This window comes from Longispora fulva (assembly GCF_015751905.1).
GTDB lineage: Bacteria > Actinomycetota > Actinomycetes > Mycobacteriales > Micromonosporaceae > Longispora > Longispora fulva.
On record NZ_JADOUF010000001.1, the window covers coordinates 8,399,023 to 8,510,555 of the forward strand.

General features: G+C 72.4%; 112 protein-coding genes, 1 tRNA gene and 2 pseudogenes (2 of these 115 only partly in view). 74 read left to right on the forward strand and 41 right to left on the reverse strand.

The window, feature by feature from the left end:
- From IW245_RS38730 to IW245_RS38740, 3 genes are all read left to right on the forward strand, one after another.
- A protein-coding gene (locus IW245_RS38730; RefSeq protein WP_233472967.1) for a TIGR02611 family protein crosses the window boundary here: on the forward strand, positions 1-178 show its 3' portion. Its footprint begins 203 nt before the window's first position; only the last 178 of its 381 coding nucleotides appear in the window; the start codon falls outside the window, past its left edge; its stop codon occupies positions 176-178.
- Between the two features lie 51 nt (positions 179-229).
- Positions 230-301, forward strand: a tRNA-Val gene (locus tag IW245_RS38735).
- Positions 302-466: 165 nt separating this feature from the next.
- Complete coding sequence (locus IW245_RS38740) at positions 467-1,927, forward strand: AAA family ATPase (RefSeq protein WP_233472966.1); 1,461 nt, start codon at positions 467-469, stop codon at positions 1,925-1,927.
- A gap of 213 nt (positions 1,928-2,140) precedes the next feature.
- Here IW245_RS38740 and IW245_RS38745 read toward each other — a convergent pair whose 3' ends face one another.
- The 5 genes from IW245_RS38745 to IW245_RS38765 form a co-directional block, all read right to left on the reverse strand.
- Positions 2,141-2,677 (reverse strand): hypothetical protein, encoded by a 537-nt coding sequence (locus IW245_RS38745; RefSeq protein WP_197008012.1) that lies wholly within the window; start codon positions 2,675-2,677, stop codon positions 2,141-2,143.
- Positions 2,674-3,048 carry a DUF6463 family protein gene (locus IW245_RS38750; RefSeq protein ID WP_197008013.1) on the reverse strand — a complete coding sequence of 125 codons (375 nt, stop codon included), beginning with the start codon at positions 3,046-3,048 and terminating at the stop codon, positions 2,674-2,676. Before IW245_RS38750 ends, IW245_RS38745 begins: the two co-directional genes overlap by 4 nt.
- 60 nt (positions 3,049-3,108) lie before the next feature.
- Entirely contained in the window at positions 3,109-3,804 is a 696-nt protein-coding gene (locus tag IW245_RS38755; protein WP_197008014.1) for a response regulator, read from the reverse strand.
- The gene (locus IW245_RS41340; RefSeq protein ID WP_197008015.1) at positions 3,801-5,009 is read right to left on the reverse strand and encodes a sensor histidine kinase; all 1,209 of its coding nucleotides are present in this window, start codon (positions 5,007-5,009) and stop codon (positions 3,801-3,803) included. The genes IW245_RS38755 and IW245_RS41340 overlap by 4 nt, the downstream gene beginning before the upstream one ends.
- Before the next feature lie 103 nt (positions 5,010-5,112).
- The gene (locus IW245_RS38765) at positions 5,113-6,708 is read right to left on the reverse strand and encodes an Hsp70 family protein (protein ID WP_197008016.1); all 1,596 of its coding nucleotides are present in this window, start codon (positions 6,706-6,708) and stop codon (positions 5,113-5,115) included.
- A 151-nt stretch (positions 6,709-6,859) separates the two neighbouring features.
- Here IW245_RS38765 and IW245_RS38770 point away from each other — a divergent pair, with 151 nt between their 5' ends.
- From IW245_RS38770 to IW245_RS38780, 3 genes are all read left to right on the forward strand, one after another.
- Positions 6,860-7,765 carry a bile acid:sodium symporter family protein gene (locus IW245_RS38770; protein WP_197008017.1) on the forward strand — a complete coding sequence of 302 codons (906 nt, stop codon included), beginning with the start codon at positions 6,860-6,862 and terminating at the stop codon, positions 7,763-7,765.
- Positions 7,766-8,003: 238 nt separating this feature from the next.
- Positions 8,004-9,077 carry an RNA ligase (ATP) gene (locus tag IW245_RS38775; protein WP_197008018.1) on the forward strand — a complete coding sequence of 358 codons (1,074 nt, stop codon included), beginning with the start codon at positions 8,004-8,006 and terminating at the stop codon, positions 9,075-9,077.
- A 54-nt stretch (positions 9,078-9,131) separates the two neighbouring features.
- Positions 9,132-9,941, forward strand: a complete 810-nt coding sequence (locus IW245_RS38780) for a hypothetical protein (protein WP_197008019.1) — start codon at positions 9,132-9,134, stop codon at positions 9,939-9,941.
- Positions 9,942-9,966: 25 nt separating this feature from the next.
- Here the strand turns inward: IW245_RS38780 and IW245_RS38785 are convergent, their stop codons facing one another.
- The gene (locus tag IW245_RS38785) at positions 9,967-10,866 is read right to left on the reverse strand and encodes an ATP-grasp domain-containing protein (protein WP_197008020.1); all 900 of its coding nucleotides are present in this window, start codon (positions 10,864-10,866) and stop codon (positions 9,967-9,969) included.
- Positions 10,867-11,032: 166 nt separating this feature from the next.
- Between IW245_RS38785 and IW245_RS38790 the strand changes: the two genes are divergently transcribed.
- Positions 11,033-11,242 (forward strand): hypothetical protein, encoded by a 210-nt coding sequence (locus IW245_RS38790; RefSeq protein ID WP_197008021.1) that lies wholly within the window; start codon positions 11,033-11,035, stop codon positions 11,240-11,242.
- A 55-nt stretch (positions 11,243-11,297) separates the two neighbouring features.
- Positions 11,298-12,599: a GTP-binding protein gene (locus IW245_RS42530; protein WP_197008022.1), complete on the forward strand. Its 1,302-nt coding sequence runs from the start codon at positions 11,298-11,300 to the stop codon at positions 12,597-12,599.
- Positions 12,600-12,698: 99 nt separating this feature from the next.
- Here IW245_RS42530 and IW245_RS38800 read toward each other — a convergent pair whose 3' ends face one another.
- The 5 genes from IW245_RS38800 to IW245_RS38820 are packed head-to-tail and all read right to left on the reverse strand — an operon-like array spanning position 12,699 to position 16,667.
- The gene (locus IW245_RS38800) at positions 12,699-13,607 is read right to left on the reverse strand and encodes an ABC transporter substrate-binding protein (protein ID WP_197008023.1); all 909 of its coding nucleotides are present in this window, start codon (positions 13,605-13,607) and stop codon (positions 12,699-12,701) included.
- Positions 13,607-14,269: an ABC transporter permease gene (locus tag IW245_RS38805; RefSeq protein WP_197008024.1), complete on the reverse strand. Its 663-nt coding sequence runs from the start codon at positions 14,267-14,269 to the stop codon at positions 13,607-13,609. The genes IW245_RS38800 and IW245_RS38805 overlap by 1 nt, the downstream gene beginning before the upstream one ends.
- Complete coding sequence (locus IW245_RS38810; RefSeq protein ID WP_233472965.1) at positions 14,266-14,895, reverse strand: ABC transporter permease; 630 nt, start codon at positions 14,893-14,895, stop codon at positions 14,266-14,268. Before IW245_RS38810 ends, IW245_RS38805 begins: the two co-directional genes overlap by 4 nt.
- Positions 14,892-16,022, reverse strand: coding sequence for an ABC transporter ATP-binding protein (locus IW245_RS38815; RefSeq protein WP_197008025.1), 1,131 nt, complete (start codon positions 16,020-16,022; stop codon positions 14,892-14,894). Before IW245_RS38815 ends, IW245_RS38810 begins: the two co-directional genes overlap by 4 nt.
- 45 nt (positions 16,023-16,067) lie before the next feature.
- Positions 16,068-16,667 (reverse strand): SLATT domain-containing protein, encoded by a 600-nt coding sequence (locus IW245_RS38820; protein ID WP_197008026.1) that lies wholly within the window; start codon positions 16,665-16,667, stop codon positions 16,068-16,070.
- Positions 16,668-16,855: 188 nt separating this feature from the next.
- On the opposite strand from IW245_RS38820, the gene grpE reads away from it, so the two are divergent.
- Genes grpE through IW245_RS38855 form a run of 7 tightly spaced genes read left to right on the forward strand, consistent with a single transcriptional unit; the run spans position 16,856 to position 27,133 of the window.
- Positions 16,856-17,395: a nucleotide exchange factor GrpE gene (grpE, locus tag IW245_RS38825; protein WP_197008027.1), complete on the forward strand. Its 540-nt coding sequence runs from the start codon at positions 16,856-16,858 to the stop codon at positions 17,393-17,395.
- Between the two features lie 54 nt (positions 17,396-17,449).
- A complete protein-coding gene (locus tag IW245_RS38830) occupies positions 17,450-19,099 on the forward strand; it encodes an Hsp70 family protein (RefSeq protein ID WP_197008028.1) in 1,650 nt (549 codons plus the stop codon).
- 3 nt (positions 19,100-19,102) lie between these two features.
- Positions 19,103-21,769 carry a SaeA-related protein gene (locus IW245_RS38835; protein ID WP_197008029.1) on the forward strand — a complete coding sequence of 889 codons (2,667 nt, stop codon included), beginning with the start codon at positions 19,103-19,105 and terminating at the stop codon, positions 21,767-21,769.
- Positions 21,766-22,962 carry a hypothetical protein gene (locus IW245_RS38840; protein ID WP_197008030.1) on the forward strand — a complete coding sequence of 399 codons (1,197 nt, stop codon included), beginning with the start codon at positions 21,766-21,768 and terminating at the stop codon, positions 22,960-22,962. Before IW245_RS38835 ends, IW245_RS38840 begins: the two co-directional genes overlap by 4 nt.
- On the forward strand, positions 22,962-25,370 hold the full coding sequence (locus IW245_RS38845; RefSeq protein WP_231400822.1) for a GTPase-associated protein 1-related protein: 2,409 nt from the start codon (positions 22,962-22,964) through the stop codon (positions 25,368-25,370). The genes IW245_RS38840 and IW245_RS38845 overlap by 1 nt, the downstream gene beginning before the upstream one ends.
- 3 nt (positions 25,371-25,373) lie before the next feature.
- Positions 25,374-26,966: a TRAFAC clade GTPase domain-containing protein gene (locus IW245_RS41935; protein WP_197008032.1), complete on the forward strand. Its 1,593-nt coding sequence runs from the start codon at positions 25,374-25,376 to the stop codon at positions 26,964-26,966.
- The gene (locus tag IW245_RS38855) at positions 26,963-27,133 is read left to right on the forward strand and encodes a hypothetical protein (RefSeq protein WP_197008033.1); all 171 of its coding nucleotides are present in this window, start codon (positions 26,963-26,965) and stop codon (positions 27,131-27,133) included. The genes IW245_RS41935 and IW245_RS38855 overlap by 4 nt, the downstream gene beginning before the upstream one ends.
- A 50-nt stretch (positions 27,134-27,183) precedes the next feature.
- On the opposite strand, the gene IW245_RS38860 is transcribed toward IW245_RS38855, so the two are convergent.
- Complete coding sequence (locus IW245_RS38860) at positions 27,184-28,350, reverse strand: WD40/YVTN/BNR-like repeat-containing protein (protein WP_197008034.1); 1,167 nt, start codon at positions 28,348-28,350, stop codon at positions 27,184-27,186.
- Positions 28,351-28,496: 146 nt separating this feature from the next.
- Positions 28,497-29,054, reverse strand: coding sequence for a CGNR zinc finger domain-containing protein (locus tag IW245_RS38865; protein ID WP_197008035.1), 558 nt, complete (start codon positions 29,052-29,054; stop codon positions 28,497-28,499).
- A gap of 82 nt (positions 29,055-29,136) precedes the next feature.
- Between IW245_RS38865 and IW245_RS38870 the strand changes: the two genes are divergently transcribed.
- From IW245_RS38870 to IW245_RS38895, 6 genes are all read left to right on the forward strand, one after another.
- On the forward strand, positions 29,137-29,967 hold the full coding sequence (locus IW245_RS38870; protein ID WP_231399087.1) for an alpha/beta fold hydrolase: 831 nt from the start codon (positions 29,137-29,139) through the stop codon (positions 29,965-29,967).
- The gene (locus tag IW245_RS38875; RefSeq protein WP_197008037.1) at positions 29,964-30,530 is read left to right on the forward strand and encodes an NAD(P)-dependent oxidoreductase; all 567 of its coding nucleotides are present in this window, start codon (positions 29,964-29,966) and stop codon (positions 30,528-30,530) included. Before IW245_RS38870 ends, IW245_RS38875 begins: the two co-directional genes overlap by 4 nt.
- A gap of 58 nt (positions 30,531-30,588) precedes the next feature.
- Positions 30,589-31,356 (forward strand): sulfite exporter TauE/SafE family protein, encoded by a 768-nt coding sequence (locus tag IW245_RS38880; RefSeq protein WP_197008038.1) that lies wholly within the window; start codon positions 30,589-30,591, stop codon positions 31,354-31,356.
- A 173-nt stretch (positions 31,357-31,529) separates the two neighbouring features.
- Entirely contained in the window at positions 31,530-32,048 is a 519-nt protein-coding gene (locus tag IW245_RS38885; RefSeq protein ID WP_197008039.1) for a helix-turn-helix domain-containing protein, read from the forward strand.
- The gene (locus IW245_RS41940) at positions 32,045-33,232 is read left to right on the forward strand and encodes a hypothetical protein (RefSeq protein WP_197008040.1); all 1,188 of its coding nucleotides are present in this window, start codon (positions 32,045-32,047) and stop codon (positions 33,230-33,232) included. The genes IW245_RS38885 and IW245_RS41940 overlap by 4 nt, the downstream gene beginning before the upstream one ends.
- Positions 33,233-33,347: 115 nt before the next feature.
- Positions 33,348-34,211: a hypothetical protein gene (locus IW245_RS38895; protein WP_197008041.1), complete on the forward strand. Its 864-nt coding sequence runs from the start codon at positions 33,348-33,350 to the stop codon at positions 34,209-34,211.
- A 48-nt stretch (positions 34,212-34,259) separates the two neighbouring features.
- On the opposite strand, the gene IW245_RS38900 is transcribed toward IW245_RS38895, so the two are convergent.
- Positions 34,260-34,763 (reverse strand): hypothetical protein, encoded by a 504-nt coding sequence (locus IW245_RS38900; RefSeq protein ID WP_197008042.1) that lies wholly within the window; start codon positions 34,761-34,763, stop codon positions 34,260-34,262.
- Between the two features lie 131 nt (positions 34,764-34,894).
- Here IW245_RS38900 and lysX point away from each other — a divergent pair, with 131 nt between their 5' ends.
- From lysX to secF, 3 genes and pseudogenes are all read left to right on the forward strand, one after another.
- Positions 34,895-38,254, forward strand: coding sequence for a bifunctional lysylphosphatidylglycerol synthetase/lysine--tRNA ligase LysX (gene lysX / locus IW245_RS38905; RefSeq protein ID WP_197008043.1), 3,360 nt, complete (start codon positions 34,895-34,897; stop codon positions 38,252-38,254).
- Between the two features lie 90 nt (positions 38,255-38,344).
- Positions 38,345-39,925 (forward strand): annotated as a pseudogene (secD, locus tag IW245_RS38910) (protein translocase subunit SecD); the annotation flags it as partial.
- Positions 39,923-40,900 (forward strand): annotated as a pseudogene (gene secF / locus IW245_RS41360) (protein translocase subunit SecF); the annotation flags it as partial. The pseudogenes secD and secF, both read left to right, overlap by 3 nt.
- A gap of 53 nt (positions 40,901-40,953) precedes the next feature.
- Here secF and IW245_RS38915 read toward each other — a convergent pair.
- On the reverse strand, positions 40,954-41,289 hold the full coding sequence (locus tag IW245_RS38915; RefSeq protein WP_197008044.1) for a hypothetical protein: 336 nt from the start codon (positions 41,287-41,289) through the stop codon (positions 40,954-40,956).
- Positions 41,290-41,361: 72 nt separating this feature from the next.
- On the opposite strand from IW245_RS38915, the gene IW245_RS38920 reads away from it, so the two are divergent.
- Together IW245_RS38920 and IW245_RS38925 are read left to right on the forward strand one after the other, a co-directional pair.
- Complete coding sequence (locus tag IW245_RS38920; RefSeq protein ID WP_197008045.1) at positions 41,362-42,576, forward strand: helix-turn-helix domain-containing protein; 1,215 nt, start codon at positions 41,362-41,364, stop codon at positions 42,574-42,576.
- A 96-nt stretch (positions 42,577-42,672) separates the two neighbouring features.
- Entirely contained in the window at positions 42,673-43,470 is a 798-nt protein-coding gene (locus IW245_RS38925) for an exodeoxyribonuclease III (protein ID WP_197008046.1), read from the forward strand.
- 178 nt (positions 43,471-43,648) lie between these two features.
- On the opposite strand, the gene IW245_RS38930 is transcribed toward IW245_RS38925, so the two are convergent.
- Together IW245_RS38930 and IW245_RS38935 are read right to left on the reverse strand one after the other, a co-directional pair.
- On the reverse strand, positions 43,649-44,014 hold the full coding sequence (locus tag IW245_RS38930) for a hypothetical protein (protein WP_197008047.1): 366 nt from the start codon (positions 44,012-44,014) through the stop codon (positions 43,649-43,651).
- A 328-nt stretch (positions 44,015-44,342) separates the two neighbouring features.
- Positions 44,343-45,017, reverse strand: coding sequence for a uracil-DNA glycosylase (locus IW245_RS38935; RefSeq protein ID WP_233472964.1), 675 nt, complete (start codon positions 45,015-45,017; stop codon positions 44,343-44,345).
- Between the two features lie 374 nt (positions 45,018-45,391).
- On the opposite strand from IW245_RS38935, the gene IW245_RS38940 reads away from it, so the two are divergent.
- The 13 genes from IW245_RS38940 to IW245_RS39000 all read left to right on the forward strand — a co-directional run bounded on the left by IW245_RS38940 (position 45,392) and on the right by IW245_RS39000 (position 57,059).
- Complete coding sequence (locus IW245_RS38940) at positions 45,392-45,979, forward strand: snapalysin family zinc-dependent metalloprotease (RefSeq protein ID WP_267920034.1); 588 nt, start codon at positions 45,392-45,394, stop codon at positions 45,977-45,979.
- Between the two features lie 248 nt (positions 45,980-46,227).
- On the forward strand, positions 46,228-46,896 hold the full coding sequence (locus IW245_RS38945) for an MOSC domain-containing protein (protein ID WP_197008049.1): 669 nt from the start codon (positions 46,228-46,230) through the stop codon (positions 46,894-46,896).
- A 69-nt stretch (positions 46,897-46,965) separates the two neighbouring features.
- Positions 46,966-47,880 carry an ABC transporter ATP-binding protein gene (locus IW245_RS38950; RefSeq protein WP_203787520.1) on the forward strand — a complete coding sequence of 305 codons (915 nt, stop codon included), beginning with the start codon at positions 46,966-46,968 and terminating at the stop codon, positions 47,878-47,880.
- Positions 47,877-48,614, forward strand: coding sequence for an ABC transporter permease (locus tag IW245_RS38955; RefSeq protein WP_197008051.1), 738 nt, complete (start codon positions 47,877-47,879; stop codon positions 48,612-48,614). Before IW245_RS38950 ends, IW245_RS38955 begins: the two co-directional genes overlap by 4 nt.
- 9 nt (positions 48,615-48,623) lie before the next feature.
- Positions 48,624-49,793 (forward strand): sensor histidine kinase, encoded by a 1,170-nt coding sequence (locus IW245_RS38960; protein ID WP_197008052.1) that lies wholly within the window; start codon positions 48,624-48,626, stop codon positions 49,791-49,793.
- Positions 49,790-50,395: a response regulator transcription factor gene (locus IW245_RS38965; protein WP_197008053.1), complete on the forward strand. Its 606-nt coding sequence runs from the start codon at positions 49,790-49,792 to the stop codon at positions 50,393-50,395. Before IW245_RS38960 ends, IW245_RS38965 begins: the two co-directional genes overlap by 4 nt.
- A 75-nt stretch (positions 50,396-50,470) precedes the next feature.
- The gene (locus IW245_RS38970; RefSeq protein ID WP_197008054.1) at positions 50,471-51,298 is read left to right on the forward strand and encodes a DUF1028 domain-containing protein; all 828 of its coding nucleotides are present in this window, start codon (positions 50,471-50,473) and stop codon (positions 51,296-51,298) included.
- An 80-nt stretch (positions 51,299-51,378) separates the two neighbouring features.
- Positions 51,379-51,690 (forward strand): ArsR/SmtB family transcription factor, encoded by a 312-nt coding sequence (locus IW245_RS38975; protein WP_231400828.1) that lies wholly within the window; start codon positions 51,379-51,381, stop codon positions 51,688-51,690.
- The gene (locus IW245_RS38980) at positions 51,687-52,628 is read left to right on the forward strand and encodes a cation diffusion facilitator family transporter (RefSeq protein WP_197008056.1); all 942 of its coding nucleotides are present in this window, start codon (positions 51,687-51,689) and stop codon (positions 52,626-52,628) included. Before IW245_RS38975 ends, IW245_RS38980 begins: the two co-directional genes overlap by 4 nt.
- A 36-nt stretch (positions 52,629-52,664) precedes the next feature.
- Complete coding sequence (locus IW245_RS38985) at positions 52,665-53,357, forward strand: SOS response-associated peptidase (protein ID WP_197008057.1); 693 nt, start codon at positions 52,665-52,667, stop codon at positions 53,355-53,357.
- Positions 53,358-53,450: 93 nt separating this feature from the next.
- The gene (locus IW245_RS38990) at positions 53,451-54,101 is read left to right on the forward strand and encodes an HNH endonuclease family protein (protein WP_197008058.1); all 651 of its coding nucleotides are present in this window, start codon (positions 53,451-53,453) and stop codon (positions 54,099-54,101) included.
- A 132-nt stretch (positions 54,102-54,233) separates the two neighbouring features.
- Positions 54,234-55,319, forward strand: coding sequence for a hypothetical protein (locus tag IW245_RS38995; RefSeq protein ID WP_197008059.1), 1,086 nt, complete (start codon positions 54,234-54,236; stop codon positions 55,317-55,319).
- A 141-nt stretch (positions 55,320-55,460) separates the two neighbouring features.
- A complete protein-coding gene (locus tag IW245_RS39000) occupies positions 55,461-57,059 on the forward strand; it encodes a long-chain fatty acid--CoA ligase (protein WP_197008060.1) in 1,599 nt (532 codons plus the stop codon).
- Between the two features lie 56 nt (positions 57,060-57,115).
- Here the strand turns inward: IW245_RS39000 and IW245_RS39005 are convergent, their stop codons facing one another.
- Positions 57,116-57,583 carry an NUDIX domain-containing protein gene (locus IW245_RS39005; protein WP_197008061.1) on the reverse strand — a complete coding sequence of 156 codons (468 nt, stop codon included), beginning with the start codon at positions 57,581-57,583 and terminating at the stop codon, positions 57,116-57,118.
- Between the two features lie 3 nt (positions 57,584-57,586).
- Positions 57,587-58,294 carry an XRE family transcriptional regulator gene (locus IW245_RS39010; protein ID WP_233472963.1) on the reverse strand — a complete coding sequence of 236 codons (708 nt, stop codon included), beginning with the start codon at positions 58,292-58,294 and terminating at the stop codon, positions 57,587-57,589.
- Positions 58,295-58,585: 291 nt separating this feature from the next.
- Between IW245_RS39010 and IW245_RS39015 the strand changes: the two genes are divergently transcribed.
- The 3 genes from IW245_RS39015 to IW245_RS39025 all read left to right on the forward strand — a co-directional run bounded on the left by IW245_RS39015 (position 58,586) and on the right by IW245_RS39025 (position 59,936).
- Positions 58,586-58,765, forward strand: a complete 180-nt coding sequence (locus tag IW245_RS39015; protein WP_197008063.1) for a hypothetical protein — start codon at positions 58,586-58,588, stop codon at positions 58,763-58,765.
- A gap of 399 nt (positions 58,766-59,164) precedes the next feature.
- A complete protein-coding gene (locus IW245_RS39020) occupies positions 59,165-59,344 on the forward strand; it encodes a hypothetical protein (RefSeq protein WP_197008064.1) in 180 nt (59 codons plus the stop codon).
- Between the two features lie 142 nt (positions 59,345-59,486).
- A complete protein-coding gene (locus tag IW245_RS39025; RefSeq protein ID WP_197008065.1) occupies positions 59,487-59,936 on the forward strand; it encodes a hypothetical protein in 450 nt (149 codons plus the stop codon).
- Positions 59,937-59,940: 4 nt separating this feature from the next.
- Here the strand turns inward: IW245_RS39025 and IW245_RS41945 are convergent, their stop codons facing one another.
- A complete protein-coding gene (locus IW245_RS41945) occupies positions 59,941-60,069 on the reverse strand; it encodes a hypothetical protein (protein WP_267920032.1) in 129 nt (42 codons plus the stop codon).
- On the opposite strand from IW245_RS41945, the gene IW245_RS39030 reads away from it, so the two are divergent.
- Positions 60,068-61,030, forward strand: a complete 963-nt coding sequence (locus IW245_RS39030; protein ID WP_197008066.1) for a threonine aldolase family protein — start codon at positions 60,068-60,070, stop codon at positions 61,028-61,030. The genes IW245_RS41945 and IW245_RS39030 overlap by 2 nt on opposite strands.
- Before the next feature lie 135 nt (positions 61,031-61,165).
- On the opposite strand, the gene IW245_RS39035 is transcribed toward IW245_RS39030, so the two are convergent.
- Genes IW245_RS39035 through IW245_RS39045 form a run of 3 tightly spaced genes read right to left on the reverse strand, consistent with a single transcriptional unit; the run spans position 61,166 to position 63,973 of the window.
- Entirely contained in the window at positions 61,166-61,756 is a 591-nt protein-coding gene (locus tag IW245_RS39035) for a GNAT family N-acetyltransferase (protein ID WP_197008067.1), read from the reverse strand.
- Complete coding sequence (locus tag IW245_RS39040; protein ID WP_197008068.1) at positions 61,753-63,288, reverse strand: APC family permease; 1,536 nt, start codon at positions 63,286-63,288, stop codon at positions 61,753-61,755. Before IW245_RS39040 ends, IW245_RS39035 begins: the two co-directional genes overlap by 4 nt.
- A gap of 55 nt (positions 63,289-63,343) precedes the next feature.
- The gene (locus IW245_RS39045) at positions 63,344-63,973 is read right to left on the reverse strand and encodes a GOLPH3/VPS74 family protein (RefSeq protein WP_197008069.1); all 630 of its coding nucleotides are present in this window, start codon (positions 63,971-63,973) and stop codon (positions 63,344-63,346) included.
- A gap of 315 nt (positions 63,974-64,288) precedes the next feature.
- Between IW245_RS39045 and IW245_RS39050 the strand changes: the two genes are divergently transcribed.
- Positions 64,289-64,723 carry a hypothetical protein gene (locus tag IW245_RS39050; RefSeq protein ID WP_197008070.1) on the forward strand — a complete coding sequence of 145 codons (435 nt, stop codon included), beginning with the start codon at positions 64,289-64,291 and terminating at the stop codon, positions 64,721-64,723.
- A 188-nt stretch (positions 64,724-64,911) separates the two neighbouring features.
- Here the strand turns inward: IW245_RS39050 and IW245_RS39055 are convergent, their stop codons facing one another.
- Together IW245_RS39055 and IW245_RS39060 are read right to left on the reverse strand one after the other, a co-directional pair.
- A complete protein-coding gene (locus IW245_RS39055; RefSeq protein WP_197008071.1) occupies positions 64,912-65,520 on the reverse strand; it encodes a class I SAM-dependent methyltransferase in 609 nt (202 codons plus the stop codon).
- 172 nt (positions 65,521-65,692) lie between these two features.
- Positions 65,693-66,415, reverse strand: a complete 723-nt coding sequence (locus tag IW245_RS39060) for an MgtC/SapB family protein (protein WP_197008072.1) — start codon at positions 66,413-66,415, stop codon at positions 65,693-65,695.
- A gap of 185 nt (positions 66,416-66,600) precedes the next feature.
- On the opposite strand from IW245_RS39060, the gene IW245_RS39065 reads away from it, so the two are divergent.
- The 4 genes from IW245_RS39065 to IW245_RS39080 all read left to right on the forward strand — a co-directional run bounded on the left by IW245_RS39065 (position 66,601) and on the right by IW245_RS39080 (position 72,180).
- Positions 66,601-67,794: a peptidoglycan DD-metalloendopeptidase family protein gene (locus tag IW245_RS39065; protein ID WP_197008073.1), complete on the forward strand. Its 1,194-nt coding sequence runs from the start codon at positions 66,601-66,603 to the stop codon at positions 67,792-67,794.
- A 50-nt stretch (positions 67,795-67,844) separates the two neighbouring features.
- Positions 67,845-69,434 carry an isovaleryl-CoA dehydrogenase gene (locus IW245_RS39070; protein WP_197008074.1) on the forward strand — a complete coding sequence of 530 codons (1,590 nt, stop codon included), beginning with the start codon at positions 67,845-67,847 and terminating at the stop codon, positions 69,432-69,434.
- A 122-nt stretch (positions 69,435-69,556) separates the two neighbouring features.
- Positions 69,557-70,348: a class I SAM-dependent methyltransferase gene (locus IW245_RS39075; RefSeq protein WP_197008075.1), complete on the forward strand. Its 792-nt coding sequence runs from the start codon at positions 69,557-69,559 to the stop codon at positions 70,346-70,348.
- Positions 70,349-70,494: 146 nt separating this feature from the next.
- Positions 70,495-72,180, forward strand: a complete 1,686-nt coding sequence (locus IW245_RS39080) for a S8 family peptidase (RefSeq protein ID WP_233472962.1) — start codon at positions 70,495-70,497, stop codon at positions 72,178-72,180.
- A gap of 130 nt (positions 72,181-72,310) precedes the next feature.
- On the opposite strand, the gene IW245_RS39085 is transcribed toward IW245_RS39080, so the two are convergent.
- Positions 72,311-72,859 carry a GNAT family N-acetyltransferase gene (locus IW245_RS39085; RefSeq protein WP_197008076.1) on the reverse strand — a complete coding sequence of 183 codons (549 nt, stop codon included), beginning with the start codon at positions 72,857-72,859 and terminating at the stop codon, positions 72,311-72,313.
- Positions 72,860-72,908: 49 nt separating this feature from the next.
- On the opposite strand from IW245_RS39085, the gene IW245_RS39090 reads away from it, so the two are divergent.
- Positions 72,909-73,505 (forward strand): TetR/AcrR family transcriptional regulator, encoded by a 597-nt coding sequence (locus tag IW245_RS39090; RefSeq protein ID WP_197008077.1) that lies wholly within the window; start codon positions 72,909-72,911, stop codon positions 73,503-73,505.
- A gap of 10 nt (positions 73,506-73,515) precedes the next feature.
- Here IW245_RS39090 and IW245_RS39095 read toward each other — a convergent pair whose 3' ends face one another.
- On the reverse strand, positions 73,516-74,589 hold the full coding sequence (locus tag IW245_RS39095; RefSeq protein WP_197008078.1) for a threonine aldolase family protein: 1,074 nt from the start codon (positions 74,587-74,589) through the stop codon (positions 73,516-73,518).
- Positions 74,590-74,642: 53 nt separating this feature from the next.
- On the opposite strand from IW245_RS39095, the gene IW245_RS39100 reads away from it, so the two are divergent.
- Positions 74,643-75,074: a GNAT family N-acetyltransferase gene (locus IW245_RS39100; protein ID WP_197008079.1), complete on the forward strand. Its 432-nt coding sequence runs from the start codon at positions 74,643-74,645 to the stop codon at positions 75,072-75,074.
- A gap of 161 nt (positions 75,075-75,235) precedes the next feature.
- On the opposite strand, the gene IW245_RS39105 is transcribed toward IW245_RS39100, so the two are convergent.
- The 4 genes from IW245_RS39105 to egtB are packed head-to-tail and all read right to left on the reverse strand — an operon-like array spanning position 75,236 to position 78,880.
- Entirely contained in the window at positions 75,236-75,886 is a 651-nt protein-coding gene (locus IW245_RS39105) for an NADPH-dependent F420 reductase (protein WP_197008080.1), read from the reverse strand.
- Positions 75,887-75,896: 10 nt separating this feature from the next.
- Positions 75,897-76,847, reverse strand: a complete 951-nt coding sequence (gene egtD / locus IW245_RS39110) for an L-histidine N(alpha)-methyltransferase (protein WP_197008081.1) — start codon at positions 76,845-76,847, stop codon at positions 75,897-75,899.
- Positions 76,847-77,575 (reverse strand): ergothioneine biosynthesis protein EgtC, encoded by a 729-nt coding sequence (gene egtC, locus IW245_RS39115; protein WP_197008082.1) that lies wholly within the window; start codon positions 77,573-77,575, stop codon positions 76,847-76,849. Before egtC ends, egtD begins: the two co-directional genes overlap by 1 nt.
- Positions 77,576-77,578: 3 nt before the next feature.
- Positions 77,579-78,880 carry an ergothioneine biosynthesis protein EgtB gene (gene egtB / locus IW245_RS39120; protein ID WP_197008083.1) on the reverse strand — a complete coding sequence of 434 codons (1,302 nt, stop codon included), beginning with the start codon at positions 78,878-78,880 and terminating at the stop codon, positions 77,579-77,581.
- Positions 78,881-79,029: 149 nt separating this feature from the next.
- Between egtB and IW245_RS39125 the strand changes: the two genes are divergently transcribed.
- Positions 79,030-79,917 (forward strand): alpha/beta fold hydrolase, encoded by an 888-nt coding sequence (locus IW245_RS39125; protein ID WP_197008084.1) that lies wholly within the window; start codon positions 79,030-79,032, stop codon positions 79,915-79,917.
- A gap of 129 nt (positions 79,918-80,046) precedes the next feature.
- Here the strand turns inward: IW245_RS39125 and IW245_RS39130 are convergent, their stop codons facing one another.
- Positions 80,047-80,226: a hypothetical protein gene (locus IW245_RS39130; RefSeq protein ID WP_197008085.1), complete on the reverse strand. Its 180-nt coding sequence runs from the start codon at positions 80,224-80,226 to the stop codon at positions 80,047-80,049.
- Positions 80,227-80,462: 236 nt separating this feature from the next.
- On the opposite strand from IW245_RS39130, the gene IW245_RS39135 reads away from it, so the two are divergent.
- The 14 genes from IW245_RS39135 to IW245_RS39200 all read left to right on the forward strand — a co-directional run bounded on the left by IW245_RS39135 (position 80,463) and on the right by IW245_RS39200 (position 95,031).
- The gene (locus tag IW245_RS39135; RefSeq protein ID WP_197008086.1) at positions 80,463-81,935 is read left to right on the forward strand and encodes a COG1470 family protein; all 1,473 of its coding nucleotides are present in this window, start codon (positions 80,463-80,465) and stop codon (positions 81,933-81,935) included.
- A 115-nt stretch (positions 81,936-82,050) separates the two neighbouring features.
- A complete protein-coding gene (locus IW245_RS39140) occupies positions 82,051-83,580 on the forward strand; it encodes a phage tail sheath family protein (protein ID WP_197008087.1) in 1,530 nt (509 codons plus the stop codon).
- A gap of 17 nt (positions 83,581-83,597) precedes the next feature.
- A complete protein-coding gene (locus IW245_RS39145) occupies positions 83,598-84,041 on the forward strand; it encodes a phage tail protein (protein WP_197008088.1) in 444 nt (147 codons plus the stop codon).
- Complete coding sequence (locus IW245_RS39150) at positions 84,038-84,451, forward strand: hypothetical protein (protein WP_197008089.1); 414 nt, start codon at positions 84,038-84,040, stop codon at positions 84,449-84,451. Before IW245_RS39145 ends, IW245_RS39150 begins: the two co-directional genes overlap by 4 nt.
- Positions 84,448-84,606: a DUF6760 family protein gene (locus IW245_RS39155; RefSeq protein WP_197008090.1), complete on the forward strand. Its 159-nt coding sequence runs from the start codon at positions 84,448-84,450 to the stop codon at positions 84,604-84,606. Before IW245_RS39150 ends, IW245_RS39155 begins: the two co-directional genes overlap by 4 nt.
- Before the next feature lie 32 nt (positions 84,607-84,638).
- Positions 84,639-87,578 (forward strand): hypothetical protein, encoded by a 2,940-nt coding sequence (locus tag IW245_RS39160; protein ID WP_197008091.1) that lies wholly within the window; start codon positions 84,639-84,641, stop codon positions 87,576-87,578.
- Between the two features lie 97 nt (positions 87,579-87,675).
- The gene (locus tag IW245_RS39165) at positions 87,676-88,107 is read left to right on the forward strand and encodes a phage tail protein (protein ID WP_197008092.1); all 432 of its coding nucleotides are present in this window, start codon (positions 87,676-87,678) and stop codon (positions 88,105-88,107) included.
- Positions 88,104-88,865 carry a CIS tube protein gene (locus IW245_RS39170; RefSeq protein ID WP_197008093.1) on the forward strand — a complete coding sequence of 254 codons (762 nt, stop codon included), beginning with the start codon at positions 88,104-88,106 and terminating at the stop codon, positions 88,863-88,865. Before IW245_RS39165 ends, IW245_RS39170 begins: the two co-directional genes overlap by 4 nt.
- On the forward strand, positions 88,855-90,606 hold the full coding sequence (locus IW245_RS39175; protein ID WP_197008094.1) for a VgrG-related protein: 1,752 nt from the start codon (positions 88,855-88,857) through the stop codon (positions 90,604-90,606). Before IW245_RS39170 ends, IW245_RS39175 begins: the two co-directional genes overlap by 11 nt.
- Positions 90,607-90,615: 9 nt before the next feature.
- Positions 90,616-90,897 (forward strand): PAAR domain-containing protein, encoded by a 282-nt coding sequence (locus IW245_RS39180; RefSeq protein ID WP_197008095.1) that lies wholly within the window; start codon positions 90,616-90,618, stop codon positions 90,895-90,897.
- A gap of 81 nt (positions 90,898-90,978) precedes the next feature.
- Positions 90,979-91,383: a GPW/gp25 family protein gene (locus tag IW245_RS41950; RefSeq protein WP_233472961.1), complete on the forward strand. Its 405-nt coding sequence runs from the start codon at positions 90,979-90,981 to the stop codon at positions 91,381-91,383.
- Positions 91,383-93,308 carry a putative baseplate assembly protein gene (locus tag IW245_RS39190; RefSeq protein WP_197008097.1) on the forward strand — a complete coding sequence of 642 codons (1,926 nt, stop codon included), beginning with the start codon at positions 91,383-91,385 and terminating at the stop codon, positions 93,306-93,308. The genes IW245_RS41950 and IW245_RS39190 overlap by 1 nt, the downstream gene beginning before the upstream one ends.
- Complete coding sequence (locus IW245_RS39195; protein WP_197008098.1) at positions 93,305-93,844, forward strand: phage tail protein; 540 nt, start codon at positions 93,305-93,307, stop codon at positions 93,842-93,844. The genes IW245_RS39190 and IW245_RS39195 overlap by 4 nt, the downstream gene beginning before the upstream one ends.
- Positions 93,845-94,092: 248 nt before the next feature.
- Entirely contained in the window at positions 94,093-95,031 is a 939-nt protein-coding gene (locus IW245_RS39200; RefSeq protein ID WP_197008099.1) for an NADase-type glycan-binding domain-containing protein, read from the forward strand.
- Positions 95,032-95,069: 38 nt separating this feature from the next.
- Here IW245_RS39200 and IW245_RS41955 read toward each other — a convergent pair whose 3' ends face one another.
- Positions 95,070-95,816, reverse strand: coding sequence for an AfsR/SARP family transcriptional regulator (locus IW245_RS41955; protein ID WP_197008100.1), 747 nt, complete (start codon positions 95,814-95,816; stop codon positions 95,070-95,072).
- A gap of 157 nt (positions 95,817-95,973) precedes the next feature.
- Here IW245_RS41955 and IW245_RS39210 point away from each other — a divergent pair, with 157 nt between their 5' ends.
- Complete coding sequence (locus tag IW245_RS39210) at positions 95,974-96,171, forward strand: hypothetical protein (RefSeq protein WP_197008101.1); 198 nt, start codon at positions 95,974-95,976, stop codon at positions 96,169-96,171.
- Between the two features lie 18 nt (positions 96,172-96,189).
- Here IW245_RS39210 and IW245_RS39215 read toward each other — a convergent pair whose 3' ends face one another.
- The 3 genes from IW245_RS39215 to IW245_RS39225 all read right to left on the reverse strand — a co-directional run bounded on the left by IW245_RS39215 (position 96,190) and on the right by IW245_RS39225 (position 99,505).
- Positions 96,190-97,752 carry an AMP-binding protein gene (locus IW245_RS39215; protein WP_197008102.1) on the reverse strand — a complete coding sequence of 521 codons (1,563 nt, stop codon included), beginning with the start codon at positions 97,750-97,752 and terminating at the stop codon, positions 96,190-96,192.
- Between the two features lie 90 nt (positions 97,753-97,842).
- Positions 97,843-99,048: an acyl-CoA dehydrogenase family protein gene (locus tag IW245_RS39220; RefSeq protein WP_197008103.1), complete on the reverse strand. Its 1,206-nt coding sequence runs from the start codon at positions 99,046-99,048 to the stop codon at positions 97,843-97,845.
- Positions 99,049-99,052: 4 nt separating this feature from the next.
- Entirely contained in the window at positions 99,053-99,505 is a 453-nt protein-coding gene (locus tag IW245_RS39225; RefSeq protein ID WP_197008104.1) for an SCP2 sterol-binding domain-containing protein, read from the reverse strand.
- A gap of 68 nt (positions 99,506-99,573) precedes the next feature.
- Here IW245_RS39225 and IW245_RS39230 point away from each other — a divergent pair, with 68 nt between their 5' ends.
- Positions 99,574-100,212 carry a TetR/AcrR family transcriptional regulator gene (locus IW245_RS39230; protein ID WP_197008105.1) on the forward strand — a complete coding sequence of 213 codons (639 nt, stop codon included), beginning with the start codon at positions 99,574-99,576 and terminating at the stop codon, positions 100,210-100,212.
- Positions 100,213-100,254: 42 nt separating this feature from the next.
- On the opposite strand, the gene IW245_RS39235 is transcribed toward IW245_RS39230, so the two are convergent.
- Both IW245_RS39235 and IW245_RS39240 read right to left on the reverse strand, forming a co-directional pair.
- A complete protein-coding gene (locus tag IW245_RS39235) occupies positions 100,255-101,085 on the reverse strand; it encodes a MaoC/PaaZ C-terminal domain-containing protein (RefSeq protein ID WP_197008106.1) in 831 nt (276 codons plus the stop codon).
- 1 nt (position 101,086) lies between these two features.
- The gene (locus IW245_RS39240; protein WP_197008107.1) at positions 101,087-102,421 is read right to left on the reverse strand and encodes a 3-oxoacyl-ACP reductase; all 1,335 of its coding nucleotides are present in this window, start codon (positions 102,419-102,421) and stop codon (positions 101,087-101,089) included.
- Between the two features lie 58 nt (positions 102,422-102,479).
- Here IW245_RS39240 and IW245_RS39245 point away from each other — a divergent pair, with 58 nt between their 5' ends.
- Positions 102,480-103,760 (forward strand): acetyl-CoA C-acetyltransferase, encoded by a 1,281-nt coding sequence (locus tag IW245_RS39245; protein ID WP_197008108.1) that lies wholly within the window; start codon positions 102,480-102,482, stop codon positions 103,758-103,760.
- 121 nt (positions 103,761-103,881) lie between these two features.
- Entirely contained in the window at positions 103,882-104,361 is a 480-nt protein-coding gene (locus IW245_RS39250) for a pyridoxamine 5'-phosphate oxidase family protein (RefSeq protein WP_197008109.1), read from the forward strand.
- Between the two features lie 7 nt (positions 104,362-104,368).
- Here the strand turns inward: IW245_RS39250 and IW245_RS42535 are convergent, their stop codons facing one another.
- On the reverse strand, positions 104,369-105,433 hold the full coding sequence (locus IW245_RS42535) for a helix-turn-helix transcriptional regulator (protein ID WP_197008110.1): 1,065 nt from the start codon (positions 105,431-105,433) through the stop codon (positions 104,369-104,371).
- A 123-nt stretch (positions 105,434-105,556) separates the two neighbouring features.
- On the opposite strand from IW245_RS42535, the gene IW245_RS39260 reads away from it, so the two are divergent.
- Positions 105,557-105,892, forward strand: coding sequence for a hypothetical protein (locus IW245_RS39260; RefSeq protein WP_197008111.1), 336 nt, complete (start codon positions 105,557-105,559; stop codon positions 105,890-105,892).
- On the opposite strand, the gene IW245_RS39265 is transcribed toward IW245_RS39260, so the two are convergent.
- Positions 105,839-107,041: a pyridoxal phosphate-dependent aminotransferase gene (locus tag IW245_RS39265; RefSeq protein ID WP_197008112.1), complete on the reverse strand. Its 1,203-nt coding sequence runs from the start codon at positions 107,039-107,041 to the stop codon at positions 105,839-105,841. The two genes, IW245_RS39260 and IW245_RS39265, sit on opposite strands and share 54 nt — an antisense overlap.
- Before the next feature lie 83 nt (positions 107,042-107,124).
- Between IW245_RS39265 and IW245_RS39270 the strand changes: the two genes are divergently transcribed.
- Positions 107,125-108,024, forward strand: coding sequence for a LysR family transcriptional regulator (locus tag IW245_RS39270; protein ID WP_233472960.1), 900 nt, complete (start codon positions 107,125-107,127; stop codon positions 108,022-108,024).
- A gap of 12 nt (positions 108,025-108,036) precedes the next feature.
- On the opposite strand, the gene IW245_RS39275 is transcribed toward IW245_RS39270, so the two are convergent.
- A complete protein-coding gene (locus tag IW245_RS39275) occupies positions 108,037-108,684 on the reverse strand; it encodes an adenylate kinase family protein (RefSeq protein ID WP_197008113.1) in 648 nt (215 codons plus the stop codon).
- 136 nt (positions 108,685-108,820) lie between these two features.
- On the opposite strand from IW245_RS39275, the gene IW245_RS39280 reads away from it, so the two are divergent.
- From IW245_RS39280 to IW245_RS39290, 3 genes are all read left to right on the forward strand, one after another.
- On the forward strand, positions 108,821-109,828 hold the full coding sequence (locus tag IW245_RS39280; RefSeq protein WP_197008114.1) for a YeiH family protein: 1,008 nt from the start codon (positions 108,821-108,823) through the stop codon (positions 109,826-109,828).
- 226 nt (positions 109,829-110,054) lie between these two features.
- On the forward strand, positions 110,055-110,618 hold the full coding sequence (locus IW245_RS39285; protein ID WP_197008115.1) for a cysteine dioxygenase family protein: 564 nt from the start codon (positions 110,055-110,057) through the stop codon (positions 110,616-110,618).
- A gap of 121 nt (positions 110,619-110,739) precedes the next feature.
- Positions 110,740-111,533: the 5' end (the start) of a hypothetical protein gene (locus IW245_RS39290; protein WP_197008116.1), read on the forward strand. Its footprint extends 955 nt past the window's final position; 794 of the gene's 1,749 nt are visible here — the first part of the coding sequence; its start codon is at positions 110,740-110,742; its stop codon lies off the right edge, out of view.

Consider the following 111,533-nt stretch of genomic DNA (forward strand, 5'->3'; position numbering starts at 1 on the left):
CTTCGCGCGCCGCCAGCTCGACCGGTGGACGGCGTGGGTGAAACGGCAGCACCCGGGGATCCGTTTCCTGATCGGGGCGGTCGGGCTGGTGTTCGTGTGGGCCGTGGTGTGGGCTTCGGTGAAGGTCAGCCTCGGGGTGGATCTGTGGCGCGAGGCGCGGGAGTGGGTGCGGGGGTGACCCCGGATTCGCGGGGCGAGGTGGGTGTCGGGTAATGTAACCACTCGTTGCGGGCGTATAGCTCAGTGGGAGAGCGCTTCGTTCACACCGAAGAGGTCGCAGGTTCGAAACCTGCTACGCCCACCGCAGCTCAGAGGCCGTTTCCGCCAGTCGGAGACGGCCTTTTTGCTGCCGGTACAGCAGCTGGGTGGACAGGTGCCTCGCATGGTCGGTGCGCCGCGTGGCTGGCGCGCTCGGCCAGGTGTGAATTATAGCTGCAACTATAATAGTTGCTGCTATCATGCTTGGGTGACGAGTTGGGTAAAGCCCGCAGACCTGCATGCCCGGGACTGGGAGTGGCAGACGCTGAGCGACTTTGCCGTCAGCGACGTGTCGGGTGCCAGTCTTGGTCTGGTCTACGGCCGGCGCCGGCAGGGTAAGACTCTGCTGTTGGAGTTGCTGGCTGAGGCGTCTGGTGGCTTCATGTACGGCGCGCAGCAGCAGACCGAGGCGCAGAATCTCGCCGACCTGGGTGTGGCGTACGCCAGGCACGTCGGTGCGCCGGCGCCGGTGTCCTTCGCTGACTGGCGTCATGCCCTCGACGCGTTGCTGGCTCTGGAGGGCCCGGTCATCATCGACGAGTTCCCGTACCTGGTGTCGACGACCCCGGCGCTGCCGTCCCAGCTGCAGCTCGCCCTGAGCCCTTGGGGTGCTGCCAAACGGGAGGGGCGGTCACGGCTGATCCTGTGTGGGAGTGCGTTGAGCACCATGCGGGGCCTGCTGTCCGGCGGTGCGCCGTTGCGTGGCCGGGCGACGATGGAGCTGCTGGTCCGGCCGTTCTGGTTTCGGGAGGCGGCTGGCTTCTGGGGTCTATCCGATGATCCGGATCTGGCGTTTCGGGTCCATGCCCTCGTGGGGGGCACGCCGGCGTACCTGGAGATGTCGGGTGGTGCGCCGCGTTCGGCGCGGGACTTTGACGCCTGGGTGTGTCGGGCGTTGCTGAGCCCGGCGAGTGCGATGTTCCGGGAGGGGAACCTGTTGTTGCGGGAGGAGCCGGAAATCTCGGACCCTACGTCGTACGCCAGTGTGTTGACGGCGGTGAGCATGGGCCGGATCCGGCGCACGGAGATCGCGGCGACATTGGGGAGACCGGCTACCGCGATCGCTCACCCGTTGGCGGGGCTGGAGGACATCGGGCTGCTGGAGCGGGTAGAAGACGCGTTCAAGTCCCGACGTGGCACCTTCCGTATCTCAGATCCGGTCGTTCGGCTCCACCAACTCGTCATTTCCAGGGACGAGGGCCGGTTGGTGCGGCGGGAGGCCGAGCGGGTGTGGGCCGAGGCGGCCGACACCGTGGCGTCGAAGATGTACGGCCCGCACCTGGAAGATCTGGCTCGCGAGTGGGTGCTCTCCCATGCCGATGTCGACACGCTCGGTGGCAGACCAAGCTGGGTGCGTCCGGCGACGCTGTCCTGCCGTGAGCATCAACAAGGTCACGAACTCGACATCGTCGCCATGAGATCTACGCCGTTCGACGGGGACCACGTGTTGGCGATCGGCGAGGTGAAGGCCACGGGCAAGCCGATGGACCTGCCAGCTCTGGAGCGGTTGATCCACTTGAGGGATCTCGCTCCCTCTGACCGGGTCCGTGATCTACCGCGGATCCTGATGTTCAGTCGCGCCGGATTCACCAAAGCGCTACTGAAGATCGCGGACGACAGGCAGGATCTTGAACTGGTCGACATGACACGGCTGTACCAAGGGAATTGAGGCTCCGGTGCACCGGTCTACGCTGCGGGCGTCAACGTCAGGCCAGCCTGCTGGCCGTTTCCGACAGACCTCCCTGCTCCAGTGGATCCAAGGCCAGACACGTCTGTGGGCCGCGTGGTCGCGCACCAGTAAGACGTGCGGCAGAGCCCGGATTCGCACCATGGGAATCCGGGCTACTCGGCGGCCGTTGCCGTCGCCCTGGGACGTCGGCCGTCAGTCCGGCACGGTGTCCTGGCCGGGCTGGCGCAGCGCGCGGCCCCGGATCCCCCGGAGCCACACGTGCCGGATGAGCCCGCTGCCGCCCCGGATGACGCACCAGTACCCGGCGAACAGTCGGCGGGACCGGGCGTCGGTGGCCAGGACCCGGGTCTCGGTGGTCAGCCGGCCGTCCGCGTACCGGAGATTGCAGGCCATGGCGATGTGTCCCGGCTCGTCGAAGTCCTTCAGCGGCCCGGTCACGGGGACGAAGGTCCGGTCGCCGAGGAACCGTTGGATCCCGCCGAGCACGAGCTCCTCGGCGGACCGGCCCACGATCGAGAACCCGGCCGTGGCGAACAGGTCGAGGACCTGGCCTTCGGCCGCCAGGCGGGCCGAGCCCAGGCTGAACAGGGCCATGATGGCCCGGAACGCCGGTACCTCGGCCCAGGTCACGGTCTCTATGGCCAGCATCGCGGCCGCCGGGGACACGTCGAGGGCGACCCCGTGGCGTTCGCGCTTGTCCCAGGTGGGCAGGACGTCGTCGAGGATCATGACCGCGGGGCCGGGCGGCGGGCTGCGAACAGGGCCGCGACGCCGAGGGCGATCAGGAGCCAGCCGCCGGAGGCGGGCACCAGGACGGTGAGGGGTACGGCGATGGCGAGCGTCCACCCGCCGAAGCGGATCGGCAGCCGGCCGGTCTCCCGGACCGCCCAGCGTGCCAGCTCGCCGAGCGCCAGCAGGGCGAACCCGGTCACCTCGAACCACAGCCACAGCATCCGTACGTCGTCGCCGGCGACGGCGTTGACGAAACCGTCCTCTGCGATGCCGGTCAGCGGGCTCGGGGAGCGGACGACGAGGCCGAAGACGATGTGGATGACGGCGATGGCGTTGGTGAGGCGGGGGATCCAGCGGGTGAGTCTCATGCCCCTGACGATGCCCGCCGGCGGGGGGCGCGCGCGTCGGGCGCTGGTCGCGGCCGGGTGCTACCTGAGAGGTATCTGTCGGGGGACAGGGTCATCCCCGCGGCCCGGTCGGACGAGCCGGTGCTCGTAGGACCACACCACGGCCTGGACGCGGTCGCGGAGCCCGAGCTTGGCGAGTACCCGTCCGACGTGCGTCTTCACGGTCGCCTCGGACAGGAACAGCCGGGCGGCGATCTCGGCGTTGGACGCGCCGCTGGCGATCTGGAGCAGGATGTCGTGCTCCCGGCCCGTCAACGCCGCCACCGGGTCGGGGTCCGGGCCGGGCACCGGCAGGTCGGCGGCCACCAGGTCGAGGAGCCGGCGGGTCGTCGACGGGGCGATCGCGGCGTCCCCGTCGTGCACGGCGCGGATGGCGGTGAGGAGTTCGGCGGGGCGCGCGTCCTTCAACAGGAAGCCGCTGGCGCCGGCCCGCAGCGCGGCGAACGCGTACTCGTCGAGGTCGAAGGTCGTCAGAACCACGACCTTCGCCGAGGTACCGGAGGCGATGAGCCGGCGGGTCGCCTCGACCCCGTGCAGCCTGGGCATGCGCACGTCCATCAGGACCACGTCCGCGCCGATCGTGGCGAGCTGGGCCAGCGCGTCGAGTCCGTCGTCGGCCTCGCCCACGACCCGCATGTCGGGTTGGGCGTCGACGACCATCGCCAGCCCGGCGCGGACCAGGGCCTGGTCGTCGGCGAGGAACACCCGGATCGTCATGCCGACGCCCCCTGCCGGTAGGGCAGGACGGCCAGCACCTGGAAGCCTCCGCCGGGGGCCGGCCCGGCCGACAGGGTGCCGCCGACGACGGAGAGCCGTTCGCGCATGCCGAGCAGTCCGTGCCCGGCGACGTCCCCGGACGTCTTCCCGGTGCCGTCGTCGGTGACGTCGACGGCCAGGGCCTCGGATCCCCAGGTCAGGCGCACCGTGGCCCGGGCGGCGGCGCCCGCGTGTTTCATCGTGTTCGTCAGGGCCTCCTGGATGAGCCGGAAGCCGGCGAGTTCGGCGGTGGGCGCCAGCGGGCCCCGGGTGCCCGTCTCGACGAGTTCCACGGCCAGGCCGGCGGCGCGGACCCGGTGCAGGAGGTCGTCCACGTCGCCGAGGGCTGGTTGGGGGCCGAAGCCGTCGAGGGAGTCGTCGGTGCGCAGTACCCCGAGCAGGCCGCGCATGTCGGCCAGGGCCTGCCGGCCGGTCTCGGCGATGGTCTCCAGCACCGCCGGGGCGCGGTCGGGCGCGAACTGTCCACCCTGGGCCTGGGTGACGATCACGGCGAGGGAGTGCGCGACGACGTCGTGCATGTCCCGCGCGATCCTGGTCCGCTCGTCCAGGACCGCCCGCCGGGCACGTTCCTCCCGCTCGGCCTCGGCGCGGGCGGCCCGGTCCTCCAGCGCCGCGACGTACGCGAGTCGGGTGCCGCGCAACGCCGAGTAGCTCCACGGCGCGAACACGACCGCGAGCAGGAACCCGAGGAAGAAGACCCAGGCCACCGTGTCCGGCAGGCCTGGCACGTGCATCGGGCTGACGAGCGCGCACCGCACCGTCAGCATGACGGCCCCCACCACGCCCACGGCGAGCGCCAGCGGCCGGGCCGGCCACCGGCCGTAGCTGCAGTAGGAGCCCAGCGCTATCGGGAACACGACCGCGGACGGCAGGAACAGCGCCTCGGGCGGCAACGCGCTCGCCGGCACAAGGGTCGGCACGGCGATCCCCGCGCTGACCAGCGCGAACGACAGGAACGGCAGCGTCCGGCGCAGGGCGATGGCGGCATGCACCACGCCGACGGCGACGACGAGGACCGGCGACCACGGTCCCGGGGACGCGGTCAGGATGACGACCGACAGCGGCAGAAGGACCGCGGCCAGGGCGGCGGCGAGGAGCACGTCCGCGAGGACGGGACGGGCCCGGACCCAGCCGTACACAGTCACGGTGACGCCTCCTGACACCCGACGAGGACCTGTGGCGGCCCCGGTTCGCCTGCGCGAGCGTAGCCGGGAGGCCCCCGGCCCCGGCCGCGCGGCACCTCCGGGATCACAGCCCGTCGCGCACCTCCCGGTGCCTCAGGTGCAGTGTCGCCGCTGTCAGCGCGAGCATCCCGACGGTCACGCCGGCCAGCAGCCAGTACGACATGGTGATCTCGGCGCTGGTCAGCGCGAGGTCGATCTGCGTGCCCCGGCCGCCGGAGTACCACCACAGGCTGAGCAGCAGGTGCGCGCCCGGTACCGCGAACCTGGCCGGCGGCGGCAGCCGCTGCCAGAACCACGTCGCGATCCCGCCGCAGCACAACAGCACCGACCCGGCCGCGCACCCCGCCATCATCGTGATCCAGTCACTGGCGACGGACGGCGTGGCCAGGACGACGACCACTCCGAGGAGCATCAGCACCCCACCCAGCGCCGGGATGAGCCGATGCGCGCCGGGTCGGGCAGGGGAACCCGCGGCGGCGTACGCAGGCCCCGGACCCGGCGGCACGGGCCCCGACAGCGGTGTGCCCGCCGACGTCGGCCCGCCCAGGCCCGGCCCGCGCGATGCTGGCGCGCTCAGACCCGGTGCCCCCGGTAACGCTGGCTCAGCCGTGGCCGGCGGGGCCCCGAGCCGGGCCCCGCCGCCCACCCGCAAGGCTCCTTCGGCCACCACAGTCTCCGGCTGCTCCACCACGGTCGGCGCGATCCCCGTCGCCTGGTGCAGCAGCGTCCCCACCATCGGCACCCGGCTCGACCCGCCCACCAGGAACACCCCGGCCACCTCGGACGGCGCCACCTGGGACTCCCGCAACGTCGCCATCGTCACGTCGACCGTGCGCCCCAGAGCCCCCCGGGCGGCCCGCTCGAACGCCTCCCGGGTCACCGGCACCTCACGTTCGACCAAGGGCACGAACACCTGCGCGGACGACTGCCGGGACAGTGCCTCCTTCGCCATCCGGGCGTCGTCCCACAATGCCCTGAGCTGCCGACGGTCGACCCGTTGCCACAGCTCGGGTGCGACGGCTTCGGAGATCTGGGCCATGACCAGGGCGTCCAGGTCGACCCCGCCGAAGTCGTCTATGCCGTGGTGGGCCAGCGGCCGGAATCCGCCGGCGACCCTGCGGAGCACGCACACGTCGAAGGTGCCGCCGCCCAGGTCGTAGACCACGACGCACCTGCCGTCGGCGACGTCCCGGCCGTGGTGGGCCGCGGCGGCGACCGGCTCGGCCACCAGGGTGGGGCGGGGGAGCCCGGCCAGGGCCGCGGCCTGGATCAGCGTCTCCCGGCGCACCGGCCCCCACTCCACCGGGCACGTCATCACCAGCTCGGTGACGGGGCCGCCGGCGGTGCGCGCGGCCTCGGTCGCCACCCGGCGCAGTGTGTGGGCCGCCAGGTCGACGACCGACCAGGTCCGCTCGCCCAGCAGGATGGTCACGTCGTCGATGCGCCGCTTGGGGTTCGGTTCGAAGCTGGCCGGGTAGAGCCGGGCGCCGTGCTGGGCGTCGCGGCCGGTGAGCACGGTGCCGTCGGGCTGGGCGAACACCGCCGACGGCAGCAGCGGTGCGCCGTCGAACAGCAGCGGCCGCACCCGCCCGTCCGGGAAACCGAGCATCGCCACGGTGTGGGACGTGCCGTAGTCGACGGCCAGCTGATGTTCGGTCACGACCGCTGATCCTATCGACCCCCGGCCAGCCGCCCAGATTCAAGATCGAAACCGTGCTCCGGGTACCGGTACCGAGCACGTCAGGAGAAGACGGCGCCGAGCACCAGTGTGACAATCCATGGACTTCTATCGATTGAAAGAAAGAGGGGCCATGAGTAACGGTGCCTTAGTCATACTTTTTCCCGTCGCGGTAGCCATCATCATGCTCGGGCTGGGCCTCACCCTGACCGTCGAGGACTTCCGCAGGGTGGTGCGCTACCCCCGTGCGATGGTCGTCTGCCTGGTCTCCCAGATGCTGATCCTGCCGGCGGTCTGCCTCGGCCTGGTGGTCGCGTTCGACCTGCGGCCGGAGTTCGCCGTGGGCCTGATGCTGCTCGCCGCGTCGCCGGGCGGCAGCACGGCCAGCCTGTACAGCCACCTGTTCAAGGGTGACCTGGCGCTGAACATCTCGCTGACCGCGGTCAACTCGGTGCTCGCGGCGTTCACCCTGCCGGTGATCGTGAACCTGTCGATCGCCGGCTTCATGGGCGCGGACAGCTCGCTCGGCCTCCAGCTGGACAAGGTGATCCAGGTGTTCGCCGTCGTGCTGGTGCCGATCGCGATCGGGATGGCCGTCCGCGCGAGGTTCACCGGCTTCGCCGCCCGGATGGAACGTACCGTCAAGATCCTGTCGGTCGTGGTCCTGCTCCTGCTGATCGCCAGCGTGATCGCAGGCATGGGCAAGGACATCCTCAACGCCCTCGGGGAGATCGTCCTCGCGGTCGTGGCGTTCAACCTGATCAGCATGGCGCTCGGCTACTTCGGCCCGCGGCTGCTGCGGGTCGGCGAGCGGGAGTCGGTGTCCTCGGCGTTCGAGATCGGCCTGCACAACGCCTCCCTGACGATCGCCATCGCGATGAGTCCGACGCTGCTCAACAGCCCGAAGATGGCGATCCCGTCGGTGACGTACGGCTTCGTGATGTTCTTCACCGCCGCCGTCTTCGGCCTGCTCGTCGCACGCCGCGCGCGGGCGGCGAGCCCGGCCCCGGGACGGATGGTGGCTCCGGGCCGGGTGTGACCCGGCCCGCCCGGTCGTGGTCGGCGACGCCGGCCGGGCCGGGTTGGCCGAGTCGCACGGGGCGGGCTGCGGAATGTGAGCCGCGCCAGCCGGCTGAGGGCGGGCCGGATGTCAGCGAGCGGGACGCTGGTGTCCGGCCTCCGGGCCGGTCGGGTCCGGATGCCCGGGCGGAAATCGGGGCGCGCGACCGCGCACGTCGCGGGCATGATGGGCGTTCCCCCAGAGAGGAACGTGCCTGATGTCGACCCTCACCGTCACCGCCGAGCGGCTCGTGATCCACGAGCACCCCAACGCCGACGCTCTCGAGCTGGCCCAGGTGGGGCTGTACCGGGCGGTCGTGGCGAAGGGCGCGTACCGCACCGGTGAGTTCGCCGTGTACATCCCGGAGCAGTCCGTCCTGCCGGCCGCGCTGATCGAGGAGCTGGGTCTGACCGGAAGGCTGGCCGGCGGGCTGCACGACCGGGTCGCCGCCGTCCGGCTGCGCGGGGAGATCTCGCAGGGCATCGTGTGCCGGCCGGCCGCGCTGGCCGGCGTCGACCTGGAGGCCGCGCACCACGCCGGCGAGGACTTCACCGCCCGGCTCGGGATCACGAAGTGGGTGCCGGCGGTGCCGGTGCACATGGCCGGCGAGGTCGAGCCGGCCGCCGACCTGCTGCCGTGGGTCGACATCGAGAACATCAAGCGGTACCCGGCCATCTTCGAGCCGGGCGAGCCGGTCGTGGCCACGGAGAAGCTGCACGGCACGTGCTGCCTGCTCACCTGGTCGCCCGAGGCGGTGCTCGTGTCCTCGAAGGGCCTCGGTGAGAAGCGCCTCGGCCTGGTGCGGGCGGGCGACAACCTGTACTGGCGCACCGTCGAGGCCCACGGCGTCCCCGCCGCGGCGGAGTGGCTGGCCGGCAAGTACGGGGCGGGCCGGGTCGGGATCTTCGGCGAGGTGTACGGCGCGGGCATCCAGGACCTGGCCTACGGCGCCAACGGCCAGTCCGACCGGCCCGGCTACGCGGCGTTCGACGTCTCCGTCGAGGTGGACGGGCACGTCCGGTGGCTGACCCCGGACGAGTTCGCCGAGGCCGCCACCCTGGCCGGCCTGCCGACGGTGCCGACCGTCTACACCGGCCCGTACGACGAGGGGGTGCTGTTCGGTTTGGCGTCGGGCCCGGAGACCGTCACCGGTACCGCCGCGAACATCCGCGAGGGTCTCGTGGTGCGGTCCGCGACCGGGCGCGGCAGTGCCGTGCTCGGTGGGCGCGCGATCGCCAAGTTCGTGTCCGACGCGTACGTGACGCGCAAGGGCGGCACGGAGTACGAGTAGGTCGATGCGCGCACTACGCTGCAGGGGCAGACCTTCAGCCTCGGGGAGCATCGGGTGCGCGTCCGGATCGCGAGTGAGTCAGGCCGCCCCGACGGGCGCAACGAGGACTGGGGCGGGGCGTCGGGCGGCGTGGCCGTTGTGCTCGACGGCTTGACCGAGGGGCCGGCGACGGGCTGCCGGCACGGGACGCCCTGGTACGTCCGCCAGCTCGGCGACCGGCTGCTGCGGCTCGGGGCGGACCGGGAGGCGCCGTTGACCGAGGTCCTGGCCGGGGCGATCAGCGAGGTGGCCGGGCTGCACGCGAGCACCTGCGACCTGGCCCACCCGGGTTCGCCCTGCTCGACGGTGACGATCGTCCGCGACCGCTCCGACGCCACCGTGGATTATCTCGTCCTGTCCGACTCCTCCGTCGTCCTCGACGTCGCCGACGGCGAGCCCGTGGTCGTCACCGACCGCAGCGTCGAGAACTTCCACCCGGACATGCAGGCGGGGGCGGCCCGCCGCGCCGTCGGCCTGACCGACCTCATCGACGCCCAACAGAAAATCAGAAACCGACCCGACGGGTACTGGGTCGCCCAGGTCGACCCCCGCGCCGCCGACCACGCCACGACCGGCACCCTCCCCGGGGTACGCGGCGCGGCGCTGCTCTCCGACGGCGTCTCGCTCCTGGTGACGACGTTTCACGCCGTGACCTGGCCGAGTCTGCTCGCCATCGGCTACGCCCAGGGCCCGGCGGAGCTGATCCGGCGCACCCGGGAGCTGGAGGACACCGACCCCCGGTGCGAGAGGTGGCCCCGCTACAAGCACCGCGACGACGCGACGGCCGCGATCGTCAAACTCGCCCCGCCCGACCCCGACCGTTAGGCCCTCCGACCAGTGACCCCGGTCGTCACGCCGGGGTCCCGTGGAGCGCCCGGACCAGCCTGGCGGGGTCCAGCCCGGCCGGCAGGTCGCTGACCTGGGCGTCCCCGACCTCGATGAGCCGCCAGACGCCGTCGGACCGCTGGGCCAGGTCCGTGGTGACGAACCGGAAGCCGAACGCCGCGACCAGGGGGCCGACGGCCGACAGGTCCGGGGCGACGGCCTGGTCCGGGGTGTCGGGGTGTGGGCCGGTCAGGACGGGCTCGCCGTCGAGCCACCACACCCGGGCCTCGGCCGCCCGCGCACCCGGTCCGCCCGGCGCGGGGCCGCCGGACGGGGCGCGCAGGTCCTCGAAGGAGCGCAGTACGACACCGCCGGCCAGGTCGGTGTCCTGCAGCTCCACGAACCGGGACACCACCCGGTGCGCGGCGGCCGTGTCCGCCAGGTCGGGGATGTGGCAGGCGGTCACCCACTCGTGTTTGCGGGACTTCACGTAGTCCTTGACCAGCCCGGGGCCGGCGGGCAGCCGTGCGGCCAGGGCCGCGACGTCCTCCGGGGTGACCTCGGAACCCGGCTCCAGTGCCAGCCACACACTGGCGGGCGTGACGTCGGCGAACGCGTCGTACCAGCCCGGGAGTTCGTGGGCCGAGCGGTAGCCGGCCGCGTCGGTGGACAGGGTGGCGCCCCGTTCGGCCAGGGCCTGTTCGAGGGCGGTGTAGTGCCGGGTGGGGATCATCCAGCCCCGGTACCAGACCGGGCCCAGGTCGCGGGGGACTCGGCGGGTCGCCTCCCGAGGGTCACCGCCGAGCAGGGCGTCGTGGTCGAGGAGGGCCACCGTGCCGCCCAGGTCGCCGACCGCCTGCGCCTCGGCGGCGAAGTGCGGGTCGACGCGCCGGGGCCGGAGCGGATCGGCGCAGTAGAGGAACATGCGGCGAGCCTAGCCACGGGGATCGGCCGCGGCATCCGAGAAAAGCCTGTGGACGTGCGGGCGGTCGGTTCGTCCCGTGCCCGGCGGCGGGTGTGTGGCCAGGGGTGATCCTGGGTAGGTCAAGGGGGAGCCGGCTGTCCGGTCGGCTCCGGGGAGGGGGCAGACCATGACCGGGGCACACCGCCAGCAGGGTGACGACGTCGAGCCGCTGGCCGACGGTTCGGTGCCGGCCGAGGACGACGCGCGCCTGCGCCGGCCTGATGACGACACGCTCGAGGGGCTCGACGTCGAGCACGGCGCCGAGGTGAGCGCGGAGGACGTCCGGGTGGACGCGGAGGCCCGGGCGGGGACGTTGTTCCCGCACCGGCCGATGTGAGCGGGGCGGTGGGTGTCAATTGAAATGAAAACCATTTCCATATAGCGTGACCGGGGTGACGCCCGAAACAGACAGCCCACGCGCCCCGGTCACACTGCTGGCCGGCCTGCGCTCCCGTGCCACGGTCGCCGTGTCCGCGCTGCTCACCGACGCCGACCCCGAACTGCTCGTCGTCACCCACGACCTGACCGACGCCGCCGGGGGCGTCGTCCGCCGGATCGTCCACGACGCGGCCGGCCTCGTCGAGGTCGAGTCCGTGCCGGTCCGCGACGGGTGCGTGGCGTGCACGGTCCGGGAGACCGGCCCGGCGGCGCTGGCCCGCCTGGCCGCGGCCCACCCGGGACGCCCGCTGCTGCTGGCCCTGCCCGAGGCGGTCGAGCCCGAACTGATCGCCCCGGCGATCGCGGCCTGGGGCCGGGTGCCCGCCGGGCCGCCGGCGCGCGGTCCAGCCGCGGACCGCGCGGCACACGGCCCGGCACGAGGTGCCAGCCTGGCCGGTGACGACGCGTCCGGCGCTCCGGGCGCGGTGGGGCTCGTCGTGCGGTCGGTGATCGCGGCCGTCGACCCGGAACTCCTCCTCGCCGACCTGGGCACCACCGACGACCTCGCCGACCATGGCCTGTCCACCGGGCACAACGACCACCGCACCGTCGCCGAGGTCGTCGCCCGGCAGGTCGAGTACGCCGACACCGTCGTCCTCCTCGCCGCCCCCGACGCCCCAGACGACCTGGTCCGCACCGCCGCCGCGGTCCTGCGCGGCCTCGCCCCGTGGGCCAGGCTCCTGGAGGAACCCGCCGGTGCGGGGCTGCTCAGGACCGGCCGGCACGACCCGGGCGGGTGCGGTACCGCCGCCCGGGGTCTGGAGGGGCTGCCGGTCGGCGCGGACTACACCGAGCACGGTGTCACCGGCACGGTCTTCCGGACCCGCAGGCCGTTCCATCCGGGCCGGCTCAACGAGGCGCTCGGGACGGTCACCGACGCGGCGTTGCGGACCCGGGGACACTGCTGGATCGCCACCCGTCCCGACCTCGCGCTGATCTGGGAGTCGGCCGGCGGGGGACTGTCGATCGGCGCGCACGGCCCGTGGCTCGCCGCGCTGCCCGACGAACTGTGGCCGTGCGCCAGCCCGCAGCGCCGGGCGTTGGCCGCCGCCGACTGGAACCCTTACTACGGCGACCGGCGGACCGAACTGGCCTTCGTCGGCATCGAGCTCGACGTCGCGGCCCTGCGCCGCACGCTCGCCGGGTGCCTGCTGAGCGACGCGGAGTTGTCCGAGGGGGCCGAGGGCTGGCGGAGGTTCGAGGACCCGTTCGCGGGGTGCTTCGGCAGCCCGGTGCCCGGTGAACCGACGTCCTGAGGAACCACCGAGCCACCCCGCCGGACCACGACCGGAGCCCGCCACCGGCCCGGGCGTGGCGAAGGGCCCCTCCGGCGGAGAGGCCCTTCGCGAAAGGGGTTACGCCAGGCCGACGGACTTCAGCCACTCCTTGGCGACCTTGTCCGGGTCCTGCTTGTCGACGGCCACCTTGCGCATCAACTGGGTGAGCGTCGCGGTGTCGAGCTTCGGCGCGATGCTGTTCAGCACAGTGCGGGCCTTGTCGCCCACGGCGGCCTTGTTGACCAGCGGGGTGACGTTCTGCGCGCCGAAGAGCGCCTTCGGGTCGTCCAGCGACACGAAGCCGTTGACCTCCAGGGCCGGGTCGGTGGTGAACAGGTTCGCCGCCTGGATGTCGTCCTTCTTCAGGGCCGACACGGTGACCGGGCCGGCGACGTCGAGCGACTTGAACTCCTTGAAGTCCAGGCCGTAGACGTCCTTGAGGCCGACGATGCCCTGCCGGCGGGTCTTGAACTCCGGCGGACCGCCGATGACCAGGTCCTTGGCGACCGGGGCCAGATCGGAGATCGACTTCAGGTTGTACTTCGCGGCCGTCTCCTTCGTGACCGTCACCGAGTCCTTGTCCTCGGCCTTGGCCGAGTCGAGGAGCTCGACGGCCGCCGGGAGCTTGGCCTTCAGCGCCGTGTTCACGTCGGCCGTGGTGGCCGCCGCGTTCTGCTTGTCGAGGTAGGACAGCAGCGCCCCGTTGTACTCGGGGAGCACCGACAGGCCGCCGCTCTCCAACTGCTTGTAGATGACCTCGCGGCTACCGATGTTGAGCTTGCGCTCGACCTTGATGCCCTTGGCCTCCAGCGCGCCGGCGTAGATCTCGGCGAGCAGGACGTTCTCGGTGAAGTTCGCCGAACCGACGATGACGGTGCCGTTGTCAGCCGGCTTACCCGAGTTGTCGACCGGGTTGTTGCCACCGCAGGCCGCGAGCGCAAAGAGTGCCAGCAGCGTCAGGGCGGCGCCGCGCATGTTGCGGACCATTACTCTCCTTGAGTTCTCTTCACGATGAGCTTTCTCACCGCGACGAAGGCGGCCTCGGTACCGAGGGCCAGCCCCACGACGATCACCGCGCCACCGACGAGGGCGGGGTAGTCCCGGCGCGCGAGACCGTCGAAGATGAAGCGGCCGAGCCCGCCGAGCCCCACGTAGGCGGCGACGGTGGCCGTGGACACGATCTGGATGGCCGCGGTGCGCAGCCCGGTCATGATCAGGGGCATCGCCAGGGGGGTCTCGACCTGCCACAGCACCTGGAAGCCGCGCATGCCCATGCCCCGGGCCGCGTCGACGGTCTCCCGGGGGACCTGGCGCACCCCCGCGTACGTGTTCACCAGGATCGACGGGATCGCCAGCGCCACCAGCGAGGCGAGCACCGGCACCAGACCGATCCCGACGAGCGTCACGACGAGCACGAGCAGGCCGGCGGTGGGCAGTGCCCGCGCGGCGTTGGACAGGTTCACCACGAGGAAGCCGCCCCGGTTGGCGTGCCCGATCAGCAGGCCCAGCGGGATCGCCACGGCGGCGGCGATCAGCAGGGACAGCGACGTGTAGTAGAGGTGTTCGCCGAGCCGGTTCGGGATGCCGTCGGAGGTGTGCCACTGCTCGGGCTGCTGGAACCAGTGCCAGGCGATCGTGAAGATCCTCATCGACGGCTCCAGGGGGTGAGGACCCGCTGGGCCAGCACCAACAGCGTGTCGGCGATCAGCGCCAGGCCCACGACCAGCACGATGCCCACGATGATCGGGGTGGAGTAGGCGATCTGGAAGCCCGAGGTGAACAGTGTGCCCAACCCGCCGAACCCGATCAGTGAACCCACCGACACCAGGCTGATGTTGGACACGGTCGCGACCCGCAGGCCGGCGATCACCACCGGCAACGCGATCGGCAGCTCGACCTGGACCAGCCGCCGGACGGCGCCGAAGCCCATCGCGACCGCCGACTGCCGCACCGAGTCGGGCACCCCGCGCAGCCCCTCGACGACATTGCGGACCAGCACCGACAGCGTGTACAGCGTCAGCGGGATGATGACCGTGGTGATCTCGAGCCCGGTGAAGTCCAGCAGGAAGATGAACAGCGCCAGCGACGGCAGGGCGTAGAGCGCGCTGGTGACGGCGAGCACCGGGCCGTACAGCCGGGGCCAGCGGGCGCACGCCACGCCCAGCGGCAGCGCGATCACCAGGCCGAACAGGATCGGCAACACGGCCATCTGGAGATGGTCGGCGATCAGCCTGCCGAGCAGGTCCCGGTGGTCGGGGATCCAGGACCAGTTCACGGGGTGCTCGCGTGGATCGAGGCCAGTGACACCGTCCCCACCAGCCGCCCCGCACCGTCCACCGCGACGGCGAGCCCGGCCGGGGACATCACGGCGCTGTCCAGGGCGCCGCGCATCGAGTCCTCCTCCAGCTGGAACACCCGCCCGATCGGGGTGACCGCCGCTCCCGTCACGTCGCCGGTCTCCGGCAGGTCCGCCACCTTCGCCCAGCCGCGCGGATGCGTGTGCGGGTCGAGGACCAGCAGCCACTCCGAGTCGTGCTGGGCGGCGATCTGTCGGGCCCGGCCCACCGGGGTGTGCTCGGTGACCGCCGGCCCGTCCACCGCCGTCAACGCGACGGCCGACACGGTCGACAACCGGCGCAGCCCCCGGTCGGTGCCGAGGAAGTCGTCCACATACGCGTCCTTGGGCGCGGCGAGCAGCCGCTCCGGCGTGTCGTACTGCACGAGGCCGCCGCCCGGGCGGAACACCCCCACCTTGTCGCCCAGCCGGATCGCCTCGTCGATGTCGTGCGTGACGAACACGATGGTCTTGCGCAGGTCCTTCTGCAGGGTGAGCAGCTCGTCCTGCAGAGCGGCGCGGACCACCGGATCGACGGCGCTGAACGGTTCGTCCATCAGCAGGATCGGCGGATCGGCCGCCAACGCCCTGGCCACCCCGACCCGCTGCTGCTGGCCGCCGGAGAGCTGGTGCGGATACCGGTTGGCGTGCTCGGCCGGCAGCCCCACCATCTCCAGCAGCTCCAGCGCCCTGGCCTTCGCCTTCTTCCGCGACCAGCCGAGCAGCAGCGGCACGGTCGCGATGTTGCGCGCGACCGTGCGGTGCGGGAAGAGACCGGCCTGCTGGATCACGTAGCCGATCTGGCGGCGCAGGGTCGGCGGGTCGGAGTCGTGCACGTCCTTGCCGTCGATCAGGATCCGGCCGCCGGTCGGCTCGATCATCCGGTTGATCATGCGCAGGGTGGTGGTCTTGCCGCAGCCCGAGGCGCCCACGAGAACGGTGATCCGGCCGGCGTCGATGTCCAGGTCGAGGTTGGACACGGCGACCGTGCCGTCGGGGAAACGCTTCGTGACCTGCTCGAATCGGATCAAGACCCGCCCCCCGGGACCATGAACAAGACTATTCATCGTATTCGGCGGGTGTGACAAGACCAAGCAAGTTCACCATGTAGATCAGGTATGCGTGTGCGGTGTCCGGTTATGGGATTGTTCGACCCGCGTTTCCAGCTCGGCCAGCCGGCTGTGGAACTCCGTCAGCCAGTTCTCCATCTCGGCCCGCATCGTGTCGTTGACCCCGGAGACGAAGCCGCGGACCACCCCGATCAGCCGGACCGTCTCGGCCTGGTCCGGCTCCCGACCGGCCAGCGCGACCATCTCCACCGTCCAGGTCAGCTGGTACTCGGCGAGGAGGCCGCGCAGCGTGGCGGCGGCGGTGAGGTGCCGGGCCCACGACGCGGAGTACCCGAAGAAGCGGTCGAAGGCCATGCTGCCGGCCGCGAGGGCCAGCAGGACGAAGCCCCAGTTCGCGAGGGCCGGGCGGGCGGCGGCGAGGGCCGCGACCGGGACCGCGCCGCCCAGGGTGGCGAACACGATCGACCCGGCCCGCAGGAGCTGGGACCGGCGGGCGGTGCGGGGCTTGCGGCCCATGTACCAGCCGATGGCGTCGAGGGCCGTGCGCTCCCCCCACGAGTACAGCCGCTGCAGCTGTGCGCGGGGGTCGCCGTCGTCCCAGGTCAGGGTGGGGAAGGCGTGCAGTTCGAGGTCCTTGGACACTCCGGTGGCCCTTCTGTCGCGTCGACCAGGGACTCTAACCGCCCGCCGCCAGGGGCCAGACTCACCGAGCGGTGTCCCTGGTGGACGGACGGCCTTCGCCGGGATGATGGTCGGGTGCGCCGAACGTGGCCGTCCTTGGGTAAGTTAACGGCCGCCCCCTTTTTCATGCGCCGCCGTCGGGAGTACGCGTGACCGAGCAGACCGAGTCCGCAGTGGACGATCTGTCCGTCCGGCTGGGGCGGATCGAGGCGGCGCTCGGTGACGCGGCCGCCGCCCGGGAGCGCACGATCGACCGGCTGCACGAGGAGAACCAGCGGCTCCGGATCGGTGAGCGCCAGTTGCTGCTCCGCCCGCTCGTGACCGACCTGCACCGGCTCCGCGACGACCTGCTCCGCCAGGCCGGCGACCTGCCGGCGACCCTCACCCCGGAGCAGGCCGCGGCGCTGCTGTCCTCCTACGCCGTCAGCGTCGAGCAGACCCTGCAGCGGTGCGGGGTGCTGGTCCTGACCGCGGAGCCGGGCGAGGCGTACGACCCGTACCGGCACCGGGCCGTGGGGACCGTGCCGGCCGCCGGGCCCGAGGGGGACGGGCTGGTCGCGGAGGTGCTCGGCGACGGGTACCGCGACGCGGTGGCCGACCGGGTGGTCGCGCCGGCCGCGGTGCGGGTCGCCCGCTGGACCCCGCCGGCGGAGCCCGCCGAGCCCCTGCCGGACGAGACCCGGGCCTGAGGGAACCAGGCCTCACGGCCCGACGAGATCCACCGACCGGCGAGGAGAACCACCATGACCGACGAGACCGACGTCTACTGCGGCATCGACCTCGGCACGACGTACTCGGCGATCGCCTACGTCGACGAGACCGCCCGACCGACCATGGTGCGCAGCCTGATGGAGAGCGAGGAGACCACCCCCTCCGTCGTGTACTTCGAGAGCGGCTCCGACGTCGTGGTCGGCCGCACGGCCAAGGAGTACGCCCGGGTCTACCCGGACCGGGTGGTCTCCCTGGTCAAGCGCTCGATGGGCCAGCAGCGGCACTGGATCGTCGACGACGTCGAGCACACCCCCGAGTCGATCTCCGCGCTGATCCTCAAGCAGCTGGTCCAGGACGCCCGGGCGCACACCGGCCGGGAGGTCGACAAGGTCGTGATCACGGTCCCGGCGTACTTCGGGATGCTGGAGCGCGACGCCACCCGCAAGGCCGGCGAGATCGCGGGGCTGGACGTGATCGGCATCGTCCCCGAGCCGGTGGCCGCGGCCCTGCAGTACGAGGTGGCCACCGGCGCCGAACGCACCGTCCTCGTCTACGACCTGGGCGGCGGCACCTTCGACACGACGGTCATCCGGATCACCTCGGACGCGATCGAGGTGTTGTGCACCGACGGCGACCAGCAGCTCGGCGGCGCGGACTGGGACGCCCGCCTCGTGACGTACCTGCTGGGCGAGTTCACGGCCCGGGCCGGGGTCGACGCCGACCTGGCCGAGGACGACCAGTTCATGCAGGAGCTGGTCAACACCGCGGAGAACGCGAAGAAGCGGCTGTCGCAGTCGAGGAGCGCGCCGATCCCGCTGCGGGCCGGCGGGGTGCCCGTGACCGTCGAGCTGACCCGGGAGATCTTCGAGGAGCAGACCCGCGACCTGCTGGACCGGACCATCGAGTACACGAAAAGGACCCTGGTCAGGCTCGAGGAGAAGTCCCCCGGGACGAAGGTCGACGAGGTGCTGCTGGTGGGCGGCTCCACGAAGATGCCGGCGGTCGCCGAGCGGCTGCGGGCCGAGTTCGGCTGGGAGCCCCGGATGCACGACCCGGACCTGGCCGTCGCCAAGGGCGCGGCCCGGTTCGCGCTCAGCCGCTCCGTGTGGGAGTGGGACGGCGCGGAGCCGACCCGCGAGCTGCGCCAGGAGCGGATCAGGTCCCTGGCCGAGCGGACCGGCCTGTCGGAGCGGGCCATCGCCTCGGTCGCCGAGAAGCGGATCACGAACGTGCTGCCCAAGGCCTTCGGGGTCAAGCTCGTCGACACCACCCTGCCGGGCTGGGCGGACGACGTCGAGGGCTCCTCCTACATCGGCCACATGGTGCACGCCGACGAGGCGCTGCCCCGCACGGCCCGGCTGGACATCTCGACGGTGGTGCCGAACCAGACCGAGGTCCTCGTCGAGTTGTACGAGCAGGCCGGCTCCGAGGAGAGCCGCGACCTGGCCGCCAACAAGCCGGTCGACCAGGGCTCCGGCCTGGTCTCCGGCCTGCCCCCGATGCCGGTCGGCTCGCCGCTGGACATCGCGATGACGGTCGACGACGAGGGCCTGCTCACCGTCACGGCCGTGGAGCCGAGCACGGGCAAGGACCTGACGATCGAGGTCCGGGTCAGCGTGCTCAGCCCGGCGGAGGTCGAGCAGGCGAAGCGGACGGTCGCGGCGATCACGGTCCGGGGCTGACCCGTGCCGTTCGACCCGGCAGGCTACGAGCGGGAGGTGCTCCGGCCGCTGCGCAGGCTGCTCGGGGCGTTGCCCGGCGACCTGGTCACCCGGTACGCCGTGGAGCCCGACATGGACTCCGCGCAGCTCGAACGGCACCTGCGAGCCGTGCGGGCACTGTGGAACCGCAAGCAGGCCAACGGGCAGACCAGCCTGGGCCGGGTGTGCCAGATGATGATCAGCGCCGACGAGGAGCTCAAACGGTCGGCCGGCGCGCGGATGACCGACCCGGCGTGGTGGCGCGAGCGGGCCGGTGAGTACGAGGGGCGACTCAGGCCCCAGCACGACCAGCTGGTCCGCGACCTGCGCGCCTCCTACGGCGGCAGTGGCCGGATCACCCGCGCCCAGCTGGACCTGATCGCCGACACCCGGGCGGAACTGGGCGTCGACCGGGTGCGCCGGGCCGCCCGGGACGCCGGCCTCGCCGTGGTCGACGGGGTGGAGCTGCCCACGGAGTCCGGCCTGGACCGCACGGCATGGGCCGACCTGCGCGAACAGCTCCGCACCGCGCAGGCCCCCACCGTGGTGCACCTGCTGCACCCGGGCCTGGCCCGGCCGTTCGCGCTGGTGCACCGGTTCGAGGTGACCGGGGCGCCGGCGCTGCGGCTGGACGCCGCGACCCTGCGGTCGAGGGTCCGCGACGCCGAGCGCACGGCGGACTCGCCGGCCGTGCGGGCGGCCAAGGCGGCGCTGGCGATCCTGCGCACCGGCGTCGACAAGGGGCTGGACCTGCGCACCCTCGCGCTGTTCCACCTGGTGGAGGTCGTGCGGACCCGGCGCGACGCCGGGATGCCCGAGGCGCTGCTGGTCACCGAGGCCACCGGTCTGGGCCTGGCCCCCGACGACGCCGGCCTGCTGGTGGCGAGCCTGCCGCCCGGCCGGGGGGCCGCGGTCCGGCCGGCCGACGCGGTGCGCGCGCACCTGGCGGCCGGTGAGCTGGCCGGCGCCCGGGCGGCGCTCGCCGGGCTGGCGACCACCGACCCGGAGTACCCGGCCGTCGCGGCCCAGGTGGCCGACGCCGCCGACCGGTTCGCGCTCCTGCTCCGCGAGGCAGGGGAGGCGGCGACGGCCGGCCGGGAGGGCGACGCCGAACGGCTGCTCCGCGAGGCGGCCGGCATCGACGCCGCCGACGCCGGCCTGGCCACCCAGCTCCGCCGGCTGCCGGTCGGCGCGGCGCTCGACGTCACGGCCAGCCCCGCCGGGGGCCTGGTCCGGCTCGCGTGGCGCGCGCCGGTGTCGGGGGCCGGTGACCTGCGGTACCGGGTGCTGCGCGCCGAGGGCCGGGTCCCGGCGCACGAGCGGGACGGGGTGGTCGTCGCGGACACCGCCGCCGCCCGGGCAGAGGACGCCCCGCCGGTGGCCCGCCGGCTGCGCTACGCCGTGTTCGTCACCGCCCCCGACCGGGCCTGGTCCCGGGCCGCCGGCACCGGCGAGGTGGAGCTGCTGCCCCCGGTCGCCGACGTGCTGCTCCTCGGGCACGTCGACCACGTCACCGGCTCCTGGCAGGCGCACCCGGGCGCGACCGGGGTCCGGGTGACCCGCGCCGTCGGCCGGCCGTCGGCGACCGGCACCGAGGTCGAGACCACCGGCTCGTCCTTCACGGACACCGACATGACCGAGGGCGTGGAGCACTTCTACGGCCTGACCGCCGTCTACCGGGCCGCCGACGGCTCGGAGCGCGTCGCGGCGACCGTGGTCGAGTCCGTGGTGCCCCGGGGCGCGGCGACGGCCGTGGCGGACCTGGCGGCCGTTCCGGTCACGGTCGCAGGCCGTCCGGTGCTGCGGCTGTCGTGGACGGGGGAGGGCGAGGTCGTGCTGCGCCGCGCCGACACCGCCCCGGGCTGGCCCGAGGGCGAGGTCGTCGAGATCAGGACCATGCGGGGGTACGGCAGCCCCGTCCCCGGCCACCGCCGCCTCGTCGACGGCCGCTCGGTCCTGGACACCGACGCGCCCACCGGCCACTTCGTCTACGTGCCGTTCGCGGTGGGCGGCACCGGCGCGGTCGTCGGCCGGCCGGTCGCCGTGGGCCTGAGCACCCCGGTCCGGGGCCTGCGGGCGCGGCGGTCCGGGGACCGGGTGGTGCTGTCCTGGGAGTGGCCCGACGAGGTCGGCATGGCGGAGGTCACCTGGACCACGCCGGAGGGCGCCGTGACCCGGCAGGTGAGCAGGGCCGGGTACGCGGACGGGTGCGCGTTCCCGGTCGGTGCCGGCGGCGGCACGGCGGAGGTGCGAGGTGTCACTGCCGGGCCCCACGGACTCGCCGTGTCCCTGCCGGTTTCCGCCACGGTAGGTGGGCCGCCGGCCCGGGTCTCCTACGCGATCGGCCGCCGCCCGGGCCTGCGGTACCGGCTGTCGCGGCACCGGGTCGTCACGGTCAGCGCCGACCGGCCGTGCGCCGGGCTGGAACTGGTCGTGGTGCTCGCCCCGGGCATCGTGACGCCGTCGACCGCGGAGCACGGCACCCACCTCGCCCGGTGGACCGGGGACCTGACCCCGGGCGTTCCGGCGACGTTCGAGCTGGAGCTGCCGGCGTCGGCCCGGGCGCCGTACTGGCTGCGGTGCTTCGTCGTGCGCCCCGCCGACGTGGTGGCCGTCGACCCGCCGATCTCCGACCTCAAGGTGGCCCGATGAGCACGACCGCCTGCCCGTACTGCTACCACCGGATCGCCTCGCACCGGCTGTGGTACCAGTGCGCGGGCCGCGGCACCCCGGGCCGGGCCGGCTGCACCACGGAGGTGGACGCGGCCCGGCAGGCCGAGACCGGGTTCCAGGGCCGCAGCCGCCCGTCGTTCGGCCCGGCCCGGCCGATCGGCCCGGCCCCGGCGCGGGCGCGGTGCCCGGGCTGCGGCGGCGAGTCGGGGATCCGGGTCTGCCCGTGCTGCCACACCCCGCTGTCGCCCAACTTCGCCGGTTCCAAGAGTCCGCTGATCGCCATGGTCGGGGCGAAGGGCACCGGCAAGACCGTGTACCTCACCGTGCTCGCCCACGAGCTGCGGGCCGGCCTGCGCCGCCGGTTCGGGGCCGACGTGCGCCTGTCCGGCGATCGTCAGGGCGATGCCGCGTCACCGCTCCTGTGGCTGCAGGAGAACGTCGACGCCGTCTACGACGACCACCGGTTGTCCGCCCAGACCCCGCAGGCCCAGGCCGGCCGGCGGGAGCCGCTCGTGTTCGAGTGGCGGCAGGAACACCGGCGGCTCGGGCGTACCCGGCTGCGAACGTCCTATCTGTCCTTCTACGACACGGCCGGGGAGGATCTGACCACGCAGAGCAACGCCGTGGAGCTGGCCTATCTCGGCGCGGCCGACGCGCTGATCCTGCTGCTCGACCCGTTCATGCTGCCCGGGGCCCGGCAGTGGCTCGGGCTGCCGAAGGCCGCGCTGACCTCGGCGGAGGCCACCCTCGACGTGCTCGGCCGGGTCACCGACGCGCTGCGGATCAGCCACGGCGTCAAGCCCGGCCGGCGGATCCCGATCCCTGTGTCCGTGGCGTTCGCGAAGATCGACGGCCTGTTCGACCTCCTTGGCCCCGACCATCCGCTGCTGGGCACCCCGCCCGCCGCCCCGTACTACGACGAGCCGGCCGGCCAGGACACCCACGAACGGATCCGGGCCCTCCTCGACGACCTCGGCGCGGACGACGTCGACGCCCACCTGCGCCTCAACTACGACCGTTTCCGGTACTTCGCGGTCTCCGCCCTCGGCGCGCCCCCCGACTACGAGTCCGGTCGCGTCGACGCCGGCGGGGTCCGGCCGCACCGGGTGGACGAGCCGCTCGTCTGGCTGCTCGGCGCGTTCGGGGTCGTCCCGGTCGCGGGGCGGACGTGATGGACTCCCTGCTCTACACCGACTGCCGGCCCGGCCAGGGGCTGCGCGGCACGGCCGGCCTGCAGTTCCAGGCTGCGTCGGCCGGCGCGGATCCCGAGGCGATGGCGCTGGTCCAACGCGCGCTGCTCTACGAGCCCCCCGCCAGCTGGATGCGCGAACGCCGCCCGGTCGCCGACTACCCGCCGTCCCTCGCGCACGCCTGGGACGGCTGGCTGGCCACCGCGGCCGGCGTCTACCTGGGCCGCGAGGCCAACGGCACCCGCGAGGGCAACCAACTGACCCACGCCGTCGTCACGAGAGATCCCGACGGGTACGGGCCCCTGCGTCCCGCCCAGCTGTTCGGCGCCCCGTTCTGGCGCACGACCCCGGTCGACGGCACCGTCGGCCCGACCGTCGACCCGGTGCCCGGCCCGCTGGACGCCGAGACGGTGCGGGACTTCGTCGTCGCGACCCCCGACGGGGTACGCCGGCTCGCCACCCTGCTCACGGCACTGCGCGCCCTCGGCCGGCCCGACGCGCGCCGGGTGCTGTTCGTCGCGGCCGACCCGGGAGCCGTGCTCACCTGGCTCGCGGCCGGCACCCTGCTGCTGCCCCAGCGCGCGGCCCTCGCCGTCGGGTTCAAGGTGTTCACCACCAACCCGGCGTACGCGGAGCAGCAGGTCCTCGCCGTGCACCCCGACGCCGGCCCGGTGCCCGCCGACGACTACCTCCTGATCGACCTGGCCCGCGACGTCTGGCCCGACGGCCCGGTGGAGCCGGCGGCACTCGGCTGGGCGGAGCTGTTCGCGGCCGGGGACCCGTACGACGTGACCGACGCCGTGGAGATCGCCGGCGGATCGGGGCTGCCCGCCGGGGAGGCCCTGGCGCTGGGCGCGGCGGCCGTGCTGGGCCGCCGACCGGCCGACGGCGACCTGCCGGCCGTGGTGCGCTGGCTGGTCGACGGCGCGCCGGAACTCGTCGAGGCGTACGGCGGGGCCGTCGTGGACACCGTCGCGGCCGACGTCACCGGCTGGCCGGCGGCCGTGCTCCGCGATCTGGACCGGGTGACCGGGGACGGCCGGTTCCCGGACCGCGCGGCGGACGTCCGGATTGCCCTGCTCGCGGCGGAGACCCGCGAGGCGACGGCCGAAACCTCCCGCCGCGACCGTCCGCGCGGCGGCGAGGCCGACGCCGACGGCACCGGCGGAAGCCACGAACGGCCGGTGCGCGATGTCGGGACGGACGGGGCGCTGCCGGCGCTCCCCGGTCGCGAGTGGACCCCCGCGCACGTCGAGCGGGCCGCCTGGATCCTCGCGCGGGCCCTCGACGCCGCGGACCCCGACGGGTTCGACGCCGTGCTGCGGGTCGCCACCCGGTTCGGGCTGACCGCCCCGCTGGACCGGGTCCGCGCCGCCGTCGACCGGTTCGTCGCCGACTGGGCGGAGGCCGACGACAGCAGGTACGACCCGGGAGGCTGGCCCGACGGCGGACACCTCACCGACCTGCTCTGCGACCATCTCGTCGAGGTGCTCGACCAGGAGCCGTACCTGGCCGACAGTGTGGGGGACCGGTGGTGGCGGCGCCTGGTCAGCCGGGTCGTGGACCCCGCGAGCCCGCTGGACCGGGCGGTGGTGGGGGCGGCGATGGCGGCCGGCTCGCCGGCGTACCGGATGGAACTGCTCGGTTTCGACCTGGACAAAACGCGCGGCGACCGGCACGCCGCCGAGGCCGCGCTGGCCGCGCTGTGGCGGCGGGTGACGCCGACGGCACCGGAGCTGGAGCTGGTCCGCGACCGGGCCCCGGCCGCCACCCGGATCAGCCCGTCCGTCATCGACGACCACGTCCGCGCCGCCCGGGCCACCCCCGCCGGCCTGCTCGCGGCCGTCGAGCTCGGCCGGTCCCTGACCGACCGCGCGCACCTGCAGGAACCGGGCCCGGAGCTGGCGGGGCTCCTCGCCGACGACGCGACCCTGCGCGGGATCGTCGACGGCATGGCGGTGCCGGAACTGCGCACCGACGACCTGCTCGGCCGGCTGCGGTCGGTGGCCGCCGACGTCGTCGCCGCGCACCTGGACGCGGTCGTCGCCGCGATGCTCGACTGTGGACGACCGGCGCTCGTCACCCACCTGGTGCTCGACGTGCCGCCGGAGGTCCGCACCGGCTACCTGCGCGCGCTCGCCGCCGCCGTGCGCGAGGACGGGTACGAGTCCGACATCGTGACCGCGGCCCTGCTGCGCGGCGGACCGCCGACCGTCCTCGACGAGGCGCTGACCCACTGGCTGGTCCGCGCCGACGAGGCCGCCGTGTCCGCCGTGACCGACCGGCTCGCCGACCTCGGCGACCGGGCCCGCTCCGACGCCTGGGCGGCCTGGGCCGCCGAGGCCCGGCGGAACCGGGTCATCAAGCGGTTCCTGCCCCGGAGAAGGTGACCAGTGCCCGTCCTCGTCATGGTCGTGGCCTATCTGGCCGCGTTCATCCTGTACCTGTGGGGCTGCGTCACGGTCCTGGTCTGGATCGCGGTCCCCGCCTGCTACCTGTTCGGCGTCGGCGGGCCGCTCCTCGGGGCCGGGCTCGCCGTCACCCTCACCGGCAGGGTCCTCGCCGGTCACGAGGACCGCCCCGGCTCCCCGGTCCTGGTCGGCCCGGCGGACACCGGCGACCGGGGCTGGCCGACCTACTGCGCGATCCAGGTGTACCGGGACCTGCAGGCGGCCGACCGCTGGACCGTCCGGGTGGTGTACCGGCTGTGGACCTGGTCGTACGAGCGCACCTTCGCCCGGTACGGCGTCCGCACCCTGTGGGCCTGGCCGCTGCTCCTGCCGGTCCTCGTCCTGCTACTCGCCGTCACCCTCGGCGCGGCGGCCGGAACGCTGCTCACCGCCCTGGCCGCCGCGCTCCTCACCCTGCTCGCCCTCGCCCTCGGCCTGGTAACCGCCGGTACGCTGCGCGCCGCCGACCGGCTGTGGCAGCGGGTGTTCCACGCGGCGGCCAGCTGCCCCCGGCCGGGGTGCTACCACGTGACCCGGCTGCCGGCGTACCGCTGCCCCGGCTGCGACCGGCTGCACCGTGACCTGCGCCCGGGCCGGCTCGGCGTCCTGTGGCGGCACTGCGCGTGCGGGACCACCCTGCCCACCACGGTGTTGCGGGCCACCCGCCGGCTGGAGCCGGTCTGCCAGAGGTGTGACTCGCCGCTGCACGGGGACGCCGCCCTGGCCACCGACGTGCGGATCCCGGTGTTCGGCGCGCCCCGGGCCGGCAAGACCCGGTTCATCATGGCCGGGATCGTCGGGCTGAGCGCGCGCCCCGGGTCCCGGTTCGCGCCGGCGGACCCGGAGAGCGACCGGGCGTATGCGGAGTACGAGGCGACGATCGGCGGCGGGGCCTCGACGGCGCAGACCGGGAAGGCGCTGCCGGCCGCCGTCACGCTCCGGGTCGCCGGCGGTCGGCGCACGGCGCTGCTGCACGTGTTCGACGCGGCGGGGGAGCGGTTCACCGAACGGGCCCAGAACGAGGAACTCGCCTACCTGGACCACGCGCGGGGCCTGGTCTTCGTCCTCGACCCGTTCGCGATCCCGGAGGTCCGGGCCCGGCTGCGCGGCACCGCCGCTGCGGGCGGTTCGGCGTCCGGAGGCGGCGGGGCGTCCGGAGGCTCGGCGTCCGGCGGCCCCGCCGGTTCAGCCTCGCACGACCCGGACGAGTCCTACCACGTCACGGTGCGCCGGCTGCGGGACTACGGGGTCGACCTGCGCCGGCAGCGGCTCGCGTTCGTGCTCTCCAAGGCCGACCTGCTCCTGGCGGGCCCTGCGGGCGCGGGCCTTCCGGTGGCCGGCTCCGACGCCATCCGTTCCTGGCTGCTCGACGCCGGCCTGGACAACCTCCTGCTCGCGGCGTCGCGCGACTTCGCCGACGTCCGCTACTTCCTGGTCTCCTCGATGGCCGCCGACCCGGACGGCGAGGTGGCCGCCAGCGCCCCGCTGGACTGGCTGCTGGCGGCGGAGCCCGTCCCCACCGGAGGTGCCACGTGACCCGACCAGCTGTGCCGCCCGGCCATGCCCGCACCCGGTGGCTGCTCCTGGCCGCCATCCTCGCGGCCTGCGCGGCGCTCGTGGCCTGGGCGGTCCTCGCCGGCGTCCCCGAGGCGGTCCTGCACGGCTGGCACGCGATGTGGGCGGACATCCGCACGGGCTCGTGAACGGGTGCGGCCCCGCCCCCTGACGGGAGCGGGGCCGCGGCCGGCGCGGGCTAGCAGCCGCTGCACGGCTCCTTGGCCAGGCCCAGGTACAGCGTGCCCGGGTAGGTCGGGTTGAACGCGACCGCCGTGATCTCGTGCTCGTTGTTGTGCGTCTTGGTCACCAGACCGGTGGTCGCCGAGTACTTGAACAGGTCGGTGCCGTACGCCTGGAAGTTCGAGCCGTACTCGAACCACAGCTCGTTGGCGTTGGTCGGGCTCGGCCACAGCTGCGGGCCGTTGACCAGCTTGACGTCGGCCGAGCTGTCCACGATCGAGGTGAAGGTCAGGCCGCCGTTGGTGGACCGGTACAGGTGCCGGCCGTTGCCCGGGAGGTGCGCGTCGGCCTGGTCGATGTCGATCGCCATGCCGTAGACGACGCTGTTGTTGGCCTTGGACACCGCGAGGGTGAACACGTTGGTGCCGAGGCCGCCCGGGGTCAGGTCGAAGCCGGTGACAGCGGTCCAGCTGCCGCCGCCGTCGAAGGTGACGAACGCGCCCTTGCCGGAGGTGCCGACGAGCGCGTGCCACGGGTTGACCGGGTCGATGGCGGTGTCGTACACGTCGTAGGCGTTCACGCCGGGCGGGGTGCTGCCCGTGGTGGTCCAGGACGCGCCGCCGTTGTACGACTCGAACAGCTGGCCGGCGTTGTCGCCCAGCAGGACGTGCAGGCCGTCGGCCGGGTCGACGTTGAGGCCCGTGATGCCGTCCGTGGTCGGGTCGGTGATCGCGGTGACCGTGGTGCCGGTGACCCGGTAGATGCCGTGCGTGCCGGAGTCGGAGTACAGGTACGCCCGGCCGCCCTTGGCCGCGACGGCCTTGAGGACCCAGCCGTTCGGCACGGTGGCGATCGTGGACCAGGAGCAGCCGGCGTTGGTGGACCGCAGCACGGTGTTCGTCTGGACCAGCGTGGACGGGTCGGTGTACTCCCGGGTCGCGATCAGCGTGTTCGCGGTGTCCAGCGCGGCGAGCCCGTGGGTGTAGGTGATCGGGATCGACGTGGTCGCGGTCGCCGTCAGGGTGGCGCCGGCGTCCTTCGTGTAGGTGATGCCGGACGTGCCGGTGATCGTGGCGCAGGTCGGGTTGGTCCAGGCGGGCGCGGCGGTGGCCGCGGTGGACTGGGCCAGGGCGGCCGCGGTCACGGTCAGTGCCGCGGCGAACCCGGTGATCAGCTTGCGCATCTGTTGCGTACCCCCAGTAGGTGGTTGGTGACGCCGAACAGTATTAGCTGGGGTGAACGATCATTCATAGCGCGCAAACTGTGAAGGATCTCAAGTGGACCGTCGGGAACCAGATCGGTGCATTGTGGACGGTCGATGATCCGACCTCAGGAGGGCAGCTTGTGGCGGTTGTAGTACCGCGCGACCCGCACCCGGTTGCCGCAGACGGCCGGCGAGCACCACCGCCGGCGCGGGTTCGCCGGGATGAACATCAGGGTGCAGTCGGGCCCTTCGCACATTCGGACCTTGCCCAACGCGTCGCCCGACAGCAGCTCGCCGGCCGCCGCCGCCAGGGTCGCCAGCAGCCGGGTCATGTACGGGCCGTCACGTCGGTCGGTGACCGTGACCCGGGTGCCGTCCCAGCCGAGCTGGCCGTACGCCGGCGCGTCCTGCTGCGCCCGGGTCAGCGAGGCCAGGTGCTGCCGGGGCGGCTTGTCGCCGCGCGCCGCCGGGACGAGGACGGCCAGCACGATCTCCCGCACGGCCCGCAGCGCGCCCAGGTCGGCGGACGACAGGGGGCCGGGCGGCTGGGGCAGCCGGTCGGCCTCGGTGGCCAGCCAGGCGGCGGTCGACGCGGCGTCAGTGAACACGTCGAACCCGTCGGGGCGGGTGTTCAGCAGGTCTAGGGCCAGGTGCTCGCCGGTCAGCGGCTGGGGGCGATCCATCTCACTAATGCTACAGCACGGCCTTGACGCGTTAGTGATCATGAGATAGAACTAATGCATCAACACGTCTTGGAGGCATGTGATGGTCGCTCACCGCTTCGTCGAGGTCGACGGGGTCCGCGTCTTCTACCGGGAGACCGGCCCGGCCGACGCCCCGGTGCTCCTGCTCCTGCACGGCTTCCCGTCCGCCTCGCACCAGTTCCGCGGGCTGCTCGGGGCACTGGGGGACCGGTACCGGCTGATCGCCCCGGATCTGCCCGGCTTCGGGCGCACCGAGACCCCCGACGGCTTCGCGTTCACCTTCGAGCGGCTCGCCGACATCACCGAGGGCTTCGTGACGGCGCTCGGCCTGGACCGCTTCTCCGTGTACGGCTTCGACTACGGCCTGCCCACGGCCCTGCGCCTCGCCGGCCGCCTCCCGGAGCGGATCGCCGGCCTCGTCGTGCAGAACGGCAACGCCTACACCGAGGGCCTCAGCGAGATGGCGCACGGCCTGCTCACCGCGACCCCCGACCAGATCCGACCGGTACTGGAGCCCGACGGCACCCGGGGCCAGTACCTGGCCGGCGCGGCCGACCCGGCGGCCGTCGACCCCGACAGCTGGCTGCTCGACCAGCACTACCTCGACCTGCCCGGCCGCAAGGACACCCAGGTCGCCCTCGCGCTGGACTACGCCTCCAACGTCGCGCTGTACCCGACATGGCAGGCCTGGCTCCGCGAACACCAGCCGCCCACGCTCGTCCTGTGGGGCACCGCGGACCCCTTCTTCCTGGTACCGGGCGCGAAGGCCTACCTCGCCGACCTCCCGGACGCCGAGCTGCACCTGTTCGACACCGGACACTTCGCCCTGGAGGAGAAGCTGTCCGAGATCGCCCCCCTGATCGCCCGTTTCCTCGAGAGGACCACGTCATGAGAATCGCCGTCATCGGAGCAACCGGATTCGTCGGCTCCGCCATCGCCCACGAGGTCACCGCGCGCGGCCACCAGCTCACCGCCCTGACCCGGTCGGGCGGGTTCGACGCCACCGACCCGGGCGACCGGCTCGACGGCCACGACGCCGTGATCGCCGCCGTGAAGGGCGACGCGACAGCGGCCGCCCACGCCCTGCTCGCCGCCGCGCCGGCCCGGCTCGTGTTCGTCGGGGGCGGCGGGAGCCTGACCACCCCGGACGGCACCCGGCTGGTGGACCTGCCGACCTTCCCGGAGCAGTACAGGAAGGAGGCCCTCGACGCGGCGGCGGCGCTCGACGTGTTCCGCGCCGCCGACACCGAGGTGAACTGGTCCTTCGTCAGCCCGCCGCCCGCGCACCTGGTGCCCGGCGACAAGGCCGGCGGCTACCGGGCCGAGGCCACCGACACCCCGCTCGTCGGGGCGGACGGTGACAGCCGGATCACGACCGGCGACCTCGCCTCGGCGATCCTCGACGCCGTCGAGAACGGCACGTTCCGCCACCAGCGGTTCTCCGCCGCCTACTGAGTGATGTCCCCGACACAGGGTGGTGTCGGGGACCGGGGACCGGAAGGATCGCGGCCATATGGACACCGCCGCGATCCTCCTGCTCCTCGTCGCCGCCATGGCCGCGGGCTGGGTGGACGCGGTGGTCGGCGGCGGCGGACTCCTGCAGCTCCCGGCCCTGCTGCTGGCCGCGCCGCACCAGCCGATCGCGAGCCTGCTGGGTACCAACAAACTGTCCTCGGTCTTCGGCACCACCACGGCGGCCGTCACCTACGCCCGCCGGACCAAGCTCGACCGCCGGGTGATCTGGCCCGCCGCCGGACTGGCCGTCGCGGGCTCCGCCGGCGGCGCGCTGCTCGCCGGTTCGCTCTCCTCCGGGGTGCTCAAGCCGGTCATCCTGGCGATCCTGGTCGGGGTGGCCCTGTTCATCACGTTCCGGCCCTCCGTCGGCCTCGTCGTGCTCCCCGAACGCGACACCCGGCCGCGCCGCCTGATCGCCGTGGCCCTCGCCGGCGTCGGCATCGCCACCTACGACGGCCTGATCGGCCCCGGCACCGGCACGTTCCTGATCATCTCGTTCGCCACGGTGCTCGGCTCGGACTTCGTGCACGCCTCGGCCATGGCGAAGATCGTGAACGTCGGCACCAACCTCGGGGCGCTCGCGGTGTTCGTCCCCCGCGGGCACGTGCTGTGGGGCCTGGGCCTGGGCATGGCCGCCTGCAACATGGTCGGCGCCCGGCTCGGCGCGCGCACCGCCCTGCGGCGGGGCGCGGGCTTCGTGCGGATCGTGCTGCTCGTGGTCGTGGTGGCCCTGGTCCTCAAGCTGGGCTACGACCAGCTGAGCTGAGTGCGCTGTCTCGACGGCGGCGTACCACCGCCGAGACAGCCCCCCGTGCACCCTTCGGGCCGAAGCCCACGCGTTGACCCTAAAGACATATTCTGTCTTTGGCAACGCCCCTGGTGGATCCATAAGAGATATTCTTCCCGTTGCCACCGTGGGCGCTCGGTGGTATCAACAGGATGGTCCTGGGTGTCTACGAGAAGGTGGCCGCGATGCTCGACCTGCGGGAGCTGGGCACGGCGTTGAAGGTCCGCCGAGTGTCGCTGCACTACGCGTCGGCGACAGCCCTGGCGGAACACCTGGGCTGCAACCTCAATGTGATCACCCGGATCGAGAAGGGCGAGACTCCCCGGCCGCGCGCCGGGACGCTGAGGCTGCTGGAGACGGCGCTGCGGTTGCAGCCGGACACCCTGTGGCGGTCCTTCGCCCACGGCGAGGAGCTCCGGTTCGCCGAACACCCGGGGCTCTCGCCGGACCGGGCGTTGCCGGACCCGGCGCGGTTCCTGGACGCGGTGCCGGGGACCGCGGCGTTGTTGCAGGGCGGCGGGGTCAACGAGGAACGCCGGCAACGGCTCAGCGAACTGATCGAGAAGGTGTACGCGGCCGGGTTCGCGGCCGGCAGCCTCTCGAAGGAGATGGAGTCCCTGACCGCCGAGCAGGCCGGATCCGAGCCCGTCCGGCCCCGGGGCCGCGGATGAGCCCGGTCCGCCCTGGGCGCTGGACCGGCCCGACCAGCACTGGATCCGGAGTGGACCAGGGCCGGGTCTGGCTGTCCGCCCAGCTCGGCCGGGTCCGCACGGTCACGGGCCTGACCGCCACCGTCCTGATCGCCGTGATGCTGGCCTCCGACCTCGGCCCCCTGATCCCCGTACCGCACTTCCTGCACCAGGGCGTCAACGCCCTGGCGGCCTCCGCGCTGATCATGGCCGTCGCGACCCACCTGGACCGGGCGAAGGGCCAGCCCCACCACCTCACCGCCGACGGGGTACGCCGACGCCGGCCGGTGGTGTGCGCCGCGCTCGAACTCCTCCTCGCCGGGGTCCGCCGGGCCGTGCGACGCAGGCACACCGTGGCGGCGCGGCTCGAACCGGTGCTGGAGGCCGTCGAGGAGCGGGTGGCGGACAAGGCCGTCCGGCACGCGCTCTATTCTCTGGCGGTCGGCTCCACCACGTACGTCTGGCTGCTGGTGGCGCAGATCTCCTCCGCCGGGCACGCCGTCCCGCCCCGGCTGCACGAGCTCGTGCTGTGCGTCGGCGCGGCGTTCGCGTTCGCCGGGGGACTGGTGCTGTGGGGGATCTGGAAGTCCGCCATCGGGGCGGCGGCCCGCCGCGACGGCATGCCCGACCCAACCGGGATCGCCCGGCTGCGGACCACCCGGGTGGCATACCGGGCGTTCACCCTCAGCGCGGTCCTGGTCACGGCGCTGCTCACCCTGGACGTCCACGACGCCGGCGCTATCGCCTGGTACGACCACCAGTTCCTGCTCGCCCTCGCCTCGGGCCCCCTGGTCCTGGGGCTCGTCGCCCACGCCCAGCAGCGGATCCCGACCCTGCGCCGCGCCTGGACGTACTGGTGGGGCGGGCTGGGCGGCGTCGGGCTCCTCCTCGCCGGGCAGACGGCGGGCCTGGTGGCCACGGGGCACCTGCCGCTCCCGATGACCTGGCAGGAGACGGTGTGCGCGCTGGTGAACAGTGTCGCCGTCGCCGGGGTGATCCTGCGCTACTGCATCTGGACTGACCACACCGAGGCCGACATCCTGCTGATGGCGGAGGCGGAGCTGTCCTCGGCGCTCGGCCGGGACATCGACCTGGCGGCGCTGGCCAAACTGGCCCCCGGGCAGATCGAGGAGCTGCTGTCGCGACCCGGGGACGAGACGTCCTGATCGGTCGGCGCGCGTCGTTCAGTTACCCGAACACAAATGACACACTCAAGGTGACTTTCCGTTCGCTCCCAGTGGTATCAAGAGGGGGCTTCGGAGATCAACGAGAGGTGTCGGCGTGCTGGAACTGGCAGATCCCGCGGTGCGCCGGATCACGCGTGCGCTGCGACAGGGCGCGGGACGTGAACGGGTCCGGGCCGCGCCCCGGCTGTACGCCACCGTCCCCGCGAGCATCGCCGCCGTCGCGCCCCGGCTCGACCACGCCGCGCAGCTGTGGTTGGCCCGGTACACCCTGTGGTCCGTGCATGCCCTCGACGACATGCTCGACGACCCGGACCGCACCCCGGCGGAACTCGCCGATGTCGCGACCCTGGTGCGGACGATCACCGCCGGGCTGTGCCCGCCGGACCCCCGGGACCACTTCGCCGTCGAACTGTCGGCCTTCGTCGCCGCCGTGCGGGCCCGGGACTCCGGCGGCCTGATCGCCGACCGGTTCGTCGCCTCGCTGCGCGACGCCGTGGAGGCCGGAGTCGCGATCACCACCCTGAGCGCCAGGGTCCGGGCGGGGGAGGCCGAGCCGCCCGACATGGGGGAGTACGTGGCCGTGGCCGCCCGCGACCTCAACTACAAGTCCTTCGCGTACGCGCTGCTGGCGTTCGTCGGCGACGACCCGGCCCCGTGCGCCCTGGACCTGTGGGACCAGGCGCTGTCGGCCGGGGCCGTCGCCCTGCGGCTCGCCAACGACCGGCCCTCGGTCGACAGGGACCGTGCGGCCGGCCGGCTCAACGTCCTGGACCTGCGGACCGGCATGGGCACCCCGGTCACGGACGCCCTGGTCGACGCGCAGATCCGCTACCACGCCCGGCACCACGACGCGCTGCTCGCCCGCACCTGCGACCGGACCCTGCACGCGTCCGTCGAGGCGCTGCGGACCTGCCTGGCGCAGTCCCTCAACCTGTACCGGGTCGGCGACCTGCGCTAGCCGGCGGCGAACAGCGGAGCCCGGTCAAGCGGGCTCGTGGCCAGCTGGTCAGCCGGTCTCGTCGTCGGGACGGCCCGGGACCAGCAGCGCGCAACTGGCCGCCGCGGCGAGCACCAGGACGCCACCTCCGGACGTGATCAGGCCGGTGTCCGGGCCGCCGGCCGGCGTGCCGTCCCCGGAGCCCGGCCGCCCGGTGGAGCTGACCGCGAACCCGGCCCCCGGGGCCGTGCCGTCCTCGCAGGACACCCACAGCGACCAGGTTCCCGGGCGGCCGTTGCGCGGGACGGTGATCGCACCCCGCCCGCCCGCGCCGAGCCTGCTCACCACATCCGGCACCCGCGACACACCCGCCACGCCCGGCGCGGTCGGGCCGGCGAGGAAGATGCCGCTGCCCGGCCGGCAGTCGCCGGCGACCGCCACCTCGACGGTGCCACCGGGCGCGACGGCACCCGGGGACACCGCCACCGTCGCCGCCCCCGCCACCCCGGGCGCGAGCACGAGCGCGACCGCGCCGAGGCCCACGAGGGCTGCGAGCTGTCCGGTGCGCGTCATGGGCGGCTCCTTCGGCGGGAGGTGATGCGGCACAGCCTAGGGGGCCGCGTACCCATCATGGGCTGTTTGTCCGAACCGGCACCCGCTAACGACCTGCGCGGAGTCCTTTGTCCGGTCTAGCATCATTCGCTATGGCGAATGATCTCGACGGACCCGTGGTCACAGCCGCCACGCCGGCCCCGCCGGAACCGGTCCCGCACTGGACCCCGCCGCCCCGCAGCTGGCGGCGCTACGTGCCCAAGGTCTTCGCCGCGCTGTTGACCCTGGTCGCGGTGCTGTCCGCGCTGTCGGCGGTCAGCTCGGTGCTCGGCCGGGGCGTGCACCCGGTCCGCTGGTTCGTGGACACCCTGATCCTGCCGGCCCCGGCCAACCTCGGCTACGCGGTTCTCGTCGGCCTGCTCGCCGCCGCCATCGCCCGCCGGAAGCGGATCGCCTGGTGGGGCCTGTTCATCCTGCTCGGACTGCAGTTCCTCGCGCTCCTGGTCGCCAGCCTGCTCGTGACCCTGTACTACGCCAACACCGAGGTCAGGGCGGAGCTGGACGCGGAGGGTCCGCCGCTGCGCGTCTGGGAGGTCTGGACGCTCGGGATCAGCGTCGTGCTCACCCTGGTCATGCTCACCGCGTTGGTCCTCGCCCGGCGCGAGTTCTACGCCCGGGCCCGCAAGGCCAGCCTGGCCCGCGCGATCGGCGTGTTCCTCGGTCTGCAGGTCGTCTTCATCGGGATCGGGTTCTCGCTGGTCTCGGCGTTCCCGGGTGACCTGACCGGCACGCTGCCCAAGCTCGGGTACACCGTCGGCCGGGTCCTGCTCGGCGGCGTCTTCGACCTGCGCCGGGCGGGTCGGGCCCCCGGCTGGGTCAACCTGGTTCTCGGTCTGATGGGCGCCATCGCGCTCGTCGTCGCCGTGGTGCTGCTGTTCCGTTCCCAGCGGGCCCGCTCGGCGCTGGCGGTGCCCGAGGAGGCCCGGATCCGGGGTCTGCTCGCCGAGTACGGCGACGCCGACTCGCTCGGCTACTTCGCCACCCGGCGCGACAAGGCCGCGGTGTTCGCGCCCAACGGCCGGGCCGCCGTCACCTACCGGGTCGAGTTCGGCGTGTCGCTGGCCAGCGCTGATCCGGTCGGCGACCCGGCGGCGCACGACGCGGCCATCCAGGCGTGGCTGGACCTGTCCCGGTCCTTCGGCTGGGTGCCGGCCGTGATGGGCGCGTCCGAGCAGGGCGCCACCGCGTACGACCGGTGCGGGCTGAAGGTCATGCAGCTCGGCGACGAGGCCATCCTGCGGCCCCGCGAGTTCACCCTGGAGGGCCGGGACATGCGGCCCGTCCGGCAGGCCGTGAACCGGATCGAACGCGCCGGCCACACCTGCCGGGTCCGCCGGCACCGCGACATCCCCGCCGACGAGCTGACCCGGGCCGCCGAGCTCGCCGTCGCCTGGCGCGACACCGACGCCGAGCGGGGCTTCTCGATGGCCCTCGGCCGGCTCGGCGACGAGGCCGACGGGGACTGCGTCCTGGTGGAGGCCGTGGACGGCGAGGGCCGGACCGTGTCGCTGCTGTCATTCTCGCCGTGGGGCTCGCACGGCATCTCCCTGGACCTGATGCGCCGGGACCGCGCGGCCGACAACGGGCTGATGGAGTTCATGGTCGCCAGCCTGATGCGCGAGTGCGGCCGGCTCGGCGTCGACCGGGTGTCGCTCAACTTCGCGGTGTTCCGCGCGGTGTTCGAGCAGGGGGCCAGGATCGGGGCCGGCCCGATCCTGCGGCTGTGGCGACGGATCCTGGTCTTCCTCTCCCGCTGGTGGCAGCTGGAGACCCTGTACCGGTCCAATGCCAAATACCATCCTGAATGGGTACCGCGTTTCCTGTGCTACGGCGAGCGCCGCGAACTCCCGAAGATCGGGATCGCCGCCGCCATCGCCGAGGGGTTCCTCCCCGTCGCCGGCGCGCACGCGGCCACCCTGCACACCACCAGCCCCGCCGGGCTCACCGACGAGATCAGCCGGTTCAGGCCCCTGCTCGCCGTCGTCGAGCCCGAGGCGCGGGCCGGCTCGGAGCAGATGCGCGTCCGGCTGGCCAAGCTGGAGGCGATCCGGGCGGCCGGGGTCGACCCGTACCCGATCGGCTTCGCCGTCACCACCTCCTGCGCCGCCGTGGCCGCCGCGCACGGCCACCTCGAGCCCGGCACCATGACCGGCGAGCGGGTGTCCCTCGCCGGCCGGGTCGTCCTCGCCCGCGACCACGGGAAGATCGGCTTCGCGACCATCCGGGACTGGACCGGCGACCTGCAACTCTTCCTGCGCGGCGAGCCGCTGACCAGCTGGAAGTCCGACGTGGACCTCGGTGACCATGTCGGCGTCACCGGCGAGGTGGGCGTGTCCAAGCGTGGCGAGCTGTCGGTGTTCGTCGACTCCTGGACCCTGACCGCCAAGTGCCTGCACCCGCTGCCCGACAAGCACCTCGGCCTCGCCGACAACGAGGCCAAGGTCCGCCAGCGCTACGTCGACCTGATCGTCAACCCGGAGGCCCGCGCCACGCTGCGGGCCCGCAGCGCCGTGGTCCGCTCCCTGCGCAACACCCTCGACGACCACGGCTTCATCGAGGTCGAGACGCCCATGCTCCAGGCCATCCACGGCGGGGCCAACGCTCGGCCGTTCGTCACCCACATCAACGCCTACGACATGCGGCTGTACCTGCGGATCGCCCCCGAGCTGTACCTCAAGCGGCTCGCCGTCGGCGGCGTCGAACGGGTCTTCGAGCTGGGCCGGACCTTCCGCAACGAGGGCGTGTCGTTCAAGCACAACCCCGAGTTCACGATGCTGGAGGCCTACCAGGCCTACGCCGACTACATGGTGATGCTCGACCTGACCCGCACCCTGATCCAGCGGGCGGCCCTCGCGGCCCTGGGCACGACGGTGATCACCCACGAGGGCACGTCCTACGACCTGGCCGGCGCGTGGCCGGTCGTCGCGATCAACGACGCCATCTCGACGGCGCTCGGCGAGGAGGTCGGGCCGGACACGACCGTGGAGCGGTTGCGGGAGCTGTGCGAGGCCCGGGAGATCCCCTACGACCCGAAGTGGGGCCACGGCCAGCTCATCCTCGAACTGTACGAACGCCTCGTCGAGCACCACACCCTCGCGCCGACGTTCTACAAGGACTTCCCGACGGACGTGTCGCCCCTGACCCGCCAGCACCGCGACGACCCGCGACTCGCGGAACGCTGGGACCTGGTGGCGTTCGGCACCGAACTGGGCACGGCCTATTCGGAGCTGATCGACCCGGTGGAGCAGCGCCGCCGGTTGACGGAGCAGTCGCTGCTGGCGGCCGGCGGCGACCCGGAGGCGATGGAACTCGACGAGGACTTCCTGACGGCCCTGGAGTACGCGATGCCGCCGACAGGGGGACTGGGGATCGGGGTGGACCGGGTGGTGATGCTGCTGACCGGGGGGACGATCCGGGAGACGCTGCCGTTCCCGCTGGTCAGGCCCCGCTGACCACTGGTCAGGCCGCGCTGGGCCGAAGCGGCGCGCCCGGCAGTCCCTCGGTGGTTCAATGAGGGGTAATTGTCGAGAAATGGGGCGGCGATGGCGGGGGAGCGGACGCGGCCGTGGCGGCAGGTCGCCGTACTCGGCGTCATCCTGGTCGGCCTCTGGTCCCTGGTGCTGTTCACCGGCCCCGGGAAGATGTTCAGCTCCGAACGCCTCAAGCCCCGCCTCGGCCTCGACCTGGTCGGCGGCACCACCCTCACCCTGATCGCCCGTACCCCCGACGGCAAACCGCCGTCCGGGAGCAGCCTCGAACAGGCCCGCCGGATCATCGAGAACCGGGTCAACGGGCTGGGCGTCGCCGAGCCGGAAGTGGTCACCGAGGGCGATTCCAACATCAAGGTCTCCGTCGCGGGTACCGGCGGCGACGCCATCAAACAGGTCGGCCAGCCCGCCCAACTCAAGTTCCGCAAGGTCGTCGGCGGCGTCCCGATCACCGCGAACGCGCCGGCCCCGCCCACCGCCGGCCCCGACCAACCCACCCTCGACCAGGTCAAGGCCAAGCTCGGCCCGGCCTGGCCGGTCGCGGAGGCGCTGAAGACGCCCGACGAGGGCGCGGCCAAGGCCGCCGAGCTGGCCCCGTTCGGCACGCTCACGCCCAAGGAGGTCGCGGTGCTGCCGGCGACCGCCCAGCTGAACGTGCCGACCGTGACCTGCCGGCAGCTCGACGAGCGCCCGCCAGGCAGCATCGACAGGGCGGACGTGCAGGTGGTGGCGTGCGACGGGCAGTTCAAGTACCTGCTGGACGTGGCCAAGGTGGTCGGCACCGACGTGGCCGGGGCCAGTGACACCTACGACCAGGGCTGGGAGGTGATCCTCAAGTTCACCGGGTCCGGGCAGGACAAGTGGACGAACCTGACCCGGGAGGCGTACGACAACGGGGCCATGAACCAGGTCGCCATCGTGCTGGACAACCGGGTCGTGTCGGCACCGCGGATCCAGGGCGTCATCAACGGCGACGCGCGGATCACCGGCAGTTTCAGCCGCAGCCAGGCGGCCGAACTGGCCAACCAGCTCAAGTATGGCGCTCTCCCGCTCTCCTTCGAGCAGGGCGAGGCCAACTCGATCTCCGCGACGCTGGGCACCGAGCAGCTACGCGCCGGCCTGCTCGCCGCCGGGATCGGCATGCTCCTCGTCGTCGTGTACGCCCTGTTCTACTACCGCCTGCTCGGCACCGTGATCCTCGGCAGCCTGGTGATCTCCGCCCTGCTCACGTACGCGGCCCTGGTGCTCCTCGGCCGGCAGATCGGCTTCACCCTGACGCTGGCCGGCATCGCCGGTTTCATCGTGTCCCTCGGCGTGGCCGCCGACTCGTTCGTCATCTACTTCGAACGCCTCAAGGACGAGATCCACGAGGGCCGGTCCCCGCGCAGCGCCGTGGACCGCGCCTGGATCCGGGCCCGGCGCACCATCATCTCCGCGAACGTCGTCACGATCGGCGCGGCCGTCGTCCTCTACGTCGTCTCCGTCGGCGCGGTCAAGGGCTTCGCGTTCGCGCTCGGCCTGGCCACGATCCTCGACCTGCTCGTCGTGTTCCTGTTCCGGCACCCGATGATGACGATGCTGGCCAACCTGAGGGCCTTCCTGTCGCCCCGGGTGTCCGGGCTCGGCCGGGTCCTGCGCAGCGCGGGCCCCGCTAAGGGCTTCCTGGCGAAGCTGTACCGGGGCGAGGCGAACCTCGACATCGTGGGCCGCCGCCGCGTCTGGTACGCCATCTCCCTGGCCATCGTCGTGATCGCCGCGCTCAGCTTCACGTTCCGGGGCTTCCACCTGGGCATCGAGTTCAAGGGCGGCAACTCCTTCCAGGTACCGGCGTCCTCGGCCGCGAACATCGACACCGCCCGCAACGCCGTCACGGACGCTGGCGCCGTGGTCGTGTCGGCGCAACGGGTCGGCGGCACCAGCCCCACCTATCTGGTCCGCACCGCGCCCCTCACCGCCGACCGGACCCTCGCCGTGAAGAACGCGGTCGCGTCGACGCTGCACCTGAGCCCCGATCTCGTGTCCGACAACCGGGTCAGCGCGGCCTGGGGCTCGCAGATCACCCAGGCAGCCCTGTGGGGCCTGGTCATCTTCCTGGCCCTCGTGATCGGGTACCTCGTCGTGCGTTTCGAGTGGCGGATGGCCGTCGCCGCGATCCTCGCCCTGATCTTCGACCTGATCGTGGCGGCGGCCGTCTACTCCCTCGTCGGCTTCGAGGTGTCCCCGTCCACCGTGATCGGCATGCTCACCATCCTCGGCTTCGCGCTGTACGACGTCGTCGTCGTCTTCGACAAGGTCCAGGAGAACACCGCCCGGGTCACGGCCGGCACCCGCCAGACCTACGCCGAGGCCGCCAACCTCGCCGTCAACCAGACCCTGATGCGTTCCATCAACACCTCCGTCATCGCGCTGCTGCCCGTCGCCGGGATGCTGTTCATCGGGGTCGGACTGCTCGGGGCCGGCACCCTGAAGGACCTGGCCCTGGTCCTGTTCGTCGGCATGGCCACGGCGGTGTTCTCCTCGATCCTGCTGGCGACCCCGATCACGGTCGACCTCAAGTACGGCGACCGGAAGATCCGGCTGCACGACGAGCGGATCCGCGCCAAACGCGCCACGACGGCCCCGGCCACGGGCTGACCAGCTCCCGTCGACCGTGGGCGGCGGCGTCATCGCGCGAGTCGCCACAGCCGCCACCCCGGCCCCGGCCCCCACCGGGCCAGATACGCCAACCCCGGCACCAGCCGCGCGACCCCGTGCGACGTCGGCACCGAGCACGCCGGCACCCCGGAGCCCCACAACCGGTACACCCGCCCCGGGGCCACCCAGGGCCCACCGGACACCGTCCACGACACCCCGTCGTGCACCAGGCCGTACGTCACCCCCGGCGTCAGCCAGTACGGATAGTCGGCGTCGGCGCGGAGGACCAGCCCCCGTACCCGGAAAAGTCCTCCGGTCTCCCGGGTGTCGAGGCGACCGAGCGCGGTCGCGGTGCGCGGAACCATGCCCCCAGCCTCGCGGACCCCCGCCCCGCCGACCATGGCATCCGTGTCGCATCCGTGTGGCACCTTTGTGGCATGCGCCGTCCCCGCACGCCACTCGCCGCCCGCCGCCGGGCGCGGGGCCTCAGCCAGGAGAGTCTGGCCGCGCGGCTCGGGGTCGACCGGTCCACAGTGGCCCGCTGGGAGGGCGCGCGGACAGCGCCGCAGCCGGTGTTCCGTCCCCGGCTGGCGGCTGAGCTCGGCTGGTCGCCGGAGGAGTTGCACGCGGCGCTGGCGGAGGTGACCCCTGCGGAGACCTCCGGCGAATGGCCCGGGCCCTGGGCCTCGGACGCGGTGCGACCCGGCCCCGCGCGGCGGGACGGCACCACACGGCACATGCCCGTCCGCCCGCGTCCGGTCGACGAGGACGCCGTCCTCGACCTGCACGACCACCTCTATGACCTGGCCACCCGCTACGACACCGTCGCGTCACGGCACCTGGTCGCCCCCGTCACCGCCTGCCACCGCGCCGCGGTCGACCTCGCCGGCACCACCCGCGACCCGGCCCTCCTCCCCAGGGTGCGCACCGCGGCCGCGGAGGCGGCGATCCTGCTCGGCCGGGTCGTCTGGGACGCCTCGGCGCGCACCGACAGCGTCAGGGCGCTGGCCCGCTTCACCGAGGCTCTCGGCTTCGCCAGCGCCGCCGACGACCACGTCACCGGGACCCACGCCCTGCTCCGCACCAGCTATGTCGCCCTGTACGGCGACCGCGACCCGCTCGCCGGCGCCGCCCACGCCCGCCGGGCCGCGACCAGCGCCCGGCACAGCCCGTCCCTGCGCGCCCTCGCCCTGCTGCACGTCGCCGAGGCGCACGCGATGCTCGGCGAGGCCCGCGACTGCGAGGCGACCCTCGACGCCGCGCACGCCCTGTTCGCCGACACCGACATCGACGACGTGGGCCGTTTCCTCCTGGACCCTGCGCCCTTCCCCCGCCTCGCCGGAGCCTGCGAGCTGCGCCTCGGCCGCCCGGCCCGCAGCCGAGCCCTCCTCGAGGAGGCCGTCGACCTCCCACCCACCAAAACCACAACCCTCATCCTGGGTACGCTCGCCCGCGCCCTCACCCTCGAACGCCACCTCGACGCCGCAGTCGCGACCCTGCACCGGACCGTCGACCAGCTCGCGGTCCACCGGGGCGCCGCCGGTACCCACGCGACCCTCGCGGCGGTCCGCGACCTGGACCCCTGGCGAACGGAACCCCGGGTGGCGACCCTCCGCGACCGCCTGCACACCCTGGGTCTCCTCGCGCCCTGACCCTGGCGGGGGACCGTGTGCCGAAAACGTGCCACAACATGGGGCCCGGTTCACCGGTCGCCGAGAATGTCGGTGGCAGCGGGTAGCCTGCTGTGCGTGCTGACTGTCTCCACCGTGAATGTCAACGGCCTGCGCGCCGCCTCCGGCAAGGGCTACCTGGAGTGGCTCGCCGCCACGGACGCCGACGTCGTCTGCCTGCAGGAGGTGCGCGCCGAGGCCCACCAGCTCACCGACGAGGTCCGCGAGCCCGAGGGCTGGCACACGTTCTACGCGCCCGCCGCCGCCAAGGGCCGGGCCGGTGTGGCCGTGCTCACCCGCCGCGAGCCCTTCGAACACCGGGTCGGTTTCGGCTCCACCGAGTTCGACGGCTCCGGCCGCTACCTGGAGGTCGACCTCCCGGGCGTCACCATCGCCAGCCTCTACCTCCCGTCCGGCGAGACGGGCACCGACCGCCAGTCGGAGAAGGAACGCTTCATGGCGGAGTTCATCGACTACCTGGCCGGGCTGCGCAAGCGCGCCGAGTCCGACGGCCGCGAGGTGCTGGTCTGCGGCGACTGGAACATCGCGCACCGCGAGGCCGACCTGAAGAACTGGAAGACCAACCAGAAGACGGCCGGCTTCCTCCCGGAGGAGCGCGCCTGGCTCACCCGGCTCTACGACGAGGTGGGCTACGCCGACGTCGTCCGCGGCCTGCACCCGGACGGCCCGGGCCCGTACACCTGGTGGTCGTACCGGGGGAAGGCCTTCGACAACGACGCCGGCTGGCGGATCGACTACCACGTCAGCACCCCAGGCCTGGCGTCTCGTGCGACGGCCGCCCGGGTGGAGCGCGCGGAGACCTACGAGGGCCGCTGGTCCGACCACGCCCCGGTCACGGTGACGTACACCACGTAGTCCGGCGCGCGGGTCCCGCCGCGCGGGCGGGGCTGCCGTCCATGCGCCGGTCCGGCTCGTGTCGCCTCCGGTTCGCGGTTCGGGAGTCGCCGATGGGCGCTGGCTGTGGCCCGGGCGTTGGCGCGCTCCCGCCCGTGGCCGGGGTCACCCCGGCCCGCCCGGGCCACAGGTCATCCCCCTACGCGTCGATGTTCTCGCAGTGGTCCCTGACCGCGTACACCGCTCCGGTGGTCGTGTTCGTCAACGGGTAGTACCGGTGGCCGGCGTAGAAGTCGGCGCTCCACACGTACCCGTTGAGGGTGGTCGTGGTCTTCCACGTGATCACGACGTCCCCGGTGTGCATCGTGCCGACGGCGGCGGTCGTGGTGCTCGCGCCGTAGCGCACGGACTGGCCGTCGCCGGCCGCCGTCACCGTGTAGAAGCACTGGACCCGCAACGGGGTGGCGGCCTGGGCCGCGCCGACCGGCACGGTCACCGCCGCGACGGTGGCGGCACCGGCCAGGGCGAGCGCCGCGATCCGGGAACGGGTAAGGACAGAAGTCATCGTTGCCTCCTGGGTAGGGAACGCGGAACCTCCCGCGCCTCTCCAGGAGACCCCGCCGGGCTGGCGTTCGCCCAGGCCCGACGGGTTCACGAAGTGGACATGGCCACAAGTGACGCGCCGGCCCCACTCATGGACCCGTCAACTCCGCCACCCGGTGGCGAAGACCGGGGCGGAACGCGCCGACCGCCCGGCCCACCATCCGAGCCGCGTCGCCGTTCGTTGGCTTCGGCCCGCTCGGCCCGCTCGGCCCGCTCGGCCCGCAGCGGACGCCCGGCCCCGGACAGCGCCTTCGCGACGCCACCCGGGGCCGGTCGGCCAGCTCCAGGAATCAGGAGGGCAACGTCCAGTCGATCGGCTCGGCACCCTGAGCGACCAGCAGCTCGTTCGCCCGGCTGAACGGCCGCGATCCGAAGAATCCCCGGTCGGCGGACATCGGACTCGGGTGCACCGACTCGACGCACGGCGTCGACCCCAGCAGCGGCCGCAGCCCCTGCGCGTCGCGCCCCCACAGGATCGCCACCAGCGGCTTGTCCCGGGCGACCAGGGCCCGGATCGCCTGGTCGGTGACCTTCTCCCAGCCCTTGTTCTTGTGCGCGCCGGGATTGCGCGGTGCCGTGGTGAGTGACCGGTTGAGCAGCAGGACGCCCTGCTCGGCCCACGGGGTCAGGTCGCCGGTGGCGGGCTTGGGCAGGCCCAGGTCCGTCATGTACTCCTTGAAGATGTTGATCAGGCTCGGCGGGATCCGGCGCACGTCCGGTGCCACCGAGAAGCTCAGCCCCACGGCGTTGCCCGGGGTCGGGTAGGGGTCCTGGCCGACGAGGAGGAGCCGGACACTGTCCAGCGGCTGGGTGAAGGCCCGCAGGATGTTCTCCCCGGCGGGCAGGTAGCTGCGCCCGGCGGCGATCTCCTCCCGGAGGAACTCACCCATCGCTGTGATGTTCGGCTGCACGGGTTCGAGGGCCTCGGCCCAGCCCGGATCGACAAGTTCGGTCAATGTTGCCACGCCACGAAACCTTAGTCGCCACCCCCGACAAAACCGGCCCGGGGCGTCGAACCGCCTCGAGCCCGGTGCCGACCCGCTACCGCCGACGCCCACCGAGCCCCGCCACGACATGCCGCCGACGCCGCCAAGCCGCCAGAGCCAGGTGGCATGCTGCCTGCCCCGTCCAAGGGCGATCGGCGACCGCGCCGACGACCCTCGTCCACCCATCATCCCTGCTAGGGAAAACCCTTGAATTGCGCCGCATCCTGGGCACTTGCGCGGCATCGGGTGACAACCTCGCGTCTGCCCCTTGACACCTGATTATTCATAAATCTAAATCTTTGGTAGGTCCTAACGGTCCCTGTTACATGAACCCCTCATCATGGAGCGTGAACATGACTCCCAGGAGCTTCCTGCGCGGTATGCGGAACGTGACCATCGCGGTCGCGGTCGCCGGCAGCGCACTGCTCTTCGGCGGCGGCGCGGCCCAGGCCGCTCCGGCGGCCGCCGCCCCTGCCCCGGCCCTCGCCGCCCGGACCCTGGTGTACAACGCCAGCGGTGCCGGCCAGTTCTCGGCCACCGCCGACCAGGCCGTCGCGATCTGGAACCAGCGGGTGCCCAACGTGCACCTGCAGAAGACGGGCAGCCCGACCATCTACATCTACGTGACCAACAGTGGCGGCTCCCGCGCCTACGTCCAGGGTCTGGGTCGGGGCACCGTCTACATCGACACCACCCAGGTCAACCAGGGTCACAGCCCGCTGCGGATCCTCGCGCACGAGCTGGGCCACATCCTCGGCCTGCCGGACAACTACAACGGTAACTGCGCGATCCTGATGTCCGGCGGCAGCGCCGGTACCTCGTGCAAGAACCCGAACCCGAGCACCGCCGAGGCGTCGCGGGTGAACCAGCTGTTCAGCTTCGCGCCGGCCCTCGCGGGCAAGGACGAGGCGTTCGTCGCACCGGTCTGCCACGTCTACTAGACGGGTACGGAGCCGCCGATCCCACCAGGGTCGGCGGCTCCCGCACGTCGGTCGAACAGTCCCGGGCCACCTGCGGCGCCCCGCACGTGGTGCTGGTGCTCTACGACCCGTCGTGGCGCGGCCAGGGCATTCCGGGCCTGGCTCCGCGCCGAGACGGCTCCGCGAACGCTCCCGGCAGGCCCCGCGCAGGCTCCGCGCCGCAGACGACGTCCGAATGCTCCCGCCACCCCGGCGGTACCCTGGTGATCATGGCTTCCGTGTTGTCTCTGAACATCGGCCGGATCACCCCGACCGAACACGCCACGCCCGGCGAGACCGGCATCGACAAGCGCCCGGTCCCGGGCCCGGTGGCGGTGACGGCCCCCGGGCCCAAGGGCGTCGGCGGCAGCGGCCTGGCCGGCGACCGGATCCGCGACCTGCGCCACCACGGCGGCGACGACCAGGCCGTCTACGCCTACGCCGCGGAGGACCTCGACGCGTGGGCCGCGGAGTTGGGCCGCGAGCTGCGCCCGGGCATGTTCGGCGAGAACCTGACCACCGTCGGCCTCGACGTCACGGGTGCGCTGATCGGCGAGCGCTGGCGGGTGGGGCCGCAGGTCGTGCTGGAGGTGACCACGGCGCGGATCCCGTGCCGGACGTTCGCGGGATGGCTGGGGGAGAAGCGCTGGGTGCGGCGGTTCACGGAGCGGGGCGTGCCCGGGTCGTACCTGAGAGTGATCGTCCCTGGGGAGATCCGGGCCGGTGACGGGATCGAGGTCCTGCACCGCCCGGACCACGACGTGACCGTCGGGGTGGCCTTCCGGGCCTTGACGACGGACCGGGACCTGCTGCCGAGGCTCCTCGCCGCCCGCGCGCTGCACCCGGAGGCCCTGGCCCAGGCCGAGAAGGGCGAGCCGATCGTCCTCGACGGCCCATGACAACTGTCATGCCAAGATCATGACGCGCGACCGGGGTACGCCCGGCCCCGGACCGGCAGAGTCATGGGCATGACAACGACAGCGACTGTCCAGGCCGGATCGGCCGTCAGTCTGACCGGACTCCACAAGCGGTACGGCGACCTCCGCGCCGTCGACGGCGTCGACCTGACCATCGCCCCCGGTGAGGTCGTCGCCCTCCTGGGCCCCAACGGGGCCGGCAAGTCGACCACGGTGGACATGCTCCTCGGCCTGAGCAAGCCCGACGCCGGCCAGGTGCGGATCTTCGGCCGCACGCCGCGCGACGCGGTCCGGGCCGGCGTGATCGGCGCGATGCTGCAGAAGGACAACCTGCGCGCCAACGCCACGGTCCGCGAGACCATCGAGATCATCGCCACCCTGCACGGCAAGCCCGAGCGGGTCGCGCCCACGATGGCGACGGTCGGGATCACCGACATCGCCAAGCAGAAGTGCGGCAAGCTGTCCGGCGGTCAGAAGCAGCGTGTCCGGTTCGCGCTGGCCATGGTCAGCGACCCCGACCTGCTGGTGCTGGACGAGCCCACGGTCGCCATGGACGTCGAGATCCGCCGGCAGTTCTGGCGGTCGATGCGGGAGTACACCGACGCCGGCCGCACGGTCCTGTTCGCCACCCACTACCTGGAGGAGGCCCAGGAGTACGCCGACCGGGTCGTCCTGCTCCGTTCCGGCCGGGTGATCGCCGACGGCACGGTCGCCCAGGTCCGGGCCGCCGCCTCCGGTCGTACGCTGCGCGCCGTCGTGCCGGACGCCACCGAGGCCCAGCTGGCCGCGCTGCCCGGCGTCACCTCCCTCGAACTCCGCGACGGCCGCGCCGTCCTGAGCTGCGCCGACTCCGACGCCGCCGTCCGCGCCCTGCTGCGCGAGCACCCCGAAGCCCACGACATTGAGATCGCAGCAGTGAACCTCGAGGACGCCTTCCTCGCGCTCACCGGAGAGGACGCCCGATGAACCTGCGCTACCTGGCCATCGAGGCCAAGCTCGTCGCCCGCAACAGCCGGTTCACCGTCTTCACCGTGGTCATGCCGTCGGTGCTGTTCGTCATCTACTGCGGCCTGTGGGCCAAGAACGGCGCGACGTACCCCGACGGCTCGGCCGTGGCCCCGTCCCTGATGGTCGCGATGGCCGCGTACGGCTCGATGGGCGCGGCCCTGTCCACCGGCGCGCAGATCGCCATGGAGCGCGGGATCGGCTGGCAGCGGCAGTTGCGGCTCACGCCGATGCCGGGCGTGACGTACATGCTCACCAAGGGTCTGCTCGCCATGCTGATGGCGTTCCCGACCATCGGCCTGGTGTCCCTGCTCGGGCTGACCCAGGGCGTGGACCTCAGTGGCGGCCAGTGGCTGCGCCTGATCCTCGGCCTCTGGCTGGCCGCGGCCCCGTTCGCGGTGCTCGGCATCATGATCGGCCAGTACGCCACGGTCGACAGCCTCCAGCCGATCGTCAGCGGCCTGATGATGGTGCTCGGCCTGCTCGGCGGCATGTGGATCCCGGCCCAGATCGTGCCGGACTGGATGCAGAACATCATGAAGATCACGCCGACGTACTGGCTCCGCGAGGTCGGCCAGGCGGCCTTCGCCCCGCACCCGGTCCTCGGCACGGCGGCGGCGGTCCTCGGCGGGTACGCGGTGGTGGCCGGTCTCCTGGCCGCCCGCCGCTACGTGACCGACACGGCCCGCGTCTAGTCTTCGACCATGACGACTGACGCCAGCCCGGTACCGGAGCCCCCGGTGCCGGGCGCCGTCCGTGGCATGCTGGGCCGCAGGGTCGGCGTACTGGTCACGGTGTTCTTCTCGCTGTTCCTGGTCTCGTTCGCCGCCGACGTGGCGACGTCCGACCGCCCGACCGGCACGAAGATCGCGTTCCTGGCGGTCCTGTCCGTCTACGGCCTGAGCTACGGCTTCGGCGTGATCTTGTTCTGGAACGCCGTGACCGGCCGCAAACTGGCCCTGGTCGGCTGGCTGCTCCTCCTGTTCGTCGCGCTGCTGACCATCGGCGGGCTGCCGACGATGATGCTCGCGACGTACATCATCGGCCCGGTCTCGGTGATGCTCCCGTTCCGCTGGGCCGTCGGTCTCAGCGGGGCCCTGCTCGCTGGCCTGCTGGTCGCGATGGTGGTCACCGGCGAGGACCTGATGGGCGCGTGGCTGGGCCTGCTGGCGATCGCCGCCTCGGTGGCGCTGATGGGCCGGCTGATGACGGTGAACCGGGAGCTGTTCACCGCCCGGCACGAACTCGCCACGATGGCCGTGAGCCAGGAACGGGCCCGGGTCGCCCGCGACCTGCACGACGTCCTCGGCCACAGCCTGACCACGATCACTGTGAAGGCCGGCCTGGCCCGCCGGATCCTGGAGTCCGACCCGAACGGCGTGGACCGGGCCGTCGCGGAGATCGCCGACCTCGAACGGCTGTCCCGGCAGGCGCTCACCGAGGTCCGCGCGACGGTCTCCGGGTACCGCAAGGCCTCCCTGGCCGCCGAGCTCGCCGGCGCGAACGTCGCCCTCGCTGCCGCGGACATCGTCGCCGACCTGCCGCACGCGGTCGACGACGTGCCCCCGGAGCTGCAGGAGTCCCTCGCCTACGTGGTCCGTGAGGGCGTCACCAACGTGCTGCGGCACTCGGGCGCGACCCGCTGCCAGATCCGGCTCGGCCCGACCTGGCTGGAGGTCCGCGACAACGGCGTCGCCCCGCCCGGCCCGGCCGGCAACGGGCTCACCGGCCTGCGGGAGCGGCTCGCGGCCGTGGGCGGCACGGTCGACGCCGGCCCGCTGCCCGGCGGCGGCTTCATGATCCGCGCGTCGGTCCCACCCCGGCCTTCGACCACTTCCGAGACGGCACCGACTTCTGTGGAGGAGACGACGTGATCAGGGTTTTGCTGGCCGACGACCAGGCCCTGGTGCGCGGCGCGCTCGCAGCGATGCTCAGCATCGAGCCCGACATCGAGGTCGTGGCCCAGGTGGCCTCCGGCGACGAGGTGCTGGCCGCCGCGAGGGCAGCGACCCCCGACGTGGCCCTGCTCGACGTGCAGATGCCCGGCAAGGACGGCCTCACGGCCGCCGCCGAGCTGCACCGGGCGCTGCCGGGCGTGCGGATCGTGATCTGCACGACGTTCGGCCGCCCCGGGTACCTGGCCCGGGCGATGGCCGCCGGGGCCGTCGGCTTCGTGGTGAAGGACGCCCCTCCGGAGCAGCTCGTCGACGCGGTCCGCCGGGTGCACGCCGGTCTCCGGGTGGTCGACCCGGCACTGGCCGCGGAGTCCCTGGCCACGGGCGCGAGCCCGCTGACCCCGCGCGAACACGAGGTGCTCCTGGCGGCCGTCGCCGGCGGCACGGTCTCCGACCTCGCGAAACAGCTCCGCCTGTCGGAGGGCACCGTCCGCAACCACCTGTCCTCGGCGATCGGCAAGACCGGGGCGAGGACGTCCCCGGAGGCGGCCCGGATCGCGGAGGAACGCGGCTGGCTCTGACCGGAGCAGACCCGGCGCGGTGCGCACCCGTCCGGGGGCTGGGCACGTTCCTGAACGCTCGGTAGGCTCCGGCCCATGACGTACTCCATCGTGGCCCGTTCGGCCGACGGCGTGGCGCTCGGCGTGGCCGTGGCCAGTAAGTTCCTCGCCGTGGGCATGGCGGTGCCGGCCGCGGAGGCCGGGGTCGGCGCGCTGGCTACCCAGGCGTACGCGAACCTGGCGTACCGGCCGCAGGGGCTCGCGCTGTTGCGCACCGGGACCCCGGCGGCCGACGTCGTCGCCGGGCTCACGGCCGCCGACCAGGGGCGCGAGGACCGCCAGCTCGGGGTGGTGGGCCCGACGGGCTCTGGGGCGACGTACACCGGAAAGGGGTGTTTCGACTGGGCCGGCGGCGTCGCCGGGGACGGTTACGCGATCCAGGGCAACATTCTCACCGGCCCCGAGGTGGTCGCGGAGATGGAGCGGTCCTGGCTGGGGAGCGCCGACCTGCCGTTCGCCGACCGGCTGCTGCAGGCCTTGGCGGCGGGCGAGGCGGCCGGCGGGGACAGCCGGGGCCGGCAGAGCGCCGCGCTGTACATCGTCTCCCCGGGCGGCGGCTACGGCGGCCTCAGCGACGTGGCCGTCGACCTGCGGGTGGACGACCACCGGGACCCGGTCGCCGAACTGGCCCGGCTGTACGTGCTGCACGACCAGCTGTTCGGCCACACGGACCCCGAGCTGCTGCTGTCCCTGGAAGGGGCCGTGGCCGAGGAGGTGGGGGCCCGGCTGACGGCGCTCGGCTACGCGGTCGACCGCGGCCTGGACGCCGGGTTGGCGGCCTGGGCGGGCTCGGCGAACATGGAGGAGCGGCTCGTCGAGGGTCGGATCGACCCGGTGGTCCTGGAGGTCCTCCGCGCCGCCTAGAATATTCGAGTCTTGTAATGGTTCAGCTCACCCTGTATGGTTCAGGTGTGCTGCTGACCGCTGAGACCCACCTCGACGCCATGACCCGGATCGGCCGGGCCCTCGCGGACGAGACCCGGTGCCGGATCCTCGTGGAGCTGGCCGCCGCCCCGGCCTACCCGAGCGAGCTGGCCGACCGGCTCGGCGAGTCCCGGTCGAAGATCAGCAACCACCTGTCGTGCCTGCGCGGCTGCGGTCTGGTCGTCGCGGCCTGGGAGGGCCGCCGGGTGCGCTACGAGATCTCCGACCCCCGCCTGGCCCACGCCCTCGGCGACCTGCTCGGCGTCGTCCTCGCGGTAGAGCCCCACCCCGAAACCGTCGACTCCACCCACGCAGATCGGGAAGCGCGATGAGCCACGACCACGACCACGGCCCCGGGCACACCCACTCCCACGGGGTGTCCGCCGACGCCGACCGCCGCTGGCTGACCGTGGCCCTCGTCCTGATCACCGGGTTCATGCTCGTCGAGGTCGTCGTCGGCATGCTCGCCCAGTCCCTCGCCCTGATCTCGGACGCCGCGCACATGCTCACCGACGCGGCGTCCATCGTCCTGGCGCTGGTCGCGATGCGCCTGGCGGCCCGGCCGCCCCGCGGCGGGTACACGTTCGGGCTGAAAAGGGCCGAGATCCTCTCCGCGCAGGCCAACGGCCTGACCCTGCTCCTGCTCGGCGCCTGGCTGGCCTACGAGGCGGTCCGCCGCCTGATCGACCCGCCCCAGGTCCAGGGTGGGCTGGTCCTCGTCACCGCCCTGGCCGGCATCGTCGTCAACGTCGCCGCCGCCTGGTGCCTGAGCCGGGCCAACCGGTCGAGCCTCAACGTCGAGGGCGCGTTTCAGCACGTCCTCAACGACCTCTACGCGTTCATCGCCACCGCCGTCGCCGGCGGGGTCATGCTCCTCACCGGGTTCGTCCGGGCCGACGGGATCGCCTCGCTGATCGTGGTGGTCCTGATGGTGAAGGCGGGCGTCGGCCTGCTGCGGGAGTCCGGCCGGATCCTTCTGGAAGCCGCGCCGGCCGGGCTCGACCCGGGGGCGCTCGGGGCGGAGCTGGCCGCCGTCCCCGGGGTCGCGGAGGTGCACGACCTGCACGTCTGGCAGATCACCTCGGGTCAGCCGGCGCTGTCGGCGCACATCCTGGTCGTGCCCGGCGGGGACTGCCACGCCATCCAGGCGGAGATCGAGCACCTGCTGGTCCAGCGGCACCACCTCGACCACACGACGCTGCAGGTCGACCACGCCGCGGCGGAGGGCCACTGCGTGGAGCCGCACGGCCAGGTGTACCGGGCGGTGTAGGCCCGCGCACCCCGGCCGGTGGGGCACTATAGGGACATGTGCGGCAGGTACGTGTCCCGGCTCGCCCCCGAACAGATCGTCGAGGAGTTCGGCGTCGAACGGGTCGCCGTGTCCGAGGTGCTGGAGCCCGACTTCAACGTGGCCCCCACCAAGCAGGTTTACGCGGTCCTGGACCGGCTGCACGACGACCGGCCGGAGCGCCAGCTGCGCGCGGTGCGCTGGGGCCTCGTCCCGTCCTGGGCCAAGGACCTGAACATCGGCCGCAAGCTCATCAACGCCCGCCTGGAGTCCGCCGACGAGAAGCCGGCCTTCCGCAAGGCCTGGGAGAAGCGCCGCGCGATCCTGCCCGCCGACGGCTTCTACGAGTGGACCACCGAGAAGGTCCCCTTCTACCTGCACCTCCCCGACGACGGCGTCCTCGCCCTCGCGGCGCTCTACGAGCTGTGGCGCGACCCGGCCCTGCCGAAGGACGACCCGGACGCGTGGCTGTGGTCCGCCGTCGTGCTGACCACGGTCGCCACCGACGAGGGCGGCAGGGTGCACGACCGGGCGCCGCTGATCGTGCCCGCGGAGGCGTACGACGCGTGGCTGTCCCCGACGGGGCACGACACCGACGAGCTGCGCGGGCTGCTGGTGCCGGCGACGAGTCTCGTGGTGGCCGACGAGGTGTCCCGCGAGGTGAACAACGTCCGCAACAACGGCCCGTCCCTGATCACCCGGGTCGGCTGACCCCGGGCCCACCGCCGGCGTTCGTTCCGCGTTCGGCGGGCGTTCCTATCCCGTACGTTGTTGTCTATAGTGGACAAATAACACCATGCGTGCATGACCCGAACCCTCGCCCGTCTCGCCACGCTCCTCACCGCCGCCGTCGCCGCCTCCCTGCTGGCCACCCCGGCCTTCGCCGCCACGGTCTCCCAGCCGCTGCGCACCGCCGTCTCCTCCCTGCCCGTCGCCGCCGAGGTCCGAACCGGCTACAGCCGCAGCCTGTTCCCGCTCTGGATCGACGAGGACCACGACGGCTGCAACACCCGTTACGAGGTGCTGATCGCCGAGGCCGTCACCGCGCCCACGGTCGGCTCCGGCTGCTCCCTGTCCGGCGGCCGCTGGTACTCCTACTACGACGGCGCGTACTGGACCAACCCCGCCGACCTGGACATCGACCACGTGGTCCCGCTCGCGGAGGCCTGGGACTCCGGCGCGCGGTCGTGGACCACGGCCCGCCGGCAGCAGTACGCCAACGATCTCGGCGACCCGCGCCCGCTCGTCGCGGTGACGGACAACGTCAACCAGGCCAAGGGCGACCAGGACCCAGCCACCTGGATGCCGCAGTTGGAGAAGTGCCGCTACGTCGGCGACTGGGTCGCGGTCAAGCTCCGGTGGAACCTGACCGTCGACTCCGCAGAGAAGGCGGCCCTGACCACCCTGGCCAACGGCTGCCCGAACGTCACGATCACGGTCACCCGGGCGTTCTGACAGGCACGCCCCGCGCGGTGACGGGATTCGATGTGCCGTCCCGCTGTACCAAAGCTGACAGCGCGTTGTGACCTTGGCAAACGGGTGGCACTCTCCAGTCAACCATCGTCAGATGTCGATTGGATGAACACCATGCGCGCCAGATCCTTACTCGTCGCTCTCCTCGTCGCGGTGTGCGGCGCTGTGCTGGGGCCCGTCGCCCCGGCGCAGGCCGCCACCGCCGACCAGTGGGGCTTCGCCCTGGTCGACAACCCGACCGTCCCCCTCTTCACCACCCTGAACACCACCCGGCAGTGGGGCACGTGGAAGACGGCCTTCCCCGCCGACTGGGCCTCCGGCGGCAAGCTGGCCACCGGCCGGTTCCGGGTGAAGTTCCCGCACATCGGTACCCCCAAAGGCTTTGTGCACGTCACGCCCGTCAGCCGGACCGGCAACTACTGCGAGATCCTGTTCTGGACCCCGTCCGGGGTCGACGAGATCCTGGACGTGCAGTGCCACAAGCCGGGCGGGGTCGCCGACGACACGGCGTTCACGGTGATGTGGAGCGTCAGCTCCGGAGTGGCGGCCCCGCCCGGGAGCCACGCCTATGTCCGCTACGGCACCTCGGGCATCGTGGACTCCTACAACTCGACTGGCCTCGGGGTGTCCGGCGGGCCGCTCGGCACCGGGCAGTACAGCTTCAAGCTCTACGGCGTCGGGCTCGCCACGGTGCTGTCCGGCAACCTGCAGGCCACGGCCATCCAGCCGAACGGCGCCCCGCGCCGGTGCAACATCTACCAGTGGAGCATGGCCGGCACGGACATCGTCGCCTACGTGTTCTGCTACAACCAGGCCGGCGCGGCGACCAACACCGAGTTCACGCTGTCCTACCACCGGGAGCGCACGGTGCTCGGCTCGTTCGCGCCGCCGAAGTACTTCGGCTACGTGTGGACCGCCGGCAACGTCGGGCAGACGAACTTCAACTACCCGACCGGGCTGAACACCAACGTGGTGGGCACGGCGCCGCCGCTGGGCCGGTTCATCGTGAAGTACCCGAACCTGGGGCAGAAGGAGACGACGGCCCAGGTCACGGCCAACAGCTCGACGTCGCGGTACTGCAACCTGACGTCCCCGTGGACCTACTCCGGCCCGGACGCGGTGGTCGACGTGATCTGCTTCGACAACGCCGGCGTCTACACGCCGGAGGTGTTCTTCTCCACCTTCACCTCACGGATATGAGCCTCCGCCGGTAAGCGAGCCGAGGCGAGACCGACGCGGTCCCGGAGGTGCGACCCGGGACCGCGTCCCCGCGCGTGCACCTTCCCCCAGTGTGACCTGAGACACCATACTGATGAGTAGTCGACCTCTGGGGGTTTCGTTATGCGCAGTACGATGCAGGATGTCCCACTCAACCTCCGCCGGCTCCTGGAGTACGGCGGTTCCGTGCACGGAGCCGCGCGCCTCCTCACCGCCGAGCCGGGCGGCTACCGGGAGTCCAGCTACGCGCACGTCGCCGCCAACGCCGCCCGCCTCGCGCACGCCCTGGCGGGCCTGGGCATCGGCGAGGGCGACCGGGTCGCCACGTTCATGTGGAACAACCAGGAACACGTCGAGGCGTACTACGCGATCCCCTGCATGGGCGCCGTCCTGCACCCGCTGAACATCCGGCTCCCCGCCGACCAGATCCTCTACACCGCCCGGCACGCCGAGGACCGGATCGTCATCGTCGACAACTCGCTGCTGCCCGGCTTCGTCAAGCTGCTGCCGCACCTGCCCGGGATCGAGCACGTCATCGTCAACGGCGCGTTCGAGCAGCCGGAGGGTCAGAGCTTCCACCTGTACTCGGAGCTGATCGGGGACCTGCCGGACACGTACCCGTGGCCGGAACTGGACGAGAACACCGCCGCCGCCATGTGCTACACCTCGGGCACCACGGGCGAGCCCAAGGGCGTCGTCTACAGCCACCGCTCCATCTACCTGCACTCGATGGCCAGCGTCATGCCGGACGTCTTCGACATCTCCTCCCGCGACCTGATCCTGGGCATCGTGCCCCAGTTCCACGTCCTGGCCTGGGGCCTGCCCTACTCGGCGTTCCTGGCCGGCGCGAGCCTCGCGATGCCCGACCGGTTCCTGACCCCGGAGCCGCTCGCCGCGTTCATCGCCGCCACCCGCCCCAACAAGGCCGGCGGGGTGCCGACGATCTGGCAGGGCCTACTCCAGTACGTCGAGGCCACCGGCGGCGACCTCTCCTCCCTCGACGAGGCGATCATCGGCGGCTCCGCCTGCCCGCCCAGCCTGATGGCGGCCTACGACCGGCACGGCGTGACCCTGCTGCACGCCTGGGGCATGACGGAGATGTCCCCGCTGGGCTCTCTGGCCCGGGCCCCTCAGGGCCTGTCCGGCGAGGAGGCAATGCGCTACCGCCTCACCCAGGGCCGCTTCCACGCCGGCGTCGAGGCCCGCCTGATCGGCCCGAACGGCGAGACCCTCCCGCACGACGGCGTCAGCGTCGGCGAACTGCACGTCCGCGGCCCGTGGATCACCGCCGGCTACTACCTGGGCGAGCAGTTCCCCGACGGCTGGCTCCGCACCGGCGACGTCGGCAGGATCAGCCCCGACGGCTTCCTCACCCTCACCGACCGGTCCAAGGACGTCATCAAGTCCGGCGGCGAGTGGATCTCCTCCGTGGAACTGGAGAACCACCTGATGGCGCACCCGGCCGTCCTGGAGGCCGCCGTCGTCGGCGTCCCGGACGAGAAGTGGGGCGAGCGCCCGCTGGCCACGGTCGTGTTCAAGGCCGGCGAGGCCGTGCCGTTCACGGAACTGCGCGACTTCCTCGCCGAACGCCTGCCGCGCTGGCAGCTCCCCGAGCGGTGGTCGCTGCTGGAGGAGGTCCCGAAGACCTCGGTCGGCAAGTTCGACAAGAAGCAGATCCGTTCCCGCCACGCCACCGGAGACCTCACCATCGAAACCCTCTAACCCCCTTCATCGGGTACGGAGGTCCCTGACCCTGTGTTCGGCGGTTCGACACCTCGCTAGTCGAAGTGGGGGAACCGGCCGCTCAGGAAATGGTCGATCTGGCGGCGCATGGTCGGGTGGATGTCCAGTCCGCCGAGTTCGGCGACGGCGAACCATCCGACCTGGCTGGCTTCGTCGTTGGCGGCAGGGGCTCCGCCGGTCGGCCGCGCGAGAAAGGTGACCTCGTATTCCTGGCGGACCTCACCGTCGGTGTACGCCACTATGTGGCCCGGGTCGGAGTAGATGCCGAGGAGACCGGTGATCTCGACGAGAACGCCGGTCTCCTCGTGTGTCTCGCGGGTCGCGCAGGCCGTCGGGGTCTCGCCCAGCTCCTGTTTGCCCATCGGTAGTGCCCATTGGCCGGTATCGCGGCGCCGCTGGAGCAGGATGCGCCCCGCGTCGTCCACGGCGAGCACACCGCAGGCGGGGACCAGGCTATTGGGGTGAGGAGCCCGGGCATCATTCCAGTACTCGACGCGTCCCATCGCTCAGCCTCCCGGATTCCACGGTACGGCCTCGGACCACACCCGGTCGAAGCTTGCCGTGTAGTGCGCGAACAAGGTGCCGCCATCGAGCTTACGGAAGTGCAGAGCGGGGTTGAGGCTGGCTGGCTCTCCGTAGACGTGAGCGTTGACGATCAGTTCGTCGTCGTAACGGAAGATGCTGTTGTACAACGTGGTCGCGTGAAGTCGGATCTCGCAGCCGTCGAACCGGACGAGGTCACGGTAGTAGGTGAGGCTCGCCCGGATCTTCGCCCCCATGGTCCCGCCGAGGCCCTCTTCCTGATCTCTGACCGCGACCGCCTGGCTTTCGGGGTCGCCGAAACACAAACGCACCTGCACCCCGGCAGAGACGCGCTCGGCCAGCATGGCGGCGACCCGGGGTTGGGTCTGTGCGAAGAACGTGCCTGAGTAGACGAGGACGTCCATGTGTTCCTGGGTGCCCGTCAACAGCCTCAACCACGTGTCGCGAGGGATCGACGCACGGTCGGGATAGACCTCTGTGAGCTCCGAACGGCTGGCTTCCGCCAGTCGGCCGTCGCCCTTGGCGAGCACGTCGGGCCAGAGGTAGGTCTCGTCAGTGCCGAGCCGCTGGGCCGCAGCCCAACGATGCCGACGGTGCGGCACCCGGTTGTGGGAGATCCACCTTTCAACAGTCTTGGGGTCAACCTCGCATGCCTCGGCCAACTCCTCCACGGAGACGCCCCCGCGCAGCATCGTCGTACGTAGACGCTCATTCATACGAGGAATTCAACGCTTCCCGGATGGGACGTCTCAAGTACTCGAAGGGACGTTTGTGGCCCCGGGTAGACGTCTTCAACACATCCCGCAGGGCGGTCGATTTCGCGTTGGGTAACGGGTTGACTACTCCCAGGGTGCTCCCGGTTGGCTGAATTCCCGTCTGTCTTCCCCAGTCAACGGATGTCGAGTAGGTCGGCCGGGAGCTGCCCATCCAAGCAATGCCACGACCCAAGCAGAGGATGATTCATGGCAGAACTGGCGGAGATCACGTCTGAGCACGACGCTCGGCAGGTCATGGACACACACCACGAGGACGATGAGGGGCACTGCGCGGCTTGCATCCTCGCTGGCGTGACCATCCACGCACCGTGCTACGCGCGGATCGAGGCACACCGCTTCCTGGACCGCCTCGGACTCATGCCGTGAACAGGGGGGAAGACCCAACACGAGAGTTTTCGTTGGTGCAGCCAGGATCGGTCGACATCAGGACCGCCACCGCCTGGGCGCGACTACCCGCGAAGCCCTGTCCATTTCGCGCGGCAGGATTCTCGACGGTCACACTCGACGAAGCCGTTCAGGCTATCGCGCTGGGGCAGGGTTCGTGGCGGGCCGATTTCTGCGGGCAGTGCGGCGGTTGTCACGTGACCAGGCGCACCCGTCACGCTGGCCGAACGGGCGTATCGCGGGCAACTTCGATCCTGCACTCCATCACGCTCCTCGCCTTATTGGTGATCGTGACGGCTCTCGCGCTGTCCGTCCTCGACGTCCTCCGAGGCTGATCGAATGTCATGCACGGCACCGCGAGACGTATGAAGGAGAGCAGCGTTGAGGTTCATGAACTGGTCGCCCGTTCACAACGAGCCCCTCGCGGACACGGCCGACGCCGTGGCCCACTTCGATGAGTGGGGATACAACGTCAGGCCGTGGGACGGCAGCCACGCGACAATGATCAGCGAGTATGTGACAACCGGAGAGAAGCCCACGTGCGCGCAGCAGCTCTCGTGATGATCGTGGCGACCATCGCGCTCTGGGTACTCCGTCGTTCCTGAGCGCCGCGCGTGCCCGGCGAGAGCCTCTGGACGATCCCGGACGCATCCGGACGGGCACATGGGTTCCCGGCCTCCGGCGGGGCCGGTTCAATCACGACATGAAGAAAATCCTCAGTGTGATCGGCGCGTCCGCCGCGCTCCTCGTCGGCTCCCTCGCGGTGGCCAGCCCGGCTCAGGCCAGTTCCTCAGGCGGCGGTTGCAGTGCTGACCTGAACTTCAACGACTACGTCATCTTCAACGCGTGCGCCTACGGCACGGCCTACGACCGTCAGATCAACGCGGTCGTGAACTGGACCGTCCTCAGCACCGACACCCGCATCTACGCAGAAGTGGACTACATGGGTTCCGACGGCAAGCCGCACTTCCAGAGCAGCTGTGGCGTGGGCAACGTGCTCACCTCCGACCAGCGCGGTTCCACCGGCACCCAGTGGCTGGTGAACTGCGGCGACCCTGGCGCGTGGTCGCTCGGCTACAAGGTGCGGGCCTGGGCCACCGAAGCGGGCAAGCCCTCCAGCTCCGCGTACAGCCCCAAGATCTACGTCAGGTAGCCACTCACGTGCCGGTGGCCCGCTCTGGCTGGCTACCGGCACCGGGGCGCGCGCGTACCCGGATGACGGGTTTGATCTGGACTCGGCCGGACTCCCGGGCGACGGTCCGGGGCGGGACGTAGGGTGTCTGCATGATTGATCTCCGCAGCGACACGGTGACCAGGCCCGGACCGGAGATGCGCGCCGCCATGGCCGCCGCGGAGGTCGGCGACGACGTGTACGGCGAGGACCCCACCGTCAACGCGCTCCAGGACCGGGTCGCCGCCCTGTTCGGCCACGAGGCCGCCCTGTGGACCCCGACGGGCTCGATGGCCAACCAGATCGCCGTCCAGTTGATCGCGAGCCCCGGCCAGGAGCTGCTCGCCGACACCGACGCGCACGTCCTCGCCTACGAACTGGGCGCGGCGGCGGCATACGGCGGCGTGAGCAGCCGCACCTACCGCGAACTGTCCGAGGTGCCCGCGATGATCCGCAAGGAGGGCTACAACGCCGTCCCCACGGCCGCGGTCGTCGTCGAGCAGACCCACAACCTGCGCGGCGGTACCGTCGTGCCCCTCACCGACCTCGAGGCCCTCCGCGAGACGGCCGACGCGCACGGGCTGGCCGTGCACTGCGACGGGGCCAGGATCTGGCACGCGCACGTCGCCACGGGCGTCCCGCTGGCCGAGTACGGCCGACTGTTCGACACCATGGCCGTCTGCCTGTCCAAGGGCCTCGGCGCGCCGGCCGGCTCCCTGGTCCTCGGCAGCGCCGAGCGGATCGCGCGGGCCCGGCCGATCAGGAAGCGGATGGGCGGCGGCCTGCGCCAGGTCGGCATCTACGCAGCGGCCGGCGACTACGCGCTGGGCAACATCGCCCGGCTCGACCAGGACCACGCCCGCGCCGCCCGGCTGGCCGGGGCGCTCGGGGTGACCGCCGCGACGAACATCGTGCTGGTGACCGTGCCGGACGCGGCCCGGGTGGTCGCCGGCGCGCGGGAGGGCGGGGTGCTGATCGGCGCGATGAGCCCGACCGTGGTCCGTCTCGTCACCCACCAGGACGTCGACGACGCGGACATCGACACCACCGTCGCGGCCCTGAAGCCCCTGCTCTGATCTGGCTCTAGACCTTGATCTAAGGCGCAGTGGCCCCGCTCAGGGCGGGGAGGCGAAGGCGGGGAAGGCCCTGCATACCGGTGTTGTATGCAGGGCCTTCCCCAACGCACGCATCGTCGTTGAGCGGGGCCCAACCTACTGAGGGCGGCGCCACATGGGCCACAAGGGCGTGCCGTCCGGAACAGTGAACGGCTCGCCGCGCAGCTCGTAGCCGTGCCGCAGGTACAGGTCCCGGCTCTCGGGGCTGCTGGCCTCCAGGTACGCCGGGCGGCCGGCCGCGTCCAGGGACGCGTGCCGGTGCCGGAGCAGCGCGCTGCCGACCCCCTTGCCCTGCCGGCCGGGGAGCACGGCGAGGAGCGCGAGGTGGTCGTGCGGCTCGTGCGGGTGGTGCGCGTCGAACAGCTCGTCGAGGGTGTGGAACCGGTCGGTCCACGGGCCGCAGATCTCGGCGAGCCGGTTGTCGTAGTCGTCGGGGGCCGGCAGCGGGGAGCCGTCGCGGGGGAACCACACGGCGGCGGCGTCCCGGTCGACGGTCAGGTGCACCTCGCCGTGCTTGAGGGCGTGTTCGACGAGGATCAGGAACTGCGGGGGCAGGATCCTGGCCCGGTCCACCACGTCGGGGACGAGCCACCGGGCCACGTCGAGGTCGTTGAAGGCGCTGGCGATCAGCCCGGCGACCAGGTTCGCGTCGCTGTCGCCTGCCACCGTGATGCCGACGGAGCTCATCGAGCCCCCTCGGTGGCGACGCGGGGCGAGACCGGGGCCTCGGGCGCGAGCACGCTGGGGCCGGTGCGGCCGATGGAGCTGTTGGCGCCGAGGCCGATCGACCGGTACACGTCGGGGCGGGTCGCCTTCAGCACCAGGGCCCACCCGACGCCGATCAGGGCGGCGACCGGGAACAGGGCCGGCACGATCCAGCGCAGCGGCGAGGTGGCCTCGACGCCGAGCAGGGTGGCGAAGTTGCTCACGGACAGGACCACCATCATGCTCAGGGCCAGCACCGCCAGGCCCGGGGCGATGAGGCGGCGCCACGCGGACTCGCCGTTCGGCTCGCGGCTGAAGAAGCCGATCACGGCGACGGAGGTGGCCGTGATCAGGAGCAGCACCCCGAAGGCTCCGCTGGTGCCGGCCCAGAAGAAGAGCTGGGTGAGTGGGTCGAGGCCGGCGGCGGCGTACCCGAGGATCACGACGAGGCCGAGGGCGCTCTGGGCCAGGGAGCCGACCTTGGGCGCCCCGGACCGGCGGCTGGTGCGGCCGAAGGCCGCCGGGAGCACGCGCTCGCGGCCGAGGGCGAAGGCGTACCGGGCCGTGGTGTTGTGGAAGCTGATCATCGCGGCGATCAGGCTGGTCAGCAGCAGGGCGTGTCCGATGTGGACCGCAGTGGTGCCCAGGTGCGCGCCCGCGAGCAGGAAGATGGTCTCCGGGCCGTTCTCCCGGGACGTGTTGACGATGTTCTCCGGCCCGGTGGCCACGGTCATGGCCCAGGCGGACACGGCGTAGAGGGTGGCGATGATGCCGACGGAGACGTACGTGGCGATGGGCACCGTGCGGCGCGGGTTCTTGGTCTCCTCCGCGAACACCGCCGCGCCCTCGAAGCCGACGAAGCCGGTGACGGCGATGACCAGCAGCGCGCCCAGCCCGGACACGAACAGGTTGCTGGGCTTGAGGGTCTCGTAGCTGACCGTGTTGCCGGCCGGGTTGAGCAGGCTGGCGGCGTCGTAGACCACGATCACGGCGATCTCGGCCACGAGGAGGAACGCCAGGATCGTGCCGTTGATGTCGACCCGCATGACGCCGAGCACGGCGACCAGGGCCCAGGAGAACAGCGCGATCACCCACCAGGCGAGGGAGACGCCGAACCAGTCGTTCAGGAGCGGCGCGGCGACGAAGCCGAAGCCGCCGTAGAGCCCGACCTGCATCATGTTGTACGCGAGCAGCGCGACCCACGCCGCCCCGATCCCGGCCGGCCGGCCGAGACCCCGGGTCACGTACGTGTAGAAGGCGCCGGCGTTGGACACGTGCCGGGCCATCGCGACGTACCCGACGGAGAACAGCACGAGCACGGCTGCGACGGCGAGGAAGGCCAGGGGGAGGCCCGTGATGCCGGTGACCGCGTACCCGGTGGTGATGACGCCGCCGACGACGGTGAGCGGCGCGGCGGCGGACAAGACGAAGAAGACGACAGCTGGCACGCCGAGCCTGCTGCTCGCCAGCGCCTGGGACACGTGGTCCGGGCGTTTGCGTCCGGTAGTGGACATGGGGGTGTCTTCCTTCGGGTGGGGGATGGGGGTGCACGGGGGCGACGTGGGGGCGTCAACCCCTGTGGGTCAGGACGGCGTCCCCGACGGCCGCTTCGACATGTCCGGCGAGTTCGCGCAGGGAGGCCGGCAGGGTGGACACGATCCGCCGCAGGTACCGTCGCGCGGAGGCCTGGTTGCCGTCCCACACCACGGTCTCGAACAGCCCGGCGGCCTCGACGAGCGCCGCCAGGGCCATCTCGTGCAGGTCCATCGGGCGGCCCTCGGTGAGCGACATCCGCAGCCGGGGGGCCGGCCAGCCGTTCTGGGCGAAGTCCACGGGGACGTAGCGGACCGTGGTGCGCCACAGGATCCGGGACTCCTCGCGGCGGAGGAACGCGAGCTCGACGAGGCGGTGCGCGACGTTCTCCGAGGCGGTCTGGCTGAGGTAGGCCAGCCAGGTGCGGATGTCGCGGTGCTGGGGGGAGCCGAGCATGTCGCCGAGCACGACGGCGGCGAGCGGGTCGGCCGGGGGCTGGCGGTCGATGACGGTGACGATGCCGTTCTCGATGGCCAGACACTGGAACAGCACGAGCTCGCCGAGGAGGGCCCCGGCGAGGCCGAGGTCGGTCGCCCTGCCGTGCAGCCGGCGACGACCGTCGGTGTCGTCGTGGGCGATCAGGAAGAACTCGTCGGCGAGTAGCACCGGGGTTGTCTCCTAGGGCGGGCCAGGTTCGCGAGGCGGGGGCGGGCCTCGTGTGATGAGTCGGGTATGCCGTGACTACCGGCGTCGATGCGGCTACAGAATAGGTGTGCGTCTCGCTGTGGGCAACCGGCCACAGTGGGTTATCAGGTGCGGACACCTCTGGCCTGCGCACTCTCCATTGTGATCTGTGCCTCACCCCTCCGGTCAGAGTTGATCATCCGTCTGACCGAGTGATACATAATGTATTACATCTGATCCACAGTGGATAACGTGCTGGGGGAGCCGGTGCGTGGATGGGACACAGAGGAGAAGAGAATGCGCAAGATCGCACAGCGCGGCGCGGCGGCGGCGGTACTCGCCGGACTGGCCACCGCCGGCCTGATGGTCGCGGCGGGCCCCGCCTCGGCCAGCACCAGCACCGAGACGTGCAGTTCGACGTTCTCGGGCGGCAACATCACCTACCGGGTGTGCGTGTACACCGACGGCGCGTCGGCGCACTCGTACGCCCAGGTGACCGGCGGCAGCCCTTTCTCGCCGGCGAACGTCTACACGTTCGGCAGCAGCTACGTCGTGGGTGGGGCCCAGCTCGGTCGGACCTCCGGCCCGTCGCGGGTCTACGGCAACGCGCAGTACTTCCTGGGTGGCGACACGGTCGGCTGCGGCGCGACCGTGAAGGCGGAGTTCAGCGCGAGCGCGAACTACGGCCCGTTCGGACCGACGGTCTCCGTCGAGAAGACCGTGGTCTGCTAAACGGGGCCAACTGAGGAGGGGTGGACCGGGCGCGCGACCGGTCCACCCCTTTTTCTATCTGTGTCAGACAATTGTCGGCTAACTCGACAAGTCGTCCTCAGTGGGCAATACAAAGATCAGCGTGACTGTACACGATGGATTGTTCGGGTCCGCTTCGTGAACGTTATCCCGAGGGAGGGAATCGACGGTCAACGAGTTGTGCCCGTCCATTCCCGGACCACGACACTCGCCATCAGTCGCGGAGGTGGCGGAGCGTCACCGGAACGGCGGGCGGTGGGAACCATTGCCGGCACCGGGAATTCGAGCGTGACCGATGTGACGAGGGTCCACGCCGCAGAGACCGCCGGCAGCGTGGCGTCGCCGGGAGTCGCCCAGTCCGCCGTGAGGAGCTTGGTGGCCGGGCTGCAGCCCTCGGCCCAGCGCCGGGTGGCCAGGCCGGGGTCCGACAGCCGGTGCAGGCCGAACAGGCAGGCGATATGCGTGGGTACGTGCGGGGTGTCGGCCGCGAACATGGCGTCCTTCGGCCACGGCCGCACCAGGTCCGCCTTGCCTCCGGCCCTGGCCAGCACGCCGAGTCGCGAGAGCTTCGCCGGGTCGACGTCGACCGCGTAGACGACCCCCGTCGGGGCCACGGCCGCGGCGATGGCGAGGTTGTCCTCGCCGGTGCCGGCGCAGTAGTTGATGACCCGGTCACCGTCCGAGCATCGTCCGATGCTCAACACGGCGCGGGTCGTTTCGGCGAGCGCGATGCGGTAGGTGGCGGCCATGTACTCCGACGACGTGAGTGCTTCACTCATTGCCGGGTTCCTTATCGTCAACGGGGGGGTGTCAATCGATAACTCGGCCAGGCTATGGCAAAGATTTGGCCCAATCAAGCAAACTGGTGTGTTGATCTTGAGAAAACAAATTTTCGTCAGCTATTGACTTCTGATCTATTCCGCCAGGCGACAATTTCTCGCACCATTTGTATTAGACGTCGTCCTCCTCGTCGGGTTCACGACTGACAAACTGCCAACTGACCGCTGTAATACCTGGCTGCAGGCTCAGCATGCTCACGGCGTCCTCGAGTTGTCCCGGGTCGGCGACGGCAGCGGTCAGCCGGGCGGTCACCTCGACCCTGCCGGTGTCCTCCAGGTCGCGGCTGCGGACCTCGTGCAGCGTGAACAGGTCGGCCGGCAGGGCGTGCACGAGCAGCGCGCGGATCTGCGCCTCGTCCTCGTCCCGGCACACGGCCCGCAGCAGGTAGTCGCGGTGCCGGCCGGGCGCGGAGACCACCCGGCGGTCGATCCGCAGCGCGACGGGCCGCAGCAGCAGGTTGGTGGCGATCACGGCGCCGGTGCCCGCACCGGCCGCCCCGAGGTGCCCGGCGGCGGACAGGCAGCCCACGGCCGCCGCGCACCAGATCGTCGCGGCCGTGTTGATGCCGCGCAGGCTGCCGCCCTCCCGGATGATGACGCCGGCGCCCAGGAATCCGATTCCGGACACCACCTGCGCGGCGACCCGAGTGGGACTCGCCTCCCGGTCGGTCAGGACGCTCATCAGCACGAACATCGCCGCACCGGTGGAGACCAGGGCCGTGGTCCGCAGGCCGGCGCTCCGGGACCGCCACTGGCGTTCCAGTCCGATCGCGATGCCGAGGCCGAGCGCGGAGCCCAGCCGGGCGGTGAGCAGCCACCACGTCGGGTCCTTCATCGCCCCATGATATCCACTTTGATGAGGAATATGGTGATTCACGGAATGGCGGACGGTCGACGGCATCGCCGCAGGTCACGCCTGCTATTTCGGTGGAACGTTCACACATTGGACAAACTTTGACCACGGGTACTGATCGCGATGAATATCAAATCTGATATACCACCCCTCACAAGGAGTACCTCATGTCTCCACTCTGGCTACGCTCCGGAGTCGCCCTCGGGACCCTGCTCGGCGCGCTCGCCGTCGCCGCCGTCCCTGCCCAGGCCGGACCGGCCGACGACACCGCGCTGCGGCGGACCGTCGAGAGCACCCTCGTCGCCGAGCGCGGCGCCCAGGCCCGGGCCGCGTACGCGAGCACGGCGCTGGAAACCATGGTCGAGCCCAGCCGCCGCTCCGGCGCCTGGGTGTTCGGCGGCGCGGTGATCCGGGTCCCCGACGGGGTCGAGGCCTCCCCGGTCACCGCGCTGTTCCTCGCCCACCGGGTGGCCGGCCGGTGGCGGGTGACCCTGGAGGGCACGCCGGAGTTCGGCGCGGCGGCCCAGGTCGCCCCCGTGGTCGACGCGGGGGAGCGGGCACTGTTCGCGGTCCGGCCGGCCCTCGCCGGGACCGCCACCGGGCTCGCCCTGCCGTGGGCGCAGGGCGCGGGCTGGGCGCACTGGGGCGTGCACGGCGACTCCGGCACGTCGCGGCCCTACAACGCGATCGACTTCTACGGCGGCGACGGGCATGTCAGGGCGTCGCGGGCCGGCAAGATCTACCGGTTCTGCACGTCGGCCCGCTGGCCGTACATCAAGGTGGTGCACGACAACGGCTACACGACCGGGTACTACCACACGGTCAACCAGACCACGAAGCCCGACGGCTCCGACATCGCCCTCGGTGAGCAGGTCGGCGACATCAACACCCAGCTACCGTGCGGCGGTTCGGCCAACGGCGACCACGTGCACTGGACCCTGTGGCAGGGCTCGACGGCCGTGGCCGTGCAGGGCAAGGACATCGGCGGCTGGACCTGGTACGAGGGCTCCAGCGCCTACCAGGGCTACGCCGAGCGCAACGGCACGAGGATCTACGGCAACACCTGCTGCAACCTCGTCAACTACGGCGGCGGCGGCCCGACTCCGACCTACTCCACCGGCACCGTCAACTCGGGCACCTACAGCAGCGTGAACGTGCGCAGTGGACCCGGGACGAGCTACGGCGTGATCGGCTCCCAGGCGCACAACGACGTCATCCAGATCGCGTGCACCGCCTCCGGCGGCTCCGTGTCTGGTCCGTATGGAACAAGCACCGTGTGGGACCGCAAGCCCGACGGCGGGTACGTCTCGGCGGCGTTCGTGAAGCTCGACGCGGGCCAGCCGGTCCCGCCGGGCTGCTGACGACGGCTACCAGGCGGTAACATGGGGTTCCCGGTGCGAGGAGGAACCCCATGTCCGCCACCCACGAGGTGACCAACCAGGTCCCGCCGCTCGTCGGCCGCGACCTCGCCGCCGACCCGGCCCTGCTGGAGGGCGTCGCCCGGGAGGGGGCCGACTGGTCCGTCGCCGACCTGCGCGAGCTGGGCGTCCTGGCCGGCAGCGCGCACGCCCGGGAGCTGGGCCGCCTGGCCAACGAGCACGAGCCGGTGCTGCGCACCCACGACCGGTACGGGCACCGGATCGACGAGGTCGAGTTCCACCCCGCCTGGCACGAGCTGATGACCACGGCGGTGTCCCGCGGCCTGCACGCCGCGCCGTGGGCCGACGACCGCAAGGGCGCGCACGTCGCCCGCGCCGCCCAGTTCTACGTCTGGGGCCAGGTCGAGGCCGGCCACTCCTGTCCGATCTCCATGACCTACGCCGTGGTGCCGGCCCTGCGCCGCAATCCGGAGCTGGCCGCCCGGTTCGAGCCGCTGCTGACCTCCACCACCTACGACTTCGGGCTGCGGCCCCCGGAGACCAAGCGCGGGCTGATCGCCGGCATGTCCATGACCGAGAAGCAGGGCGGCTCGGACGTGCGGGCCAACACCACCACCGCGACCCCGCAGCCGGACGGGTCCTACCGGCTGACCGGGCACAAGTGGTTCACCTCCGCGCCGATGTCCGACCTGTTCCTCGTGCTCGCCCAGGCCCCGGCCGGGCTGTCGTGCCTCCTGCTGCCCCGGGTGCTGCCCGACGGCGCGCTCAACCCGATGCGGCTGGTCCGGCTCAAGGACAAGCTCGGCAACCGGTCCAACGCGTCGGCGGAGGTGGAGTACGAGAACGCGACCGCCTGGCTCGTCGGGGACGAGGGCGACGGGGTGCGCACCATCATCGAGATGGTCAACATGACCCGGCTGGACTGCGTGCTCGGCGCGGCCAGCGGGATGCGGACCGGGGTGCGGGAGGCGGCGCACCACGCGACGTACCGGACGGCGTTCGGGAAGGCGCTGCGCGACCAGCCGCTGATGCGCAACGTCCTCGCCGACCTGGCCCTCGAATCCGAGGCGGCCACCACCGTGGCGCTGCGGCTGGCCGGAGCCAAGGACCGGGGCGAGGACGACTTCCGCCGCCTTGCCCTGGCCGTGACGAAGTACTGGGTGTGCAAGCGCGGCCCCGCGCACGCCGCCGAGGCCCTGGAATGCCTGGGCGGCAACGGGTACGTCGAGGAGTCCGGCATGCCCCGGCTCTACCGCGAGGCCCCGCTGGTCTCCATCTGGGAGGGCTCGGGCAACGTGGCGGCCCTCGACGCGCTGCGGGCCATGCGCCGGCCGGAGACCGTCGCGGCGTTCCAGGCCGAGCTGGGCCTAGCCGTCGGCGCTGACCGGCACTACGACGCGGCGCTGCGCACCCTGGCGCTGGCTGACGCCACCGAGGTCGGGGCGCGGCGGCTCGTCGAGCGGCTCGCGCTGCTGTTGCAGGCGTCGCTGCTGATCCGGCACGCGCCGCCGGCCGTGGCGGACGCGTTCTGCGCCTCGCGGCTGGGCGGGGACTGGGGGGTGGCGTTCGGGACGCTGCCGGGCGGGGCGGACCTGGACGGGATCCTCGACCGGCTGGGCTGAGAAGCGCACCCCGGGGACCGCCGCGCGCCGGGTCAGGTGTCGCCGTAACGGTCTGATCGTGCTCTGTGGTCTTCGGCGAATATCGATCGACTCCGGTCGGCCGGGCGGGTCACGATGGGGCGATGCTGAGACCCGACGTCCTCGACTACTACAACCGCGGCGGCGAACACGGCCGGCTGACGGCCGGCACCGGCCTGCTGGAGTACCTGCGCACCTGGGACATCCTGGAGCGCACCCTGCCGGCCACCCCGTGCGACATCCTCGACGTCGGCGGCGCGACCGGGGTCTACGCCGCCCCGCTCACCGCCGCCGGCCACAGGGTGCACGTCATCGACCCGGTTCCCTCGCATGTGGACGCCGCCGGCCGGCTTCCCGGCGTGACGGCGACGCTCGGGGACGCCCGCGCCCTGGACGTGCCCGACGCGAGCGTCGACGCGGTGCTGCTGTTCGGGCCGCTCTACCACCTGACCGAGCGGGCCGACCGGGTCCGGGCGTGGGCGGAGGCACGCCGGGTGCTGCGGCCGGGCGGGGTGGTGCTCGGGGCGACGATCGGCCGGTTCGCGTCCCTGTTCGACGGGTTCGTCAAGGGGTACGCGGCGGATCCGTTCTTCGTCGGCCTGGTCCGTGACGTGCTGACCACCGGGGTGCACGGCGGCGGCCCGTACTTCACCACGGCCTACTTCCACCATCCCGACGAGCCGCCCGCCGAGGCCCGCGACGCCGGCCTGGCCGTGCGCCGGGTGGTGTGTGTGGAGAGTGCACTGTGGATGGCGGGCCGGCTTCGCGAGGTGCTGGAAGACGCCGACCAGCGCGGACTCATGCTGGAGCTGCTCCGGGAGGTCGAGGGCGACCCGAGCATGCTCGGGACGAGTAGCCATTTGATCACTGTGGCGGGTCTCTTAACGGACTCTTAAGCTCAATGCCTTTTCTTCTTAAGTAAGACTTTGGCTAAGTTGCGTCACCCCCTAGTCAGTCGGAGGACGCATTGAACCCCCTCACTGCCACTCGACTGCGGCGATCCGCCCTCGCCGCAGTCGCACTCGGTGCCACCTTCGCGTTCGTGGCCCCCGCCACGGTCACCGCCGCGGCCCCGAGCGCGCCGGCCGCCGTGTGGGCCGCGGGTACCCGCGCGTACTTCGTGATCACCGCCCCCAATGACACCGCGGGCGCGAAGTCGGCGATCGCCACCAACGGCGGTTCCGTCTTCGCCTCCTACGACGCGATCGGCGTCATCGTCGCGCACTCCACCTCGGCGTCGTTCGCGGCGACGATGCGCGGTGTGTCCGGCGTGCAGCAGGTCGGCGCGACCCGGACCTCGGACGTGCCGGCGGACGCGTACAACCCGGCCATCCCCGCGTCGCCGGCCCAGTCGACCACCACGCTGACCGAGACCAACCGCTGGGACATGACCCAGATCAAGGCCGACCAGGCGTGGGCCGTCACGACCGGCTCCTCGTCGGTCGTGGTCGGCGTCCTGGACACCGGTGTGGACGACGCGCACCAGGACCTGGCCCCGAACTTCGACGCCACCGACTCGGTGTCCTGCGCCTACGGCAAGGCCGACACCCGCACGGGTGCCTGGCGTCCGGTGGGTGACCACGGCACGCACGTCGCCGGTACGATCGCCGCCGCCAAGAACGGCAAGGGCGTCGTGGGCGTGGCCCCCGGCGTGAAGATCGCGGCCGTCCGGGTCGCCGAGCCGTCGACCAGCCTGTTCTTCGCGGAGAACACGGTCTGCGGCTTCATGTGGTCCGGTGACCACGGCTTCAAGATCACGAACAACAGCTACTTCACCGACCCGTGGCAGTTCAACTGCCCGGATGACGTGGACCAGGCCGCCATCATCGAGGGCGTCAAGCGGGCCACGGCGTACGCGGAGGGCAAGGGCGTGCTGAACGTGGCCGCCGCCGGCAACTCCAACGTCAACCTGGCGAACAAGACCTCGGACACCTCGAGCCCGAACGACTCGACCGCGGTCAACCGCACCATCACCAACGCGTGCATCGACATCCCGACCGAGCTGCCGGGCGTCGTGACCGTGGCCGCGATGGGCAACGGCAACGTGAAGGCGTCGTACTCCAACTTCGGCAACGGCGTCATCGACGTCGCGGCCCCGGGCGGCGACGGCTCCAGCGGGGTCTACTCGACGATCCCGGGCGGCAAGTACGGCACCATGAACGGCACCTCGATGGCCAGCCCGCACGTGGCCGGCGTCGCGGCGCTGCTCGCCAGCCAGAACCCGACCGACACCCCGGCCCAGCTGCGGGCGAAGTTGTCCACCCAGGCCAACGACGTGGCGTGCCCCTCGGACACCCGGTGCACCGGCACGACGGCGAACAACGCGTTCTTCGGCGAGGGCCAGGTCGACGCGCTCAAGGCCGTGGGCGTCGTCGTCCCCCCGGGCAAGTACTTCGAGAACCTGGCCGACGTGGCGATCAACGACAACTCCACCTCGGAGTCCTCGCTGGTGGTCAGCGGGGTCACGGGCAACGCCCCGACGACCCTGAAGGTCGGCGTGAACATCGTGCACACCTACCGGGGCGACCTGGTCATCTCGCTGGTCGCGCCGGACGGTTCGGTGTACCTGCTGGAGGACTTCCCGAACAACGACAGCACGGCCAACGTGAACAAGACGTACACGGTCAACGCCAGCTCCGAGGTCGCCAACGGCACCTGGAAGCTGCGGGTGCAGGACGTCGCGTCCCAGGACACCGGCAAGATCGACGCCTGGAACCTGACCTTCTAGCAGGCCTGTGCCCCGGATCTCCACCCCTCAGGAGATCCGGGGCACCGCTCGCGCTTTCAGAGGGGGAGTGACCCTGCTGGGAGGCTCTGGACACTCCTCCTCTGAAAGCCTCAAACCTTTTTCGGGTACGTCACGCCCGCCACTCGCGGGCCAGCAGGGACCAGATCTCGTCGTCCTGCCGGGTGCCGCCTTCCCCGGCCGCGTTCACCTCGCGCAGCACCCCGTCCCGCCGCATCCCGAGCCGCTTGGCCACACCGATGCTGCGCTCGTTGCCGGCGATGGTGCGCCACTCGACCCGGCTCAGCCCGCGCACCCCGAACGTCCAGTCCAGCAGGTGGCCCATCGCGCGCGTCACCAGGCCGTGCCCGACCGCCGCGGGCTCCAGCCAGCAGCCGGCCTCGGCCACGCCCGCCGCCGGGTCGAAGGACACGAACAGGATGCCGCCCACCAGGGTGCCGTCCAGCCAGATCCCCCAGATCCCGCCGGCGTCGGCGGCGTGCTTGTCGGCGTACCGGCGCAGCACCGTGCGGGCCGAGTCCAGGTCCGTGGCCACGAAGGCCCGGCCGACCCACGGCGAGATGTAGTCGCGGCACCGGTCGAGGTTCGCCAGGAACTCCCCGGCCCGCCAGACGTCCAGGGGGCGGAGTTCGGCGCGGTCACCGAGTGGCAGGGAGAACATGGGCGGCCTCCTACGTACATAACGAATGTTCGGTAGGTACGCTAACACGATGCCACCCGCCCGTGGGGACCACGAAGCCCGCCGCCGCGACGTCTCCGAGGCCGTCTGGCGGGTCCTCGCCCGGCACGGCTTCGGCGGCCTGACCCTGCGCGCCGTCGCCACGGAGATGGACGCCTCCACCGGCCTGCTCGTGCACTACTTCCCGAACAAGCGCGCGCTGGTCGCCCACGCGCTCGGCGTGCTGTTCGAGCGCACCGAGACCCGCGACCGGCTCGAACCGCCCGCCGCCGGCCTGGCCGCGCTCCGGACGGGCCTGTGCGACATCCTGCCCCTGACCGGGGACGAGCCGGCCATGAGCAGGATCTGGGTCGGCTCGTGGGACGTCGCGCTGTCCGACCCGGAGCTGGGCGCCGAACAGGCCCGACGGTACGCGCTGTCGCGGGACCGGCTCCGGGTGCACGTCGAGGCGGCCCAGCTGCGCGGGGAACTGCCGGCGGGAAAGGACCCGGACGCCGTGGCGGCCGCGGCCCAGTCGTTCGCGCTGGGCGTCGTGGTGCAGGCGCTGCTGGATCCGGCGGCGTTCCCGGAGGAGCGTCAGCTGGCCCTCCTCGACGACTTCCTCGCCGGCCTGGCGTGCGCCCCCTGACGGCGGGGCGTCAGGACAGGCGGGACAGCAGTGCCTTCACCCCGGCCGTCACGTCCTCGGCCGTCCACTCCAGCGCCGGCCCGGCCACGGTCATCTCCGTCATCGACCACCCGGGCGTCCCGGCGTCCCACAGGAACCCCAGCACCCACTCCCCGGTCTCCTCCGCGTGCGCCAACGCCGCCGCGTTGACCACCTCCGCCGGGTAGGGCAGCCACACCTGGAACTGGTGCGTGTGCGGCACGGCCGGGTGCACGGTCACGTGTGCGGCGAGCGCCCCGGCGACCACCTTCGCGTGCGCCACGTACTCCTCCAGCCGGGGGAGTTCCGCGTCCAATCCGACCAGCGCGGACAGTGCGGCCGGCCACTGCTGGAACAGGTTGCCGCCGTACCGGTGCCGCCACGCCCTGGCCTCCGCCACGAACCCGGCCGAACCGGTCAGCGCCGCGCCGGAGATGCCGCCGAGGGTCTTGTAGAAGGAGACGTACACCGAGTCGGCGAGCGCGGCGATCTCCGCCAGGCCGTGGCCCAGCTGCACCGTCGACTCCCACAACCGGGCCCCGTCGAGGTGCACCCGCGCGCCCCGGTCCCGGGCGGCGGCGACCGTCGCGGTCAGCTCGTCCCAGGTCGGGAGCAGGAAACCGGGATCGCGCAGCGGCAGCTCCAGCATCAGGGTGTCGAAGGGCTCGCACGCCGCGATCTCCTCCGGCGTGGGCAGCCGGGGCGCCCGGGTCGGCCACACGGCCCGCAGCCCGGACAGGGTCGAATAGGCGTGCCGTTCGTGCACCTCGGGGTGCGACTGCGGGTGCAGGGCCACGGTCGTGCCGTGGATGCGCAGCGCCGCCTGCTGGGCCATGGTCCCGGTCGGGAAGAACAGCGCGGCCTCCGCGCCGAGCAGGTCGGCGACCCGGGTCTCGAGGGCCGCGACCGGGCCGCCGTCGCCGTACATGTCGCCGAGGCCGCCGGCCGCCGGGTGCGCCGCGAGCTGGGCCAGCCGGTCGGCGGGGGAGGGCATCGGGCTGCCGTTGAGCCGGCGCGCGCAGCTCCGGACGATCCTGGTACGGCGTTCCACCTCGGTCTCGGTCATCCGTCGATCCTGCCACGGGAAAACCACTGGCACGACCCGCGACAATCGACGACATGATCGCGTACTCCACGGACGTCTCCGTCCTCGACGCCACCCGCCTGACCGGCTTCTTCGTCGGCTGGCCGGCGGCGCCCACCGCCGAGCGGCATCTCGCAGCGCTCCGGGGCAGCCACCGGGTGGTCCTCGCCCTCGACGGCGACCGGGTCGTCGGGTTCGTCAACCTGATCAGCGACGGGGTGCTCACCGGGTTCGTGCCGTGGCTGGAGGTGCTGCCGGAGTACCAGAAGCGGGGGATCGGCGCGGAACTCGTCCGCCGGATCCTCGCCGAGGCCGGCCACCTCTACTCGGTGGACCTGGTCTGCGACCCGGACGTGAAGCCGTTCTACGACCGCCTCGGCCTGTTCGAGCTGGTCGGCATGGGCGTCCGCAACCGCGCGGTGCTGACCGGAGGCCCCGGCGCGGGCGAGTCCAAAGGTTTGGTCTAACCCTGGTGGCCCGCTGAGGGCGGCGCTGGCAAGCGAAAGGCCTGACCGCCAGGGCAGCGCCCTGCGGTCGGGACATTCGCGCAGTCCAGCGTCGTCCTCAGCGGGTCCAAACGGACACGGGGAGGGGGCGCCGCGGGCCGGCGGCGCCCCCTCCCCGCGGTCTACTTCGCCGCGTGCACCGCGATGTTGAACGCGCCGACACCCAGCGCGCCGTACAGCGACAGCCACAATGGCAGGTACATCTCCATCCCGCGCGCCGCCCGGATCCCGCCCAGGTCCAGCACCCGGGCCTCCGGCCAGCCGAACTCGCCCAGCAGCCCCCGGGTGATCTCCTTCGCTCCGGCGTCCTCGCCGGCGACGAACACCACGTGGTCGCCGGGCACGGTGTCCGGCCGGACCATCACCGACGCGGTCACGGTGTTCAGCGACTTGACGACCTTCGTCGCCGGGTACGCCGCCTGGATCCGCTCCGCCAGGCTGTCGGTGTTGGCCACGGTCAGGGTCGGCGGCATCCCGGCGGAGAAGTCCAGCGGGTTGGTCACGTCGATCAGGACCTTGCCTGCGAGGTTGGCCTCGCCGGCCGCCGCCAGGGCGTCGAGCGCGCCCGCGCCGTTCGTGCAGTTGATCACGAGCGCGCCGAACGCCGCGGCCTCGGCGAACGTGCCGGCCCGCCCGTGGTGTGCCGCAGCCCAGGCGGTGGCGTTCTCGTTGCCCGCCTGGCGTGCGCCCATGGTGACGGAATGGCCCAGCTCGACGAGTCTGCTGGCGATGGTCTGCCCGACGGTGCCGGTGCCCAGTACCCCGATGTTCATGATCTTGATCTTACGACGCGACGGCGAGGGTCAGGCCGAAAAGGTCGTCCGGGTCGGTCCACCAGCGCAGCGGTTCGAATCCGGCGGCCCGCAGTTCGGTCGCCACACCCTCCTCGCGGAACTTCGCCGACACCTCGGTGTGCAGCTCCTCCTTGGCGGCGAACTCCACGGTCAGGTCGAGTCGCTGCAGGTGGACCCGCATGTCGCGCTCGGCCCGCAGCCGCATCTCGATCCACTCGTGCTCGGCGTCCCAGTGCGCGACGTGCGCGAAGGAGTCCACGTCGAAGTCCGCGCCCAGCTCCCGGTTGAGCACCAGCAGCACGTTCTTGTTGAACTCGGCGGTCACCCCGGCCGCGTCGTCGTAGGCCCGGACCAGCGTGCCCGGGTCCTTGACCAGGTCGGTGCCCAGCAGCAGCCACTCGCCCGGCTCCAGGGCCCCGCGCAGCTCGGCGTAGAACCGGGCCCGCTCCTCGGGGATCAGGTTGCCGATCGTGCCGCCCAGGAACGCCACCAGCCGTGACTCGGCCCTCGGGATCCGCTCCAGGTGCCGGTTGAAGTCGGCGACCAGGGCATGGACCCTCATGTTCGGGTACTCCGCGTGCACGGCCACCGCCGCCGCCTTCAACGCGCTCACCGACACGTCCAGCGGCATGAACAGCGCCGGACTGAGCGCGTCGAGCAGCAGCCGGGTCTTGTCCGAGGAGCCGGAACCGAGCTCCACCAGGGTCCGCGCGCCGGTCAGCTCCGCGATCTCGTGCGCCCGCTCGGTGAGGATGGCCCGCTCGGTGCGGGTCGGGTAGTACTCGTCGAGCTGGGTGATCTCCTCGAACAGGTCACTGCCCCGGGCGTCGTAGAACCAGCGGGGCGACAGCCACTTCGGGGTGGCCGTCAGGCCGGCCGACGCGTCCGCGCGCAGCTGTTTGGCCAGGTCGGTGTGGTCGAGGTAGATGTCGAGTTCCATCAGATGGCCTCCGTGGTCGTACCGGTCCGGGTCACGGTCACGATCCGGTGATCGTCCACCGCCGCCCAGTCGCCGGAGGTGTCGAACGGTTCGGACGCCACGGTCCCGGGGCGGGTCCACAGCGAGTGTCCGCAGGTACTGGCCACGATCGTCTCCCCATCGGTCAGCAGTAGGTTGAGCCTGGCGGTCGGGGCCGCCTCGTACACCTCGGTGACGGTCTCCGCGACCGCCTTCACCGGGGACATTCCGGACCGCAGCCGGTCGCGGACCAGCGCCCACAGGAGCGCGGAGTCCGTCGGAGCCTCCAGCTGGATCAGGTCGAGCACGGGCAGCCGGGCGGCGACGTCGGCGACGACCTCCGGCCAGCCCCGGACCACGCCGTTGTGGCTGAACAGCCACTGGTCCTCCGTGAACGGGGCGCACGCCGTCTCCACCACCGGCATCCGGGGCGTGGCCGCCCGCACCGCGCCGACGATCGCGCCGGACCGGATCGACCGGGCCAGGGAGGAGAAGTTGGTGTCGCCCCAGATCGGCACCGCGCGCCGGTAGCGCACCGGGGGCGCGCCGTCGCCCGGATACCAGCCGACGCCGAAGCCGTCCACGTTGATCGTGCCGCCGCCCCGCATGTCGCGTGGAGCCCAGGACTGGTGCCGGAGCGAGTGCTCCGGGTCGAGCAGCAACTCGGCCAGGGTGACCGGTTCTCCGACGTACGCCAGGTGACGGCACATGTGTTAGCTCCGTTCGTCGTCGTCTACATCCCGAGCGCAGCGGAACCCGGCGAAGATCTGCCGCCGGATCGGGTAGTCCCAGTTGCGGAACGTGCCACGGCAGGCCGCGGCGTCCGTGCCGAAGGAGCCGCCGCGCAGCACCCGGTACTCCGGCCCGAAGAACACCTCCGAGTACTCCCGGTACGGGAACGCCCGGAAGCCCGGGTAGCCCGTGAACACCGAGGACGTCCACTCCCACACGTCGCCGACCAGCTGGTGCACGCCCAGCGGGGAGACCCCGGCCGGATACGCGCCCACCGGGGCGGGGGACAGGTGCCGCTGGCCCAGGTTGGCGTGCTCGACCGTCGGGTCGTCGTCGCCCCACGGGTACCGCCGGGACCTGCCGGTCGCCGGGTCCCACCGGGCCGCCTTCTCCCACTCCGCCTCGCTCGGCAGCCGCTTGCCGGCCCAGCGGGCGTACGCGTCCGCCTCGTACCAGCACACGTGCACCACGGGCTCGTCCGGGATCCGGGGCTCCGTGCGCCCGAACCGGGTGTACGTCCCGTCCGGACCCCAGTGCCCCGGCCCGGTCAGCCCGGCCGCGCGGACGTGCGCCCAGCCGTCGGGGGCCCACCAGCGCTCGTCGGTGTAGCCGCCGTCCCGGATGAACGCCTCATACTCGGCGTTGGTCACCGGGGCCGCGTCGATCCGGAACGCCGCCACGTGGACCCGGTGCGCCGGGCGCTCGTTGTCCAGCGCCCACGGCTCGAAGTCGGTGCCCATCGTGAACGGACCGGCCGGCACCAGCACCTCGCCGGACACCGGACGCCCGGGCGGCGGCGGGACGGCCGCCAGCACGGGGTCGCCGACCCGGAGCTGGTGGGTGGCGAGCATCGTCTCGTCGTGCTGCTGCTCGTGCTGCACGACCATCCCGAACACGAACGCGTCGGTGACCAGCTCCCTGCCCTCCAGCGGGGCGGTGTCCAGCACGTCCAGCACGTGGTCGCGGACGTCGCGGACATAGCTCCGGGCGGCGGCGGGGCCGAGCAGGGGCAGGGCGGGGCGGTCGGCGCGGGGGTGTTTGAAGGCGTCGTACAGCTCGTCGAGGTCGGCCCGGACCGGCTCCCGCCCGCCAGCGTCCCGAACGAGCCAGATCTCCTCCTGGTTACCGATATGCGCGAGATCCCACACGAGGGGGGACATCAGTCGCGAATGTTGCCGCACCAGATCGGCGTCGTCCACGGCGTCGGTCAGTAACAGGCTCCGCGACCGGGCCCGCTGCAACTCGCCAGCGACCCGGGCCCGAAGATCATCGGGGTCGGTCAAATCTCCTCCTCGCTTCCCCCATTCTTGCCCACCGAACCTACGGAAGACCAGGATCAGGTGACCGAATATCGACAATCAGGGGGTGCCGGGGCCCCGCGACCCCGGAATCCGGGTGTACGGGCCTCAACGGACGCGGCTACGGTAGCCACGTGCCCGAACTCATGATCAACAACAGTAGCCTGGCCTACGCCGTCCAGGGGGACGGGCCGGCGGTCCTGCTCCTGCACGCCGGGATCGCCGACCACCGGATGTGGGACGCCCTCGTCCCGGCGCTGGCCGGCCGGCGGACCGTGATCCGCCCCGACCTGCGCGGGTTCGGCGCCTCGGCCGCCCCGACGGAGCCGTTCGGGCACGTCGCCGACCTGGTGGCCCTCCTCGACCACCTCGGCGTCGGGAAGGCCGACGTGGTGGGCTGCTCGAACGGCGGCCGGATCGCGGTCAATCTCACCGCCGCCCGACCGGACCTGGTCACCTCGCTGACCCTGCTCGCCGCAGCCCCCGTCGCCGGCCTCGGCCCCTCTTCCCATGCCGGGTCCGTGCTGGGGAGCGGCTCTGCTTCCCCTGCCGCACCCGCGCCGGATGGCTCCGGAACGGGCCACGACCAGGTGTCGGACCCCGTCCCCGCCGGGCACGTCTGGTCGGCCGAACTCCTCGCCTACTCGGCCGCCGAGGACGCGGCGCTGGAGGCGGGGGATATGGAAGAGGCCGTCCGGCTCAACGTCGACGTGTGGCTGCGCGGACCGCACCGGTCCGAGATGCCGGAGGCGCTGGCCGTGCTCGACGGGCCACTGAGGACCTCGCTGCGCCACCAGGCGGCCATGGACCGCTACGTCCTCGGCGCGCCGGCCCCCGACCTGGCCGCGATCGACGTGCCCACCGTCGTGGGGTACGGCGACCGCGACGTGGCCGACTTCGAGGCCATCGCCCGCCGCTACGCCGCCCGGATCCCGGGCGCGCGCCTCGTCGCCTTCCCCGGGGCCGGGCACCTGATCCCGGTCGAGCAGCCCGCCGAGGTGCTGGCCGCGCTGCCGTTCTAGCCGCAGGCCCGGGCCCGCCACCCTCGCGGGCCGAAGCCTCGAGGCGCCCATCGCGGGCCCCAGTGCCCCGGCGGCCGATGCGCGCCGGGGCAGGGACCGCCGTAGCCGTGTGATGGGGTCGATCTTCGGTCAGCGTCGGCGGAACCGGCGGGACCAGCCTCCGGTCGCGGATCCGGCCGCGAAGTTGAGGGCGAGGAAGAACAGTCCGGCCGTGGTGAGCGTCGTCGCGTCGATCAGCCCCGGGTCGATGCCCGCGAGCTGGAACAGCAGTGCCAGGCCGAACGAGACCGCGGCGATGATGGCGAACATAGTGCCTCCTGTCGATGAGTGCTCCTCTGTGTGCCCAGGCCTGTCCGGTTCCAAACCTCGGACTGCCCCAAAGGGCCACTGGGACTGCCCCCGGTGCCCTGTGGCGGATCGGGGTGCCGGCGGGATGGTGAGGTGTGGCCCTCCTGTGTCGACAGTGCGGTCAGGCGAACCCTGACGGTGCGGAGTTCTGTGCGGCCCCCTCGTGCGGGGCCTACCTGCGCTGGGACGGTCCGGCCGTGCAGCAGCCGACCACGTCCGTGCCCGCCACCCCGCAGGCCGACAGGGCCGGCGCCTCGCTGGTGCTCGCCGACCGGCACGCCGCCGTCGAACCGGGCGAGACGGCCACCGTCGCGCTCAGCGTCCACAACGGCGGGACCAGGGTCGAGCAGTTCACCCTCGTCGTCCTCGGCCCGGCCGCCGCCTGGGCCACGGTCGAGCCGGCCACCCTGTCGGTGTATCCGGGCGACCGCGCCGAGGCGACCGTGCGCTTCGCCCCGCCCCGTACCTCCGCGAGCCCCGCCGGCCGGGCGGGTTTCCGGGTCCAGGCCGCCTCGACGGTGCACCCGGGCCTGGTCGCCGGCTCCGACGGCACCCTCGACGTGGGCGTGTTCCGCGAACTCGGCGCGGTCCTCGTGCCCCAGAACACGTCCGGCCGGGGCCGCACCCGGCACCGCCTGGAGCTGAGCAACTCCGGCAACGTGGTCGAACCGGTCCGGATCACGGCCAGCGACCCCGACGGCCGGCTCCGGTTCGGCCTGCCGGCCGGGGAGGTGCCGGTCCCGCCCGGCGGCACGGCCGTCCCGGTCACGGTCACCGCGCCCTGGCGGTTCGTGGGCGCGCCCCGGCCGCACCGGTTCACGGTGCAGGTCACGCCCCGGCCGTCCGCGCAGCCCGTGCGGCTCGACGGCGGTCGGGAGGCCGTGGCCCTGTTCACCCGGTGGGTGCCGATCCTCGCCGGGGTCCTCGTCCTGCTCGCCGGGATCGGCTTCGGCGCCGCCAAGGTGGCGCCCCTGCTGACCAGCGCGAGCCCGACCCCGACCCCGGCCACAGTCGCGACGGCGGCGAGCCCCGTGCCGAGTGTGTCGCCGCCGTCGCCCACCCCGTCGGCGTCCGCGTCGCCCAGCAGGTCGCCGTCGCCCAGCCCGAGCCCGACGCCGTCGGCCGGGCCGGCGGACGCCTGCCGCACCGGGTTCGTGTGGCGGGAGGCGTTCCCCGTCGACCACGTGTGCGTGCAGCCCGGGGTGCACAGCCAGGTGCTCGCCGACAACGGGGCGGCCTCCTCCCGGTGGACCAGCGGGGCCTACGGCTCCCGGACCTGCGTCAACGGGTACGTCTGGCGCGAGGCCACCCCCACCGACCTGGTGTGCGTGACGTCGGCGACGCGTACCCAGACGGCGGACGACAACGCGCAGGCCACCTCGCGGCTCCTGACCGCGCCGAGGAACTGCCGGTCCGGGTACGTCTGGCGCGAGGCCTTCCCCGGCGACTACGTCTGCGTCACCCCGACGACCCGCACCCAGGCCGGCCAGGACAACGCCCAGGCCACCGCGCGTCGCGAACCCAACGGCGGCGCGTCCGGGGTGGACACCTGCAGGTCAGGCTACGTCTGGCGGGGCGCCCGCGACGCCGACCACGTGTGCGTCACCCCGACGACCCGCACCCAGACGGCCGCCGACAACGCCGCCGCCGCGTCCCGGGTCACTCCCTGATCGCCGGGTGCCCGATCGGGCAGGGACGACTACCCCCACGACGGGACCAGCTGCCCGTTTCGGGCCGAGGGCGCCCGGAACAAGATCTTAGTTACGTGTCGACAAGGAGGACCGGATGCCCACCTACCAATCCCCCGGCGTGTACGTCGAGGAGGTCGAAGCCGGTTCGCGGCCCATTGAGGGCGTGGGCACCGCCGTGGCCGCCTTCGTCGGCTTCGCTGCCGCCGGCCCGTACAACACGCCGACCCTGGTGTCGAACTGGAGCCAGTACACGAAGGCGTTCGGCGAGTTCGCCGAGGGCTGCTACCTGCCCCAGGCCGTGTACGGCTACTTCCTCAACGGCGGCGGCAACTGCTACATCGTCCGGGTGGGCGGCCAGCGCGCCGACGAGGAGACCGCGGCCCTGCCGGCCGGTCCGCAGGCCGTGCTCGGCTCGTACCGGGTCGCGGCGCGGGAGCCGGGCGCCCGGGGCCTGGTCGTGGAGATCACCGGCCCGACGGGCGAGAACCCGCCGGACGACCGGTTCACCCTGGTCGTGAAGCAGGACGGCAAGGCGGCCGAGACCTTCGAGAACGTGACCACCCGCAAGGGCCGCGACAACGTGGTGACCCGGGTGAAGGACGGCTCCCGCCTGATCACCCTCACCGAGCAGCAGTCCGCCGGCGCCCCGACCCGCCCGGACCTCGGCGCCGTGGCGCTCAGCGCGCCGCCGTCCCCGCCGGCCGTGCCCGCCCGGGTCGTCGCCGACGTGTACGTGGGCGACGTCTCCGACCGCACCGGCTTCGGCGGACTGGAGACCGTGGACGAGGTGACCATGGTCGCGGTGCCCGACCTGATGAGCGCGTTGCAGGCCGGGGCGATCGACGGCGAGACCGTCAAGGCCGTGCAGTTGGCCATGATCGCGCACTGCGAGCTGATGGGCGACCGGATGGCCATCCTCGACGCCCCGCCCGGGCTGAACCCGCAGCAGGTCCGCGACTGGCGGATGAACGACGCCGGCTACGACTCCAAGTACGCGGCCCTGTACTACCCGTGGATCAAGGTCTTCGACCCGGCGACCGGTGGCAACAACTTCATCCCGCCCAGCGGGCACATGGCCGGGGTGTGGGCCCGCAACGACTCGACCCGGGGCGTGCACAAGGCGCCGGCCAACGAGGTGGTGCGCGGCGCGGTGGCGTTGCAGACCCAGCTGACGAAGACCGAGCAGGAACTCCTCAACCCGATCGGGATCAACTGCGTGCGGGCGTTCTCCGGCCGGGGGATCCGGGTCTGGGGCGCGCGGACGCTGTCGAGCGACCCGGCGTGGAAGTACCTCAACGTGCGGCGGCTCTTCAACTACCTCGAAGAGTCCATCATGAACGGCACCCAGTGGGTGGTGTTCGAGCCCAACGACGACGCGCTGTGGGCCAGGATCCGGCGCACGGTCGCCTCCTTCCTGGTGATGGAGTGGCGCAAGGGCGCGCTGTTCGGCCTCACCCCCGACGAGGCCTACTTCGTCCGCTGCGACCGGGAGACCAACCCCGCCGAGGGCATCGACCTCGGCCAGGTGGTCTGCGAGATCGGGGTGGCACCCGTGAAACCCGCCGAGTTCGTCATCTTCCGGCTGTCGCAGTTCTCCGGCGGCACCAGCCTGGTCAACGAGTAGCAGAGAGGTAGACGCACATGGCGCTCCCCGATCTGGACGGTGCGGTCGGCCACTCCTTCGGGCTGGAGGTCGACGGCGTGATGATCACGCAGATCAACGAGGTCAGCGGTCTGAAGTTCGAGCAGGACGTGATCGAGCTGAAGACGAACACGAAAGACGGCAAGTTCATGATCAAGAAGTTGCCGGGGCGGATCAAGGCTGGCGAGGTCACCTTCGTCCGGAGCCTGACCGCCAGCAACAGCTTCGAGAAGTGGATGAAGGACTCGCGGCTCGGCAAGATGGCCGACGCCCGCAAGACGGCCGCCGTGATCATCTTCGACTACGAGCAGCAGGCCATCAAGCGCTACATCCTGCACGGGGCCTGGCTCAAGAGCCTGGAGATCGGCTCCCTGAAGGCCGGCGACACCAGCGTCCTCACCGAGAAGGCCGTCGTCACCTACGAGGAGATGGTCATCGAATGAGGCGCACCGCCCCGGTGCCGGCCGAGACCCCGGAGCGGCTGCGGACCGAGTTCGCGTTCGAACTTCCCCGGGGGTACGTCGACCCCGCAGGCACCCTGCACAAGTCGGGCGTCATGCGGCTGGCCACGGCACGCGACGAGCTCGTCCCGCTGCGCGACGACCGGGTCCGGGAGAACCCGGCCTACCTCACCGTGGTGCTGCTCGCCCGGGTCATCACCGAACTGGGCGACATCACCGACGTGCACGCCGGCGTGGTGGAGGACCTGTTCGCGGCGGACCTGGCGTTCCTGCAGGAGCTGTACCGGCGGATCAACAGCGAGGGGCACACCCGGGCCGGGGTGGCCTGCCCCTCCTGCGGGCACGCCTTCACCGTCGACATGGCGGGCGGTGGCCGCCCGGGGGAATCGTGACGTACGCGACCGACCGGCTGCACGAGGAGATCGCGTACGTGGCCTACCACTTCCACTGGGCGCTCGACGACATCCTCGACCTGGAGCACGTCGACCGGCTGCGGTACACGAATGAGATCGCGAAGATCAACACACGGATGAGGGGACCGGGCTGATGTGGCCGTGGAAGCGTGACGCTCCATCCGGCGTGGGGTCCCCGAGCGGTGCGGAGTCTCGGCCCGGGGCCGGGCACGGGTCCGCCGCCTCGCGTGGGCCGGAGGTCGCGCGGGCGCCCGTCGGGGCCTGGCGGGACCTCCCGCCCCTCCAGCGCACGGTCGGCGACCATCCGCTGACCAATCCGACCGACCGGTTCAGCGGCGGGCTCACCGCCTGGCAGGACCCGACGTTCCTGGCGCCGTTGCGGCACGCGGTGGGGCCGGCGGAACCGTCGGGCGTGGTCTCGGCCGTCCCGGCCCCGCCGGAACCGACGGTGTCGGAGCCGACCCTGGACGGCCCGAGGTCGGCGTATCCGTCGGCCGGGGGCGAGTTGCCGGTGGTCGAGCGCGGGCCGGTCTCCCGGCTGCTGGACCGGGTGGTGCAGCGGTTAGGCGGGGGACCGGGACAGGGCGGCGGCGCGCCGACCGGAGGGGCTGACGTCCGGTCGGCCGGCTCGGGGTCCGCAATCGGCGTCGATGGTGTGACGGGTGGCGTCGGGCGGTCGGCGGACGGCGGGGCGACGGGTCCGCACGCGGACGCGGCGCTGCTCGGTGGCGACGGTTCCGGCGCGCCGTTCGGGGGCGAGCCGGTCGTGCGGCGGTCGGCGGACGAGACCGGTCCTGATCCGAGTGGCCTCGCGGGCCCCGCCCAGGGGCTTGGAGAGGGCGCGGGTCCCGTCGTCCAGCGGTTGGCGGGCGACGCCGGTTCCGCGGACAGGGGATCGGACGGTGCGTCGGCGTGGCGAGGAGCCGGGGCTGAGGCTGGGGCGCCACGGACGGACGCGACAGGATCCGGGGCGCGGAGAACGGCCGACGGGTCGGGCCACGCGGGCGGCGACCAGTCCGGAGCGCGGCCCGCGGCGACAGGCGGGGCAGGGTTCTCGGTGCAGCGGACGGCGGCCGGTGGTCCCGTCGGCGAACCGGGCCCGGTCACGGAACTCGCGTCGGGCGGGGAGCAGGGTCGTCTCGCCGACGGTGGAGTGTCGCCCGGCGACGCGGACCGCCTCACGGAACATGGTTCGTCCGCCGGGGAGCCTGGTCACCTCGCGGAGGGCGGAACGGCGCTCGGCGACTCGGATCTCCTGGCGGACGGACCGTTGCTCGGCGACCCGGGGCCACTCGCGGACGGCGGCACGTCAGCCGGCGGCGCGTCCCACGGTGTCGAACCGGCGGGCCCGGACGCGATCTCGGGCGGCCTGCCCGTGCTGGGAAGTGGTTCCGGCGCCGGTCAGAACGGCGGGGAGCGGAGCCAGGGGCTGCTGGTGTCGCGCAGTGCTGACCTCACGACCACCGGCGACCATGTCCACGACCCCGGACAGCACGACTCCAGCGACGTCGCCCGCCGTGGGCACGCGTCCGACACCCGGCCACAGGGCGACGGGTCCCATGCCCGGCCACCGGGCGACGCGTCCCGCGACGGGTCACCGTCGCACGGCGCATCGTCCGGTTCCACGGCCCCGGTCGTGCAACGCGCCGCCTCTTCCGACGCGCCGCTGCTCGGGGACACCACTCCGCCCGGCTCCGCCCTCGACCGCGCGGACCTGGCGGCGCGGTCCGACCAGGCCCCGGGCGCGGGTGACAGTGCGCCCGACCGGCCGGCACCCGCGCCGGGCGACCCGGTCGCCGGGTCCGGCCCCGGTCGACTGAGCACGGCGGGATCGGAGTCCAGGTCGGGTGCGGACGCCGGTTTCGACGCGTACCCGGGAGCGACCGCGACCTCGGGCGAGAGCGCCAGCGGGAGCGCCGGTCTGATCTCGGGAGACTTCGGGGCCGGGCCGCTGTCCTCGGGCCCGACGCTGGGCGCCGGACAGGACGCCTCGCACGAGACCGGAGGGTTCGTCCAGCGGGCGACCGATTCCGGCACCGCATCGGAGGCCGCACCAGGTCCGGGTGCCCGGTCCGGTGCGGGTGTCGCGGGGACCTCCGCCGGGCAGGGAGTCTCCGGCCGGCGGGACGCGGGCACCTGGACGGCGGGCCAGGCCGGGAGCGGAGCCGCAGACGCGTCGGGCGGTGCCGCCGCCGGGAGTGCCGCTGTTCAGCGTTCGGTCGGTGAGCCCCGACGTCTGGGCCTCGGCGCGCCCCTGGCCCCCGGCGAGATGCCCCCAGGTCTCCCACGCACGACTGACTTTGCCGAGGCCTCGCACCAGTTCCCCGGTGCGGGCCCGGGTGCCCTGCGCGGGTTCCCGGACCAGGTCCCGGGTGGTGTGCGACAGATCGCCGACCACGGCCCGGGCGATGCCTCGCGGCGGATCGCCGACGAGGGTCCGGGCGGTGCGTTGCGACAGACCGCTGACGGGGGCCTGGGCGGTGCCGTGCAACGGTCCGCTGCTGAGGGGCCGGACGCGCCGACCCTGGGCGGCGGCCTGTCGGACCGGGCCGGGCACGACGACCCTTCCGGTCTGCCCGACACGCATCTGACCTGGTCGGACACCCGCGGAACCGACCAGTTCGGCGACGGGGCCACGGCGGACGGCGGACCGGGACGTCCCGAGGACACCGTCCGGGTGCTGGCCCTGCCCGCTCCGGCGCACGGCCCGAGTACCGGACTCCTCGGACACCACGGCCTGCCCGTGGCCCTGCAACGCGCCGCAACCGGGTCCCCTCCATCGGCCGGACAGGCCCCGTCAGGCGTGCCGTCCCCGCCGGCCGGGCCGCCCGACACACCCCTGTGGAGCGCCCCGCACGCGGAACCGGTCGAGGTGCAGCGGGCTGTGGAGGTCGAGGCGCCGTCGATGGTGCCGGTGCTCACCCGTACCCCCGAAATGGTCGTGCAGCGGGCTGAGGAGGCCGCGCCCGCCCCGGCCCCCGCGACCGGCGACGGCGCCCCGGAGGAGTTGTTGAAGAAGTTGTTCGACCCGCTGCTGCGGAGGCTGAAGGCCGAGCTCCGGCTCGACCGGGACCGACGCGGCGTCCTCACCGACCTGCGCCACTGACGACAGCGACCCGGACACGCGAGAGCGACCTCGGCATCCGAGGAGCAACCCCCGGCACCACCCCGAAGAAGGACCGAAGAGGAACGAGGAGGAGACCATGGCTGGTAGGCCCGACGTCGAGGCGGTGGCGGTCTCGTTCCTGGTGACCGTCGACCGCAACAGCCTGGGCGCGTTCAACAGCTGCGAGGGCCTCGGTGTCGAGGTCGTCATGGAACAGCGGGAGGAGGGCGGGCAGAACGGGTGGGTGTGGCAGTTGCCGACCCGGATCAAGTACCCGAACATCAAGCTCACCCGGCCGGTCACCGCCGACAGCAAGAAGATCACGGACTGGTTCGCCGGCATGTCCAACGGGGTGAAGCGGATGACGGCCGTGATCGAGGCCCGCAACCCGCTCGGCGAGAAGATCGCGTCCTGGGGCCTGCACGGGGTGGTGCCGGTCCGGTGGACGGGACCGCAGCTCACCCACGACAGCCCCAAGGTGGCCATGGAGACCCTGGAGTTGGCGCACCACGGGTTCGTGTCGACATGAGTGGGCCGGTCACGTTCACCGCCGCCGGCACCTCGACGCACCGCAACCCGGGCGGCGGGCGCGACGGCGCGCCGGCGAGCCTGCAACGGGCGTTCCTGGAGCGCCGCGAGCCCCCGCCGGGCGGCGGGACCGCCGCCCCCAGCAGCACGGTCATCGACACCATCGACTTCCAGTTCAACCCGAAGGAGCTCAACCTCACCAAGGCAGCCAAGTGGGGCCGCAACCCGCAGGCGAAGGCGAAGAAGGCCGGTCCGCCGGAGTTCCTCGGCTCCGAACCGGCGAAGCTGTCGCTGGAACTGTTCTTCGACGCCACCGAGAAGATGGACGACGCGGTCGTGAACGCGGTGGAGAAGCTCTTCTCGTGCACGGTGCCGTACAAGAAGTTCCCCACCCCGCCGTGGGTGATCTTCCACTGGGGCGGCCTGACCAGCTTCGCGGGCTTCCTGAAGACGGTCACGGCGAAGTACACCCTGTTCACGCCGGGTGGCATGCCGGTACGCGCGGTGTGCACGGCGAGCCTGGAGGAGATCTCCGGCGAGCAGGGCGGCCAGAACCCGACCTCCGGCGCGCTCGCCGCCCGCGACGTGCACGTGGTCGTCGCCGGCGACACCCTGCAGTCGGTGGCCCACCGCGCCTACGGCAACGCCGCCCTGTGGCGGGCCGTCGCTGAGGCCAACGGGGTCGACGACCCGCTGCGGCTGGCTCCCGGGCGCCGGCTGCTCGTACCGGGGATGGAGGAACTCGACCATGGCCAATGAGAGCTTCGCCAACTCCCTCATCGTGGAGGTCGAGGGCGCGCCGCTGCCCGCCGACGTGGTCCCGATGCTCACCTACGCCTACGTGGACGACAGCCGCAACCTGCCGGACCTGTTCGTGCTGCGGTTCCGCGACCCGCAGCACGTGGTGCTGGGCAAGGCGAAGTTCGCGATCGGCGCGAAGGTGGCCCTCAAGGTGCGCACCGCCGAGCCGACCGCGCCGCAACTGCTGCTCGCCGGGGAGGTCACGGCGCTGGAGGTCGAGCTGGACCCGTCGGGGTCGGTGACCGAGGTGCGGGGGCTCGACGTCGGGCACCGGTTCTTCCGGGGGCGGCGGGTGGCGGCGTACCCGAACATGACCGTGGCCGACGTCGTCCGCAAGGTCGCCGACCGGGCCGGGGTCAAGACCGGGACCATCGATCCGGTACCGGGCGTCAGCGGTGCCGCCAACACCCAGCTCAGCCAGGACAACGTCAGCGACTGGGAGTTCCTCACCCGGCTGGCCGACCTCGTCGGCGCGCAACTCGCGGTCGCCGGGGGCAGGCTGGACTTCCGGCTGCCCGCCGCCCCGCAGGGCGCACCGGACGCCAACGCCAGGGCGCACACCGACCCGCTGGTCCTGGAGGCCGGCCGCAACCTGGTGTCGCTGCGGGCGTGCGTGTCCGCCGCCGAGCAGGTGCCGAGCGTGGAGGCCCGCGGCTGGGACTTCGAACGCAAGCAGGAGGTGTCGGCCACCGCCACCCCGACGACGGCCGGCGCGGAGGTCCCCGGGGCGGACCCCGTGGCGCTGGGGAAGAAGTTCGCCAGCCCGCCGTACGTGGCCGCCGACGCCGCCTGGCGCACCCCCGGAGCGGTCAAGGCCACGGCCGCGGCGCTCGCCGCCCAGCTCGGCGGGGCATGCGTGGAACTCGACGGCGTGGCCAAGGGCAACCCGAAGCTGCGGGCCGGGGTGTCGGTGACCCTGGGCGGGGTCGGCGAGCCGTTCGCCGGCAAGTACGTCCTGACCAGTACCCGGCACCTGTTCGGCGACCACGGGTACGAGACGGCGTTCCTCGTCTCCGGCCGCCAGGAGCGCTCCCTGTTCGGCCTCGTGTCGGCCGGCGGCACGGACACCCGGGTCGACCGGGGACTCGTCCCGGGCATCGTCAGCGACGTGCGGGACCCGTTGGAGATGGGCCGGGTGAAACTCACGTACCCGTGGCTGTCGAAGGACTTCACGAGTGGCTGGGCCCGGCTCGTCGCGCCGGGGGCCGGCAAGGGGCGCGGCGCGCTGTTCCTGCCGGAGGTCGGCGACGAGGTGCTGGTCGGGTTCACGGGCGGGGACCCGGACGCCCCGTACGTGCTCGGCGGCCTCTACAACGGCAAGGACACCCTGCCGACCCTGTCCACGGACCCCGTCGACGGCGGCAGCGGCGAGATCGCGGCCCGCGCGCTGGTGTCGCGGACCGGGCACAGGCTCGAACTGGTCGAGAACGACGGCATTCTGCTCGCCACCGGCGACGGGAAGCTGTCGGTGAAGCTGGACAAGAAGAGCGGCAAGGTCACGATCACCGGCTCCAACGGCATGGTGCTCGACGCCGGCAACGGCAAGGTCGAGATCAAGGGCATGGGCGTCAGCGTGGACGGCGGCAGCGGTCCCGTCGAGCTCAAGGGCCAGAAGGTGTCGGCGCAGGGCATGGCGGAGGCGGAGCTGAAGGCCACCGGCCAGGTGACCGTCAGCGGCGGCATCGTCAAGATCAACTAGGGGGAGAACATGCCAGCAGCGGCGCGGGTCGGCGACCCGACCGGTCACCCGGGGGTGATCACCGGTCCGGGCTGCCCGACCGTCCTGATCGGCGGGGTGCCGGCCGCGCGGGTCGGCGACCTGCACACATGCTCGTTCCCGCCGCCGGCCGTGCACCCGCCGACGCCGCTCGTCCCGCCCGGGTGCCCGACGGTGCTGATCGGCGGGATGCCGGCGGCCCGGATGGGGGACATGGCCGGATGCGGCGCGCCCATCCTGATGGGCTGCCCGACAGTGCTGATCGGAGGGTGACGATGAAAACCTTTCATGGGTTACGGCGACACCTGGGCCGGCGCGCGGCGGCCCTTCCCGCACCCTGTGGGGTGGTTTCCGGTGAGTGAGTTCGTCGGGCGCGGATGGGCCTTCCCGATCCGCACCGACGCCACCGGCTCCATCGCGCTCGTCGGCGGCGACCGCGAGATCGCCGAGAGCATCCGCCTCATCCTCGCCACCGCCCCCGGCGAGCGCCCGATGCGCCCGGACTTCGGCTGCGCGGTGCACGACCTCGTCTTCGCCCCGGCGGACGTGTCCACGGCCGGCCGGATCGCCTACGAGGTCCGGCTCTCCCTCGAACGCTGGGAACCCAGGATCACCCTGCACGACGTGCGGGTCGGGTTCGCCTCCGTCGAGGAGGGCATCCTCATGATCGACATCCGGTACGCCATCCGCGGCGACAACGACCCCCGCAACCTGGTGTTCCCGTTCTACGTGATCCCCACCCACGAGGAGACGGTCTGATGTCCCTGCCCAGCCCGAACCTCGACGACCGGCGGTTCCAGGAGCTCGTCGACGAGGCGAAGCGCATGGTGCAGCAGCGCTGCCCCGAATGGACGGACCACAACGTGTCCGACCCGGGCGTGACGCTGATCGAGACGTTCGCGTTCATGGTCGACACGGTGCTGTACCGGATGAACCGGGTCCCGCATCTTCACTACCTGAAGTTCCTCGACCTGATCGGCGTCCGGCTGTTCCCGCCGACCGCCGCCACCGGCGAGGTCACCTACCGGCTCGCCGCCGCCCAGCCGGAGACCGTCGTGGTGCCCGCCGGGGCCCAGGTCGCCAGCCAGCGGGTCGACACCGAGGACCCGGTGGTGTTCACCGTCGAACGGGAACTGCGGATCGTGCCGTGCCACCTGGAACGGGTGCTCACCGCCTCCGGGGCGGACGTGCCGGCCGACCGGTCCGAGGAACTGGCCGCCGGAACGGGGCTGGCGTGCTTCTCCGCCCAGCCGGTACCCGGCGATGTCGTGCTCTTCGGCCTCGACGTGCCCGTGCCGCACTGCCTGGTGCTGCTGCGGGTCGACTGCGACGTGGCCGGCGTGGGCGTCGACCCGCGCGACCCGCCGCTGGTCTGGGAGGCGTGGACCGGGACCGGTTGGGAACGGTGCGTCGTCGACGAGGACTCCACCGGCGGCTTCAACAAGCCCGGCGACGTGCTGCTGCATGTGCCCGCCCACCACGACGCCTCGGTACTGGGCCGGCACCGCGCCGCCTGGCTCCGCTGCCGGGTGCTGGACCCCGTCGCGGGCCAGCCGTTCTACCGGGCCTCGCCCCGGCTGCTGTCCGTCGCCGCGTCCACCATGGGCGGATCGGTCGCCGTCGTGCACGCCGAGGTCGTTCGCGGGGAGGTGGCCGGCATGTCCACCGGCGTGCCCGGCCAGCGCTTCCCCCTGGAACACCGGCCCGTCGTCGCCGACGCCGAGCCGCTCGTGCTCCTCGTGGACGCCGACGAGTGGCGGGAGGTCACGTCGTTCGCCGGGTCCGGGGCCACCGACCGGCACTTCATGGTCGACCGGGGCGCGGGGGAGCTGCTGTTCGGGCCGGCGGTCCGCGGGGCCGACGGCGGCCTGCGGCACTACGGCGCCGTGCCGGGCAAGGGCGCCACGATCCGGATTCCCGTGTACCGCACCGGCGGCGGCCGACGCGGCAACGTCGCCCGCAACATGCTCCAGATCCAACGCGACCCGGTCCCGTTCGTCTCCACGGTCTCCAACCGGGTACCGGCCAGCGGCGGCGTGGACGGCGAATCCGTGGAGGACGCCTCCACCCGGGGCCCGCTGACCCTGCGCACCCGCGACCGCGCCGTCACCGCCGAGGACTTCGAACAGCTCGCCCGCGAGGCGGCCCCCGACGCGGCCCGGGTTCGGTGCGTACCCGTCAGTGAGGAGTCCGGCGCGGTCCGCGTCCTCGTCGTGCCCGCCGTGACCGCCACCGACGACCTGCGGTTCGCCGACCTCAAGCCCAGCGCGGCCCTGCTGTCCAAGGTGTCGCGGTACCTCGACGAGCGCCGGTGCATCGGGGCCCGGATCTCCGTCGAGCCGCCGTTCTACCAGGGCGTCACCGTCGTCGCCGAGCTGCAGGCCCGGCCGCGGACCGAACCCGAGGTGCTCCGGGCCCGCGCCCTCCAGGAGCTGTACGCCTACCTGCACCCCATCACCGGCGGCCCCGACCACACCGGCTGGCCGTTCGGCCGCCCGGTGCACTCGGGCGACATCTTCGCCGTCCTGCAACGGGTACCCGGCGTGGAGCTCGTCGAGGAGGTCCGCCTGTTCGGCGCCGACCCGGTCACCGGAGCGCGCGGCGGGGCCGTCCCGCGCCTTCCGCTGTCCCCGAACGGCCTGATCTTCTCCTACGGCCACCAGGTACGGGTGGGCCGCGCATGAGACTCGGACTCGACCACCTGACCACGGCGCACCCGATCGGGGAGCGCCTCCCCGGCGTGTACCTGGAGAACGCCTTCACCCAGCGGTTCACCGAGGCCCTCGACCAGGTACTCGCCCCGGTGTTCCTCGCACTGGACTGCTTCCCCGCGTACCTGGATCCCGCGCTGGTCCCCGAGGACTTCCTCGACTGGCTGGCCGGCTGGGTCGCGCTGTCCCTCGACGAGAGCTGGCCGGTCGCCCAGCGCCGCGACCTCGTCGCCCACGCCGTGGAACTGCACCGGTGGCGGGGCACGAAACGGGGCCTGGCGGCGCATGTCCGCCTGCTCACCGGCGGGGCCGTCGAGGTGGTCGACAGTGGGGTGTGCGGCTGGTCGGACCTACCCGGCGGGGAGGTGCCGGGGAGCGGGCCGGCGCAGGTGGTGGTGCGGGTGGGGGTACCGGATCCCGGGCAGGTCAACGAGCGGCGGTTGCGGGCGGCGATCGTGGAGGCCGTGCCGGCGCACGTCCTGGTGACCCTGGAGGTGGTGGCGTCATGATCGTGTGCCGGCAGTGCGGGCAACGCAATGAGGCGGGGGCGCAGTTCTGTGGGGAGTGCGGGGCGTTCCTGGAATGGGAGGGCGCCCGGGACGAACCGGTCGCGCCGCCGGCCCCGCCTGCGGTGGCGCCGGCCAGGCCCCGATCTCCGGAGGTGCCCGCATCGGCCCCGCCGCCCACGTGGAACTTCACCCGTCCGGAGCCCGTGCCCGGTCCGCAGCCCCAGGCCGGTTCCGGCCAGGTGCCGCCCATGGAACCGGGACCGGGTGCGGAGCCCGGCCCAGCGTCCGGCTCGGCCCCCGAACTCCCGCCCCGTCCTACCCCGGCCCCGGACCCCACTCCGGCCACCGGCCAGTGGACCCCGGCCCCCGTCCGCCCCACCGAACGCCAACCCACCGACGAAACCACCACCCGTCGGCCGGTCCGCGAGCAGACCGAGGACCGCCCTCTCCAGCGCGGCGAGACCCCCTGCCCCTCCTGCGGCGCCGGCAACGATGCCACCCGCCGCTTCTGCCGCCGCTGCGGCATCGCGCTGACCGCGGCCCCGGTCGAGACGAAGCCCACCCGCTGGCAGCGTTTCCTCGCCTGGATCCTCCCCCGCAAGGTGCACGCCGCGGGCGACCGCCCCCATGTGCGCCGTCCGATCCGGTGGCGCCGACCGATCCTGCTGCTGGCGGCGGTGCTCACCCTCGTGACGGTGGCGTCGGCCCCGGGCCTGCGCGCGCTCCCCGGCAGGGGACTGGCCGCCGTCCTGGACCGCACCACGAAGCCCGCCGCCGTCCTGCCGAGCGCCGCCCGCGCGTCCGGTTCGGCCGCCGGCACGTCCCCGGAGCGGCTCTACGACGGCGCGAGCGACACCTTCTGGGCCCCGGCCGGCCCCGCCCCGGCCTGGATGGAGGTCGACTTCGCCAAGCCGTTCCGCCTGGTCGAGGTGATCGTGACGCCCGGGGTGTCCGCGGAGCAGAAGGCGTTCGTGACCGGTGGCCGCCCGGCGGTCCTGACGGTCGAGGTCACCGACGGGACCGGTGGGGTGACCCGCCTGACGTGGCAGCTCCGCGACGCGCCGGGCGGGCAGACGTTCCCGGCGCACGTCAGTGACGTACGCCGGGTGCGGCTCACGATCGGGGCGGTCTACGGAGCCCCCGACCGGCCCGCCGCCGTCGCCGAGCTGGAGTTCTACGGCCGATGAACCCCACCAGCGCGATAACGCCGACCTGGCCGATGTGCTCAGCCCAGGGTCGCGAGGATCTCCGCGTACCGCTGCCGGGCCTGCCCCGCCGCCGCCAGATCCCCGACCCGCGTGCACGCGTCGATGAGGAGCCGCCACCCGGCGTCGCAGTACCGGTCGATCTCCGTGCATTGGTGGGCCGCCGACACGGCCTCGTCGTGGTCGTCGCGGAGCACGGCCGAGCGGGCCAGGTCCACGGCGGCGGTGGCCGCGCGGCGGCGCAGGGATTCGCGGGTGCCGACGACCCATTCCTCGGGACCGTCCTCGGGGAGCAGGTCGCCGTGGTAGACGTCGAGCGCCGTGCGGAGCGCGACGGTGAGGGTGTCGAAGTCCCCGGCGAGCCGGGCGTCGTGCGCGGTGTCGATGGCGGCCCCGAAGGTCGCCACGTCGCAGTATCCCCCGGTGGGGAGGACGAGTTGGTAGGCGTCCCCGGAGCGCTGGAGCTGGCAGGATTCGCCGGTCGCGGTGTCGAGGAACTTGCGCAGGCTGGAGAGGGTGACGTGCAGGTTGTGCGTGGCCGGCACGGCGTCGGTGTCCGGCCACAGGGCGTCGAGCAGCGTCTCGCGGTGCACCGGGTGCCCGGTCCGCATGGCGAGCAGCCGCAGGGCGGTGCGGGTCCGGGGTCTGATCCCGGCGTAGTCGATGGGACGCCCGTGCACCCGGAGCCGGAATCCGCCGAAGCACCGGATCTCGACGCGTGAGGTGTGGACGGTTCTGAACGGGCTGCGCTGTGCGAGTGTGGACACATGCCCTCCCGTGAAGTTACAGCAGGTCAGGGCAGAATCCCACGGTAAAGATCGAGTGTGGCGATTGAGCCCGGTATCCGACAGTAGTTTCCATCGATCGCAGCGTAGTTCCGGGAACCGGCTGGCCGTCGGCCGTCGCCTGGCGTAGTTTCCGCTGGTGGGCAGCACAGTGCGGGGCCGGTACCGGTGGCGGACGAGACTCCGGCGCCGGCTGCCGTGGGTGCTGGTCGACCGGGGCTGGGCCGACAAGGGAGCCTCGGACTGCGGCGCCCACGAGTGGTACAACGCCGACGGAGTGGTCGAGCGCTGCTACCACTGCGCGCCGGGCGAGCGCCCCCGTTCCCCGCGCGCCTGACACCCGGGACGGGTGCGACTACCTGGGCAGCTCGCGGATCAGCACCTTGCCGGTCGCGTTGCGCGGCAGCACGTCGAGGAACACCACGTCCCGGGGCACCGAGAACCGCGCCAGATGCTCCCGCACATGCGCCCGCACCGCGTCGGCGTCCAGTTCGGCTCCCGGGTGCAGCACCACCCAGGCCGCCAGCCGCTGCCCCCACTCGGGATCGGCGACCCCGGCCACGCAACACTCCAGTACGGCGTCGAGACGGCTGAGCAGGTCCTCGACCTCGCGCGGGTACACGTTCTCCCCGCCCGAGATGATCATGTCGTCCTCGCGGCCGTCGACGAACAGCCGGCCCTCGGCGTCGAGGTGCCCGACGTCGCCGGTGCGGAGCATGCCGTCGCGGATCTCCTTGCTGTCCCCGTGGGTGTACCCGTCGAACAGCATGTCGTTGGCGACGAAGATGTGCCCGGTCTCGCCGGGAGGGGTGGCCGCACCGTCCCCGGTGAGGATCGCCAGCCGGGTGCCGAGCGGGGGCCGGCCGGCGGTGCCGGGGGCGGCGCGCAGGTCGGCGGGCTGGGCGACGGCCACCCAGGAGGCCTCGGTGGAGCCGTAGAGGTTGTAGAGCACGTCGCCGTAGGCGTCCATGAACTCGGTGGCCAGGTCGCCGGGCAGGGGCGAGCCGCTGGCGGCGACGACCCGCAGGGAGGGCAGGCGGGGCACGTCGCCGTGGTCGAGGAGGCGTTGCAGCATCACGGGCACGACCCACAGCGCGGTGCAGGCGTGTTCGGCGAGCAGCTTGTTGACGGCCGCCGGCTCGAACTTTCGGCGCAGCACGAGGGTCGCGCGCAGCGCGGTGGAGAACTGCAGCCCGCCGAAGCCCCAGGTGTGGAACACGGGCGCGGCGATCAGGACCGTGTCGCCGACCTTGAGCGGGATCTTGGAAAGCATCGCGGCGACGGGGGCCAGGCTGTGCGCGGCGGGCCGCCGGGCGCCCTTGGGCGCGCCGGTGGTGCCGGAGGTGAGGATGATGGTCCGGCCGGGCCGGGCCGGTGGAGACAGGGGGTCGGCGGTGCCGTCGGAGCAGATCCGTTCGAGGTCGCCGAGGCCGTCGTCGGACCAGGCCAGGTAGCGGGGCAGGTCGACCCCGTCGAGCACGGGTGCGAACTCCTCGTCGGCGACGAGCACGTCGACCTTCTGCTGTTCGAGCACGGTGCGCATCTGGCCGGCCGACAGTCCGGTGTTCAACAGCACGACATCCGCGCCGATCTTGCTTGCCGCGATCATGGTCTCGATCGCGCCCCGGTGGTTGCGGCACAACAACCCGATCCGGGGGGTACCGAACCGGGCGAGGTCCCGCGCCAGCCGGTTCGTCCGCAGGTCCACCTGCGCGAACGTCAGGCTGCCCGCGTCGTCGATGATGGCCGTGCGGTGGGGATCGCGCCGGGCGGCCGACGTGTACTCCCCGGCCAGGCTCAGCCCCCACCGGGCGAGCGCGCCGACCTGGCGCACGATCCGGTCGGGTCGCCCCGGGTTCAGCAGTCCACTGCGGACGAAGGTGGTGGCCAGGCGGGTGAGTGCGCCGATCGAGTACACCTGCGGGCTCCCGGGGTCGAGGGTCGGGCCGGCATCCCCCTGGGGGAGCCAGGGGGATGCCGATGACTGCTCAGGGCAGCGGTTGACTGCTCAGCGCAGCGACGCGCCGGAGATCTGGCGGGCGATGACCAGCCGCTGGATCTCGGACGTACCCTCGAAGATAGTGAAGATCTTCGAATCGCGGTACCACCGCTCGACCGGGTGTTCCCGGCTGTAGCCGTAGCCGCCGAGGATCTGCACCGCCTGCTCGGTGGTGCGCACCGCGACCTCGCCAGCCTTGAGCTTGGACATCGAGCCCTCGCCCATCGTGAACTTCTTGCCGTTGCGACCCATCCACGCGGCCCGCCAGACCAGCAGCCGGGCGGCCTCGATGTCCATGGCCATGTCGGCGAGCATGAACGCGATCGCCTGGTTCTCCACGATCGGCTTGCCGAACTGGACCCGGGTCTTGGCGTACTCCAGCGAGTACTCGTACGCCGCGCGGGCGATGCCCACGGCCATCGCGCCGACCGACGGCCGGGTCAGCTCGAAGGTCTGCATCGACTTGTTGCTGGCCTTCTTGCCCTCCCGGGCCCTGGCGAGGCGCTCGTCGAGGGCCTCCTTGCCGCCGAGCAGGCACGAGCCGGGCACCCGCACGTCGTCGAGGTAGACGTCGGCGGTGTGCGAGGCGCGCAGGCCCAGCTTCTTCATCTTGGTCGGGCTGGTCAGCCCCGGCGTGCCGGGCGGCACGATGAAGCCGGCCTGGCCGCGCGAGCCCAGCGACGGGTCGACGGAGGCCATCACGACGTGCACGCCGGCGATGCCGCCGTTGGTCGCGAAGCACTTGTTTCCGTTGAGGACCCACTCGTCGGTGGCCTCGTCGTACACCGCGCGGGTGCGCATCGCGCCCACGTCGGAGCCGGCCTCGGGCTCGGTGGAGCAGAACGCGGCGACGGCCGGCTTGTCCACGTCGCCGTAGCACTGCGGGATCCACTCGACCAGCTGCTCGGGGTCGCCAGCGGAGTAGATCGAGGCCACGGCGAGGTTCGTGCCGTAGATGGCCAGCCCGATGCCGGCGTCACCCCAGAAAAGCTCCTCCAGGGCGATCGGCAGGGACAGGCCCGTGCCGTCGGCCCAGAACTCGGCGACGGTCTCGAACCCGTACAGCCCGATCTTCGCGGCCTCCTGGATGATCGGCCAGGGGGTCTCCTCCCGCTCGTCCCACTCGTGGGCTGCGGGGCGGATCACGGACTCCGCGAAGCCGTGGATCCAGGTCCGCAGCTCCTCGTGGTCGTCGGTGAGCTCGAAGTCGACCACGTCGTTACGCCTTGGGGATGTTGAAGAGGCTGGCCAGGCCGGCCGCGAACCCGAGGTCGCCCTTGATCTTGATCTTGCCGGTCATGAACTGCACCGGCGGGGAGGCGTTGCCCGAGGCGAGCTTGAGGAACTCGGTGCCGTTCAGGCTGATGGTCGCGCGGGGCTCGCCCTCGCCGTCCTTGTTCACGGTGCACTCGGTGCCGTTGAGCACCGTCTCGTACAGGTCGTAGCCGCCGCCCGGCTTGTCCAGGATCTTCCAGTGCAGGATGGCGTTGGTGGACTTGCCGCCCTTGTATACCTGCTGCATCCGGCTGAACACCTCGTCGAGGACCGTGGTCCGGGCGTCGGCGTCCTCCAGGATCTGCGCGAACACCTCCTTCGGCGCGGTCTTCACGAGCTTGGCGAAGTCGCTCGGGCTGATCTCGCTCAGATTCCCGAAGCCGTCGATCTCGGCCATGGTGGTTCCTCCGTTTGTCCTAACCTACTTGCGAGTAAGGTTACGTCGCGGTAGGTAGACTGGCAAGTATGACGACGACAAAATCGCGGCGACTTCCCCGGGCGGTCCGGGAACGGCAGATGCTCGACGCCGCGGTGGCCGTGTTCGCCGAACACGGGTACCACGCCGCTTCCATGGACGAGATCGCCGAGCGAGCCGGCATCTCCAAGCCCATGGTGTACGCCTACCTCGGCACCAAGGAGGAGCTGTTCGTCGCGTGCATCAACCGCGAGTCCGAGCTGCTCATGACGGCAGTGGCCGAGGAGATCGTGGGCGAGATGGAGCCCGACGAGCGGCTCTGGCGGGGGCTGCGGGCGTTTCTCGGCTTCGTCGCCGCGCACCGCGACGCGTGGATCGTGCTGTACCGCCAGGCCCGCTCCCAGGGCGTGCCCTTCGCCAGTGAGGTGGAGGCCAGCCGGACCCGGGTCGTCGACGCGGTCGCCGCGCTGCTCGGCGGCGCGGCGGAGCGCATGGAGCCCGGGCCGGTGAAGGGCGACCTGGCGGCGATGGCCACGGCGCTGGTCGGCGCGGGGGAGGCCCTCGCCGACTGGATCGCCGACCATCCCGACGCCGACCCGGAGGCCGCCGCCGCCCGGCTGATGAACCTGGTCTGGCTGGGCTTCGGCACCCTGCTCACCGGCGCGAGGTGGACCCCGCCGGCCGCCTGAGCGACGCCAGGGGAGGTCGCCACCCGGCGACCTCCCCTGGCGCTACGACACCGTTCCGCTCAGGTGCGGCTTGCCTGTGCGCACGTCGTGCACCGCGAACGCCCCGCCGTCCGAGGAGAAGCCCACCGTGGCGGGCAGCAGTACCGGCAGCTTGAACCGGACGTCCACCGTGTACGCCGCCGGCAGCCGCCCCTCCAGCGCCGCCAGGCACCGCGCCTTCGTCCACATCCCGTGCGCGATGGCCCGGGGGAACCCGAAGGCGCGGGCGGTCAGCGCGTACAGGTGGATCGGGTTGGCGTCCCCGGAGACCGCGGCGTAGCGCCGACCGGCGTCGCCGGGCACCCGCCACACCGCGCTGGGTCTCGGCGCCTCGGGCCGGTCCGCCCCGCCGGCCCTGTCACCGGCGACCGGTTCGTCACCGGACGCCGCCTCGCCCCCGGAGCCCCCGGTCGCCGCGCCTTTGCGCAGATACGTCGACCAGTCCTGCCACACGAGCTCCCCGTCGACCCGCGCCTCGCTCACCACGTCGAACTGCCGCCCCTTGTCGTGCGGCCGCAGGTCGGCCGCCCGCACGGTCAGCGCCAACGTCTCAGACGCCAGCACCGGCCGGTGCACCGTGATCCGGTTGGCGACGTGCACGAGTCCCAGTACCGGAAAGGGGAAGTCCGACCGGGTGAGCAGGTCCATCTGGAGCGGGAAGGACAGCACGTGCGGATAGGTCGCCGGCAGCGCGTCGGACACCCGGAAACCGCACACCTTCGCGTACCCGGCCAGCGCCCGCCGGTCGACGGACACCTCCCGGCTCAGCTCGGCCGTGGGCAGCGCGTCCCCGCGATGGGTGACCGTGGCCAGCGCCCGCAGAACGCTGACCACCTCAGGCCCCCAGCAGGCTCTGGCCGCAGACCCGCACGACGTTGCCGGTGACCCCGCCGGAGCCCGGGTGGGCGAACCAGGCGACGGTCTCGGCGATGTCGACGGGCAGGCCGCCCTGGGACAGCGAGTTCATCCGCCGGCCGGCCTCGCGGATGAACAGCGGCACAGACGCCGTCATCTGGGTCTCGATGAAGCCGGGCGCGATGGCGTTGATCGTGACGTCGCGGGTGGCCAGCTCCGGGGCCCAGGACTGTACGAACCCGATCACGCCGGCCTTGGAGGTGGCGTAGTTGGTCTGCCCGACGTTGCCGGCGATGCCCGCGATGGAAGACAGGGACACGATCCGGCCACCCGGCCGTAGCACCCCGAGCAGACCCTCGGTGATCCGTTCCTGCGCGGTGAGGTTGACGGCGAGCACCGCGTCCCACAGCTCGGGCTTCATCCGGCCGAGGGTCTTGTCGCGGATGATGCCGGCGTTGTGCACGACGATGTCGACGCCACCGTGCCGTTCGCGCAAGTGCTCGGCGAGGGTGCCGGGCGCGTCGTCGCGGGTGATGTCGAGTTGCAGGGCGGTGCCGCCGATCGCGTTGGCCACGGCCGACAGCGCGTCGCCCATCGCCGGCACGTCGAGGCACACGACGTGCGCGCCGTCGCGGGCCAGCACCTGGGCGATGGACTCGCCGATGCCCCGGGACGCACCGGTGACCAGGGCGACCTTGCCCTCAAGCGGCTTGTCCTCGGGGGCGGCGCCGACCGTGCCGGATCCGATCCGGATGACCTGGGCGTCCACGTAGGCCGACTTGGCCGACAGCAGGAAGCGCACCGTCGAGTCGGTGGCCTCTTCCGCGCCGGGGGCCACGTACACCAGGTGGGCGGTCGCGCCGCGCTTGAGTTCCTTGCCCACGGAGCGGACGAAGCCCTCCAGGGCGCGCTGCGCGGTGCGTGTCTGCCGGCCGGACGTGTCCTCCGGCGGGGTGCCGAGCACGATGACCCGGCCGGAGGCGGCGACCCGGCGGATCGTCGGGTGGAAGAAGTCGAAGAGGTGGCGCAGCTCGGCGCTCGACGTGATGCCGGTGGCGTCGAAGACGAGCGCGTGGTAGCGGGCGTCGGGGGCCTCGCTCGGCTCGGTGTGCACGGTGGCGTCCACGGCCGACAGGGTCTTGGTCAGTGCCGCGTCGAGCCGTCCACCGGGGGCGGAGCCCAGCAGCACCGGGCCGGCGACGACGGGCTGGCCCGGCCGGTACCGGCGGAGTTTCGCGGGGTCGGGCAGCCCCAGCTTGGGGACGAGAAAGCGCCCTGCCCCGGACGCGGCGAACTTCTGGTACCGATCGGTCATGGAAAAATGCCTCCCTACTCCGGCGTAATCTTACTCGCCAGTAGGTTAGAGTGGAAGCATGACCCAGAAAATTCGCCGGGTCGCCGTGATCGGCGGCAACCGGATCCCGTTCGCCCGGTCCAACGGGCCGTACTCGCACGCCGCGAACCAGGACATGCTCACCGCCGCACTCGACGGCCTGGTCAGCAGGTACGGCCTGGCCGGCGAGCTGCTCGGCGAGGTCGCAGCGGGCGCGGTGCTCAAGCACAGTCGCGACTTCAACCTGACCCGCGAGGCGGTGCTGGGCAGCCGGCTGGACCCGAGGACGCCCGCCTACGACGTGCAGCAGGCGTGCGGCACCGGCCTGGAGGCCGCGATCCTCGTCGCGAACAAGATCGCGCTCGGCCAGATCGAGGCGGGCATCGCCGGCGGGGTGGACACCACCTCCGACGCGCCGCTCGGGGTCAACGAGGACCTGCGGCAGATCATGCTCGACGCCAACCGGGCGAGGTCCCTGGGCGGCAAGCTCAAGCTGATCACCCGGCTGCGGCCCGGCCAACTCGTGCCGGACATGCCGCGCAACGCCGAGCCCCGCACCGGGAAGTCGATGGGCGAGCACGCGGCGATCACAGCGGCCGAGTGGGGCGTCACCCGCGAGGACCAGGACGAGCTGACCGCCGCGAGTCACCACCACCTGGCCGCCGCGTACGAGGCCGGCTTCTTCGACGACCTGGTCACCCCCTACCTGGGGCTGAACCGGGACCAGAACCTGCGGCCTGACTCCTCTGTGGAGAAGTTGGCGAAGCTCAAGCCGGTGTTCGGCCGGGGCGAGGGCGCGACGATGACGGCCGGCAACTCGACCCCGCTGTCCGACGGCGCGGCCGTGGTGCTGCTGGCCAGCGAGGAGTGGGCGAAGACGCACCGGCTGCCGGTCCGGGCGTACCTGACGTTCAGCGAGACCGCCGCCGTCGACTACGTGCACGGCGGGGAGGGCCTCCTGATGGCCCCCGCGTACGCCGTCCCGCGGATGCTCCAGCGCGCCGGCCTCACGTTGCAGGACTTCGACTTCTACGAGATCCACGAGGCGTTCGCGTCCCAGGTGCTCGCGACCCTCAAGGCCTGGGAGAGCCCCGAGTTCTGCAAGGAGAAGCTGGGCCTGGACGCGCCGCTCGGCTCGATAGACCGCGCGAAGCTCAACGTCAACGGCTCCTCACTGGCCGCCGGCCACCCCTTCGCGGCCACCGGCGGCCGGATCGTCGCCACCCTGGCCAAGCTGCTGGAACGCAACGGCAAGGGCCGCGGCCTGATCTCGATCTGTGCGGCCGGCGGCCAGGGCGTGACCGCGATCCTCGAACGCTAGAAACGCCGCCCCAGCTATCCGGCATCACGTCGGGTAACTGGGGCGCTTCGTGGGGTGTTCGGGGGCGGACATTCCGTCTACTGTGTCGGGAAAGCCACCCCGACACGGAGGTAACCCGAAGATGGCCGACGCCCGGCAACTCCTCGAGGACTACGTTTCGACCGGGAAGGTCATGCAGGTCGCGACCCTGAACGACGAGGGAGCGCCGGTGGTGTGCAACGTCTGGTTCGCCAGCACCCTGGCCCCGGACCGGCTGTACTTCATATCCCGCCCGACCCGGTTCCACAGCGCCAACATCCGCCGCGATTCCCGGGTCGCCGGCAGCGTGCTGGCCATCGACCTGACGGAGCTCGGCCAGGACGTCCGCGGCGCGACGTTCACCGGCTCGGCCGTCGAGCTGCCGACCACCGGGGTGGACGAGGAGATCGCCGTGTTCGCCGGCCGCTGGCCCCGGGCGGCACGGGCGATCGACGCCCGGCGGATGGCCGATGGCGAGAACCACCACCGGATCTACCGGATCGACGTGGACGGCTGGATCCTCTTCGACGAGGAGAACTTCCCCGACGAGCCCCGCCAGCCGGTCCCGGCCCACACGGACTGAAACCTTTTCAGACGGTTACGGCGGGGCCCGACCCGGCATTGTCGGCCCCAGGTGTCCAGCCCAGCGCGCGAGCCAGCAGCGTCCGGCGGTTGCGGGCGCCGGTCCTGGCGAACACCGACTTCAGGTGGTCCTGCACGGTGTTCTCCGCCAGGAACATCCGCCGCGCGACCTCCCGGGTGTCCGCCCCGGCGGCCAGATGGCCGAGCAGCTCGGTCTCCCGGGCGCTGAGCCCGTACGCCCGGCAGAACAGCGCCACCCGTTCCCCCGGCGGGGTCTCCTCGATGGTGACCGCGATGTCCCGGCCGCCGATCCGGGCCGCGCGCAGGGTCAGCCACAGCCCGTCGCCGAGGTGCACCCTGGCCGAGGGCTGGTTCCCGTCCACCCCGGCCTCGACGGCCAGCAACTGGGCGGCCACGTTGTAGGCGCTAGCCGGGATCGGCTGGCGGTCGGGGGCCGGCGGGATGAGCGCCGTGAGAAAGTCGTGGGTCTCCGGCGTCTGGCCGAGTACCGCCAGCTCCGGGGACAGCAGCAGCACCAGCGGCCCGAGCCGCCGCGCCCCGGGCGGCCGGGTGACGAACGTGTCGGCCTGCGCGCGGCGCAGCGCGGCGGTGACCGGCCCGGCGACCTCCGCGAGGAACGCCGCCTCGCCCGGGTCGAACACCCCGCCCGTCCGCCACAGGTCCAGGAAGCCCCAGCAGCCGAACCGGTCCCGGAAGACGACGGAGGCGACGTCGCGGACGCCGTAGCCGGCCAGCAGTTCCCGCCACAGCGGACCGCGCGCCGGATCGCCCACGCTGAGCAGCGCCACCGGCGGCTCGGCCAGGCCCGTCCACCGGTTGACCTCCGTGAGGTACTTCAACCGGATCAGCCGGGGCAGGTCCCGCACGTGCGGCACGGCCGCGACCGGCGCGGAACCGACGGACGTCTCCGGATCGGTGAGCACGAACGCGTGGAAGTCGAAGTCGACGGCCCGGCGCAGCGCGTCGAGCAGGCGCAGCCGCAGCTCCCGCGCGTCGCCGCCCGCCTCGCACACCCGGAGGACCGGCCCCACGGACCGGGTAGCCCTGACCACGCCCCGAGCCTAGGCCACCCCGGCCCCCGGCCGGCCCGCGACGCCGGTCGCGGACCCCAGGTTTCTGGGATGGGCCGGCGGCGCGGCCGGGACGACGATGGAGAGGACACCGAGGAGGACGCCATGACCACCCTGCATATCGAGCACGCGATCACCGGCTACGACGCCTGGAAGGCGGTGTTCGACCAGTTCGCCGAGGTCCGCCGCCAGTCAGGGGTCCGCGGCCACCGGATCAGCCGCCCGGTCGACGACGAGCGCTACGTCCTGATCGACCTGGACTTCGCGACCGTCGCCGAGGCGGAGAACTTCCGCACCTTCCTGGTGACGAAGGTCTGGTCCTCACCGGCCAGTTCCCCGGCGCTGATCGGCGCACCGCTGGCCAGGATCCTGGAGTCGGTGGAGGAGTCAGCCGAGGAGTTTGCCGAGGCGGGCCAGGCCCTCGGCGAGCACGTCGGCTGACGGCCCGTAGGAGAACCGGACGAACTCCGTGTGCCGCCGCCCGCCGCGCCGTCGCCGCCCCGGGTCCACGTCGAACAGGTGCCCCGGCACGGTGATCACCCGCTGGCGCAGGGCGGCCTCGAAGAACCCGTCCGCGTCGTTGAGGGGCGCGGGCAGGTCCGCGACGTCGCCCCACACGTAGAAGGCGCCGGCCGGCGGGGTGTCGACCCGGATCCCGAGCGCGCGCAGCCCGTCGACCATCAGGTCGCGCTTGCCGGCGAACGCCGCCCGGGTCGCCGCCGTCTCCCGATCGGCGTAGGAAGGGTCGAGGGCGGCGAGGGCCGCGCGCTGGGTGACCCTGGACGGGCCGCCGTCCAGGCCGCCGCCGGACCGGTCGAGCACCTCGATCGCCGCGCGCGGCCCGAGCACCCAGCCGAGCCGCCAGCCCGGGTACCGGAAGCCCTTGGTCAGGCCGTCGATGATCAGGACGTCGTCGGCGTCCACGTCCGCCACGTGCGCCGCGGCGCTGACCGGCCCGCCGTCGTAGACGAACTGGCTGTAGAACTCGTCCACGACCAGCGCGCACCCGCCGGCGCGGGCCCGGTCGACCAGGTCGGCGAGGTGGGCCCCGGCGAGCACGGAGCCGGTCGGGTTGCACGGGTTGGACAGCAGGAACGCGCCGATCCCGGCCCGGTCGACCAGCTCCGTGAGCGCCGCCGGCGTGAACGGCACCCCGGCCGGCACCGGGCTCAGTCGGGACAGGTGCGCGCCGATCAGGTCCTCGTAGAACGAGTAGTCCAGGTCGCGGTAGCCGATGGCGAGGTCGCCGAGGGCGGTGAACACCCGGTTCAGGGCGAGCCGGCCGCCGGGGGTGACGGAGACGTTCGCGGCCGTGTAGGGGGACTTCCCCTTCCGGTACAACCGGTTGTAGTGCTCGGCGATGGCGGTGCGTAGTTCGGGGACGCCGTTCACGGGCCCGTAGCCGTGGTCGTCCGGCGCGAGCTCCACCGTCGTGATCCGCTCCGGCGCGCCGGGGAGGGGCCCGGTCTCCGGCTGGCCCTGGCCCAGGTTGACCCAGTCGGGGTCGCCGGGCGTGAAGCCGCGCCGGAGGGCCTCGTGGACGACGTACAGGACGCCGGCGGGGGGGACGTCGCGCAGATAGTGGGGCACACGACCATCCTCCCGGGGCCGCGTGCCCATCGACAAGAACGACAGTCCTTTGCGGACCCCAAAGCCACGGTTATGGTTGGGCTGTGATCGATACCCGTCAACTGGAGATGTTCGCGGCCGTGGTGCGGGCCGGATCCTTCTCCGCCGCCGCCCGCGAGCTGAACTGCAGCCAACCGGCGATCAGCCAACAGATGCGCGCCCTGGAGCGGCACGTCGGCGGCCCGCTGTTCCTCCGGGTCGGCCGGGGCCTGCGGCTCACCGAGGCCGGCCGGATCCTCGCCGAGCGCGGCAAGGCGGTCCTCGACGAGCTGGCGGTCACCCACCAGCAGGTCAGGGCGGTGGCGGCCCTGGACTTCGGCACGGTGCGGATCTGCGCGTTCCCGAGCGCCAACGCCTCGATCGTGCCGGGCGCCGCCGCGGCACTGTCGAAGGAACGGCCCCGGCTGCGCCTCGAACTGATCGAGAAGGAGCCGCCCGACTCGTTCGACCTGCTCCGGCACGCCGAGTGCGAGCTGGTGATCGGCTTCTCCTACGCCGACGAGGACGAGGAGGAGGCCACCGCGGGGATGCTGCGGGTGCCGCTGCTGGAGGACCGGCTCGCGCTGCTGCTGCCGGCCGGGCACCCGTTCGCCGGCCGCGACCGGGTGGACCTGGCCGAGATGGCGGGGGAGCGGTGGATCGCCGGCTGCCCGCGGTGCTGCGGCGCGTTCGTCCGGGCCTGCGAGCGGGCCGGGTTCACGCCCGACATCGCGTGCGCCACGGACGACAACATGGCGATCCAGAGCCTGGTGGCGGCGGGACTCGGGGTGGCGTTGGTGCCGATGCTGGTGCTGTCGTTCCTGCGGCACGGGAGCGTGGTGGCGGTGCCGGTGGAGTCGACGATCCGACGGCGGACGGCCGTGTACACCTGGCCTGATCTGATCCGGGTGCCGGTGGTGCGGGCCACGATCGACGCCCTGGTCACGGTCGCCCACCAGGCGTGAAACCGCCGACCCTCAATCCGGGTACGGGAACCCCGCCGTCGCCGCTGACGAGATCACCCCGGTGGGAAGGGTCGCGTCGACGGATACCAGTTTGTCCAGTGCTCGGTAGTGGTCGAGCGCCGGTGCCATGGCGGCTCGGTAGGTCCGCAGCCCAAGGGCGACGCGTGCGGGACTGTCATCGTGGCGCTGGAACAACTCCCCGCGGCAGTTGTCGCAGGTGTCTGAGCGCGCCGGGGGCGCGAACCGGAGGTGCCAGACCTTGCCGCAGGCGCGACAGAGACGCCGGCCGGAGAGGCGGCGCAGGACCTCGGCGTCGGACAGAGTCAGGTCGACCGCCCGGTCGATGGGTGTGCCCCGTCCAGCGAGCATGACGTCGATCGCCGTTGCCCGGGCCGCGTGGTCGGGAGGCCCCTCGAGGACGAAGCCGGTGGCGTCGAGCCGGGTGAGGTGGTCGTGAGCCATGGACGCGAGCAACTGTTCGGGCAGGGGTTCGCCCACGTTCATGTGGTGCCGCGCCCGCACGGAGAGCGGAGTGCCCGCCCGGACGGCGACCTTGATGATGTCGCTCCAGGTGATCGCGGGGACGCTCCGACGTGCGGCGATGAAGCTGGCGATGGCCTTCCGTTCGCTGCCGGGTGGTCCGAAGATGACAAGGCGCATCGACCCAGCCTATGCACTCCGCGCTCGACGCGCGCCGGTGTCAGGGCGTCGCGCCGCGGTATCCATAACCGCCGCTTATCTGGCCCCAGGAAAGCACCGTCTACTCCGGACAGCTCGCCGCTGACATCGTGACGGCATGGCCACCGACAGCATCGAGACCCCCACCCGTACCCCCGTCTCGGTCCTGCCCGGTCTGGCCGTCGTCGCCTGCGGGGTGACCCTCGCGGTCATCGCGAACAAGCTGCTGCCGGCGGTCAGCGCGCTCACCGTCGCCGTCCTGCTCGGCGCGGTCGCGGCCAACGCGCACCTGCTGCGGCCGTCGTTCGCGCCGGGCCTGAAGCTCGCCAGCCGGCGGCTGCTGCGGATCGGGGTCGCGCTCCTCGGGCTGAAGCTGGTGTTCGGCGAGGTGCTCGCCCTCGGGCCCGGGGTGCTGGCCCTCGTCGTCGTCGCCGTGGGCGTCACGTTCGTCGGCACCCGGTGGCTGGGCCGGCTGCTCGGGGTCGGCGAGGGGTTGTCCCTGCTGGTGGCCACCGGCTTCTCCATCTGCGGGGCCTCGGCGGTCGTCGCGATGAACGGGGTCCGCGAGCAGGACGAGGAGGACGTCGCCAAGGCGCTCGGCCTCGTCACCCTGTGCGGGACGATCGCGATGTTCACGCTGCCGGCCCTGTTCCACCCGACCGGACTGTCGGCGGCCGGGTACGGCATCTGGGCCGGCGGCAGCGTGCACGAGGTCGCCCAGGTCGTCGCGGCGGCCGCCCCGGTGAGCGGTGCGCTCGCCGTGGCGGTGGCCGTGAAGCTCACCCGGGTGGTGCTGCTGGCCCCGATGCTCGCGGTGGTCAGCGTGGCCGAACGCCGCCGGCACGCCGCGGCCCCGGTCGGCGAACGGCCCCCGGTGGTGCCGCTGTTCGTCGTCGGCTTCCTGCTGATGGCGGTGCTGCGCAGCGTGCACGTGCTGCCGGCCCCCGTGCTCGACGCGGCGACGTTCGTGGACGGCCTGCTGCTCGCGGCCGGGATGTTCGCCCTGGGCACGGCGGTGCGGCTGCGGTCGTTGCTGCGGTCCGGTCTGCCGGTGCTCGCCCTGGGTCTGTTGTCCTCCGCCCTGATCGCCGGCCTGGTGCTGGCCGGGGCGACCCTGCTCACCTGAGTCCGGGGCGGACGCGGACCACCGCCCGACGCGCCACCAACCCGCGGCCCACCACCAGCCCGGGTCCACCACCGGCCCGGCCCGCAACCCCGGCCCGGCCCGCAACCCCGGCCTGGGCGGCTGTCCGGACGTGCCCGATCCGGCGCATACCGGGCCGTGCCACCCGCCCAGCCTCTCGTCTCAGCGAAGGAGTCCCGTGATCTCGTCACAGCGAAGGAGTTCCGCCATGCCGACCCATCTGCTCTCCCCAGTGGCGGCCCGCCTGGTCGCGGACATCCGCGCGGCCCTGCGGGGCGACCCCGGCGCGATTCCGGTCCCGAGGGAGCCGCACGAGGCGGCCCCGGCCCGGATCACCCGCGCCCTGGCCGGCTACCTGTTCGACGACACCCTCCTCGGCCCCGAACACCGGGTGCCCGACCCGGATCCGACGTCCTACCGCCAGCACGTCCTGCACGTCGAGGACGACGGCAGCTTCTCCCTCGTCGCGCTCGTCTGGCTGCCGGGCCAGGCCACCTGCGTGCACGACCACGTGTCGTGGTGCGTGGTGGGCACGTACCTCGGCGAGGAGGAGGAGACCAGCTACCGCGTCGTGCGGGGCCATCTGGTGCCGGTCCGCACCACGCGCACCCCGCGCGGCGCCGCGTCGTTCCTCGTTCCGCCGGGGGACATCCACACGGTGCGTAACGCCTCGGACGGACTCGCCATCTCGCTGCACGTGTACGGCGCGGACATCGCAGTCCTCGGCACCAGCGTCCGCCGCCGCTACGACCTGCCCATTCGTCCCGCGTGAGTTCCGGCTGTCCGCCCGGTCGGCCGCGCGGCGAATAGCCGGGATTGGCAAATGGCGCAAAGGCCGTCACCTCGGTACGTCACACCCCGTTGACCCGGGTGCGTGACGCGAGGAGGACTGAATGGCAGTGCGCTGGGAGACCGTGTTCGTCCAGAACTACGGTCGGCTCGTCCGGGCGGCCTATGTGGTCGATGCCGGGCAGGACGGCCGGTCCCGCCGGTGGTGGCGGGCGCACCGGCTGGTGCGCCGGGCGCTGCCGTTGCGGTCGGGACGGAAGGTGGCCGACGACCTCGACGCCGGGTACCGCACGCTGCTCGCCCGGGTGCTGACCCGTTCGCTGGGCCGGCGTCTCCCGTGGCCGGGGCCGTTGCGGCGCGGCGCGGTGTCCGTCCCCGACGGCGGGCCGGGGCACGAGGCGCTCGACCGGGCGCTGGCGGCCGTCGCGCCGCCGGTCCGCGCGGCGTACCTGCTGCTGCTCGGCGAGGGCATGAACCGCAAGAGCGCGACCGGGGCGTTGCAGCTGGTGGGGGTCGCCGACCCGTACGCCGCCGTGAACCGTGCGCTGAAGGTCCGCGACGAGCTCGACGCCGACCACGGGCTCGACCCGGAGCGGCAGGCCGAGCTGCTCGACGAGCCGGCGATGAACCCGGCGGCCGCCGAGGTCCGGGCCCCGGCGCCCGCGATGCTGCGCACCGCCCGGGTCGGCCGGGGCGCGCTCGCCACGGCCGCCGGGGTGTCGGCCCTGATCGGGGTCGCGACCCTGGCCACCGGCGCGTGGAGCGGCCCGGAGCCGCAGAAGGTCGAGCCCGTGCGGCCGGTCACGGACACGGAGTGGCGCAACAATCCCAATCCGGTACTGGCCGCCTGGCCGTCGAGGGGCGACGCCCGCACCGACACGAAGCTGACCAGCGCGGC

Bases quoted from the DNA above. Each gene is read 5' to 3' on its own strand.
- IW245_RS38745 (WP_197008012.1), bottom strand. From the start codon at position 2,677: ATGATCCTCGACGACGTCCTGCCCACCTGGGACAAGCGCGAACGCCAC.
- IW245_RS38750 (WP_197008013.1), bottom strand. From the start codon at position 3,048: ATGAGACTCACCCGCTGGATCCCCCGCCTCACCAACGCCATCGCCGTC.
- IW245_RS38755 (WP_197008014.1), bottom strand. From the start codon at position 3,804: ATGACGATCCGGGTGTTCCTCGCCGACGACCAGGCCCTGGTCCGCGCC.
- IW245_RS38770 (WP_197008017.1), top strand. From the start codon at position 6,860: ATGAGTAACGGTGCCTTAGTCATACTTTTTCCCGTCGCGGTAGCCATC.
- IW245_RS38775 (WP_197008018.1), top strand. From the start codon at position 8,004: ATGTCGACCCTCACCGTCACCGCCGAGCGGCTCGTGATCCACGAGCAC.
- IW245_RS38785 (WP_197008020.1), bottom strand. From the start codon at position 10,866: ATGTTCCTCTACTGCGCCGATCCGCTCCGGCCCCGGCGCGTCGACCCG.
- IW245_RS38790 (WP_197008021.1), top strand. From the start codon at position 11,033: ATGACCGGGGCACACCGCCAGCAGGGTGACGACGTCGAGCCGCTGGCC.
- IW245_RS38800 (WP_197008023.1), bottom strand. From the start codon at position 13,607: ATGGTCCGCAACATGCGCGGCGCCGCCCTGACGCTGCTGGCACTCTTT.
- IW245_RS38805 (WP_197008024.1), bottom strand. From the start codon at position 14,269: ATGAGGATCTTCACGATCGCCTGGCACTGGTTCCAGCAGCCCGAGCAG.
- IW245_RS38815 (WP_197008025.1), bottom strand. From the start codon at position 16,022: ATGAATAGTCTTGTTCATGGTCCCGGGGGGCGGGTCTTGATCCGATTC.
- IW245_RS38830 (WP_197008028.1), top strand. From the start codon at position 17,450: ATGACCGACGAGACCGACGTCTACTGCGGCATCGACCTCGGCACGACG.
- IW245_RS38840 (WP_197008030.1), top strand. From the start codon at position 21,766: ATGAGCACGACCGCCTGCCCGTACTGCTACCACCGGATCGCCTCGCAC.
- IW245_RS38845 (WP_231400822.1), top strand. From the start codon at position 22,962: ATGGACTCCCTGCTCTACACCGACTGCCGGCCCGGCCAGGGGCTGCGC.
- IW245_RS38860 (WP_197008034.1), bottom strand. From the start codon at position 28,350: ATGCGCAAGCTGATCACCGGGTTCGCCGCGGCACTGACCGTGACCGCG.
- IW245_RS38865 (WP_197008035.1), bottom strand. From the start codon at position 29,054: ATGGATCGCCCCCAGCCGCTGACCGGCGAGCACCTGGCCCTAGACCTG.
- IW245_RS38870 (WP_231399087.1), top strand. From the start codon at position 29,137: ATGGTCGCTCACCGCTTCGTCGAGGTCGACGGGGTCCGCGTCTTCTAC.
- IW245_RS38875 (WP_197008037.1), top strand. From the start codon at position 29,964: ATGAGAATCGCCGTCATCGGAGCAACCGGATTCGTCGGCTCCGCCATC.
- IW245_RS38880 (WP_197008038.1), top strand. From the start codon at position 30,589: ATGGACACCGCCGCGATCCTCCTGCTCCTCGTCGCCGCCATGGCCGCG.
- IW245_RS38885 (WP_197008039.1), top strand. From the start codon at position 31,530: ATGGTCCTGGGTGTCTACGAGAAGGTGGCCGCGATGCTCGACCTGCGG.
- IW245_RS41940 (WP_197008040.1), top strand. From the start codon at position 32,045: ATGAGCCCGGTCCGCCCTGGGCGCTGGACCGGCCCGACCAGCACTGGA.
- IW245_RS38900 (WP_197008042.1), bottom strand. From the start codon at position 34,763: ATGACGCGCACCGGACAGCTCGCAGCCCTCGTGGGCCTCGGCGCGGTC.
- lysX (WP_197008043.1), top strand. From the start codon at position 34,895: ATGGCGAATGATCTCGACGGACCCGTGGTCACAGCCGCCACGCCGGCC.
- IW245_RS38915 (WP_197008044.1), bottom strand. From the start codon at position 41,289: ATGGTTCCGCGCACCGCGACCGCGCTCGGTCGCCTCGACACCCGGGAG.
- IW245_RS38920 (WP_197008045.1), top strand. From the start codon at position 41,362: ATGCGCCGTCCCCGCACGCCACTCGCCGCCCGCCGCCGGGCGCGGGGC.
- IW245_RS38930 (WP_197008047.1), bottom strand. From the start codon at position 44,014: ATGACTTCTGTCCTTACCCGTTCCCGGATCGCGGCGCTCGCCCTGGCC.
- IW245_RS38940 (WP_267920034.1), top strand. From the start codon at position 45,392: ATGACTCCCAGGAGCTTCCTGCGCGGTATGCGGAACGTGACCATCGCG.
- IW245_RS38945 (WP_197008049.1), top strand. From the start codon at position 46,228: ATGGCTTCCGTGTTGTCTCTGAACATCGGCCGGATCACCCCGACCGAA.
- IW245_RS38950 (WP_203787520.1), top strand. From the start codon at position 46,966: ATGACAACGACAGCGACTGTCCAGGCCGGATCGGCCGTCAGTCTGACC.
- IW245_RS38955 (WP_197008051.1), top strand. From the start codon at position 47,877: ATGAACCTGCGCTACCTGGCCATCGAGGCCAAGCTCGTCGCCCGCAAC.
- IW245_RS38960 (WP_197008052.1), top strand. From the start codon at position 48,624: ATGACGACTGACGCCAGCCCGGTACCGGAGCCCCCGGTGCCGGGCGCC.
- IW245_RS38970 (WP_197008054.1), top strand. From the start codon at position 50,471: ATGACGTACTCCATCGTGGCCCGTTCGGCCGACGGCGTGGCGCTCGGC.
- IW245_RS38975 (WP_231400828.1), top strand. From the start codon at position 51,379: ATGACCCGGATCGGCCGGGCCCTCGCGGACGAGACCCGGTGCCGGATC.
- IW245_RS38980 (WP_197008056.1), top strand. From the start codon at position 51,687: ATGAGCCACGACCACGACCACGGCCCCGGGCACACCCACTCCCACGGG.
- IW245_RS38985 (WP_197008057.1), top strand. From the start codon at position 52,665: ATGTGCGGCAGGTACGTGTCCCGGCTCGCCCCCGAACAGATCGTCGAG.
- IW245_RS38990 (WP_197008058.1), top strand. From the start codon at position 53,451: ATGACCCGAACCCTCGCCCGTCTCGCCACGCTCCTCACCGCCGCCGTC.
- IW245_RS38995 (WP_197008059.1), top strand. From the start codon at position 54,234: ATGCGCGCCAGATCCTTACTCGTCGCTCTCCTCGTCGCGGTGTGCGGC.
- IW245_RS39000 (WP_197008060.1), top strand. From the start codon at position 55,461: ATGCGCAGTACGATGCAGGATGTCCCACTCAACCTCCGCCGGCTCCTG.
- IW245_RS39005 (WP_197008061.1), bottom strand. From the start codon at position 57,583: ATGGGACGCGTCGAGTACTGGAATGATGCCCGGGCTCCTCACCCCAAT.
- IW245_RS39015 (WP_197008063.1), top strand. From the start codon at position 58,586: ATGGCAGAACTGGCGGAGATCACGTCTGAGCACGACGCTCGGCAGGTC.
- IW245_RS39025 (WP_197008065.1), top strand. From the start codon at position 59,487: ATGAAGAAAATCCTCAGTGTGATCGGCGCGTCCGCCGCGCTCCTCGTC.
- IW245_RS39030 (WP_197008066.1), top strand. From the start codon at position 60,068: ATGATTGATCTCCGCAGCGACACGGTGACCAGGCCCGGACCGGAGATG.
- IW245_RS41945 (WP_267920032.1), bottom strand. From the start codon at position 60,069: ATGCAGACACCCTACGTCCCGCCCCGGACCGTCGCCCGGGAGTCCGGC.
- IW245_RS39035 (WP_197008067.1), bottom strand. From the start codon at position 61,756: ATGAGCTCCGTCGGCATCACGGTGGCAGGCGACAGCGACGCGAACCTG.
- IW245_RS39040 (WP_197008068.1), bottom strand. From the start codon at position 63,288: ATGTCCACTACCGGACGCAAACGCCCGGACCACGTGTCCCAGGCGCTG.
- IW245_RS39050 (WP_197008070.1), top strand. From the start codon at position 64,289: ATGCGCAAGATCGCACAGCGCGGCGCGGCGGCGGCGGTACTCGCCGGA.
- IW245_RS39055 (WP_197008071.1), bottom strand. From the start codon at position 65,520: ATGAGTGAAGCACTCACGTCGTCGGAGTACATGGCCGCCACCTACCGC.
- IW245_RS39060 (WP_197008072.1), bottom strand. From the start codon at position 66,415: ATGAAGGACCCGACGTGGTGGCTGCTCACCGCCCGGCTGGGCTCCGCG.
- IW245_RS39065 (WP_197008073.1), top strand. From the start codon at position 66,601: ATGTCTCCACTCTGGCTACGCTCCGGAGTCGCCCTCGGGACCCTGCTC.
- IW245_RS39070 (WP_197008074.1), top strand. From the start codon at position 67,845: ATGTCCGCCACCCACGAGGTGACCAACCAGGTCCCGCCGCTCGTCGGC.
- IW245_RS39075 (WP_197008075.1), top strand. From the start codon at position 69,557: ATGCTGAGACCCGACGTCCTCGACTACTACAACCGCGGCGGCGAACAC.
- IW245_RS39085 (WP_197008076.1), bottom strand. From the start codon at position 72,859: ATGTTCTCCCTGCCACTCGGTGACCGCGCCGAACTCCGCCCCCTGGAC.
- IW245_RS39090 (WP_197008077.1), top strand. From the start codon at position 72,909: ATGCCACCCGCCCGTGGGGACCACGAAGCCCGCCGCCGCGACGTCTCC.
- IW245_RS39095 (WP_197008078.1), bottom strand. From the start codon at position 74,589: ATGACCGAGACCGAGGTGGAACGCCGTACCAGGATCGTCCGGAGCTGC.
- IW245_RS39100 (WP_197008079.1), top strand. From the start codon at position 74,643: ATGATCGCGTACTCCACGGACGTCTCCGTCCTCGACGCCACCCGCCTG.
- IW245_RS39105 (WP_197008080.1), bottom strand. From the start codon at position 75,886: ATGAACATCGGGGTACTGGGCACCGGCACCGTCGGGCAGACCATCGCC.
- egtD (WP_197008081.1), bottom strand. From the start codon at position 76,847: ATGGAACTCGACATCTACCTCGACCACACCGACCTGGCCAAACAGCTG.
- egtC (WP_197008082.1), bottom strand. From the start codon at position 77,575: ATGTGCCGTCACCTGGCGTACGTCGGAGAACCGGTCACCCTGGCCGAG.
- IW245_RS39130 (WP_197008085.1), bottom strand. From the start codon at position 80,226: ATGTTCGCCATCATCGCCGCGGTCTCGTTCGGCCTGGCACTGCTGTTC.
- IW245_RS39140 (WP_197008087.1), top strand. From the start codon at position 82,051: ATGCCCACCTACCAATCCCCCGGCGTGTACGTCGAGGAGGTCGAAGCC.
- IW245_RS39145 (WP_197008088.1), top strand. From the start codon at position 83,598: ATGGCGCTCCCCGATCTGGACGGTGCGGTCGGCCACTCCTTCGGGCTG.
- IW245_RS39150 (WP_197008089.1), top strand. From the start codon at position 84,038: ATGAGGCGCACCGCCCCGGTGCCGGCCGAGACCCCGGAGCGGCTGCGG.
- IW245_RS39165 (WP_197008092.1), top strand. From the start codon at position 87,676: ATGGCTGGTAGGCCCGACGTCGAGGCGGTGGCGGTCTCGTTCCTGGTG.
- IW245_RS39170 (WP_197008093.1), top strand. From the start codon at position 88,104: ATGAGTGGGCCGGTCACGTTCACCGCCGCCGGCACCTCGACGCACCGC.
- IW245_RS39175 (WP_197008094.1), top strand. From the start codon at position 88,855: ATGGCCAATGAGAGCTTCGCCAACTCCCTCATCGTGGAGGTCGAGGGC.
- IW245_RS39180 (WP_197008095.1), top strand. From the start codon at position 90,616: ATGCCAGCAGCGGCGCGGGTCGGCGACCCGACCGGTCACCCGGGGGTG.
- IW245_RS39190 (WP_197008097.1), top strand. From the start codon at position 91,383: ATGTCCCTGCCCAGCCCGAACCTCGACGACCGGCGGTTCCAGGAGCTC.
- IW245_RS39195 (WP_197008098.1), top strand. From the start codon at position 93,305: ATGAGACTCGGACTCGACCACCTGACCACGGCGCACCCGATCGGGGAG.
- IW245_RS39200 (WP_197008099.1), top strand. From the start codon at position 94,093: ATGGAACCGGGACCGGGTGCGGAGCCCGGCCCAGCGTCCGGCTCGGCC.
- IW245_RS39225 (WP_197008104.1), bottom strand. From the start codon at position 99,505: ATGGCCGAGATCGACGGCTTCGGGAATCTGAGCGAGATCAGCCCGAGC.
- IW245_RS39230 (WP_197008105.1), top strand. From the start codon at position 99,574: ATGACGACGACAAAATCGCGGCGACTTCCCCGGGCGGTCCGGGAACGG.
- IW245_RS39240 (WP_197008107.1), bottom strand. From the start codon at position 102,421: ATGACCGATCGGTACCAGAAGTTCGCCGCGTCCGGGGCAGGGCGCTTT.
- IW245_RS39245 (WP_197008108.1), top strand. From the start codon at position 102,480: ATGACCCAGAAAATTCGCCGGGTCGCCGTGATCGGCGGCAACCGGATC.
- IW245_RS39250 (WP_197008109.1), top strand. From the start codon at position 103,882: ATGGCCGACGCCCGGCAACTCCTCGAGGACTACGTTTCGACCGGGAAG.
- IW245_RS39260 (WP_197008111.1), top strand. From the start codon at position 105,557: ATGACCACCCTGCATATCGAGCACGCGATCACCGGCTACGACGCCTGG.
- IW245_RS39275 (WP_197008113.1), bottom strand. From the start codon at position 108,684: ATGCGCCTTGTCATCTTCGGACCACCCGGCAGCGAACGGAAGGCCATC.
- IW245_RS39280 (WP_197008114.1), top strand. From the start codon at position 108,821: ATGGCCACCGACAGCATCGAGACCCCCACCCGTACCCCCGTCTCGGTC.
- IW245_RS39285 (WP_197008115.1), top strand. From the start codon at position 110,055: ATGCCGACCCATCTGCTCTCCCCAGTGGCGGCCCGCCTGGTCGCGGAC.